This window comes from Spiribacter curvatus (genome assembly GCF_000485905.1).
Lineage (GTDB): Bacteria > Pseudomonadota > Gammaproteobacteria > Nitrococcales > Nitrococcaceae > Spiribacter > Spiribacter curvatus.
In genome coordinates this window covers 1,475,823-1,588,466 of record NC_022664.1, presented here as the reverse complement: position 1 = coordinate 1,588,466, position 112,644 = coordinate 1,475,823, and the positions used below count along the sequence as shown (strand labels likewise).

Sequence of the window (112,644 nt, the reverse complement as noted above, 5' to 3'; positions counted from 1 at the left end):
ACCCGGTACTGGAGGAGACAATGGAGCGACTCGATCAATGATGCGTTGGGGTTGGTTATCCCGTGCGGCGGCGTTGATGCTGCTGTGTGGGCTCGTGACCGCCTGCGCGGTCCGTCCGCCGCAGCCCACCGCGACGGACAATGGCGTGGCGGTGGAGGCATGGACATCCCCGCCGGTCCCGGCCGCCTGGCGGCTCAGCGGGCGGACGTCGCTCCGGCTCGAAGACGAGGGCGTCACCGCCACCGTTGTGTGGGATCAGTCCGGCTCGGGGTATCGCATCGATCTCCGCGGCGCCTTCGGGGCCGGCAGCCTGCGGATTGTCGGTGATGATGACGTGGTCCGGCTGACCACCGCCGATGGCGAGCGCTATACGGCGGACAGTCCGCGTGAGCTTGTCCGGGCGGTCACCGGCTATGACCTGCCGGTCAGTTTCCTGCGCTACTGGGTGACAGGGCGTCCGGTCCCCTGGCTGGATGGTCGGGTGACACCGGATTCGGCTGGGCTGCCGAGCGTGATCCGCCAGAGTGGCTGGCGCGTCACCTATGAGGCGTTCCGTTCGGTCGGCCGCTACCGCCTGCCTGAGCGGGTTGCCGTCGCCCGGGAGGGGATGTCGGTACGTATCGCCATCGGCGACTGGGAGTCGCGTGAGTGAATGATCTGTCGGCCGACTGGCCCGCACCGGCGAAGATCAACCGCTTTCTGCACATCACCGGACGGCGCCCCGACGGTTACCACACCCTGCAGACGTTGTTTCAGTTCGCCGAACCGATCGACTGGCTTGATTTCACCGTGACCGCGGACGGTGTGATCCGCCGCGAAGGGGGAATGCCGGGGCTGGCCCCAACGGCCGATCTGGCCGTTCGGGCGGCGGGCGTTCTGCAATCGCGGGCGCGGGTGGCCGCCGGCGTGCGCATTCACATCCGCAAAGGCATTCCGGCCGGTGGTGGACTCGGGGGCGGCTCATCGGATGCAGCGACCACACTCGTCGCGCTGAATGTGCTCTGGGGGTGTGGGCTGGCGTCGGCGACGCTCGAGGAACTGGGTCTCGAGCTCGGCGCCGACGTGCCGGTGTTCGTGCGTGGCCAGTCGGTCTGGGCGGAGGGCATCGGTGAGCAGCTGACGCCGATGGACGCCGACCGGCCCTGGCTGGTGGTGCTCGATCCGGGTGTCAGCGTGACTACCGGGGCCGTATTCAATGATCCCAAATTGACACGCCATACTGAGCGTATAACAATGTCGCGCTTTAACGCGCTGGCCTTGCGTAATGATTGCGAGGCGACCGTCCGACGCCTTCATCCGCCAGTCGCGGCGGCGATCGACGCGCTCTCAGCGTATGGGCCGACACGGCTGACCGGCACGGGGGGGTGTCTGTTCGCCTGGTTTGGTGACCGCGCGCTGGCAGAGCGGGCAAAAAAGGGCGTCAGCGCGTATGGGACGGCCTGGGTGAGCCGGGCATCGAACCGGTCCCCCTTGCTCGGCCGTCTCAAGACTTCGTGACCGTCAACAAATGGGGCGTAGCCAAGCGGTAAGGCACGGGGTTTTGATCCCCGGATGCGCAGGTTCGAATCCTGCCGCCCCAGCCATACACCAGCAGCAGGGTGCACTCGCCATGGAAAACGGAAGCATGATGGTGTTCGCCGGGAACGCCAATCCGACGCTCGCTCGATCCGTGGCATCGCATCTCAAGACCCGGCTCGGCGACGCCGTGGTGACCAGCTTCAGCGACGGCGAGGTGCAGGTCGAGATCAACGAGCATGTCCGCGGTCATGACGTGTTCATCATCCAGCCGACCTGCGCGCCGACGAACGATAACCTCATGGAATTGATGGTCATCGCTGACGCACTCCGGCGCTCGTCGGCGGCGCGCATCACGGCCGTGGTCCCTTACTACGGCTATGCGCGACAGGATCGCCGGCAGCGCTCGCAGCGGGTGCCGATCACCGCCAAGCTCGCGGCCGACATGATCACCACCGCCGGTATCAATCGGGTGATCACGGTCGACCTGCATGCCGACCAGATCCAGGGCTTTTTCAATATCCCGGTCGACAATGTCTACGCCTCGCCGGTCCTGCTCGGTGATATCTGGCGCCAGACCCACGAAGACAAGATCGTCGTCTCGCCCGACGTCGGCGGCGTGCTGCGTGCCCGGGCAGTGGCGCGGCGGCTCGACAACGCCGATCTGGCGATCATCGACAAGCGCCGACCGCGCGCCAACGAGCTCGAGGTCATGAACATCATCGGTGATGTCGAGGACAAGACCTGCATCATCGTCGACGACATCATCGATACCGCCGGTACGCTCTGCCAGGCGGCCTCGGCGCTCAAGGAGCGGGGGGCCGGCAAAGTGGTCGCCTACATCACCCACCCGGTGCTCTCCGGGCCGGCGATCGAGCGCATCGAGAACAGTCATCTGGATGAATTGGTGGTCACTGACAGTATTCCGCTGTCCGCGGCCGCTGACGCCAGCGATAGGGTTCGCCAGCTGTCGCTGGCGGAAATGCTCGCCGAGACCATGCGGCGGGTGAACAACGATGAATCGGTCAGCGAGCTTTTCGTCGACTGATTGCCCCAATTGCCCCTGGTCGCGGGGGCCACGATGGAGAAAATGAATGAGTGTTGAACTGAAACTGGATGCCGCCGTACGCGACGACCAGGGCAAGGGTGCGAGCCGCCGCCTGCGTCGTGCAAAGCGGGTGCCGGGCATCCTCTACGGTGCGGACAAGAAACCCGTCTCGCTGTCCTTTGACGAGGAGCAGATCCTGCGTCTGCTGCGTGAGGAAGCCTTCTTCTCCCAGATCCTTGATGTGAAGGTCAAGGGCAAGCGGACCGAGAAGGCCATTCTCAAGGACCTCCAGCGTCATCCCTTCAAGCCGCTGGTCACACACCTCGACCTGCTGCGGGTCAAGGCCGGTGAGAAGATGCGCCAGCAGGTGCCGATCCATCTGCTCCATCAGGATGAAGCGGTCGGCGTGAAGCAGGGCAACGGCGTTGTCCACCATGATCTCATCGAGATCGACGTCGAATGCCTGCCGGACGATCTGCCCACCGCGATCGAGCTGGACATCATCAAGCTCAACGTCGGCGATTCGATCCATCTCTCCCAGGTCGAAGCGCCAGCCGGTGTCAGCTTCCCGGGTCTGGATGTTGAGAACGACCACGACCCGATCCTCGTCAGCATTCATACGCCGCGCAAGGCGGTCGAGGAAGGTGACGAGGACGAGGGCGCTGATGAAGGTACCGATGGTGGCGAGTCGGACGATACCGAGTCCTGAGGCCCGGGTGGGTCTTCAGAGCCAGGCGGGATGAGTGCCACGCCGATGCGCCTGATCGTGGGGCTCGGTAACCCTGGCTCGAAATACGCGGGGACCCGGCATAACGCCGGGTTCTGGCTTGTAGAGCGGGCGGCCGACCGGCTCGGGGTCAACCTGCGCAGTGAGCGCAAGTTCCAGGGTGCCCTCGGGCGCTACCGTGAGTCCGGTGCGGATCTGCATCTGCTCTGCCCGGATACGTACATGAATCACAGCGGCCGCGCGGTGGCGGCCCTGACGCGGTTCCACCGCATTGCGCCCGAGGCGGTGCTGGTGGCCCATGACGAGATCGATCTACCGCCCGGCGTCGTGCGGCTCAAGCGCGGCGGCGGTCACGGTGGGCACAATGGGCTGCGCGATATCATCAGCGCCCTCGGCAGCCGTGAGTTCGCCCGGCTCAGGATCGGCGTGGGGCATCCGGGCAACAGCGACCAGGTGATTCCCTACGTCCTCCACGCGCCAGGGCGGGACGAGCGCTCGGCCATCGACGCCGCGATCGACGCCGCGGCGACCCAGGTGCCCGATCTGGCTGTCGGCCATTGGGACTCGGCGCAACAACAGTTACATACGCGAGGCTAGAGGCGTTCATGGGTTTTAAATGCGGCATCGTAGGCCTGCCCAATGTGGGCAAGTCAACGTTATTCAATGCCCTGACACAGAACGGCATCCCGGCAGAGAATTACCCGTTCTGCACGATCGATCCGAACGTCGGTATCGTTCCAGTGCCCGATCCGCGGCTGGACCAGCTGGCTGCGCTCGTGCAGCCGAAGAGCGTCGTCCCCACGACCATGGAGTTCGTCGACATCGCCGGGCTCGTCGCCGGTGCGTCACGGGGCGAAGGACTGGGCAATCAGTTTCTCGCCAACATCCGCGAGACCGACGCGATCGCGCATGTCGTGCGCTGCTTCGAGAGCGAGGACGTCCACCATGTCGAGGGACGCGTGGACCCGGTTGCCGACATCGAAACCATTAACACCGAGCTGTTGCTGGCGGATATGGAGACCGTGGACAAGGCGCTCGATCGGTATGGTCGACGGGCGAAGTCCGGTGACAAGGCGGCGATCGCCATCCGCGACGCCCTTCAGGTCATGGCGGCCGGGCTTGATGCCGGGCAGCCGATCCGGGCGCAGGAACTGGATGACAGTGGCCGGGAGGTGCTGCGGGAACTGCACCTGCTGACCGCGAAGCCGATTCTCTATGTCGCCAACGTCAACGAAGAGGGGCTCAGCGGTAATCAGGCCCTGACGGACCTCGAGCAGCTTGCGGCGCGGGAGAACGCCCGGGTCGTGCCAGTGTGCGCTGCGATTGAGGCGGAGCTCTCACAGCTTGACGCCGAGGAGCGCAGCGAGATGCTGGCCGCGTATGATCTGGAAGAGCCGGGACTCAACCGGGTGATCCGGGCGGGGTACTCGCTCCTTGCCCTGCAGACGTTCTTTACGGCGGGTCCCAAGGAAGTGCGGGCCTGGACGGTGCCGGCGGGCGCAACGGCTCCGGAGGCGGCAAGCCGCATCCATAGCGATATCCAGCGTGGCTTTATCCGCGCCGAAGTCATCGCGGTGGATGAGTATCTACAGGCCGGTAGCGAACAGGCTGCCAAGGAAGCGGGGCGGATGCGGCTCGAGGGCAAGGAATACATCATGCGCGAGGGCGACGTCTGCCATTTCCGGTTCAATGTGTGACGGCGGGGTTTGACACATACCGCCGCGCACTGGATACTTTCGCCTCCTCGATCAGGCTACGTAGCTCAGCTGGTTAGAGCACATCACTCATAATGATGGGGTCGGTGGTTCGAATCCACCCGTAGCCACCAGTCTCTACAACAGAAACAGCGTCGCCAGACCGAGGAACGCGGTGAACCCGACAATGTCGGTGACCGTGGTCAGGATGACGCCACCGGCCAGTGCCGGATCAATCCCGAAGCGCTTGAGTATCAGTGGTACCAGTACGCCGGACGCGGCCGCGGTCCCCAGGTTGATGGTCATCGCAGCGGCGATGATGACACCGATGGTGGGTCGGCCGAACCAGACCAGGGCCACGCCCGCGAGTACCGCGGCCCATAGCAGCCCGTTGAGCAGACCGATCCCCAGTTCCTTGAGGAGTAGCGCTCGGGTGTTACGGGTAGCGATCTGGCCGAGCGCCAGGGCCCGGATCACCAGTGCCAGCGTCTGTGTGCCGGCAATACCGCCCATGCTGGCCACCACCGGCATCAGCACCGCCAACGCCACCACCTCCTGGATGGTCGCCTCGAAAAGGCCGATGACATAGGCGGCGAGCAGCGCGGTCACCAGGTTCAGACCCAGCCACCCGGCGCGCCGCCGTGTGCTCGACCAGACCGGCGCGAACAGGTCTTCCTCCTCGCCCAGACCCGCCATGCTGAGGATGGACTGCTCGGCCTCGTCCCGGATCACGTCCACGACGTCATCGATGGTGATCCGTCCGATCAGCCGGCCCCGGCTGTCGAGCACCGGCGCGGATATCAGATCCCGATCCTCAAACATGCGCGCGACGTCACGATCCGACATCTCGGCAGGAATCACCACGGCCTCGGTGATCAGCAGGTCCTCGACGCGGCCGGCCGGATCACGGGTCAGCAGATCGCTCACCCGGAGGACCCCGAGGAAGTGGTCAAACCGACTCACCACAAACAGATGATCGGTGAGCTCGGGCATCTCGCCACGCATGCGCAGGTAGCGGAACACCACGTCCAGGCTCACGTCGGGCCGGACCGTCACCGTGTCGGTATTCATCAGCCCGCCGGCACTGTCCTCAGGGTAGGCGAGGACGGCCTCAAGGCGCTGACGGTTCTGGTTGTCCAGCGAGTGCAGGATCTCTCCGGTCAGGGTCCGGGGCAGGTCCTGCATGAAATCGGCAAGATCGTCCATATCCATGCCGGAGGTGGCGGCGAGGAGTTCACGCTCATCCATCTCCCGGATCAGGCCGCCACGCACCTCGTCATTGACCTGGAGGAGGACCTCGCCATCGATTTCCTCATCCACCAGCTCCCAGAGGACCTTGCGCTGGGCGGGGGGGAATGACTCCAGTAGATTGGCGATTTCCGAGGGGTGGAGCGCATTGAGCATGCGCTTGGCTTCCGGCAGCGTGCCATCCTGCAGGTGGTCGGTGACCGTCTCGGCAATCCGGCCCTGTTTCTGCTCACGCTCTTCGATCATGGGGTGGTCCTGTCTCCGGTCAGTCGGCTTCACCGAAGCCATCGGCGACCAGCGCCTGAATGCTCTCCAGCGCCTGCTCGGCATCGGCTCCCTCGATAACCAGCTCGAGATCGCTGCCCTGGCCGGCGGCCAGCATCATCAGCCCCATGATGCTCTTGCCGTTGGCTGAGTGCCCCCCGAAATGCACCGTGACTTCGGCCTCGTATTCCCCCGCCGCCGTGGCGAATCGGGCGGCCGCCCGTGCGTGGAGGCCGAGTCGGTTGACGATCCGCAATGGGCACCGGTAGCGCGACTCATCCGACCCCATGGTTCGCCTCGTGATGGCCGATCGCTGGCGGTGTGGCCTGAAGGATACCATCGCGGGCCGCTGACAGGGCTGTTTCCGCGAGGGCGGCGACGGACTGTTCCGGATAGTTGAGTACCCGCAGCAGCATGGGCAGATTGACGCCGGTGATCACCGGATAGCCACGGCCGCGACCGACCGCGACAGCGATATTGGCGGGCGTGGCGCCGAACGCATCGGTGAGGAGCACGATGCCGTCGCCGGCATCGATGTCATCGGCGAGTGACTCGATCCGGCCGCGCGTCGCCTCGGGCGTCTCACCCTCGCCGGGGCTGATGCTGGCGACCGCCAGCGGCAGCGGCTGGAGGATGCCCGCTGCGGTCTCACGCAGCGCGTCGCCAACCCCGGGGTGGGTGATGAGCAGCAGGCCAACGGTCATGGCAGCTCTCGGTGCCGGACCGTTACGCTGATCGCCTGATCGCGCAGATGGGTGGCCAGCGCCTCGATCAGATAGACCGAGCGGTGCTGGCCACCGGTGCAACCGATGCCGACGGTCAGATAGCTGCGGTTTTCCGCCTCGAACACCGGTAGCCAGTCATCCATGAAAGAACGGATCTGCTTGAGGTAACGGGATACCAGTGGGCTGTCGGTGAGGAAATCCGAAACGGCGGCATCGCGTCCCGTCAGGGCACGGAGATCGGGCTGCCAGTGCGGGTTGGGGAGGCAGCGGCTGTCAAAGACGAAGTCGGCGTCGGTGGGCGAGCCGTGCTTGTAGCCGAACGACTCGAGCTGCACCGACAGGTGATTGCCCGACTCCGCCAGTCGGGTACGGATGATGCGGCGTAACTCATGGAGCGTGGTGCGTGAGGTGTCCACCGTCAGATCAGCGCGCTCATTGAGCGGCATCAGCCGCTGCCGCTCGCCACGGATCGCCTCGTTGAGTGGCATGTCGGGTCCGCTGAGCGGATGGCGTCGCCGGGTCTCGGAAAAGCGCTTGAGCAGGGTGTCGTCATCCGCATCGAGGAACACGATTTCGGTGCTGATCCCCTGATCGGCGAGGGCGTCGAGAATGCCCGGGAAGCGACCCAGCGACAGCGGCCGGTTGCGCGCATCGATGCCCACGGCGTAGTCCGTGTCATCGCCGCTCTCGGCGATATGCCGACCGAAGGCGTCCAGCAGATCGACGGGGAGATTGTCGATACAGTAAAAGCCCGAGTCCTCGAGCGTTGCCAGCGCGACACTCTTGCCCGAGCCGGACAGTCCGCTGACGATGATCAGTCGCATGTCCCCACCTCCAGCACCTGTATAAGTTCCGCCACCGGCCGATCCGGCGAAAGGGCGATCTGCGGGATCCGAATGCCGGCGATCACGACCGACTGCCAGTCGGTCTGTGAGGTCGCCGGACGCCGCTCCCGGGTCAGCTCGACCGCCCAGTCAATGGACGCACTGGTGGCGGTCGCCTCCGGACCGAAGCGGCGGGTGACATCAAACAGTCCCGGTCCGCGCAGGCACAGCAGACCCGGCGTGCCGGCAGGCGATCGGCCGGTCAGCTGTCCCGCCGCGATCGTCACATCCACTGCATCATCGGCGATCAGCTGATGCCCATCGCGGAGCAGCATCAGCACGGTATCGCTTTTGCCCATGCCGGCTGCGCCCCGCAGCAGAATCCCGCGACCGTTGACACTCACTAACGTGCCGGGGATCTGCGTCATCCAGCGGTGTTCCCGTCATCCTTGCCCGTGATGATGGCATAGAGCTCGGCATCGCTGTTGCAGTTCCGTAACTGGTCGCAGAGTCGTTCGTCCCTGAACAGTTCGGCCAGGCGCGCGAGGATGCGCAGATGCTCGTCATTGCTGTGCTCCGGCACCAGCAGGGCGAGGAGAAGATCCACGGGCTGGCGGTCGGCGGCGTCAAAACTGATGGGTGTCGACAGCCTGATCAGCGCCGCGCGCGGCGATTCGATATCAGGACTGCGGGTATGGGGCAGGGCGACACCATGGCCAAGGCCGGTGCTGCCGAGGCGCTCACGAACCGTGAGCCCCTCGAAGATATTGCGTGTCGCATCGCTGCCTGCCGGGATATCGGCCATGAGCTGCTCGCTCAGGCGCTCCAGCGCACGTTTTTTACTGGTGACGGTGACGCCGCAGCGCGTGCGCTCCGCCGAGAGCAATCGAGTCAGCTGCATGGCAGTCAGGGTTCCAGGTTGTCGCCGACGCGTCCCTGCTCGCGGTGATGGTCGCTGCGCTTTTCCTTGTGCTTGACGACCTGCCGGTCCAGCTTGTCGACCAGCAGGTCGATGGCGGCATACATTTCATCGGCCGTGGACTCGGCAAACAGCCGGGCACCGCTGACCACCATGGTCGCCTCGGCTTTCCGGGTCTTCTTTTCCACGGTCAGGATCGTGTGGACATCGACGACATGATCGAAGTGGCGCTCGAGGCGCTCGAACTTCTCCTCGACGTAGTCGCGGAGGGCGTCGGTGATGTCGACATGATGGCCGGTGACGTCGATTTTCATGGTTTCCCCTTTTATTGTCTTCTCAGCCCAGACGTTTGCGTTCGGTGGATGAGGCAATGCCCATGACTTCCCGGTATTTGGCGACGGTGCGGCGTGCGACGTGAATCCCCTCGTCGCGGAGCATCTCGGTGAGTCGTGAGTCGCTGAGCGGACGAGCGGGCTTTTCAGCCGCGATCTGGCGCCGGATTCTGGCGCGGATGGCGGTCGCCGAGCACTCACCCCCATCGGCGGTCGGGACATGGCTCGAGAAAAACTGCTTGAATTCGAGCGTGCCCTGGGGGGTGAGAATGTACTTGCGGGAGGTGATCCGTGAGACCGTGGACTCGTGCATATCGATCGCCTCGGCGACATCGCGCAGCACCAGCGGCTGCATGGACTCTTCACCATACTCCAGAAAGCCCTGCTGGCGCTCGACGATGCACTCAGCCACCCGCTGCAGGGTCTCACCCCGGGACTGCAGGCTTTTGATCAGCCAGCGCGCCTCCTGCAGGTGCTCGCGCAGAAGGCTGTTATCGCGACTGCCATCGCCACGCCGGATCAGGCTGGCATAGTAATCATTGACGCGGATCCGGGGGGACGCCTCCGGATTGATCTCCACCTGCCAGCGGCCATTGACGCGCCGGACCCGGCAGTCGGGGACGACGTACTCGGTCCGGGTCTCGCCGAATCGTGAGCCGGGGTGCGGATCGAGCTGGCGGATAAGCCGCAGGGCCTCATCCAGCGTCGCCTGATCGACACCGAGTCGATCCCGCAGGACCGACTGCTGAGCGCTACCGAAGAGCTTCCAGTCGGCGTCGATGGCCCGCCGTGCCACCGCCCGGCCGGGCGTTCCGCTCGGCATGGCATCGATCTGGATGCGCAGCGCCTGACGGGCATCGCTCGCCGCGACGCCGATGGGATCCATGTGCTGGAGGATCGTCAGCACCGCATTGACGTCATCCTCGTCGATATCCCCGTCACCTCCGAGCGTCTCGAGCAGATCAGCCAGGGGCTCGGTCAGATGACCCCGTTCGTCGAGAGCATCGATCAATGCGGCGGCGATGCGCCGGTCCCGCTCACCGAGGCTGGAGAGATCGACCTGCCACTGGAGATGATCCTGTAGCGAGCCGGACGGGGCTGCATGACGGTCGAGGGAGTCATCACCGCTGCCGGGCTCATCCCAGTGGTCGGCGACCGTGATGCCTTCGCCGAACTGGGTCGCATCGGTGGCGCTCGACCCCAGTACCGCTTCCGATGGGTCGACCGCTGGCTCGCCGGGCGCTTCGGACTGCTCGTCGGCGGCCGCTGTGTCGGTGTCATCATCCGGCTCGAGCATGACGTTCGACTCGAGCGCTTCGCGGATCTCCAGGCTCAGCTCGGCGGCCGGCAGCTGCAGCAGCCGGATCGCCTGCTGTAGCTGTGGTGTCATGGTCAGCTGCTGACTGGCCCGAAGTTCAAGCGATTGCTTCATTGTTTCCCGCGCCCTCTTTGATGGCACCAGACTAACGCCGGGCGTGAACCCCTCGCCAGTCTCAGAGCTGGAAGTCCTCGCCGAGGTAGACGGCACGCACCTCGGCATTGTCGAGAATCGTCGCGGGTGTCCCATCGGCGATCACCCGGCCGGCATTGAGGATGCTGGCCCGATCGACGAGCGCCAATGTCTCGCGGACATTATGATCGGTGATCAGAACGCCGATGCCACGATCGGCGAGGTGGCGGACGATGCCCTTGATGTCACCGACGGAAATGGGATCGACACCCGCGAATGGTTCGTCGAGGAGAATGAATCGTGGATCGGCGGCGAGTGCCCGGGCAATCTCCACGCGCCGGCGCTCTCCACCCGAGAGGCTGATGCCGGACTGCTCGCGCAGATGCCCAATGCTGAACTCCTCCATCAGGGCATCGGCCTGCTCGAAGCGGCGGGTCCGTGAGAGATCATCGCGGGTCTCCAGCACGGCGAGCAGGTTATCGACCACCGACAGGCGCCGGAACACGGATGCCTCCTGGGGCAGATAGCCGATTCCCCGTCGCGCCCGGGTGTGCATGGGCAGTCCAGTGATGGTCTCGCCGTCGAGCCATATATCGCCGCCATCGGCGCGGATCAGGCCGACGATCATGTAAAAGCTTGTGGTCTTGCCGGCGCCGTTGGGGCCGAGCAGCCCCACGATCTCGCCGCTCTCCAGCCCGAGAGACACCCCATCGACGACCGCATGGCCGCGATAGGCCTTATACAGACCGTTTGCCTCGAGTCGATTCCGTGTCATCCGATTCAATCCGTTGCCGGCGTCACAGTGACATTGACGCGCTCGGCATCGTCATCACCGCTCTCTGCCACCGTTCGGCCGGCCTGGGGGTAGTGAGTGATGACCCGCCCGGTAACTGTATTGTCGCCCTGCCACAGCCGTCCGCCCTGGCGCAGGATCAGCCGCTCGGGGCCGATGGCAAAATACTCCATGCGGGGTGCCTCGGCATGCCGGGTAGCCGCATCGGCCAGTGTCTCCCGGTAAGTGGCCGGGGCACCGTCGACGGTGACACGCTCCAGCCGGCCGTCATCGTCGGCGTAGACATGCATGACATCGCCCTCGATGCGCAGCCTTCCCCGGGTCAGCACCACCTCGCCGCGGTAGACGCTGATGCCCCGTGCATCATCCACCTCCGCGCTGTCGGCGATGAGTTCAACCGGTGGCGCGCTGGCGTCATTGGTGCCGTCCTGGCCGTGTGCCACTGGCAATCCGATCAGGAGGCACAGAATGGCGCCGGTCAGGCGGTATTCAGGATGAAGCCGCATCATGTCGTCCCCTTACATTGTTCAGTAGCTCGATACGCCGCTCATCGAGCCAGGCGCGGGCGCCGATGGCATCGATCCGGGTGCCCGGTTGCGTCAGCGTCACAGCGCGGTCGGTCTCGGCATACCGCTCGGGTATCTCGAGTTCCAGCAGCGTGGTTGTCAGCCGGGTCATACCGGCGGGGCGCTCGCGCTCGATGACGACATGGCCGGTCAGGCGCGCCTGTGTCTGCTCGGGTCCGATCCAGGCGTGATCGGAGTGCCCGCGCCAGGGTGCGCCCTCATCGGTTGCCACGCGCCACTCCGGTGCGGCCAGTCGCCAGGCCTCGTCGCCGCGGTTCTGGCGGGCATTCGGGGAGCGCACCCGCCAGGCGACATGACCCTCGACATCGGTTGTGGTCAGCGTGACATCGCGGGCGTAGGCCGCCAGTGCCGATTCAGTACCCACGCTGGCAGTGCGATCACCGCTGTCGGTCCCGATCATCCGCCAGCCGATCAGTGCCACCAGGATCATCGCCAGCAGGCCGATGGCTGCCCGGCGCACGTCAGACAACGCCCGCGCGCAGCAGGTCGTGCATATTCAGCGCCCCGGACAGACAGCCCGCTGCATCATTCACGAGCAGCCCATTGATGCTGTGCCGTTCCATGACGGCAAGGGCCTCGGCGGCGAGCTGCGAGACCTCGACACAGCGTGGATTGGCGGTCATGACGGTGTCGATCGCCGTGGCATGGACATCCACACCCTCATCGAGCGCGCGGCGCAGATCACCGTCGGTGAAAATGCCCAACACCTGCCGTTGCGAATCGACCACTGCGGTCATCCCCAGCCCCTTACGGGTCATCTCCAGCAACGCATCGGCCATTGTCGTCTCCGGCAGCACGACAGGGATCGCCTCGCCGGTATGCATCAGGTCCTCGATACGTAGCAGCAGGCGTCGGCCGAGACGGCCACCCGGGTGGGAGTGCGCGAAGTCCTCGGCGGTGAATCCGCGCGCATCGAGCAGCGCGATCGCCAGCGCATCGCCCATCGCCAGCGCGGCCGTCGTGCTGGCGGTGGGCGCGAGACCGAGGGGGCAGGCCTCGGCATCAACACCGGCGTCGAGGTGGATGGTCGCGGCGCCGGCAAGCGTCGATCGGGCATTGCCGGTAATGGCGATCAGATCGAGTCCGCGGCGCTTGATGGCCGGCAGCAGTCGATTGATCTCCTCCGTCTCCCCGGAGTTCGACAGGGCGATGATGCAGTCCCCGGACGTGATCATCCCCAGATCGCCGTGGCTGGCCTCGCCCGGATGGACGAAAAACGCCGGGGTACCGGTGCTTGCCAGCGTCGCCGCCAGCTTGCCGCCGATATGCCCTGATTTGCCCATCCCCAGCACGACCACGCGTCCGCTGCAGGCCAGCAGAGACCGGCAGGCATCGGCAAAGGTCCCGTCAATACGGGACTGGAGCGCGTCGAGCGCCGCCATTTCGGTCTCAACGACGGCACGGCCGAGGCGACAGAAGTCTGTATCCGCAGTCATTGTCTTGGCCCTTAACCCTGGCTGTAGAACAGCAGCCCCTGATACGCGAGGTAGGCAATGACCAGCACCCCGCCTTCCCATCGATTCAACCGACCGCGCTGGCCGACCAGAAAGCCCATGACCGCGATCGCCAGCATGAAGCCGGTCATGATGCCGTAATCCCTCGCCAGCCCGCTCATATCAAAGCTGAAAGGCGCGATGGCGCCGGCAATCCCCAGTACCGCCAGCAGGTTGAAGAGATTCGAGCCCATGATATTGCCCACCGCGAGCTCGCCCTCGCCGCGCCGCACGCTGGCGATACCGGCCGCAAGCTCAGGCAGGCTGGTGCCGACGGCGACGATCGTCAAACCAATCACTAGGTCGCTGATACCCAGTCGGCTTGCCAGTGCCACCGCCGCCCAGACGAGAATCCGTGAGCTGGCGATCAGGATGACAAGCCCTGTAGCGGTCCATAGCATCGCCTGGCGGGGCGGCATGGCCGCCGGCACCGCCGATGCGAGTTCGCGGCTGATCAGGGCATCGTCGCTCCGGGCGTGGCGCGACTGCCAGGCCATCCAGGCGAGGACGCCGACCATGCCGGCGAGGAGCAGCAGGCCGTCCAGGCGCGACAGTGTGCCGTCGACGAGGAGGGCACCGGTCGCCACGACAACGAACATCAGCAGCGGGAACTCGCGGCGCAGGATCCCGCTACCGATGATCAGCGGGCTGACCAGTGCGGTGGTCCCCAGGATCAGCCCGACGTTGGCGATATTCGATCCCAGTGCGTTGCCCAGTGCAATACCCGGCGTGCCCTCGAGCGCGGCGATGGTGGAGACCAGCATTTCCGGCAGGGAGGTCCCGATGCCCACCACGGTCAGGCCGATGAGCAGACTCGATACACCGAGGTGACGGGCAAGGGCAGAACTGCCATCGACAAAGCGGTCGGCGCTCCATGCCAGGGCGACGAACCCGAGCGTGATTGTGATGATGAGGGATGCGAGCAGCATGGGCTCCAGTCTGTGACACGGTACTCGGCGTACGGTATCGCATTTGACCGGTGTCATGCCTTGGCGGATACTCAGGCCCCCATCGAAAATCGTCATCAGCGAAGCCAACCGCATGCCAGCAAGCCAGTCCGAGGCGTTGATCGACCTGAGCGGCGTCGTTTTCAGCCGCGGCCAGCATCGACTGTTCGACGGCATTGATCTACAGGTCCGTCGGGGCGAAGTAGTGGCCATCATGGGGCCGAGCGGGACCGGCAAGACAACGTTGCTGCGCCTGATCGGCGGTCAATTACGGGCGGCGGCAGGACGTGTGGCCGTCGATGGTGAGTCGGTGGCCGGACTCTCGCGTGGCGACCTCTATCGAATGCGCCGGCGGATGGGGGTGCTGTTTCAGAGCGGTGCTCTGTTCACCGACATGAACTGCTTTGACAACGTCGCGTTTCCGCTCCGCGAGCATACCCAGCTGCCGGAGACGCTGATCCGGACCGTTGTGCTCATGAAGCTCGAGGCAGTGGGGCTGCGCGGGGTTCGTGATTTCTACCCGAGCGAGCTGTCCGGTGGGATGTCGCGACGGGTGTCGCTGGCCCGCGCACTCGCGCTGGATCCGGAGATCATCCTCTACGATGAGCCCTTCGCCGGCCAGGACCCCATCTCCATGGGCGCGCTCATGCAATTGATCCGGCAGCTCAACGATGCCCTGGGGCTGACCAGCGTGGTCGTCTCCCACGATGTGGGTGAGACCCTGCAGATCGCCGATCGGGCCTATGTGATCTCGGACGGTCGGGTGATCGAGTCGGGCACGCCGGACGAGCTCCGCAACAGCCAGAGCGCCTGGGTGGATCAGTTCCTCAACGCGCTGCCGGATGGTCCTGTGCCGTTTCACTATCCGGCCGCTCCGATCGCCGAGGATCTGCGGCAGGGGGATGGATGATCGGCGGGTTTCAGCGCCTGGGGGCCACCAGCCTGGAGACCGTTGCGACACTGGGTCGCGCGGTGATGTTTCTGCTGCGGGTGATGGGCGGGGCCGGTACGCTGGTCCGCAGGCCCCGCCTGCTCGCCCACGAGGTCTACTCGGTGGGCGTCCTGACCCTGGTCATCATCATCGTCTCCGGGCTTTTCGTGGGCATGGTGCTGGCATTGCAGGGTTATTACACCCTGGTCGACTTCGGTGCCGAGCAGTCGCTGGGTGTGCTGGTCGCGCTATCGCTGACCCGTGAGCTGGGTCCAGTGGTCACGGCACTGCTGTTCGCCGGCCGCGCGGGGTCCGCGCTGACCGCCGAGATCGGGCTGATGAAGGCCACCGAACAGCTGGCGGGCATGGAGATGATGGCCGTGGACCCCGAGCATCGGGTGATCGCACCACGGCTGGCGGCGGCGATACTGTCACTGCCATTGCTGACGGTCATTTTTAACGTGCTGGGCATCATCGGTGCCTGGCTGGTCAGCGTGAACCTGCTCGGTGTCGATGGCGGTTCGTTCTGGTCACAGATGCAGTCTCAGGTGAGCTTTTCCGACGATATCGTCAACGGCTTGATCAAGAGCGGTCTGTTCGGCGTGGCGGCTGGCTGGATCGCGGTGTTCAACGGGTATGACTGTCTGCCCACTTCCCATGGCGTGAGCCGGGCAACCACGCGGACGGTGGTGGTGACATCACTCGTCGTGCTGGCTCTGGATTTCGTGCTCACGGCCCTGATGTTCGACTGACGGAGGTTTGTCAGGTGGATAATTCCCGCAACATGGAGATTGCCGTTGGTGTCTTCGTGGCCGCCGGCCTCGCGGCCCTGTTCGTGCTGGCGATGCAGGTGAGTAACATCACCGCGTTCCAGCGCACGGAGGGCTACACGGTCGATGCCTATTTCCAGAACGTCGGGGGCCTGCGCGAGCGGCCCCGGCAGCCTCAGCGGCGTGCAGGTAGGGCGGGTCAGTGACATCGCGCTCGACCCGGATCGTTTTGAGGCACGCGTGGAGCTGACCATTCAGTCGTCGTTCGACAATCTGCCCAGTGACACGGCGGCGCGGATACGCACCTCCGGTCTGCTCGGTGAGCAATACGTCTCGCTGCAGCCGGGCGGCATGCCGGATTCACTGAGTGACGGTGATGACATCACGCTGACACAGTCGGCGCTGGTGCTCGAGGATATCGTCGGCCAATTCCTCTACGAGCAGTCCAGCGGGAGCGACGAGTGACAGCGGTGCAGCTGGTTGGGACGGCGCCGGACGGTCTGCGGGTGGAGGGTGACCTGACCGCGGCAGAGGTGGGCGCGCTACTCGAGCGGCTCCCGGTCAGTGGTGATGTCCACCGCGTCAGTCTGGCCGGCGTCCGTGGCATCGACAGCGCGGGGCTGGCGCTCCTTCTCGAATGGCAGCGTCGTCTTGACGATCACCAGGGAACGCTCGAACTCACGGCCGTCCCCGAATCGCTCAGGGCACTCGCGCGCATCAGTTCGGTTGCTACACTATTGGATCTTGAGGCGACAGACGCGGAGAACGCAGGGCAATGATGGAACCGGACGCCATTCGGGCGCTTTTGCAGACGGGATTGAACGAGGCGGATGTTGAGGTCGTGGGCGATGGTCGCCATTTCCAGGCCCGGATTGTGACGCCCGATTTCGAAGGCATCCCGCTGTTGCGCCGCCACCGCATGGTCTACGACCTGCTGCAGACGCATATCGACGGTGATGTGCTGCACGCGATCTCGATGCGGACACTGACACCGGCGCAGGCCGCCGCCGAGCAGGACTGATCCGGTGGAGCGACTGCTGATCCGCGGGGGGCACCCCCTCGACGGAGATATCCGTATATCCGGTGCCAAGAATGCGGCGCTGCCGATCATGGCGGCGACGCTGCTGGCGGATGGCCCGTCGACCATCGGCAATATCCCCGATCTGCACGACATCACCACCACGATGGAGCTGCTCGGACGGATGGGCGTCCGCCTGACCGTGGACGAGCGCATGCATGTCGAGATCGATCCGACCTACATTGATAACTGCCACGCGCCCTATGAGCTGGTGAAGACGATGCGCGCCTCGATCCTGGTGCTCGGGCCCCTGCTCGCACGCTATGGTGAAGCGGAGGTGTCGCTCCCGGGGGGCTGCGCGATTGGTACGCGTCCTGTCAATCTGCATGTCGACGGGCTGCAGGCCATGGGTGCGGATATCAGCGTAGAGAATGGCTATATCCGCGCGCGCTGCCGGCGGTTGAAGGGCGCCCGCCTGGTCATGGACCTGGTCACCGTCACCGGCACCGAAAACCTGATGATGGCGGCGACCCTCGCGGAGGGCCGCACGGTCATCGAAAATGCGGCACGTGAGCCAGAGGTGGTCGATCTCGCCAACTGCCTCAATGCAATGGGTGCGCAGGTCAGCGGTGCGGGTAGTGACACCCTGGTCATCGACGGCGTCGAGCGGTTGCAGGGGGCACACTACGACGTGCTGCCCGACCGCATCGAGACCGGCACCTTCCTGGTGGCGGCGGCCATGACCGGGGGCCGCGTCAAACTGCGCCATACCGCGCCCTATCTGCTGGACGCGGTGATCGCCAAGCTCCGTGAAAGCGGCGCCGGGATTACGGTTGGCGATGACTGGATCGATCTGGATATGGCCGGACGCCGGCCCAAGGCCGTCACGGTGCGGACCGCGCCCTATCCTGCCTACCCGACGGATATGCAGGCGCAGATCTGCGCGCTCAATGCGGTCGCCGACGGCGTGGGTATGGTGACCGAGACGGTGTTCGAGAACCGCTTCATGCACGTCCAGGAGATCCAGCGCATGGGCGCGGATATCCGTCTGGAGGGGCACACCGCGGTCAGTAATGGTGTCGAGCGCCTCACCGGTGCGCCGGTCATGGCGACCGATCTGCGTGCCTCGGCCAGTCTGGTGCTCGCCGGACTGGTGAGTGAGGGCGATACCCTGGTGGACCGGATCTATCACATTGACCGCGGTTATGAGTGCATCGAAGAGAAGCTGGCGCAGCTGGGCGCCGACATCCGCCGCATGCCGGGAGACAGCGTTCCGACCCATGACTGAAAAGCTTACTGTGGCGCTCTCGAAGGGGCGCATTCTCGAGCAGACCCTGCCACTGCTCAGTCCCCTCGGCATCGAACCGCTGGAGGATCCGGAGGAGAGCCGCAACCTGGTGTTGCCAACCACCGACCCCTCGGTGCGCCTGATCATTGTCCGCGCCACGGATGTCCCCACCTATGTCGCCTACGGCGGAGCGGATCTGGGGGTGGCGGGCAAGGATGTGTTGATGGAGCAGGGCGGTCATGGGCTCTACGAGCCGGTGGATCTCGGTATCGCCCGCTGCCGTCTCATGGTTGCCGGGCGCCCGGACGCTGCGCTGGACGGGCAGCGGCTGCGGGTGGCGACCAAGTTCGTCAACATCACCCGGCGGCACTTCGCCGAGAAAGGGCGTCAGGTCGATCTCATCAAGCTCTACGGATCGATGGAGCTGGCACCGCTGGTGGGGCTGTCCGACTTGATCGTCGACCTGGTCGACACCGGTCATACCCTGCGCGCCAATGGCCTTGAGCCGCTTGAGCATATCGCGGATATCAGCTCGCGTCTGGTGGTCAATAAGGCGTCAATGAAACTCAGACACCGCGAACTCAAGCCGCTGATCAGCCGGATTGCCGAGATCGCGAACGACCGCGCCCACAGGTGAATGGCATGTTGGATATACAACGCCTCAGTACGACACAGCCCGATTTCGACCAGCAGCTCCAGTCACTGACCGACTGGGACGATGGCGCCACCCACGGGGTCGAGTCGGCAGTGGCCGACATCCTCGCCGCCGTTCGTGGGCAGGGTGATGAAGCACTGCGCCATTACAGCGAAAAGCTGGACGGGCTGGCGGTGGACGCTGTCAGCGAGCTCGAGGTCGACGCCGCCGGCTGTCAGGCCGCGCTCGAGGGGCTCGATGCGGCGGATCGCGACGCGCTGGAAACGGCCGCGTCGCGGATCCGTCACTATCACCTCCACCAGCGTCAGAGCGATTGGGAGAAAACCGAGCCGGACGGCAGTCGACTGGGCCAGCAGATCCGTCCGCTCGAACGGGTGGGTATTTATGTCCCCGGGGGGAAGGCCGCCTACCCGTCGTCCGTGCTCATGAATGCCATTCCGGCGCATGTAGCCGGCGTCGACGAGATCGTGATGGTGGCGCCTGCGCCGGACGGTCACATCGCGCCGATGGTGCTTGCCGCCGCGGCGGTCGCCGGTGTTGACCGGCTGTTCCTGCTGGGGGGCGCGCAGGCGGTTGCGGCGCTCGCCTACGGCACCGAGACGGTTCCCGCCGTGGATAAGATCGTCGGTCCGGGTAACGCCTATGTCGCTGAGGCCAAACGCCGGGTGTTTGGCCATGTGGGCATCGATATGGTGGCCGGTCCGTCGGAAATCCTCATTGTCTGTGATGGCCAGACCGACCCGGAATGGATCGCGATGGACCTTTTCTCCCAGGCGGAGCACGACGAGGATGCCCGGGCCCTGCTGATCTGCCCGGAGGCGCGCTATCTCGATGACGTGCAGGCGGCCATGGAGCGGTTGCTTCCGGAAATGGAGCGCTCCGAGATCATCCGCGCGTCGCTCGCGCGGCGGGGCGCGCTGATCTGCGTCCGGGATCTGGCCGAGGCGGCTGATGTCGCCAATCGGATCGCACCGGAGCACCTGGAACTATCGGTGGTGGAGCCGGAGCGGCTGGCCGCCGCCATCCATCATGCAGGCGCTATTTTCCTCGGTCGCTATACGCCCGAGGCGTTCGGTGACTACTGCGCAGGCCCCAGTCACGTGCTGCCCACCTCACGGACGGCGCGGTTCGCCTCGCCGCTGGGCGTCTACGACTTCTGCAAGACCACAAGCATCGTCCAGTGCACTGCCGAGGGCGCTGGCGTGCTGGGACCGATCGCGGCCCGGCTCGCCCGTTGTGAGGGGCTCACCGCCCATGCGCGCTCCGCCGAGTTCCGCTTCGACGACTGACGGTTAACGCTGCGGTGGCCGTTCCGGCGCGCCACCGGTCAGATCCGTCGGTCGTTCTGTGATGGCGACCTGCCAACGCCGCGATTCGCCGTCGCGCCGGCCACTGAGTACGACCTCGCTACCGGGCGATTGCTCGGTAATCCAGTTGAGCAGCTCACGGACGGTGCGCACCGACTCGCCGTCGGCCGTCTCAATGATGTCATCGGTCTGGAGGCCGGCCTGGTCGGCGGGTCCGCCGGGCAGGACAGCGGCAATGCGCAGTCCGCTCCGGCCGGGGTTGGGCAGGATCCGGGCGCCGATCCAGCCACGGATGACCCGTCCTTTCTCGACGATATCCGTCAGCACAGCCTGGGCGAGGTCGGCGGGGATCGCGAAACCGATCCCGGTGGCGCTCCCGGTCTCGCTGAATATGGCGGTATTGATGCCGATCACCTCACCGCGCGCGTTGATGAGCGCTCCGCCGGAATTCCCCGGATTGATCGCGGCATCGGTCTGGATAAAGTTCTCGAAGGTGGTGAGTCCAAGCTCGCTGCGGCCGAGGGCACTGATGATGCCCTGCGTCACGGTCTGACCGACACCGAACGGGTTGCCGATCGCAAAGACCACGTCACCGACCCGGTTCTGCCGCGTGTCGGCAAGCGCCACATGCGGCAGGTCATCAGCATCGACCCGGAGTACCGCGAGGTCGGATTCTGGGTCGGTGCCAATGACTTCCGCCGGCGCGCTGCGGCCATCCGCGAGCATCACCTGAATGCGCGCCGCACCCCGGATGACGTGGTGGTTGGTGAGCAGGTGGCCGCGGTCATCGATGAGTAGTCCCGAGCCCAGCGAGGTATCGAGCCGCGCGTCCTCTGTCGGCGTCATGCCCCCCAGGAGCTCGTCCAGTGCCGGGGAATCGAGAAACACGTTACGTGGATCCGGGTTGCGGGTCGCCGTGTAGATATTGACCACCGACGGCGCGGCGGCCTCAACGGCATCCGCATAACTGAATGGTTGCTCAGTGGTCTGCCGGTCCGCGGGCTGCGCGACTGATTCGCTGTTGCCGGGTGCCGTTGCCCCGCGGTTGTCCAACAGCTCGGGCGCCAGCCAGACAACGGTGATGGCGACCAATACACCCACCAGGATGTAACTGACAATGAAGCGGGTAAAGCGTTTGAAGGCCATCCTCGATACTCGATCCAGCGCTCGGCGCACAAACCTCAATCATACACGCAACCGACCGGTCTGATGACGCCGTGATCGTTTTTGTCACGCTGCTCCGGGGTGGGGTGGAACCTTGACGGTGGACGCCGGATGCGGGATTCTACCGCCATTGCGGACAGTATTCGATCGTGTGACAGGTGGGCCTTCAGTGGCCGCTCCCACGATCTTTCCGTCTGTACCCAACGACAGGATTACCCAGAGGATCCAGATGTCAGACGACAACGCGAACAGCAGCCGGCGCCGTTTTCTGACCGGCGCGGTGGGAGTCGTTGGCGGCGTCGGTGCGGCATACGTTGCCGTTCCGTTCCTCGCCTATTGGAATCCCAGTGCACGGACCCGGGCGGCGGGCGCGCCGGTGGAGGTCGACGCCAGTACGCTCCAGCCCGGCCAGAAGGTCAACCTGACCTGGCGGGGCCAGCCGGTCTGGGTCATCCGGCGGTCGGAAGCGTCGATTGATGCGCTCGCTGCGAATAGCGACAAGCTCAGCGATCCGGCCTCCGCGGTGGCCTCACAGCAGCCGGCCTACGCCCAGAACGAATACCGTTCGCTCGACGCGGAGTTCTTCGTGGTCGTGCCGATCTGCACCCATCTCGGCTGCATACCGTCACACATGCCCCAGCCCGGTTCCCTAGATACCGACTGGCCGGGTGGTTTCTTCTGTCCCTGTCATGGCTCGCGGTTCGACAACGCGGGTCGCGTGTACGCCGGTGTGCCGGCGCCGACCAACCTGCAAGTACCTCCCCATCGAATCGCTGATAACGGCACGATCGTGGTGGGTGAGGATCCGGAGGCGGCCTGATGAGTGATACGAGCAAGATCCAGGGCGGCATGCTGGGGTGGGTGGATGCCCGCTTCCCGCTGAGTCGCATGTGGAATGAGCATGTCGGCGAATACTATGCGCCGAAGAACTTCAACATCTGGTACTACTTTGGCGCGCTGGCGATCTTCGTGCTGGTCAACCAGCTGCTGACCGGGATCTGGCTGACGATGAACTACAACCCCTCGGCGGAGGGGGCGTTTTCGTCGGTCGAATACATCATGCGTGATGTGGAGTGGGGCTGGCTGATCCGCTACATGCACTCCACGGGCGCGTCGGCATTTTTCATTGTCGTCTACCTGCACATGTTCCGGGCGCTGCTTTATGGCTCCTACCAGAAGCCGCGGGAGCTGATCTGGGTGTTCGGCATGGTGATCTACGTGGCGTTGATGGCTGAGGCGTTCATGGGCTATCTGCTGCCCTGGGGCCAGATGTCGTACTGGGGCGCGCAGGTCATCATCTCACTGTTCGGGGCCATCCCGGGGATCGGGGAACAGCTGGCACTGTGGATCCGCGGCGACTTCAACATCTCCGGTGTGACGCTGAACCGGTTCTTCGCGCTGCATGTGGTGGCCCTGCCGCTGGCGCTCGTGGGGCTCGTCGTCTTCCATATCCTTGCGCTGCACGAGGTCGGGTCCAACAACCCCGACGGCGTTGATATCAAGAAGAACAAGGATGACAGCGGCAAGCCGAAGGACGGCATTCCCTTCCATCCCTATTACACGGTCAAGGATACATTCGGGCTGGGGGTCTTTCTGATCTTCTTCTCCGCTGTCGTGTTCTTTGCGCCAGAGATGGGTGGACTGTTCCTCGAGCCACCGAACTTCCAGCCCGCTGATCCAATGCAGACACCCGCCCATATCGCGCCTGTCTGGTACTTCACCGCGTTCTACTCGATCCTGCGGGCGATTCCCGACAAGCTGGGCGGTGTCGTGGCGATGGGCTCGGCGATCTTCCTGCTGTTCCTGCTGCCATGGATCGATCGGGGTCGGGTCCGCTCGGTGCGCTATCGCGGTCTGGGGCACAAGGTGGCGTTGGGGCTGTTCGCCGTCGCTTTCCTCTGCCTGAGCTATCTGGGGCTGCAGGCGCCCTCTGATCTCTACTTTGGATTGAACGTGACGACGTGGGCGCAGATCTGGAGTGCCGTCTACTTCGGCTTCTTCATTTTCCTGTTCTGCTACACGGCGTTCGGGTTTGAGCGTACCAAGCCGGTACCGGATCGGGTGACGGACTGATGAGACGACTGCTGGCGATTATGCTGATGGTGTTCGCCTCCTCCTCCGCCTGGGCGGCGGGCGGCGGTGGCGATCTGATGGATGCGCGCGTTGACGTATCCGATCAGTCCTCACTGCAGCGCGGTGCGAAGCTGTTCGCGAATAACTGCATGGGTTGTCACTCAGCGAAGTACGTTCGCTGGAACGCACTGCCGGAGGCGCTCGGTGTCTCCATGGAGATGGTCGAGTCCAACCTCATCTATGGCAGCTACACGCCCGGCGATACCATCAATGCGGCCATGCGCAGTGCCGATGCCGCCGACTGGTTCGGCGCGGCGCCACCCGATCTGTCGTTGACCGCTCGTGCGCGCGGCGCTGACTGGGTCTATACCTATCTCAACAGCTTCTACGAGGATCCGGACGCGAGTGGCGGCTGGAACAACACGGTGCTTGCCAACTCCTCTATGCCGCATGTCCTATGGCGGATGCAGGGTGTGCCCGAGGCGCGTTATGAAGCGCATAATGGAGAGCAGCAGATCTCGGAGCTCGTCATTCCCGCGGCACAGGCGGGGACGCTCAGCGAGGCCGAGTACCACCGCGTCACCCGTGATATCACCAACTTCATGGCTTTCATGGCGGAACCGGTGCGTGCGAAGCGTCAGGAAATGGGCATCTGGGTGATCGGGTTTCTGGTGATCTTCACCACGCTCGCCTATCTGCTCAAGCGTGAATACTGGAGGGATATCCACTGAGGAGCCAGCGCACCCCGTCGACGGCCCCGCTCAGCCAGCGTCCGTCCATCGGCCTCTACAGCGATCCGCTCTCTGTGGACAGCCACCGGGTTCGCATGGTGCTCGCGGAAAAGGGCATTGATGTCGAGGTTGTCGAGGTCGATCCGGAGGGGCAGCAGCCTGAGGACCTGCCGCAGCTCAATCCCTATGCGGAGACTCCGACACTGGTCGACAGGGATCTCGCGCTCTACGATCCGCGGGTGATCTGCGAATATCTCGACGAACGATTCCCGCACCCGCCGCTCATGCCGATTGATCCCATCTCACGGGCGAAGTCCAAGCTTGTGATCTCGCGGATAGAGCGTGACTGGTACATGCCTCTGCACCAGCTCGAGCGCCTCGACCGTCGCGGTCGACCGGCGATCCGCCGGCAGCTGGCGCAGAGCCTCGCGGCCGGTGCTGATGTCTTTGATACCGGGATGCGGTATTTCCTCAGCGACGATATTACAATGATGGACTGTGTGCTGGCGCCCATTCTCTGGCGGCTCGAATACTACGGTGTCGAGCTCCCGCCGGAGGCCGGGGCGGTCACCGCCTACGCTCAGCGGCTGTTCGGACGCGACGCCTTCATTGCCAGCCTCACTCACACGGAACAGGGGATGCGCAGCGCATCATGACGCCAAGCCGGCCATATCTCATCCGAGGACTCTACGAATGGATCGTTGACAACGGTCTCACGCCGCATCTTCTCGTCAATGCCGAGGGCGAAGGAGTGGATGCGCCCGTTGAGTATGCCGACGCCGGCCAGCTGGTCCTGAATGTCGCCCCGGCTGCCGTCCGCGGGCTGGATCTGGGCAACGACTGGCTGGGTTTCAGTGCCCGGTTCGGGGGACGGCCGCGACAGGTCAGCGTGCCGGTCGCCGAGGTGCTGGCGATTTACGCCCGCGAGAACGGGCGGGGCATGCTCTTCACACCCGAGGATCATGATAACGACCCACCGCCGTCCGGCGGTGGTGACGATACACCATCCGATGGTCCGACGGACGGTGGCAAGGGGCAGCCCGGGCTGCGGGTCATCAAATAACGACGGACGCGGTGGTGTCGTATCAGCCGCCGAAGAGCTGGTGGTCGATCAGATCGCAGAGGCAATGGATGACCAGCAGATGGGTCTCCTGTATCCGTGCGGTCACCTCGATGGGCACCCGGATTTCGACATCGTCCGGTCCCAGCTTGAGCGCCATCGGCCCCCCATCACGGCCGCTGAGCGCGACCACGCGGGCGCCGCGGTCGTGGGCCGCCTCGATCGCGCGGATGATGTTGTCACTGCCACCACTCGTGCTGATGGCCAGCACCACGTCACCCGGTAGCGCCAGGGCACGGATCTGGCGAGCGAAGACCTCGTTGAAGTCGTAATCGTTGGCGATCGATGTCAGGGTCGAGCTGTCGGTGGTGAGCGCGATCGCTGGCAACCCCGGACGCTCCATCTCAAAGCGGTTCAGCAGTTCCGAGGAAAAATGCTGCGCATCGCCGGCGGAGCCGCCATTACCGCAGCTCAGGATGCGCCCCTCCTGCTGGAGACAGTCGACCATTGCCCGACCCGCCTGTTCGATGAAGGGCGGAAGCTGATCGAGGGCGGTCTGCTTGGTCTGAATGCTGGCATGGAATTGTTGCGCAATACGCTCGCTGGCGGTCATCGCCTTCCCCTGTTCTGGTTGTCTCGGTTCAGTCGTCGGCGTGGAATGCATCACGAATCCATTCCACCTGGTGGGTGTTCGGTTCGACGGCGATGACGTCGAAACGCGTCATCGGCTCGTCTCTCTGACGCTGGAGCCAGGCCCTGGCAGCGGCGATCAGGCGGCGCCGTTTGGCGACGGTAATGCTGTCGATACCATCACCGAATCGACTTGATTGGCGGGCACGCACCTCCACGAATACGATTTCACCATTGTCTTCCATGATCAGATCGATTTCGCCGCGGCGGATACGGAAGTTACGCGTTTTAAGCCGGAGTCCCTCACGCTGCAGATAATGCAGTGCATGATCCTCGGCGGCGGCTCCTCTCGCCCGGGGTGTCTCATTCATGGCACGAAGGCGTCGCCGGCCCCGTCATTGCCCGGCGTGAGCCGCTCCAGGCCGCCGGTCCCCACCCGCACGGGGTGAAGGGCCCGCTCGATCTGTCCCTCGGTGTTGACCGAGATCCGCCCGGTCACTCCCGGCATTGTCAGCGCAGGATCCCGACTGAGTGGGTCAATGCCAGAGAGCAGCCGGTAGGCGTCCACGCCCAGCCCTTCCAGGCGTGTTGTCGGCGCGCTGGAAGGCAGGGCGTCCAGCTGCGCCCGGGCGTCCGCTGCGACCGTCGCGGTCGACTCATTCAGCAGCCACGGCATGCGTGCGAAGATCAGACCGCTGAGGTCACGGTTGGCGCCGGGTTCGGGCTGCTCGGGGAAGCTGTCACTGATACCGAAGACCGGCAGGTCAATCCCGCGATGGAAGCGCAGTTGCGGCACGACGAGGCGGGCATCACGCTCGAAGGCGGCAATAAAGATCCCGTCGGTGTCCTGACGACGGCGCGCCTCGAAGCCATAACGCGCGCCAGTGATGGATTCGAGGCGCTCGCGCCGGTCTTCACTGGCATCGATCAGCAGCAGCGCCTTGATCGGGTAGCTGAGGTCCTCCTGATCCGTCGGATAGGTCTGGCGTCCCGCAATATCGCCATCGGCCGCCGTCAGTGCGGTTTCGAACGCCTCCGCCACACGCTGTCCCCAGTCATCATCACGACCAATGACGAGCAGGCGTTCGTGACCGAGCTCGCGCACCAGCGCCGCGGTCGCGACTGCATCGTTTTCGGGCGCGAGTCCGAACTGCTGGACATCGGGGCCCATACGATCACTGTCGATGCGGTTCAGCGCGATCATCGGGACAGGGAGATCGCTGGAGGCAATGAGATCGCGCACGGCCGACTTGCGCAATGGGCCGATGACTCTGCCCGCCCCGCGAGCGATCGCCGTGCGGTACGCGTCGGTCACGCCCCGCCCGGCGGATCCGACATCAATAAACATGAGGCTGGGGCGATCGGTATCATCGGCGTGATAGGCGGCGAGCAGGCCATCACGGACCGCCCGGCCGGCGCTCGCCAGATCACCGCTCAGCGGCAGCAGGGCAGCAACGCGGCGGGGCGGTGAGAGATCCGCTCGCTGCATGGCCATGATGCGATTGAGCGTCGCCCCGCTGATGGGCGGCTCTGACGGCCCACCCGCCCAGTCGTTGATGAATGAACGGGTGGCGGCGGCGTCGAGTGCCCGCTCGCGCACGCCGATGACGAGTCGCAGCCAGTCTTCAGTCGTTGCGTCAGGGGCCGCCTCGACAGCGGCATCGAGATCAGCCATCGGCGCACTGCGCAATGCCTGCCACAGGCGGGCTTCGGTGATGCGGCGCTGTTCGGGCATCAGTGCCTGACGCTGGAGCGACTGCCAGTCACTGATGGCGCCGTTCAGATCGCCGCGCGCCGCACGGGCACGGATCAGTGACTGCAGTCGATAGGGCTCCATCCGCCGCGACAGGGACGCCGGTAGGCTCTCCAATCGCTCGATGACCGCCGCATCGCTCAGCGTGGGATCGAGGCGGGTGCGAACCAGCGTTGCCACGGCCTGATGATCAACAGATGTGGCGCCATCGCTGGCGTCGAGAATCGCCCTTGCCATGGAGCGGTCGTCGAGCGCGAGCGCCAGCCGGGCGGCCTCAAGGCGAAGCCCGGTCGATGTCGGTTCAGAGAAATCGTCGGCCGCCATCCGCAGCAGGGTGAGGGCACTGCTTGGATCCCCCAGTGCAAGCGCCGCCTCGGCATCATCGATCCGGGGGGCAGTCACCGTCTCAAGTGGCTGGGCATCGCGGGTCTCAAGCGATGAGCAACCACTGATCACCAGTCCGATGATCAGTAGCAGAATCGGAAGACGAGGGGTGGACAAGGGCAGGCCTCGCGGTGGTCTTTGCGGCCAGTTAAACTGAAAAATCGTCTTAAAGTATCGATTCCGGGGATTAACCGTGTCAAACCGCACTGGACAACTCCATGTTGTAGCGACGCCGATCGGTAATCTGGGGGATGTCAGTGCCCGCGCCTGTGAAATCCTCGCCAGCGTGGATCATATCGCTGCTGAGGACACCCGTCACAGTCGCCAGCTGTTACAGCGGTTGGGGATCCAGGGCGCCCTCGTCAGCCTCCACGAGCACAACGAGATGGATCGCATCGAGCGTATCCTCAGCTGGCTTGAGGCCGGAGCGTCGGTGGCGCTGGTCAGTGATGCCGGTACGCCGTTGATCAGTGATCCCGGCTATCGGCTGGTGCGCGCGGTTCATGCGGCGGGCTATCCGGTCCTCACCGTCCCCGGTCCATCCAGTGTCATCGCGGCCCTCTCGATCGCGGGCCTGCCCACCGACCGATTCTTCTACGAGGGCTTCCTTCCCGCGCGGGCCGGGCCACGCCGCCGGCGTCTGGAAGCACTCGCCGGGTGCGCCCACACATTGGTGTTTCTGGAGGCCGGGCGTCGCGTTGTCGCAACGCTTGAAGCAATGAAGGCCGTATTCGGTGGCGCGCGTGAGGCGGCTATCTGTCGTGAGCTGACCAAGCGCTTCGAGACCACCCGGACTGACTCGCTATCGGCGCTGCTGGAATGGGTGCAGGCGGACAGCGATCAGGTGCGGGGCGAATTCGTACTGGTGGTGGGTCCATCGTCGCAGGCGCCGCTGTCAACCACCGCCGCGCTACCGGCGAGTGACGAATTGGTGCACATGCTGCGTCAGGAAGGACTGGGTGCGAAGTCCACCGCGCGGGTCGTTGCGCGGTTGACGGGCGAATCGATCAACAGCGTCTATCGACGCGCCGCAGGACAGGGCTCGGAAACGCACGGGTAGTCTGTCGCGCGGTGTTACACTGGAGTGTGGAAGTCGGCCGGGCAATCGCGGCGCCAGATGGCGTCGAGGAAAGTCCGGGCTCCATAGGGCAGGGTGCCAGGTAACGCCTGGGCGGCGCGAGCCGACGGAAAGTGCCGCAGAGAGTAGACCGCCGATGGCCGTGCATGCACGGCACAGGTAAGGGTGAAAAGGTGCGGTAAGAGCGCACCGCGCGCTTGGCAACATGTCGCGGCAAGGTAAACCCCACCCGGAGCAAGACCGAATAGGGGAGTGCAAGCACGGCCCGTGCGAACTCCCGGGTAGGTCGCTTGAGTTGCGCGGTGACGCGCATCCGAGATGAATGATTGCCCTCGACAGAACCCGGCTTACAGGCCGGCTTCCACCCTTCTTTTCCGTGCCTCCCGCAACGCCCCGGCGCATCTGTCCCCGATCAAAAAACCGCGCGTTTTCTGATGGGTTTTATAAGTGTCTGTCATGCCGGAAGAAATCATTTCCTCTCGGCTTGACGGGGCATATCGGCCTGTCTACAGTGTGACCATAAGTGGGAAAAAGTGGTGAAAAATGGCAGCCACGGGTCGATTGAGGGGAAAACGTTGTTTCGCGGTGTCACCCAGATCAATCTTGATGCAAAAGGGCGCATAGCCTTTCCCAGCCGCTATCGCGAGCGGCTGGCTGCCCTGTGCGACGGGAATCTGATCGTCACCGTCGACCGTGATCACTGCCTGCTCGTCTACCCGCTGCCGGAGTGGGAAGACATTGAACGCAAGCTGGTGCGCCTGCCGAGTCTGAATCCGACTGCCCGGCGCCTGCAGCGACTATTGATCGGCCATGCGACTGAATGCCAGCTGGATGCTAACGGCCGCATTCTCCTGCCCGGGCCGTTACGCGCTTTCGCCGGGCTCGATAAGCGGACTGTGCTGATTGGCCAGGGCAACAAGTTCGAGCTCTGGGATGAGGAGACATGGAATTGTCGCCGCGACGAGTGGCTTGCCGAAGGAACGGATGCCGAGGAGCTGCCCGATGATCTGCAATCGCTGTCGCTCTAGGGAGCCCGTATCGTGAACGACCCCCAAGCGCATCAGGCGGTTATGAGGGACGAAGCGCTCGCTGCGCTCGCTCCCCGCCCTGATGGCATCTATGTCGATGCCACATACGGCCGCGGTGGACATGCCGATGCGCTCCTGGCCCGGCTCACAGACGACGCCCGTCTATGGCTGGTCGATCGGGATCCGCAGGCGATTGCACTGGCTCGTGAGCGGCATGGCGATGATCCGCGCTGCCGGATCGTCCAGGCGAACTTCGCCAACCTGGGTGAGCACTTACGCGCGGCCGGCCTGGCCGGTCGGATCGCCGGTATCCTCCTCGATCTCGGGGTGTCCTCACCGCAGCTCGATCAGGCCGAGCGTGGGTTCAGTTTCCTCCGCGAGGGGCCGCTGGACATGCGCATGGACAACGGCGGGGGTGAGACCGCCGCGCAATGGCTCGAGCGGGTCGATGCCGCTACGCTCATCCGTGTACTCAAGGAGTACGGCGAAGAGCGTTATGCACGACGCATCGCCGCGGCGATTGGCCGGGCCCGGGACGATTCGGCGCTGCCGCAGACAACGACGGGACTGGCAGGCCTGATCGCCGCCGCCGTGCCGCGTCCCGAGCCCGGACGACATCCGGCGACCCGCAGTTTCCAGGCGATCCGCATCCAGCTCAACGACGAACTGGATTCGCTGAGTACGCTGCTTGACGACGTCATCGACCTCCTCGCGCCGCAGGGGCGCCTCGTAGTGATCAGCTTCCACTCCCTGGAAGACCGACGCGTCAAGCGGTTCATGACCCGCAACAGCCAGGTCGGTGAGCTGCCGCCCGGGGCCGGGGTCGTGCCCCCCGAGAAGCGGCCCAGCCTCAGGCGCGTGGGGCGCGCCCATCGGCCGAGCGATGAGGAGGTCCGCGTCAATACCCGTGCCCGCAGTGCAACGATGCGCGTCGCGGAGCGGCTGCCATGAAGAGACCGGTGCTGACACTGCTGGTGCTCTGCGTGACAGCCCTCGCCTCGGCGATCGCGGTGGTCGAGGTCAGACACCAGTCCCGAAGCCTGTTCACTGATCTTGAATCGCTGCGTGATGATCGCGATCGGCTCAATACCGCCTGGCGTCAGTTACAGCTCGAGCAGGGCGCGCTTGCCATGCAGTCGCGTGTGGAGCGGATTGCCCGCGACGACATTGGACTTCGCTCGATCGATCCGGAGAACACGACACTGATTCGCCTCGATCGCCGGAGGGTGGAGCAATGAGCGGGCGCAGGGTCCGCCTCGAGACGCCACCGGCGTGGCGTCGTGTACTGGTGCTCGGGCTGCTGCTCGGGCTGCCGGTGCTGCTCATGGCGCGGGCGGTGTCGCTGCAGCTGATCGAGGGGCAGTTCCTGCAGGGACAGGGCGATCAGCGCCATCTCCGGGTGGAATCCCTGCCGGCGCATCGCGGCACGATCCATGACCGTCAGGGCAGACCGCTGGCGATCAGCGCGCCGGTCGATTCGGTGTGGGCCGATCCGGGTGTCACCGTGGATAAGGCCTCGGCCGCGGAGCTGCGGTCATTAGCCCGGGCCCTGGAGCTGAAGCCGGGCCAGCTTCGGGACGATCTGGTGGAACGCCAGTCACGCGCGTTCTTCTACCTCGAGCGCCATGTTGCCCCGGATGTGGCTGACGCGGTGATGGCACTCGACGTCCCCGGCATCGCTCTGCGGCGCGAATACCGGCGCTTCTATCCCACCGGCGAGGTGACCGGCCATGTCCTGGGTTTCACTAACATCGATGACCGCGGACAGGAGGGGCTTGAGCGCGCCTATGATGACTGGTTGTCCGGCGAACCAGGGCAAAAGCGCGTCCTTCGGGACCGTCATGGTCGCAACATCGAGGACGTGGAGCGACTCAGGGAGCCGGATCCCGGTCATGATCTGACGCTCACACTGGACAAGCGATTGCAGTATGTCGCTTACCGCGAACTGACATCGGCGGTGGAGCGGCACAATGCGGTCGGTGGTTCTGTCGTGCTGCTCGATGCGGACAATGGTGACATCCTCGCGATGGTGAACCGGCCGTCGTTCAATCCCAATCGGCGCTCGGAAATGACCGGTAATCGCTACCGCAACCGCGCCGTCACCGACAGCTACGAGCCGGGATCGGTGATGAAGCCGTTCACGGTGCTCGCGGCACTGCGCAGCGGTCGTTACGAGCCCGATACCGTCGTCGACACGGCGCCGGGTGTCATGCGTGTCGGGCGTCACAGCGTTCGTGATGTGCGCGATTTCGGTGAGCTGACCGTCGCCGGTGTGCTGCGCAAGTCGAGCAATGTAGGGGCCGCGCAAATCGCCCTGTCACTCGACGAGGGCCGGGTCTGGGAGACACTCAATGAGCTGGGCATCGGCTCACCCACGGGCCTCGGATTCCCTGGAGGGGCTGCCGGCACCCTCTCGCCTATGCCCTCGGAGCGGCCGATCGAGCGCGCCACGCTGGCCTTTGGTTATGGGCTCTCGGTGACCAATCTGCATCTCGCCCGTGCTTATGCCGCGATCGCCTCGGGGGGCAGGATGCCCACGCCGGCGCTGATCGCCGAGGGGCGTCGATCGCCGCCCGAGCGGGTGATGTCCGCGGAGCGCTCACGACAGCTACGTCAGATGCTGACCGCCGTGACCGAGCCGGGCGGAACCGCCACGCAGGCCGCCATTCCCGGCTACCAGGTCGCGGGTAAGACGGGGACCAGCCGCAAGGCGGTGGCGGGTGGCTATGCCGACGATCGCTACATTTCCACTTTCGCCGGCATGGCGCCCGCGACTGATCCGCGCTTCGTCGCCGTGGTCACCATCAACGAACCCCGCGGCAGCGACTACTATGCCGGGCCGGTGGCTGGGCCGGTGTTCCGGTCGGTCATGAGTGATGCCCTGCGCCTCTACAACGTCATGCCCGATGCCCCGGTCGATGAAAGCGGCATCACGGTCGCCGGCGGGGGTGAACCATGAACCCCGTCTGGCATGCCGAATCGCTGCTCGCCCCCTGGCTGGTGGACGCCCGGCTGAACGGGGTGTCGATACGCGGTGTTGCACTCGACTCCCGCGCTGTGTCGGCGCAGGGGCTGTTCCTTGCCGTCCGCGGTCACAGTGCGCATGGGCTCGATTTTCTCGATCAGGCGCTTGCTGCCGGCGCCGCCGTGGTGCTTTATGAGCCGGACGCGGCGCGCGATGACCACGCCATCGCCGCTCAATGTGAACGCGCCGGGGCCATTGCGATTGCCCGGGCTGGCCTCGCTGCACAGGTGAGTGGCATCGCCGGGCGCTTCCACGGCGAGCCGTCGCGGGCCATGCAAGTCATCGCAGTGACAGGCACTGACGGTAAGACGTCCGTCGCTCATTACATTGCACAGCTCATGGAAGCGCTTGATGGGGCCGCGGCCGTCATGGGAACGGTGGGCTGGGGGCGTCCGGGTGATCTGACTGCCTCAAGCCACACGACGGCCGACGCGGTGGCTGTCCAGGCACGTCTCGCCGCCCTGCGCGATGCGGGGGTCAGGACGGTGGCGATGGAGGTTTCCTCCCACGCCCTGGCGCAGCACCGGGTGGATGCCGTGGCCTTTGACACCGCTGTGCTCACGCATGTCGAGCGCGATCACCTCGACTACCACGGCAGTGCCGAGGCGTATCGCGCGGCCAAGCGCCGGCTTTTCGCGTGGCCGACGCTGCGGCGTCAGGTACTCAACAGCGATGATCGGGTTGGCGGGGATCTGGCCGCCCATCCGCTCTCCGATGCCACTATCGTGACTTACTCGCAGACGCAACCGGCGACACTGCGGCTGCACGCGTGTGAACGCCGTCCGGCGGGGCTGGAGGTCGCGATTGACTACGCCGGTCAGCGCTACGCCGGGTCGCTGCCGCTGATCGGTCGCTTCAACGCCATCAACGCCCTGGCGGCCCTCGGCGCGGCCATGGATGGCAGCAATACGCCGGCTGCGATTGAGGCGTTGGCTGGCCTGCAGCCGGTGCCCGGTCGGATGGAGCGATTCGCCGCGGCGGGGGCACCGCTGGTTGTTGTCGATTATGCCCATACCGCCGGTGCCCTCTCGGCGGCTTTGGAGGCCCTTCGGCCCCATGTTGTCGGACGGCTATGGGTGGTCTTTGGCTGCGGCGGCGATCGTGATCCGGGCAAGCGGGCGTTGATGGGGGCGGTTGCGGGTCGGCTGGCCGATACCCTCATCCTGACCAACGACAACCCGCGAACCGAACCGCCCGAAGCCATCATCGCGGCGGTCCGTGCCGGCTGTCCCGAGCCGGATGAATGCCGCGTCATCGAGGATCGTGCGGCCGCCATTGGGATGGCTGTCAATGAGGCGGGACCGGCAGACGGTGTACTGATTGCCGGCAAGGGACATGAGACTGAGCAGTGGATCGGGGCCACGGCGCACGCCTTTAGTGATCGTGAGGCCGCCGCGGACCTCCTGTCACGGAGGGCCTGCTGATGGAACCGATCAGACTGCGATCGCTGGCCACGGAGTTTGGTGGTGCGTGCCGTGGCGCCGAGGTGACCGTCACCGGGGTCGCGATTGATTCCCGCCGGGTGTCACCCGGGGATCTATTCATCGCGCTGGCGGGTGAGCGGGTCGATGGTCACGACCATATCGATGCGGCAGCCCGCGCCGGCGCCGTCGCCGCGCTGGTGACCCGCTACACCGAATCGGCGCTGCCGCAGTGGCGGGTCGACAGCCCCCATCAGATCCTCATCGAGCTCGCCTGTCGGGCACGGTCCGCGAGTGGTGCCCGGGTGCTGGGTGTGACGGGCAGCAATGGGAAGACCACGGTCAAGGAAATGGTCGCGACCATCCTTGCGCGCTGCGGCACCACCCGATCCACTCGCGGCAACCTCAATAATGAGCTCGGCGTCCCGCTGACGCTATGCCGGATCGAGCCGGATGATGACTTCGCCGTGGTCGAGATGGGTTGCGGGAAACCCGGCGACATCGGCCTGCTCGCGAGCTGGGCACGGCCGCAGATCGGTATCGTCACGAATGCCGGTCCCGCCCACCTGAGCGGTTTCGGCAGCGTTGCCGCCGTCGCCGACTGTAAGGGGGAACTGTTCGAAGAGCTCCCCGCCGGCGGGTGTGCGGTCATCAATGCCGATGATCCGCATGCATCGACCTGGGAGCAGAAGGCGGCTCACTGTCATATCCAGCGCTTCAGCCTCGATGGCAAGCCGGCGGAAGTCACCGGCATCGAGCGGGACGATGGCGGGCTCGATATCCGGTTCGACGACACCACCCTCACGGTCGAGCTGCCGCTACCGGGGCGGCACAACCGGGCCAATGCGCTCGCCGCCGCTGCCGCGGCCCGTGCGGCGGGTGCGGACTCTGGGGCGATTGCGGCGGGGCTTGCCGCCGTTTCCACAATGACTGGGCGATTGCAGCCGCGGGCCGGCGTTCATGCCATTGAGCTGGTGGATGACAGTTATAACGCCAATCCGGCATCACTGACGGCGGCGCTCGAGACGCTGACCGCGACTGCGGCGCCGGTCTGGCTGGTGCTTGGTGATATGGCCGAGCTCGGCGATGAGGCGTCACGACGCCATCGCCAGGCCGGCGAGTCCGCCCGCGAACTGGGAGTGGAGCGCCTGTTCGCCATCGGCGAACTGAGCGCCCACGCGGTCGAGGGTTTCGGCGCCGGCGGTGAATGGTTCGCGAGCCGTGCCGCGCTGATCGATGCGGTCACGGCAGCGGCGGCGCCGGGGGTCTGCGTGCTGGTCAAGGGATCACGCTCAGCGGCGATGGAGGCGGTCGCCGCGGCGTTGACCGCCGGCGGACCGGGGGAGGGGCGGCCATGCTCCTGATGCTCGCCGAACAGCTGCAGGGCTTCTACAGCGCCTTTAATGTTTTCCAGTATCTGACCCTTCGGGCCATTCTCGGTGCGTTAACGGCGTTGGGTATCGGACTGCTGGTCGGGCCCTGGCTGATCCGCCGGCTCGAGCGCCACCAGGTGGGGCAGAACGTGCGCAGCGAGGGCCCGGTCAGTCATTACTCCAAGGCGGGGACGCCCACGATGGGCGGCGCGCTCATGCTCGTGGGTATCGCAGTGGCGACCCTGCTCTGGGGAGATCTGACCAATCGCTTCGTGTGGATGGTGCTGCTCACAACGCTGGCGTTCGGTGCGATTGGCGGGACCGACGATTGGCTGAAGCTCACCCGCGGGAGCAGCGAGGGGCTGCGGGCACGAAGCAAGCTGCTGTTGCAGAGTGCCGTCGCGATCATCGCTGGCGTCGTGCTGTTCGCAACCGCGGCCGCACCTGTGCAGACAACGCTGATCCTGCCCTTTTTCAAAGAGGTCGCCATCCCGCTGGGGGCGCTGCTGATCCCGCTGACCTGGCTGGTGGTGGTCGGGGCCTCCAATGCGGTCAATCTGACCGACGGACTGGATGGTCTGGCGATCATGCCGACCGTGCTGGTGGGCGGGGCATTGGGGATCTTCGCCTATGTCAGCGGTAATGTGAATTTCGCCGACTACCTGGCGATTCCCTACGTCGCCGGCGCCGGCGAGCTGACGGTGCTGGTCGGCGCACTGGTCGGGGCCGGGCTGGCGTTTCTCTGGTTCAACACCTATCCCGCGCAGGTCTTCATGGGCGATGTCGGATCGCTGGCGATGGGGGCGGCGCTGGGGATGATCGCGATGGTGGTCCGCCAGGAGATCGTGCTGTTCATCATGGGCGGCGTGTTTGTCGCCGAGACCGTGTCGGTGATGCTTCAGGTGGTCTGGTTCAAGCGCACGGGTCGGCGGATCTTTCGCATGGCGCCGCTCCACCATCACTACGAGCTCAAGGGCTGGCCCGAGCCCCGTGTGATCGTGCGGTTCTGGATCATCTCGGTTGTGCTGGTGCTGATCGGCCTCGCGACGTTGAAGCTGCGATGACGGGGGAAGCGCGCATGGAAACCGGCCTGGAATGGGATCGGATGATCGTCGGGCTCGGCGAATCAGGGCATGCGGCGGCCTGTCACCTGGCGGCGGCCGGTGAACGGGTGGCCGTCCTCGATACCCGGGCGCACCCACCGCGTGCCGATGACCTGCAGGCTCGGTTCCCGGCGGTGCCGGTGATCAGTGGTGATCTGGATGACCGGCTGCTGGCGTCAGCCGGGGAGATCGTGCTGAGCCCGGGGGTCGATCCACGCCACCCCGCGCTGGCTGCCGCGCGGCAGCGCGGTCAGCCGATCATCGGTGAGATCGAGCTGTTCGCGCGTGCCGTGACAGCACCGGTGGTGGCGATCACCGGCTCCAATGGTAAAACCACTGTGACCCGGATGGTAGCGGCGATGGCGGCACAGGCGGGGGTCAATATCGCCGCGGGCGGTAATCTTGGTCCGCCCGCACTGACGCTGCTCGAGCATCATCCCGATACGGAATGCTTCGTTGTTGAGCTCTCCAGTTTCCAGCTCGAGACGACCCGCTCGCTGCGGCCCCGTGTTGCCGCCGTTCTCAATATCAGTCCCGACCACCTTGATCGCTATGACGCGATGGAGGATTACGCGGCCGCCAAGGCAAGGCTTTTCATTGGTGCTCACCACGCGGTGATCAATGCGGATGATCCCTGGGTTCGAGGGATGGCACCAACCGGGGCCACGCTGAGTCGGTTCACCAACGACCCCGACACCGTGGCGGACTGGCGGCTTGAACGCCGTGATGGCGAGGAGTGGCTGACCGGCAACGGCGAGGCGGTTCTGCGACGCGACGCGCTGGCCCTGCTGGGACGCCACAACGCACTGAATGCGCTGGCGGCGCTGGCGATCGGCGACGCCGCCGGTTTTGATCGAGCCGCCATGTGTGAGGCGCTCAGGCGCTTCCGGCCGCTGGCGCACCGCACGGAATCACTGGGCTGGCGCAGTGGGCGGCTGTGGGTCAATGACTCCAAGGCGACCAACGTCGCCTCTGCCATTGCGGCAGTGCGGGGGATGGACGTCCCATTGGTGTTGCTGGCCGGCGGGGCGGCGAAGGGGCAGCGATTCGAGCCACTTGCCGATGCGCTCAACGGTGTCGCCCGTGGCGCCGTCGTGTATGGGCGCGATGCCCGGGTGATTGCCGATGCGCTCGATGGAACCCTGCCTGTGGAAACCGTCAGTGATCTGGACGCGGCGATGACCGCCGCGCGACGCCTGTCCCAGCGCGGTGATGCGGTACTGCTGTCGCCAGCCTGTGCGAGCCTCGATCAGTTCCGCGACTATCGTGCACGGGGTGATTTCTTCCGCCAGCGGGTGGAGGCGATGGTCGATGGCTGAGCGTGTGTTATCCCCGGTTTTCGCCGCCATCCGGGGGCATCGCGAGATGACCGGCATCGACATCGATCGCCCGTTGCTCGCCGCGATCATCGCGCTCGCCGCGCTGGGCCTGGTGATGATGGCCTCAGCCTCGGTGGCGATCGCCGAGGCGGCTCACGGCACCCCAACGCATTTCCTGTATCGCCAGCTGGCCTTCTGGGTGGCCGCGGCGGTGGCATTCGCGATCTGTCTGCGATTGCCCCTCGAGTGGCTTGCGGCGCTGTCTGCGCCGCTGCTGGTAATCTCGTTTTTCCTGCTGATTCTGGTGCTCGTCCCGGGCGTGGGTCATGAGGTCAACGGCGCGACCCGCTGGATCCCGCTGGGCCCGATCAATGTGCAGGTCTCCGAATTTGCACGGTTATTCCTGCTGATCTATTTCGCCGCATTCATCGAGCGACACGGACCGGCGCTGCGTCAGTCCGTCCGACCGATGCTGCCAGTCGGGCTGATCATGGTTGCTGTGGGGGCACTGCTCCTCGCGGAGCCGGATTTCGGGGCGCTTGCCGTGTTCGCGGCAACGCTCGGCGGCATTCTGTTCATCGCCGGTCTGCCGCTGCTGATCTTCCTCGGTCTGATGGGCGTGGGTGGGCTGGCCGGAACCGCGCTGGTGATGGCGGAACCCTATCGGCTGGAGCGCTTCACCGCCTTCACCGATCCCTGGGCCGATCCATTCGCCAGCGGCTTCCAGCTGACGCAGTCGCTGATTGCGGTCGGCCGGGGTGAATGGTTCGGCGTGGGTCTGGGCAACAGCGTCCAGAAGCTTTTCTACCTGCCCGAGGCCCATACCGACTTCCTGTTCGCGGTACTGGCCGAGGAGCTGGGTGTGGTCGGTATGGCGGTGACCATTGGCCTCTATGCCTTCATTGTCTGGCGGGCCTGCCGGATCGGCGCCGTCAGCCTGCGCGCCGGTCGCCACTTTGGCGGGTTGCTCGCCTATGGCGTGGGCATCGCGTTCGGTCTTCAGGCGTTCGTCAACATGGGCGTCAACCTTGGTCTGCTGCCCACCAAGGGACTGACACTGCCGCTGATGAGCTATGGCGGCAGTAGCCTGCTCGCAACGGCGCTCGCCCTGGGGCTGCTGATGCGGGCCGATCTGGAGTGCCGGCGCGCCGGGCGGGCCGCAAGCCATCGCGCGCGGCGGAGGTCATCATGACGTCGCGACCGGTGTTGATTGTGGCCGGTGGCACCGGGGGGCACGTCTTCCCCGCGCTGGCGGTTGCCGGGGTGCTCGCGGCACGGTCGGTCCCGGTGATCTGGCTCGGTACGCCGCTGGGTCTCGAGGCGCGGGTCGTGCCCGCCGCCGGCATCGAACTGGAGACGGTGAGTGTGCGGGGGCTGCGTGGTAATGGGCTGCTTGGCTGGCTCAAGGCGCCATGGATGGTATCGAGGGCGCTGATCCAGACCCTCAGCGTGCTTCGTCGACATCGCCCGCGGGCGGTGCTGGGCATGGGCGGTTATGTCGCCGGTCCTGGCGGTATGGCGGCCTGGCTGAAGCGCCTGCCGCTCATCATCCATGAACAGAATGCGATCGCTGGGCTGACCAATCGATGGTTGTCTCGGCTGGCGGTGCGCGTGCTGACTGGCCTTGATGCATCCTTCCCCGCCCGCGACCAACCGGTTTTCACGGGCAACCCGGTGCGTGCCGCTATCACCGGGCTGTCGGACGAAGCGCCGGGTCGGCCGTCGCCACGCCCCCGCCTGTTGGTGATCGGCGGCAGCCTGGGGGCGCGGACGTTGAACCGCGTCGTGCCCGCGGCGCTCGCCGCCCTGCCAGCAGCCGAACGCCCCGAGGTGTTGCATCAGGCGGGGGAGCGCAGCCTCGACATCGCTCGTGCGGCCTACCGGGACAGGGAGGTTGAGGCCGATGTCCAGCCCTTCATCGACGATATGGCCGCCGCCTATCGCGACGCGGATGTAGTGATCTGCCGCGCCGGTGCACTGACAGTCTCAGAGCTGGCTGCCGTGGGGCGGGCGGCTATCTTCGTGCCCCTGCCGCATGCCGTTGACGATCATCAGACCGCGAATGCCCGATTCCTGGTGGATGCCGATGCCGCCCGGATGATTGCGGAGGCGGACCTGTCCGCCGATCGGCTGGCGTCGATGCTGCAGGCATTGCTGGGCGACCCGGGCCAGCGTGCCGCAATGGCGGCCAATGCCCGGCGGATGGGCCGGCCGCAGGCCGCCGAGCAGGTCGCGGAGATCTGTCTGGAGGTGAGCGCATGAGCGCGACAACAGCGCATCAGCCGGGGGGTCCGGGCGCGATGGGCCCGATCCAGCGCCTGCACTTCGTGGGGATCGGTGGCGCCGGCATGGGGGGCATCGCCGAGGTCCTGCTCAATCTGGGCTATTCGGTCACCGGTTCCGATCTGCGCGGGAACGCGGTTGTCGATCATCTGCGCGGGCTGGGGGCGGATATCCACATTGGCCACAGCGCCGGGCATGTCCACGGCGCCGATGCGGTTGTGATCTCCAGTGCGGTCACCGAGGACAATCCTGAGGTTGTGGCGGCACGGGCCGCGCGGGTGCCGGTGGTGCCGCGGGCCGAGATGCTGGCCGAGCTGATGCGCTTTCGTTTCGGGATCGCGGTGGCCGGCACCCATGGCAAGACCACCACGACCAGTCTGGTGGCCAGTATTCTCGCCGAGGCGGATCTCGATCCAACCTTTGTCATCGGTGGCCGCCTGAATAGCGCCGCCAGCCACGCGCGTCTGGGGGCGGGTCGCTATCTGGTGGCTGAGGCGGATGAGAGTGATGCCTCGTTCCTCTACCTCAATCCGATGCTCGCGGTGGTCACCAATATCGATGCCGACCACCTTGAGACCTACGGCGGCGATTTCGACCGGCTGCGCTCGACGTTCATCGAGTTCCTCCATCACCTGCCGTTCTATGGCCTGGCCGTCCTTTGTGACGAGGATGCCGAGCTGCGTGCGTTGATCGCCGAACTGGGACGGCCGGCGCGGACCTACGGCTTCTCGTCGGACGCTGACCTGCAGGCAACGGCGGTCGTCGCCGATGCCGGTCGAAGCCACTTCACGGTCTGCGCTGCTGGCATGGCCCCGATGCCTGTCACCCTGAACCTGCCCGGCCGCCACAACGTTCTCAACGCGCTCGGCGCCATCGCTGTGGCGCGCGCACTGGACGTGCCGGATGCCGCAATCCAGCGGGCCCTGAGCGGGTTCTCGGGGATCGGGCGCCGCTTCCAGCAGTTGGGCACTCTGCCCGTGGGTGACGGCAGTGCCCTACTGATGGACGACTATGCCCATCACCCCCGCGAGATACAGGCGATCACTGAAGCGCTGCGCAGCAACTGGCCCGATCGACGCCTGGTCGTGGTCTTCCAGCCGCATCGCTTCAGCCGGACCCGGGACCTGTTCGATGACTTCGCACGGGTGCTCGGTGAGGTCGATCTGCTGCTCGTCACAGAGGTCTATGGCGCCGGCGAGTCGCCGGTGACCGGTGCGGATGCACGCAGCCTCTGCCGGGCCATCCGACTGCGGGGCCAGGTGGATCCGGTGTTTGTCGGCGGGCTTGACGAGCTTGTCTCAATCCTGCCGGACATGCTGCAGCCGGAGGATCTGGTCATCACACTCGGTGCCGGCAGTATCGGCACGGCACTGCCGCGTCTACTGGCCGGAGAGGAGGCATCATGACGGCATTACGTGGTCAGCTGACGGCGTCGGTGCCAATGGCACGCTATACGAGCTGGCGGGTCGGTGGGCCGGCGGAGCGGGTCTATGAGCCGGCGGATGGTCGCGATCTGGCCGATTTCCTCGCGAGCGATCAGGCCATCGAGCCGCTTTTCTGGCTGGGGCTCGGCAGCAACCTGCTGATTCGTGATGGTGGCCTGCGCGGCACGGTCATCCGCCTGCACCGGGGGCTGTCATCAATCACTGATCTGGGCGCGGGACGGGTCCGCGCCGATGCCGGCGTGCCCTGCGCCAAGCTGGCCCGCTGGTGTGGCCGCCTCGGGTATGAGGGGGCGGCGTTCTTCGCCGGTATCCCGGGCACGATCGGTGGTGCGCTGGCGATGAATGCCGGTGCCTGGGGGGGCGAGACGTGGTCGCAGGTGGAAACGGTCGAGACCGTGGATCGCAGTGGCCATGTCCGCGAGCGTGATCCCGGTGATTATGAGGTGACCTATCGCGAGGTCCGTGGTGCGGCCGATGAATGGTTTACCGCGGCAACGTTCCAGTTCCGGCCCGATGCCGACCCGGCGCAGCTCAAGGCACGGGTCAAGGCGCTTCTCGGCGAGCGGGCCGAGAAGCAGCCGACCGGTATCGCCAGCGGCGGTTCGGTGTTCCGCAATCCACCGGGTGATCATGCCGCGCGCCTGATTGACGCGGCCGGGCTGAAGGGGGCCCGCGAGGGTGGTGCCCGGATATCGGAAAAGCACGCCAATTTCATCGTTCACGACGGCCATGCCAGCGCCGCCGATATCGAGGCGCTCATCGGCCGGATTCAGTCCCGGGTGCATGCCGTTCACGGCGTCGCCCTGCAGCCTGAGGTCCGCATCATCGGGGAGGCGGTTCGGCATGGCGCTTGACGGCATCCTCGATCATCACGATCCGGGCCGCGTTGCGGTGCTGATGGGCGGACACTCCGCCGAGCGCAGCATCTCGCTCGCCAGCGGTCGCGAGTGCCTGGCGGCACTGCAGGCCCTGAGGGTGTCCGCAGAGGCCTTCGATCCAGCGCAGCGGCCGATCACCGAGCTCGTCGACTATGACCGTGCCTTCATTGCACTGCACGGCCCCGGGGGCGAGGACGGCGTGATTCAGGGAGCGCTTGAGGCCATGGGGCTGCCCTATACCGGCAGCGGCGTGCTGGCCTCGGCGCTGGGGATGGATAAGCTGCGCAGCAAATGCGTCTGGCAGGCGATGGGACTGCCAACGCCGCCCTTCCGGGTACTGCGCAGCGGTGATGACCCGGGCGCGGTGATAGCGGCGCTGGGACTGCCGCTGTTCGTGAAGCCGCTCTGTGAGGGCTCGAGTATGGGCACCGCGCGCGTGGATGAAGCCGCGGGTCTGGCAGACGCCGCCGAACAGGCACGCGCCTTTGGTGATGCGGTGCTGGTCGAGCGCTGTATCGAGGGGCCCGAATATACGGTCGCGCTACTGGATGATCAGGTGCTGCCGGCGATCCGCATTGAGGTCGACGCCGCGTTCTACGACTACCGTGCCAAATATCAGTCCGACGCCACTCGTATGGTTCTGCCCTGCGGTCTGAGCGATCGCGCTGAGGCACGGATGGGTCAGCTGGCGCAGCAGGCCTTCGCCGCCATCGGCGCCAGCGGCTGGGGGCGTGTGGATCTCATGGCGGATGCGGATGGCGCGTTCTGGCTGCTCGAGGCCAATACCATCCCGGGGATGACCGATCACTCGCTCGTCCCCGCCGCCGCCGGGGCCCGCGGGATCGGGATGGACGCGCTCGTGGCGCGGATTCTGCTGACGAGCTGGAGGCATGGTGAGGCGCAGTGAACAGGGTTTCGAGGAAAACCGTTGGCCTGCTGGTCATGGCGGGGTTCGTGATGGCAATCGCTGTGTCCGCCTATCACGCCCTCGATCGGGGGCTGGTGCGCCCGCTGCTGCCGCTCGAGCGGGTTGGTTTCGACGGCGAGCTCTCGCGGCTGCACGAGTCGGATCTGCGCGAGGTCCTGACCGGGCATCTGACCGGTGGACTGCTCAGTGTGGATGTCGAAGCGATTCGTGCGGCGGTCGAGTCGTTGCCCTGGGTGGCAACGACAACGGTGCGACGGGTCTGGCCCGACGCGCTACGGATTACCGTCGATGCCCACGAACCGGTGGCGATCTGGGGGAATGGCGCCCTGATGACTGCCGATGCGGTGGTATTCCGGCCCAGTCCGCTGCCCGATCTGGCATTGCCCGATCTGGCGGGACCACCAGGCAGCGCGGAGCGTGTCCTCGAGCGGTACCGGGCGCTCGCGGAGCAGCTCGAAGCGGTTCCGTTGCAACCGGCATCGCTAGCCCTCAACGAGCGCCGGGCATGGACACTGACACTCGCCGGTGGTGGCCGGCTTCATCTGGGGCGCGATTCAGTCGATGCCCGACTGGCGCGCTTCATCGCCGCCTGGATGGAGATAACGGATACCGGCGCCCGAGAACTGGCGGTAGCGGATCTGCGCTACCCGGACGGATTTGCCCTGCGCTGGCAGGACGAGGACTGAATCAATGACACGCAAACAGGAACGCAACCTGCTGGTCGGCCTGGATATCGGCACATCGAAGGTCGTAGCGATTGTCGGTGAGATGCGGGCCGGGGGCGAGGTCGAGGTGATCGGCATTGGCTCGCACAGCTCGCGCGGCCTCAAAAAGGGCGTCGTGGTGAATATCGAATCCACGGTGCAATCGATCCAGCGGGCAGTGGAGGAGGCCGAGCTCATGGCGGGCTGCCAGATCCACTCCGTCTATGTCGGCATCGCCGGCAGCCATGTCCGCTCGCTCAACTCCCACGGCATCGTCGCCATCAAGGACCGCGAGGTGACCCGCAGCGATGTCGAGCGGGTGCTCGATGCCGCGCGGGCGGTGGCCATCCCGGCGGATCAGGAAATCCTCCACACCCTGCCGCAGGAATACATCATCGATAGCCAGGAGGGCGTGCGCGAGCCGGTGGGCATGTCGGGCGTCCGTCTCGAGGCCAAGGTGCATATGGTCACCGGTGCGGTCAGCGCGGCGCAGAACATTGTGAAATGCATCCGCCGCTGCGGGCTTGAGGTCGACGACGTCATTCTCGAGCAACTCGCCTCCAGTCATGCGGTGCTCACTGAGGACGAAAAAGAGCTCGGGGTCTGCCTCGTGGATATCGGCGGTGGGACCACTGACATCGCGGTATTCACGGATGGGGCGATCCGCCACACCGCGGTCATTCCGATCGCCGGCGATCAGGTCACCAACGACATTGCCGTGGCGCTGCGCACGCCGACGCAGCACGCCGAGGACATCAAAATGCGCTACGCCTGTGCGCTCTCGCAGCTGGCGACCAGCGACGAGACCATCGAGGTGCCGTCGGTCGGCGATCGACCGCCGCGACGGCTGTCACGCCAGACGCTGGCAGAGGTCGTCGAGCCCCGTTATGAGGAGCTCATGACCCTGATCCAGGCCGAATTGCGGCGGAGCGGGTTCGAGGACCTGATCGCCGCCGGCGTGGTGCTGACCGGCGGCAGTTCGAAGATGGAAGGCGCGGTGGATCTGGCCGAAGAGGTGTTCCACACCCCCGTTCGGTTGGGGCTGCCCCAGCATATGACCGGACTGACGGACGTCGTCCGTAACCCGATCTACTCCACGGGCGTGGGCCTGCTGCATGGCGGCTGGCAGCACCGTGATGAATCGCGTCCGGAACTCTCGGCTGGCGGGACCCAGGGGTTCACCGCGGTCTGGGGCCGGATGAAAGACTGGTTTAAGGGAAATTTCTGATTCACTGAATGGAGGGTGAAGGGATGTTTGAATTAATGGATAGCTACAATCAGAACGCGGTCATCAAGGTTGTTGGCGTTGGTGGCGGTGGCGGCAATGCCGTCCAGCACATGGTCTCCGCGGACGTTGAAGGTGTGGATTTCATCTGCGCCAACACCGATGCGCAGGCGCTGCGGAACAGTTCGGCGCGTACCACGCTCCAGCTCGGGCAGGGCATTACCAAGGGGCTGGGCGCGGGGGCCCATCCGCAGGTCGGGCGCGAGGCGGCGGATCACGATCGCGAGCGTATCGCCGAGGTGCTCGAGGGGGCCGATATGGTCTTCATCACCGCCGGGATGGGCGGTGGCACGGGCACGGGGGCTGCACCGGTCGTCGCTCAGATCGCCCGCGAAATGGGTGTGCTGACCGTGGCGGTCGTGACCAAGCCTTTCCCGTTCGAGGGCAAGAAGCGCATGGGCGTCGCCGATGAGGGGATCCGCGAGCTCGAGCGCGAGGTGGACTCACTGATCACCATTCCCAACGAGAAGCTGCTCTCGGTGCTGGGACAGGAGCTGACGCTGCTCAATGCCTTCAAGTCGGCCAACGACGTATTGCTGGGCGCGGTGAAGGGGATCGCCGAGCTGATCACGCGGCCGGGCCTGATTAATGTCGACTTTGCCGACGTACGCACCGTGATGTCCGAAATGGGCATGGCGGTGATGGGCTCGGGCGAAGCGAGTGGTGAGGGTCGGGCCCGCGAGGCGGCCGAACGCGCCATCGCCTGCCCGCTGCTCGAGGATGCCAATATCGCCGGCGCCAACGGTGTGCTCGTCAACGTCACCGCGGGTCTGGACCTGTCGATCGGCGAGTTCGATGAGGTGGGCAATGCGGTCAAGGAGTTTGCCTCGGATGAGGCGACGGTCGTGGTCGGCACGGTGATCGATCCCGAGCTCGAGGGCGAGATCCGCGTGACGGTGGTGGCCACCGGTCTGGCACCGGTCCGGCCGGCGGATGAGCCGGCACCGGCGCCGGCGGCGCGGCTGGTCCCGCGCAAGGCGGCCAGTGGTGATCCGGCCAGCGAGACGCCGGAGCGTCCGGCCGCGCGTCAGTGGACGGCAACCGGCAGCAATGGGGCAGCGGCTGGCAGCGATATGGAGTATCTCGATATTCCGGCGTTCCTCCGGCGGCAGGCGGACTGAGGTCTGTGTGCCCCGGGCATCCGGGTTTTCTGCTATCCTCCGGGACTTGATAGCGCATATAACCTCTGGACAGGGCTGATGATTCGACAACGCACGCTCAAAAACAGCATCCGGGCAACCGGCGTCGGGCTCCATACGGGCGAGAAGGTCTATCTCACGCTGCGCCCGGCGCCGGCGAATACCGGGATCCGATTCTGTCGGGTCGATCTTGACCCGGTTGTCGAGATTGCCGCCGATCCGGAGAACGTCGCTGATACGGTGCTATCCACCTGTCTCAGCCGTGACGGGGTGCGCGTCGCCACGGTAGAGCATCTTCTGTCGGCCATGGCGGGGCTGGGCATCGATAACGCGTATATCGACCTGTCCGCTCCGGAAGTGCCAATCATGGATGGCAGCGCCGGCCCGTTCGTGTTCCTCATCCGTTCGGCCGGTACGCTGGAGCAGGCGGCGCCCAAGCGGTTCATCCGCATTACCCGGCCGCTGAGCATCGAGGATGCGGATGGTAAGCGGGTGAGTTTCACACCGCATGATGGATTCAAGGTGAGCTACACCCTCGAGTTCGACCATCCGGTCTTCAAGGCCGGCGAGCGGACGGCCGAGGTGGATTTCTCCTCGACGTCGTTCGTCAAGGAAGTCAGCCGGGCGCGGACCTTCGGTTTCATGCGTGATATCGAGTATCTGCGGCAGAATAATCTTGCCCTGGGCGGGAGCCTCGACAACGCCATCGTGGTCGATGACTACCGGGTCCTGAACGAGGACGGCCTTCGTTATCAGAACGAGTTCGCCAAGCATAAGATCCTCGATGCGATCGGTGATCTCTATCAGCTCAACCGGAGTCTCATCGGGGCGTTCCACGGGTATAAGTCGGGCCATGAACTCAACAACCGCCTGCTGCGCAAGCTGCTGGTGGAGCGTGATGCCTGGGAAGAGGTGACGTTCGAGGGCGAGGAAGTGGCGCCCATCACCTACGATCAGCCGCTACCGGTGGCCTGAGGAGCGCTCATGTCGGCGTGAGGCCAGCCGGCGAAGCGACGCCGCCAGCCGGGAATCATCCATCCCCCGGGCGGCGGACTCCAGATGCTGCGCCGCGCCGGCGCTGAGCATGACACTCTCCCGGGGTGGCTTCGCCGGGGCCGGGGCAGCCAGCCGGATCTGCAGGCGTTTGGGCTGTACGCTGATCAGCGCCGTGGCGGCCTCGAGCAACCCCGACTGATAGGCCCGCAACGGCGTCGCCCATACCGAACTCTCGGCCGTGATGACCAGTGCGTCCGCGGACAGCGCGGCGACCTGCCAGTGACCGTGCAGGCGCGGCGGCAGTGATGCATTGAGCGTGCGGGTTGCCTGCTCGAGCAGTGCCGTCTGTCGCCGTATCGCGGCGATATCGTTGGTGGATCGCCGCAGGACCCCCTGCAGACGACCGGGGCCGCCGCCCTTGCGCTCGCTCATCGCCGACTCCTGATTTTCCTTCGTCCGATGCGCTATAGTGATGCGTTCATTCTAAAGCGCATTGGATCGGCATGCTCAGCGGAATCGCAAAAAAGGTACTTGGCACCCGCAACGACCGGCTTGTGAAGCGGCTGCGACGCCAGGTGACACGGATCAACGCGTTTGAACCGACCATGCAGGCATTGTCGGATGAAGCGCTGCAGGGCATGACCACCCGCCTTCGGACGCGCCTTGATGAGGGTGAGCGGCTGGATAGCCTGCTGCCCGAGGCCTTCGCCGTCGTCCGCGAAGCGGCGCAGCGCACGCTTGGCCTGCGCCATTTCGACGTCCAGTTGATCGGCGGCATGGTGCTCCATCACGGGCGCATCGCCGAGATGAAAACCGGTGAGGGCAAGACGCTGGTCGCGACGCTCGCGGCCTATCTCAATGCGCTGACGGGTGGGGGCGTTCACATCATTACCGTGAATGACTACCTCGCAAGGCGTGATGCCGAATGGATGGGCCGGCTGTACCGCTTTCTGGGTCTCGAGGTGGGTGTGGTGGTCCCCGGGATGGATAGCGAGACCAAGCGTGCGGCCTATCAGGCCGACATCACCTACGGCACCAACAACGAGTTCGGCTTCGATTACCTGCGTGACAACATGGCGCTGCGTGCCGAGGATCAGATGCAGCGCGGGCGGTACTTCGCCATCGTCGACGAGGTCGATTCGATCCTCATCGATGAGGCGCGTACGCCGCTGATCATCTCCGGCAAGGCCGAGCAGTCCAGCGATCTCTACGTCAGTATGAACCGGGTTGTGCCGGCACTCGAGGCGCAGGAAGAGGAAGACGGTCCAGGGGACTATTACCTCGACGAGAAGGCCCGCCAGGCATTCCTCACCGAGTCGGGTCAGGAGCGTGCCGAGGATCTGCTGCGGGAGGCTGAGCTACTCGGCGAGGGTGAGAGCCTCTACGACGCGCGCAATATCGTCATGGTGCATCACCTCAATGCCGCTCTGCGGGCTCACGCGCTCTTCCAGCGCGACGTCCACTACCTCGTCCGCGATGGCCAGATCGTGATCGTCGACGAGTTCACTGGCCGAGCCATGCCGGGACGGCGATGGTCCGAGGGCCTCCATCAGGCGATCGAGGCCAAGGAAGGCGTGGAGATCCAGGCCGAAAACCAGACACTCGCCTCGATCACGTTCCAGAACTTCTTCCGCCTCTACGACAAACTCGCCGGTATGACCGGTACCGCCGATACCGAGGCCTACGAGTTCCAGCACATCTATGGGCTGGAGGTGGCGGTCATCCCCACGCATCGGCCGATGATCCGTGCCGACCACCACGATCTGGTCTTTCTCAATCAGGACGACAAGTACCAGGCCATCATCGAGGACATCAAGGACTGCAACAGCCGCGGCCAGCCGGTCCTGGTGGGCACCACGTCCATCGAAAGCTCGGAGCTCATCTCCGACGCCCTCCGCAAGGCGGCGATCCACCACGAGGTGCTCAATGCCAAGGAAAACGAGCGTGAGGCCGGCATCATCGCCGAGGCCGGCCAGCCGGGTGCCGTGACCATCGCCACCAACATGGCCGGCCGTGGCACCGACATCGTCCTGGGCGGCAATTTCGATGTTGAGGCGGCGGAACTCGAGGAAGATGCCCCGGCGGATCGGCGTGAGGCACTGCGTGCCGACTGGCAGGCCCGTCACGACCGCGTGATCGAGGCGGGCGGGTTGCATGTGATCGGCACCGAGCGCCATGAATCCCGCCGTATCGACAACCAGCTCCGTGGTCGCTCCGGTCGCCAGGGCGATCCGGGGTCGACCCGCTTTTTCCTCTCGCTCGATGACAACCTGCTGCGGATCTTCGCCTCTGAGCGGGTCTCCGGGATGATGCAGCGGCTGGGGATGCAGGAGGGCGAGGCGATCGAGAGCGGCATGGTCTCGCGCGTCATCGAGAATGCCCAGCGCAAGGTTGAGGCGCACAACTTCGACATGCGCAAGCATCTGCTTGAATTCGACGACGTCGCCAATGACCAGCGCAGCGTGGTCTACGCCCAGCGCAACGAACTGCTCAACTCCGAGGATATCTCCGGGACGATCGTCGACATGCAGAACGATGTCCTCGCGGAGCTGCTCGACACCCATATGCCACCGGGGACGATCGACGATCAGTGGGACATCCCCGCCCTCGAGGAGGCGCTGCAGGCGCAGTTCGGGGTCAGCGTACCGGTGGGGCAGTGGCTGGAGGAAGAAGACGAGCTCGACCGTGAGGGCGTGCTCGAGCGTCTCCAGCAGGCGGTCGTTGACTGCTATACCGAGAAAGAAGAGCAGGTCACGGCGATTGGCGTGAATATGCGCGAGGTCGAGAAGAGCTTCCTGCTGCAGGTCCTGGATAACCAGTGGAAGGAGCATCTCGCGGCGATGGACTTCATGCGCCAGGGGATCGGGCTGCGTGGGATGGCGCAGCGCAACCCCAAGCAGGAGTTCAAGAAGGAAGCTTTCGCGATGTTTCAGGAGATGCTCGATGGCATCAAGCGCGAGACCATTCGCATCCTGTTCAACGTCAATGTCCGGAGTCCGGAGGATGCCCAGGCGGCGGAGGCACAGCGCGACGCCGAACGCGCCCGCGCCATGCAGTTCGAGCATGCGCAGGCCAACGCGCTGCAGAGTCATGAAGGGGCTGGGGCGTCGGCATCGAGTGCAGACGCCGAGGCCGATGACGAACGGCAGCCATTTGTGCGTGGCGAGCGTAAGGTCGGCCGTAACGAGCCCTGTCCCTGCGGCTCTGGGAAGAAATACAAACACTGCCATGGTCGGCTCTAGCACAAGGCATCGGTGATGGCTGTGTCCGAATCGCCCCTGCCGGTCCTCCATCCGGTCCCCGGTGTCCGCATCGGGGTCGTGGAGGCGGCGGTCCGCAAACCCGGCGTTAATGACCTGGTTGTCATGGCCCTCGACGAGGGCAGTCGCGTCGCCGGCGTCTTCACCCGCAATCTGTTCCGCGCCGCGCCGGTGCGCCTGGCGGAGGCGAACCTGCGCGATGACGACCCGCGCTACCTGCTGATCAATACCGGTAATGCCAATGCCGGTACCGGTCAGGCGGGTGATGCGGCCGTCCAGCAGAACTGCGCCGCGCTGGCCGAGAGGACGGGCTGCCGGCCCACTCAGATCATCCCCTTTTCGACCGGCGTGATCGGCGAGCCTCTGCCGGCGGATCGCATCGATGCGGCACTGCCCGCGGCGATCGCCGGCCTGCAGGCCGATCACTGGGCACTGGCGGCGGATGCGATCCGGACCACGGACACCCGTCCCAAGGGGCGGAGTGTGCGCCTCGAGCTCGCCGCGGGCACGATCACCCTTACCGGTATCGCCAAGGGCTCCGGGATGATCCGCCCGGATATGGCCACGATGCTCGCCTATATCGCCACCGACGCGGATATCGATACAGCCAGTCTACGCCGGCTGCTGCGTGATGCCGTGGCGGTCAGCTTCAATCGCATTACCGTGGATGGTGATACCTCCACCAATGACGCCTGCACGCTCATCGCCACCGCGGCGAGCGGTGTGACGCTGGCGGATGCATCCGAGCGGGCGCGTTTCCTCGACGCGCTGACCACAATGTGCGTGGCGCTGGCGCGGGAGATCGTTGCCGATGGCGAGGGCGCAACCCGTGATATGGCGATCCGCGTGGCCGGTGCGACAACCACCGCGGAGGCCGAGCAAGTGGCGTTCACCGTGGCGGAATCGCCGCTGGTCAAGACCGCACTGTTCGCGGCTGATCCCAATTGGGGACGGATCCTCGCCGCGGTCGGGCGTGCCGGGATACGGGACCTCGATGTCGATCGCGTCCGCATCCACCTGGGTGACTGCCCGATTGTCGAAGGCGGTGGGGTGAGTCCGGACTATCGGGAATCGGCCGCGGCGGCGTCGATGGCCGCCGATCACGTGCGCATTGCCATCGATCTCGACCGGGGACAGGCGGCGGCGACGGTCTGGACCTGCGATTTCTCCTACGACTACGTCCGCATCAATGCCGAGTACCGGAGCTGATCCCCAGCGGCTGTTCGTGGCAGTCGGCGTCATCCGGGACGAAAGGGGACGGATACTGATCAGTCGTCGGGCCGCTCATCGTCATCAGGGCAATCGCTGGGAATTCCCGGGTGGCAAGGTCGAGCCCGGTGAATCCGTGGAATCGGCGCTGGCCCGCGAGCTGGACGAGGAGCTTGGCCTCACCGTCCAGCACAGCCGAGCGTTGATCGATATCAGTCATGACTACGGCGACCGTCAGGTGGCGCTGCGGGTCCGCGAGGTGACGCACTGGTCGGGCCGGCCCCTAGGGCGAGAAAGCCAGCCGCTGCGCTGGGTGGCCCCGGAAGCACTGGATCCGGCTGACTTCCCGGCCGCGAACCAGCCAATCATCACCGCTACCCGTCTGCCGCCGCATTACGTTATCAGCGCCGATTGCGGCGAGCCTTCGTCATGGCTCGATACGCTCGATCGGGTGCTGGCCCGCGGTGAGCGCCTGATCCAGTTCCGGGTACGGCTGGCGGATGCGGCGCGCCGCTCGCTGGCGCACGATGCCCAGGCTCGATGCCGTCGTGCGGGCGCGTTACTGCTGATCAACGGAACGCCTGATGAGGTGCGCCGCATCGGCGCGGATGGGATGCATCTGACCGCGGCACAGCTCGCCGTATGCAGCTCGCGGCCACTGCCATCGGCCTACTGGGTGGCGGCGTCCTGTCATAGTCGGCTCGAGCTCCAGCGGGCAATCGCCTGTGGCGTCGATTTCGTGGTGCTCAGCCCGCTCAAGCCGACCGCCAGTCACCCCGATGCCCATCCACTGGGCTGGCCGGCGTTCGCCGAGGCAGCGGCTGCAAGCCGCGTTCCCGTCTATGCACTCGGCGGCATGCAGACAGTCGATGAGGATCCCGCCCGCGCCAACGGCGGCCAGGGCATCGCCGGCATCTCGGGGCTGTGGCGTTAGTCCCCGGCGTCTGGTGGCACCGGATCGCCGGGGATCTGGTGGCGCTCGTCCAGCCAGTCGCCCAGATCAATCATACGGCAGCGCCGTGAGCAGAACGGCCGGTAGGGTGAATCCGCCGTCCACGGGACCTGTTCGCCGCATTGCGGGCAGGCGACGGTGGGGGGCGTGTCAGATGACACAGCGCTCAAGGATGAATGCGACATCGTCGTCCACCTGATTGGGGCGTTCGCCTTTTGTGGGCTGTTCGAGAAAACGGATATTACAGAAATGCCGGCTGCCGCTTACTTCTGGATAGCACTGGAATGAGCGCGGCATCCGCACGCGCAGCATCTGATAGGGCGTGGCGCGATCGAGCGTGGCCTGAAAACTGCCGCCTCCCGCGACTTCGTTGACCGGATCCGCGCTCTCGCGCAGGAGCTTGAGCACCAGCGCGGTGCCCTGATCCATTAGCCGGAAGGCGCCATGCCATTGCTCGAGCAGTGCGCGCCGCTGGGCAACCTCGCTCTCCAGCCAGAGATGATAGCCGGGCAGATCAAAGGCGCAGGTTCCACCCGGTACGCCGGCCCGCTGTTCGATGGCTGTCAGGAACTCGTTATTGCGAACGACGGAAGGGATGCCTGTCGGGGCATCGCGGAGTTGCTGTGCGATGTCGCGACACTCCGCCAGGACTGGCGCCAGACGGCGTTCATCGACCTCGGGCCTTGCCTGCAGCTTTTCGAGGCTGGTCAGAATGCGCTCCAGCTCTTTTTGCAGTTCCGAGCGGACATCGCTTCGGGTGAGCAGCGCGGTAATGTCGAGAAGCGCATCAACGGCCATTCGGGTGTGCCAGGTGCTGTCGCCGTCGGTTCCGAAGCGCAGGTTCCTGAACAGGAATTCAAGCCGCAGGAAGGTGCGCATCCGCTCATTGAGCGGATACTCATAGACCATCACATCGGTTCCGGGATTGGTTGTGTCCACACTGGCCCCTCATTGCCCTGACCGGGATTGTCGCTCAGAGATCAGCCACTCGCCAAATCGGGTGTCAGTGGCCGGTCGCGATCCGCTGGTACTGTTCGTGCAGGGCGGCCACACGGGCGTCCAGTGACGCAGTGTCGGTGTCGTTCGCGATGACATCGTCCGCGATGGCCAGCCGCGCCTGACGCTCTGCCTGGCTGGCCAGTATGCGCTCGGCCTGTGCCGGATCCGTGCCGTCGCGCTCCATGAGCCGGTGGCGCTGTTGATCCGGGGGTGCGTCGACAACGAGTATCCGGTCCATCAGATCGGTCCAGCCCGCCTCGAGCAGCAGCGGCACCACGATCAGGGCATAGGGCTGGTGCACCATTGCGAGCGCTTCATCCACTGCGGCGCGAATCCGCGGGTGGGTGATCGCCTCGAGGTCCTGTCGGGCGGATGCATCGGCGAATACCCGCTGACGCAGGGCTGTACGGTCGAGACCGCCACCGGCGCCGATGACACCGGCCCCAAAGCGCCCGCGGATCGCGTCGAGACCAGAGGTGCCCGGCTCGACCACGGTCCGGGCGAGCACATCGGTATCGATCACGGCAGCCCCCAGCGCCTCGAACCGTTGGCTGACGGCGGTCTTGCCGCTCGCGATGCCACCGGTCAGCCCGACGACCAGCCCAGGGCGATGTTGCCGATCGGCGTTTCCATCATTCATGCCGCCAGTCTAATCCAGGCGGGGAGCGCTTGCGCGGGTTCAGATCACCGAGCCGAGCTGGAAGACCGGCAGATACATGGCGAGCACCAGCCCGCCGATCAACAGACCGAGAAGGCTCATGATGAGCGGTTCAAGGGCGGTTCCAAGGTTGTCGATGCCCTGACTGACCGCGGTCTCCTGACGATCGGCAATCCGCTCGAGCACTTCCGGCAGCTGACCTGCCGCCTCGCCGGTGGCAATCATGCGTCCCGTGCTCGCCTGGAAGCGGTGTGTGCGCTCGATCGCAAGGGCGAGTGAGCGACCATCCCGCAGGTCATCGGTGATGCGCATGACAGCCCGCTGATAGGGCAGTGTGCTGAGTGTCCCCGCGACTGTGGGGAGGGCCTCGGCAAGGGGCGCGCCGGCCTGCATGAGAATGGCCAGGGTCCGGGTGAAGCGTGCGGTCTCGGCACGCTCGATCAGACAACCGGTGACCGGTACGCGAAGCGCGACGCGGTGTCGGATCTGTCTGAGCGCCGGGTAATGCCGGGTAAGGGCGAGCCATGCAGCAACCGCGCCCACAATACCGGTCAGACCGATCCAGCCATCACTGCGAAGCCACGCTGACAGGCCAATGACATGGCGGGTGAAGACCGGCAGTTCAGCGCCGAAACCATTGAACAGGGCCTGGAAGCGGGGGACGACGAACATCAATAGCGCCGTGCCGACGGCAAGCGCGACGGCGAGCACGATCAGTGGGTAGAGCATCGCCCGGCGCAGGCGTTGAGCGATTGCGGCGCTCCGTTCGCGATCGTTGGCGATACGATCGAGCAACACGTCCAGCTCGCCGGATTGTTCCCCGGCCCGGACCAGACCGCATATCAGCGGGTCGAAATATGCCGGCTGACTGGCAAGGGCGACGGAAAGTGGCGTCCCGGCGGCGATTTCGTCCCTGATGTCGCTGGCAAGCCGCCGCAGGCCGGCCTGTTTCTCCTCTTGAGCGATCATGGTCATGGCATCGATGAGCGGCACACCGGCGCTGCTCAGGGTCGCGAGCTGGCGGAAAAGCGCGTTGATATGCCGTGATTGCAGTCGGGGTTTCGTCGGGATCATCGCCCGCTCCAGCCAGCCCGGGATCCGGACCGAGTGCTCCAGGGCGATGCCGTGGCTGCCAAGATGACGGTGGAGGTGGCTCGGGTCAGTGGCCCGTGTCAGGCCATAACGGCGTCGGCCGTCCAGGTCGCTGCCGCGCCAGGCGAAGCCCGTCATGCCGGTCATCGACGCGTGACCCGATCGATCTCACTCAGGCTGGTCAGGCCGCGCGCGGCCTTCGCGATCCCCGTCTCGCGCAGGGTCCGCAGGTCTGATGATGCCGGTCCGGGGGTGATGCCGGTGTCAGTGCCAGCCTCCAGGATCCGGCGGCCAAGCGTGTCGGTCATCGGCAGGACCTCATGAATCCCCAGGCGGCCGCGATAGCCTTGATGGCAGCGCGGGCAGCCATTGGCCTCGAACCAATGACCTTGTCCCGTCGCGGCGTCGACGGGACGGCGGCAGTGGCTACAAAGCCGCCGGATCAGCCGTTGGGCGCTGATCAGGATGACGGATGCGGCAATACTCCAGCGCGGGATGCCCATGTTGATCAGTCGCGTGATCGCACCGGCGGCATCGTTGGTATGCAGGGTGGAGAGCACAAGGTGACCGGTCTGCGCTGCTTTGATGGCGATCTCGGCGGTCTCGCGATCGCGGATCTCGCCGACCATCATCACATCCGGATCCTGGCGCAGGAAGGCCCGCAGCAGGTGGGGGAAGTCGAGTCCAATGCGGTGATTGACGGCGATTTGATTGATGCCGGGGAGTTTGATCTCGACCGGATCCTCGACAGTGAGGATATTGCGGCTGCTCTGGTTGAGCTGCTGCAGGGCACTGTAGAGCGTAACGGTTTTCCCGGAGCCGGTGGGGCCGGTCACGAGGATCATGCCGTGGGGACGCTCGATAGCGGTGCGGTAGGCGGCGAGCTGATCGGTCTCCATGCCCAGCCCATCGAGCTCCAGCGTCGTGGCCGCGGCGTCGAGCAGGCGCAGTACGAGCTTTTCACCAAATAACGTCGGCAGGCTGCTGACCCGGAAGTCGACGCCATTCCCCGCTCCGCTGTCGAGGCGCAGGCGACCATCCTGCGGCAGACGGCGTTCGGCGATATCCATACGCGCCATGACCTTAAGCCGTGCGGCGAGTCGATCGGCCATGTCCCGCGGCGGGCGGGCCGCCTCGTGGAGGATACCGTCGTAGCGGAATCGCACCCGACAGTGGGTCTCGAAAGGCTCGAGGTGGATATCGGAGACCTGCTCGCGTATCGCCCGGCGGAGCAATTCGTTGATGTAGCGGATGACCGGCGTGTCGTCCTCCGCGGCCGTCGTGGGGGCGTCCCGGACCTCTTCGGCACGGGCCGCCGTGACCAGCTCGTCAGCCGCTGCGCCAACGCCACCGGTCAGCAGTGCGATCTGTGCCCGCAGGTCGTCATCATCGGCGAGCACCGGTGTGACCGGCAGACCGGTATGAAACCGCAACTCATCCAGTGCGGTGGTGTTGGCCGGATCGGACACCGCGATCTGCACCACGCCATCCCGCCATCGCAGGGGAAGGGCATGGTGGCGGAGAATGAGCTCGGGATCGATCTGGGCGACCAGCTCCGGCAGCGGATCGAGGGAGTCCGCCGGGATCCGCTCGATGCCGAAGACGCGGGATGCGGCATCGGCGATGAGCGCCGGCGACAGCGCGTCGCTGTCGAGGAGCTGGCGGACGAGCGGACGCCCGGCGCGCCGGGCATCAGCAATGATGGTATCGGCCCTGTCCGGTGGCAGGGCCGCGCGGTCAACGAGCCATCGCGCCAGTGCCGGACGTCGTTCCGCCGCATCCATGGGGCGTCTCCAGGAGCTTGAGTAAGCGCGATGATCCGCTACTGACCCGCATCCATGCCGGGCGCTGATTCACAGAATGGCGGATTCATGACCCACGGGGTGGATGCCTGGCGGGGGAAACTGGTCGGAGTAGCAGGATTCGAACCTACGACCTCTGCCTCCCGAAGGCAGCGCTCTACCAAGCTGAGCTATACTCCGAAAATCGGTCAGTACTCGCGGCCGACCGCGAACGCCGCAAGCCTGCGAAGGGCCGTGCGGAAGGGGCCGTCATCAAACGCCGCAAGTGCCTCAATGGCAAGCTCGGCCTCTTGCTCCGCGAGACGGCGAGTATAGGCAATCGAGCCAGTGCGCGCAATCGCCGCGGCGACTGCGTCAATGTCTCCCCGACCGCCGTTCTCGATGGCGTCGCGAACGATCGCGCGGTCTGCTGGAGTGGCGTTCGCCATGCAATGGATCAGCGGTAGCGTGGGCTTGCCCTCGGCCAGATCGTCGCCGATATTCTTGCCGATCGCCGCGGCATCGCCGTCGTAATCGAGGGCATCGTCGGCGAGCTGGAAGGCGATCCCGAGCCGGCGGCCATAGTCGGCGGCGGCATCGAGTCGGGTCCGACCGGCGGCGCTGTTGAGGCCAACCGCGAGCTGACAGCCCGCCTCGAAGAGCACGGCTGTCTTTCGATAGATGACCTGCTGATAGCGGTCCTCGGTGACGTCCGGGTCGTGGACATGCATCAACTGCATCACCTCCCCCTCGGCAATGCGGTTGGTCGTGCGCGAGAACAATGCCATGACGGCCATGTCATCGAGCTCGACCATCATCTCGAAGGCGCGGGTGTAGAGGAAGTCGCCGACCAGCACGCTCGCCTCGTTGCCCCAGATCTGATTCGCCGTATCGCGACCCCGCCGCACCGCCGACTCATCGACGACATCATCGTGCAGCAACGTTGCCGTGTGGATGAGCTCGACAGTGGCGCCGAGGAGCGCATGGCGGTCGTCGTCGCCGCTGTGTCCGGCGGCGCGGGCCATCAGGAGCGTGACCATGGGCCGCAGGCGTTTACCGCCGCCGCCGATGATGTAGTGCCCGAGCTGATTGATGAGAGCGACATCCGACTGGAGTCGATCCTGGACTATGCGATCGACCACGGACATATCGTCCGCGACCGGCCTGCGTATGGCGGCAATCTCCATGCGGATGGTTTCTCGAGATAAAGTAAGAGCAGGAATGCTAGAAACCGCCAATAGGGGTGTCAAGCGCGCGGCGTCCCATTCGTTGACCCCGGCGGCGAATGCGACTATTCTCTCACGGTTTTGGAACAACCTTCTGGAGTCGTTCAGATGTACGCGGTAATCAAGTCGGGTGGCAAGCAGTATCGGGTCGCCGAGGGCGATCTGCTGCAGGTCGAGAAGCTCAATGCCGAGGCCGGCGAAACCGTGAGTTTCGACGAAGTCCTGCTCGTCGCCGACGGTGATGACGTGAAGGTCGGAACGCCACGCCTCGAAGGCGGCGCCGTCTCGGCCGAGGTGATCGCGCAGAGCCGGGCGCGCAAGATCGAGGTGGTCAAATTCAAGCGCCGTCAGGACTACCAGCGCCACTATGGCCACCGGCAGCACTACACGGAAGTCCGGATCACCGGCATCCAGGCTGGCTAGCCCCGGCCCCTGACAACGGAGACAGTATCGATGGCACATAAGAAGGCAGGCGGCAGTACACGCAACGGCCGCGATTCGCACTCCAAACGGCTGGGCGTCAAGCGCTTTGGCGGGCAGGCCGTGACGGCGGGCAGCATTATCGTTCGCCAGCGTGGCACTCACTTCCACGCCGGGCAGAACGTGGGAACGGGCACCGACTACACGCTCTTCGCGAAGGTCGATGGCGAGGTCGTCTTCGCCCGCAAGGGCCCGCTCAAGCGGCGGGTCGTGAGCATTCAGCCGGCGGGCTGACGCGCCCGGCAGCATGCCCGGATTCGGCCCCGCCACGTGCGGGGCTTTTTGATTGTGGCGGTTGGATAACCAATGAAATTCGTGGACGAAGCCAGCATTCGGGTGACGGCCGGCGACGGCGGCAACGGCTGTGTCAGCTTTCGCCGCGAGAAATACGTTCCACGCGGTGGCCCGGATGGCGGCGACGGTGGCCACGGTGGAAGCGTCTGGCTGGAGGCCGATTCCGGGCTCAATACCCTGGCGGACTTCCGTCATACCCGCCGCTTTGCCGCGGAGCGGGGGCATGATGGCCAGGGACGTCAGATGACCGGGCGCTCCGGCGAGGACATCACCGTCCCGGTACCGGTCGGGACACTGGTCAAGGACCGCGAGACCGGCGAGGTGATCGGTGATCTGACCGCTCACGGCAAGCGGCTCTGTGTCGCTGAGGGCGGCCGCGGGGGCTTGGGTAACGTCCATTTCAAGAGCGCGACCAACCGTACACCACGGCGCTCGATTCCGGGGACCGATGCGGAGCGCCGCGACCTCTCGCTCGAGCTCCAGCTATTGGCCGATGTCGGCCTGCTCGGCCTTCCCAATGCCGGAAAGTCGACCTTTCTGCGAGCCGTCTCGGCGGCCCGGCCACGCGTCGCTGACTACCCGTTCACCACTCTGCACCCCGGGCTCGGCGTGGTCCGGATCGGTTCTGGCAGTAGCTTTACCGTCGCCGACATCCCGGGACTGATCGAGGGGGCTGCCCGGGGCGCAGGTCTTGGTACCCGGTTTCTTCGGCACCTGGCCCGGACGCGGCTCTTGCTGCATCTGGTGGATATAGCCGGTCTCTATGAGGATCGTGACCTCGCAGCGGATATCCGCACCGTCACCGAAGAGCTCGCCGCCTATGGCCATGAACTGACCCGCCGGGACCGCTGGCTGGTCATCAACAAGGCCGATCTCTTCCCCGAGGAGGAACGTCCGGCTGTGGTGGCATCGCTTCGCGAATCGCTGGCCTGGCAGGGACCGCTCTATCTGATCTCCGCCGAAACGGGCTGGGGGACCGACGCCCTCTGCCAGGCGGTCATGCAACACCTCCAGGGCGAAGATGAGTCGCACTGACCCGACCCCACGAACCCGCTGGGTCATCAAGGTGGGCAGCGCGCTGGTGACCGATAACGGACGGGGCCTCGATCATGCGCGTATCGGTGACTGGGTGCGGCAGATCGTCGCAGCGCGCGGGCAGGGGGTCGATGTCGTGCTGGTCTCCTCCGGCTCGGTCGCGGAAGGGGTGCGGAGACTGGGCTGGTCACAGCGGCCAACGGCGCTCCATCAGCTGCAGGCCGCCGCCTCGGTGGGGCAGATGGGACTGGTGCAGGCCTACGAGGCGCGTTTCCAGACATTCGATGTGCGCACCGGGCAGATCCTCCTGACCCACGAGGACCTGGCGGATCGCCAACGCTACCTCAACGCCCGCGTCACCCTGCGGGCACTGCTCGAGCTGGGGGTGGTGCCGGTGGTCAACGAAAACGACACCATCGCTACGGACGAAATCCGCTTTGGCGACAATGACACCCTGGCGGCGCTGGTCAGTAACCTCATCGAGGCCGATCAGCTGGTGATTCTCACCGATCAGACCGGGCTTTTTGATGCTGATCCCCGGGAGGATGCGTCGGCGCAGCTGATCCGCCATGCCGCGGCGGAGGATGAGGCCCTGGAGCGGCTTTGCTCGGATGCGCCGGGCGTGCTGGGTAGCGGCGGCATGCGGACCAAAGTGGCGGCCGCAAGACGGGCCGCCCGATCCGGGGCAATGACCCGGATCGCATCGGGCCGCGAACCGGATGTGCTGCAACGCATCGCCGCCGGGGAGTCCGTGGGGACGCACCTCGAGCCTTCGCGCGAGCCGCTTGTCGCACGCAAGCAGTGGATTGCGGGTCAATTGCAGGTGCGTGGTCGCCTGTGCCTCGATGACGGGGCGGCCGAGGTGCTGCGCGAGCATGGCCGGAGCCTGCTATCAGTGGGTGTCACACGGGTCGAGGGGCATTTCCGCCGGGGCGAGATGGTGGCGTGTCTGGATCCGGCCGGTCGGGAGGTGGCACGCGGACTCGTCAACTACGACGCGGCAGCGGCCAGCCGTATTGCTGGCCAACCAACCGGACACATCGAATCGTTACTCGGTTATCTATCGGAACCAGAGTTGATCCACCGGGACAATCTGGTACTGACTGACCCGGGGCTGGCCAGCGAGGACTAGCTGAGTTGCTTGATCTGCTGGGCGAGCCGGCTCTTGTGACGCGCCGCCTTGTTCTTGTGGATCACACCGCGGGTTGCCATCCGGTCGAGCACCGGAACGGCGTCGGCGTAGGCGGCTTCCGCAGCGGCCTTGTCGCCCTTTGCAACGGCGGCCGTTACCTGTTTGAGCTTGCCGCGCATCATCGAACGGCGAGCCTGATTGTGGCGGCGCTGTTGCTCGGCCTGACGGGCCCGTTTGCGGGCGGAGGCGATATTGGCCAACGTGCTACTCCTGTTGAGTCTTTGTCGGGAGAAAAGAGCGGTAATATGCGAAGGCAGCGCCTGAATGTCAACTGCTGAACGGAAAGTGTCTCACTCACGGCTGTGGCGATCGGTCATGACCTTTGGCAGCTGGACCCTGCTGTCACGGGTGATGGGGCTGGCACGCGACATCGTCCTGGGTGTGATTTTCGGGCCATCGGCGGCGACGGATGCGTTTTTCGTTGCCTTCAAGATCCCCAATTTCCTGCGCCGTCTGTTCGCCGAAGGGGCCTTCCAGCAGGCCTTTGTGCCGGTCCTGTCAGCGGCCCGCCAGCGCGGCGGCGACGAGGCCGTCCGGCGCCTTTTTGGCCGTGTCAGCGGCTGTCTGGCAATGATCCTGATCGCGATCACTGTTCTCGCCATGCTCGGCTCTCCCGGGCTCATACGCGTCTTCGCACCGGGGTTCATTGATCAGCCCGACCAGCTGGCGCTCGCCGCGGAGCTGTTGCGCCTGACCTTCCCCTACCTGTTATTGATTGCACTGACCGCCGCCGCGGCCGCGGTGCTCAACACCTATGACCAATTCGGCCCGCCGGCATTCGCGCCGGTGCTACTCAACCTCTGCCTGATCGCGGCGGCGATCTGGCTCTCTCCACGGCTCGAGACCGGCGTCATGGCGCTGGCACTGGCGGTGCCGGTGGCGGGCGTCCTGCAGCTTGCGCTGCAACTGCCATTCCTCTGGCGGCGCGGTGTGCTGGCCTGGCCCTGGCCGCGCTGGTCGGATCCGGACGTCCGCCGCATCCTGCGTTTGATGGGGCCGACGCTGTTCAGCACCTCTGTCCAACAGATCAACCTCCTCGTGGATACCATCCTGGCGTCCTTTCTGGTGGTTGGCTCGATCAGCTGGCTGTACTGGTCGGATCGGCTCATGGAGTTCCCGCTGGGGGTGTTCGGCATTGCGCTGGGTACCGTGATTCTGCCCAAGCTCTCCGCCGAGCACGCCGATGCCAGCCCCGAGCGATTCAACGCCACGCTGGACTGGGCGCTGCGGCTCGCGCTGGTGGTCATTGCTCCGGCGACCGTCGGGCTGGTGGTGCTGGCCAGTCCCCTGCTGGCCACGCTGTTCGGCTATGGTGAGTTTGATGCTTCGGACGTCCAGGCAGCGAGCTGGAGCCTGATGGCCTATGGTCTGGGACTGTTCGGTTTCGTGCTGGTCAAGGTCCTGGTGCCGGGCTACTTCTCGCGCCAGGACACCCGCGGGCCGGTGCGCTGCGCGGTGACGGCGATGGTGGTCAATATGGTGATGAGCGTCTCGCTGGTCCTGCTGCTGATCGATACCGGCTTCGCCCATGCTGGGCTCGCCCTCGCCACCGGGCTGGCGGCATGGGTGAATGCGGCATTGCTGCTGCGCGGGCTTCGGCGTCAGAGGGTCTATCGGCCGCTGGCTGGCTGGCGGCGACTGGGCGGTCGCGTGTTGATCGCAGTCATTGTGATGACGGTGGTGCTGGCGTGGCCGGCCAGTCAGGAGTCGCTGTGGCTGGCGTCCGGGGTCCCCGTGCGGGTGGGTCTGCTCGCTGTGGTGATTGCCGTTGGCGCCGGTGTCTATGCCGCCACGCTCTGGCTGTTGGGGGTCCGGCCGGCCCAGTTCCGGGAGCCCGTCGCATGAACGTGGCTGGATACGGGTGCCTCCCGTATACTACCGGTTTGCAATGCTCTGAATCCGACGGGTGTGGATGGCGAACATGGAACTCATCCGAGGCGCGCATAACCTCAAGCAGCGGCATCGGCCGAGTGTGGCGACAATCGGCAACTTCGATGGTCTCCATCGCGGTCATCAGGCGGTGATCGAGGCGCTCCATGCGGCTGGACGGCGGCTGCGGCTGCCGACCACGGTCATCCTTTTTGAGCCGCAGCCGCGCGAGTTCTTCATGCCCGACCGCGCCCCCGGTCGTATCACCCGTCTGCGTGAAAAGCTTCGGATCCTGGAATCGCTGGGGGTCGAGCGAACGCTCTGCCTGAACTTCGATCGGCGACTCGCAGCGGAGCCGGCTGAGGACTTCATCCGCCGTCTGCTCGTCGACGCGCTGGATGTGCGATTCCTCATGGTGGGCGATGATTTCCGCTTCGGGCATCAGCGGCGGGGTGATTTCACCATGCTGCAGTCCGCCGCGCAGCGCTTCGGTTTCGAGCTCGAGCGCATGCCCACGGTCCATGACGGCGGAGAACGCGTCAGCAGCACACGCGTCCGTCGTGTGCTGGAGGCCGGCGACATGGGGTCAGCGGAGCGGCTGCTGGGACGTCGGCTCTGCATTGCCGGGCGGGTCGTGCATGGCGAGAAGCTGGGTCGCGAGCTCGGCTGGCCCACCGCCAATATCGGCTTTGGTCAGCACCCACCGCCGATGCGCGGGATTTTCAACGTCGCCGTGCATGGTCTGGGCGGAGTGCAGCCCGGCGTCGCCAGTCTCGGGACCCGTCCCACCGTCAATGGAGTCCAGACGCTGCTGGAGACCTATTTACTGGACTTCTCCGGTGATATCTACGGGCGTCCGATCGAGGTGGAGTTCCTGACCCGACAGCGCGGTGAGGAGCGGTTTGATGGGCTCGAGGCGCTGAAAAAGCAGATCGCCGCGGATGTCGCCGCGGCCCGAACGTGGTTCGTGGACCACGGTTACCTCAAAGCAAGTAGTGCAGGATGAACCCGTGAGCGATTACAAGGACACCCTCAACCTACCCAGAACCGCATTTCCGATGCGCGCCGGCCTCGCCAAAAGCGAGCCTGTCAGGCTGGCGCGCTGGCGCGAGGAGGGGGTGTACGAGCGCCTTCGCAAGGCCCGCAGTGGCCGTACGCGCTACGTTCTCCATGACGGCCCGCCCTATGCGAATGGCAGCATTCACATCGGTCACGCAGTCAATAAAATCCTCAAGGACGTCATCGTAAAAAGCCGCAGCCTTGATGGACTGGATGCCGTCTATGTTCCGGGCTGGGACTGCCATGGCCTGCCCATTGAGCATAAGGTCGAACAGCAGATCGGCAAGGCCGGCGAGGCGGTCTCCAACCGCGCTTTCCGCGATGCCTGCCGGCGCTTCGCCACCGAGCAGGTGGCCGGTCAGAGCGAGGACTTCCAGCGTCTTGGCGTGCTGGGTGACTGGAATGACCCCTACCTCACCATGGCGCCGCAGACCGAGGCGAACATCCTCCGGGCGCTCGGGGACATCGTCCGCAATGGCCATCTCAAGCGCGGTTTCAAGCCGGTACACTGGTGCACCGACTGCGGCTCAGCGCTGGCCGAGGCAGAGGTCGAATACGAGGCCCATACCTCACCGGCCATCGACGTGGCGTTTCGGGCCGTTGATGGCGAAGGCCTCGCGCGACGCTGCGGCGCCGCCGTGGACGTCGGCGATGCCCCGGTCTCGGTGATGATCTGGACCACCACGCCCTGGACCATTCCGGCGAACCAGGCCGTCGCCCTTCATCCGCATCTCGACTATGTGCTGGCATCGATCGACCATGGCCGCGAGTTCATGCTGTTGGCCGATGATCTCCACGAGACTGCGATGGCGCGCTATGGCGTGGAGCACTTTGGGATCGTGGGGCGCTGTCAGGGCTACCATCTCGAGGATCTGACCCTGCGGCATCCGTTCCTGGACCGCCACGTGCCGATCATTCTCGGCGAGCATGTCACCACCGAGGCCGGGACGGGTGCGGTGCATACGGCGCCCGATCACGGTGCCGATGACTTTGAGGTCGGTCAGTCCTACAACCTGCCGCTCGAGAACCCGCTGGCGGATGACGGTCGCTTCCGGCGCGGTGAGTTCCAGGGGCAGTTCGTGTTCGATGCCAACCGCGCGATCGTCGAGCGGCTCGAGTCGACGGGCACGCTCGCCAACCACGAGCCCTATCACCATAGCTACCCCCATTGCTGGCGGCACAAGACGCCGATTCTGTTCCGTGCGACCCCACAGTGGTTTCTCAACCTCGAGGCCTCGCGGGTGCGTGAGCGCACCGTCGAGGCGCTGTCCAGGGTCAACTGGTTCCCGGCCTGGGGCGAGGGCCGGATGGCCGCGATGGTCGGCAATCGGCCGGAATGGTGCATCTCCCGGCAGCGCAACTGGGGTGTACCGATCGCGCTGTTCATTGATGGCGAGACCGGTGAGCTGCATCCGCATACGGATCAACTGATCGAGGCGGTCGCAGAGCGGATGGAGACCGACGGGATCGATGCCTGGTTTGAGCTGGATCCGGCTGATCTGTTGGGCGAGGACGCGGATCGCTACGAGAAGGTGACGGATATCCTCGATGTCTGGTTCGATTCGGGGACAACGCATGCCACTGTGCTGCGTGGCCGGGATGACCTGCAGTGGCCGGCGGATCTCTACCTCGAGGGCAGTGACCAGTATCGTGGATGGTTCCAGTCGTCGCTGTTGACGGCGATGATGATTGATGGTGAGCCGCCCTATCGGAACGTGCTCACGCACGGCTTCGCGGTCGACGAGCAGGGCCACAAGATGTCGAAGTCCCGTGGCAATGTCATCGCGCCGCAATCGGTCATGAACGCCCTGGGTGCTGATATCCTCCGCCTGTGGGTGGCTTCATCGGATTACAGCGGCGAAATCGCCGTGTCCGATGACATTCTCAAGCGCACGGCGGATGCCTATCGCCGGCTTCGCAACACCGCGCGCTTCCTGCTGGCCAATCTCGTCGGCTTTGATCCGGCCGGGAATGCCCTGCCGGCCGGGCAGATGCTGCCACTCGATCGCTGGGCGGTGGATCGCGCCCTGCAGTTGCAGGCATCGATCATCGAGGATGCCGGACGATTCGATTTCCATCAGCTCTATCAGCGTGTGCACCACTTCTGTGTGCTCGATATGGGCGGGTTCTATCTCGACGTCATCAAGGATCGGCAGTACACCACCCGCGCCGACAGTATCGCCCGTCGCTCGGCACAGACGGCGATGTGGCACATCGCCGAGGCGCTGGTCCGCTGGTTGATGCCGGTACTGTCATTCACCGCCGACGAGATCTGGGAGCATCTGCCCGGCGATCATGACGGCACCGCGCTGGAAGCGGAATGGTATGACGGCCTGTTCCCGCTCGATGAGGGCCTGATGGACCGGGCTTTCTGGGAGGGCATGCTTGCCCTGCGGGAAGCAGTGGCGAAGCGCATTGAGGCAATGCGCAATGAGCAGAGGCTTGGTGCCACACTCGAGGCCGAGGTCGATCTGTTCTGTCCGGAGCCCCTGGCCGCGCGCTGGGCTGCGCTGGGGGATGAGCTCCGCTTTCTGCTCATCACATCGGCGGCGCGCGTTCACCCGCTGGCAGAGGCTGACGATCAGGCCCAGGCAGCGCACCTCGCCGATGGAACGCGATTCCTGTTCAGCGTCCGGCCCAGCGGGCATGACAAATGCGAGCGCTGCTGGCATCGTCGCCCCGACGTGGGCGCCGACCCACAGCATCCATCAATCTGCGGTCGTTGCGTCAGCAATATCGCCGGCGATGGCGAGGTCCGGCGTTTTGCCTGAGGGCCGGATCGGTACCGGATGCCGTTGAAGGGCACCAGCCTGCGCTTCGGCCTGCTTCTCGGCGCGCTTGTGCTGGTGATCGATCAGGCGACCAAGTGGCTGGCAGTGAACGAACTGGCGCTGTACCGCCCGGAGTCGGTGATGCCGTTGCTTAATCTCACCCTCGCGTTCAACACCGGTGCGGCGTTCAGCCTGCTGGCGGATGCCCCGGGCTGGCAGCGCTGGCTGCTCAGTGGGCTGGCTGTCGCCGTGAGCCTGTATCTGCTGCACTGGCTCCGCGGCCTCGCCGCCAGCCGGCGCTTCGAGGCCGCCGGCGTCGGGCTGGTCCTCGGTGGCGCAGTGGGTAACCTCGTTGACCGGCTTCGGCTGGGCGGCGTCATTGATTTTATCGATATCCACTACCGCGGCTGGCACTGGCCCGCTTTCAATATTGCCGACGCTGCGATTACGCTCGGCGTCGTGCTGATCCTACTCACGGTCTGGTCGGACGGGCGGCGTAGCCGCTGATTCGATCCGGCCGGTTTCGATGTGTCATGGGAGACCCGAATCATGCAGGAAATAAGACTCGCCAACCCGCGCGGATTCTGTGCCGGCGTCGATCGCGCCATCAGTATCGTCGAGCAGGCACTCGAGGCATTCGGTCGCCCCATCTATGTCCGTCATGAGGTGGTTCACAACCGACTGGTGGTCGATGACCTCCGCGACAAGGGCGCGGTATTCGTCGAGGAGCTTGACGGCGTACCGGCTGGTGCGACGCTCATCTTCTCGGCGCACGGTGTCTCGCAGACGGTCCGGGACGAGGCGGTCGAGCGCGGCTTACATGTCTTCGATGCGACCTGCCCGCTGGTCACCAAGGTCCACATGGAGGTGCGCAAGCACGCACGGCAGGGCCGCGAGGTCATCCTCATCGGCCATGATGGTCACCCCGAGGTAGAGGGCACCATTGGGCAGTACGTCGGTGAGCGTGCCGATGAGGGCGGTATCTACCTGGTCGAGACGCCAGCGGACGCTCAGGCGCTGAGCGTCAAGAACCCCGACGATCTTGCCTTTGTCACCCAGACCACACTGTCGATGGATGACACGGCATCGGTGATCAGCGCCCTGCAGACGCGTTTCCCGAGCATCGAGGCGCCCCGCAAGGACGACATCTGCTATGCCACGCAGAACCGTCAGGATTCGGTGCGTGAGCTGGCGGCTGAGGTGGATGTCATGATCATCGTGGGGTCGGCCAACAGCTCCAACACGCGTCGGCTTACAGAGCTCTCCGAGCGCCTTGGGGTGACAGCCCATCAGATCGATCGGGCCGAGGAACTCGAGGCCCATTGGGTCGCCGGTGCCGAGCGGATCGGCGTGACCGCCGGCGCCTCGGCACCGGAGTCACTGGTACAGGCGGTCATCGATCAGCTGGTCGAGTGGGGGGCGCAGCGGCCGGATACCAGCGGCAGTTATACCGAGGACGTGGTCTTTTCCATGCCCCGCGACCTGCTGCGGGCCATCCCCAAGCGCGGCGAGATCAAGACCGTCACGGACTGATCAGCAATCGTCGCCGTCAGTGGACGGCTCGGCCCGCTCGATCCGTGCCCGTCCGCTGACGCTGATGATGATCGAGCGGCCCGCCTGGAGGGCGCTGGTTGCTGTGGTGTGGCAGATAAGCAGCGTACCCATCTGCAGGCTGCCGCTGGGGCGACGGGTACCGCCATCGGCCTGGTAGTGCAGCGCTGCCCCGATCCCGGCGTTAGCCGCGATGACAATCGATTCAGGTAGCGGGTTGGCCGCCCGAAGGCGATGCTCGCTCGACTGATACCGGCCATCCGCGTTGCGGTCCAGGAAAATGGTCCATCCGCTGCGCCAGCCCTCGCCCGACGCCTGCATGACGACCGGTGCGCCGCGCGCCACGGCTGCATTGCGGGTGTAGCGGATGGCACGATGGAGACGATCGGTCGCCGTATCCATCCGCGTCTGCATGGCCAGATCCGAAAACATGGGTGCGCTCAGTGTCGCCAGGAGCACTGTCAGCGACAGGGTGATGAGGAGTCCAGGGAGGGTAAAGCCGCGCTGCCTGTGCATCGATATCACTGATCCCATTCACCGGTGGTCGACCAATCTAGCGCAGCGGTCGGGTGAGTCGGGCACCGCCGGTCGGTTGCCGGCAGGATTGGGGTATGCCCGAGGGAAACGGATTCACGCTCCTGGAGATGCTGATTGTGCTCGTCATCGTTGCCACTCTGGCGATGGTCGCCGTGCCGGGTTACCTCCAGCCCATGCATCGCGTCGAGGCGACGCAGGCGGGTGCCTGTCTGCTGGAACTGGCCAGCCGTCTGGAGCGATACCGCCTGAGCGAGGGCGACTATGAGGGCTTCGCGATCGACGCTGCGGATGTGGCCTGCGAGGCGCGGCTGGCCGATCGTTACCGGTTTGAGGCCGGCGTGCCCGGGGAGATGGGCTGGGCGGTGACCACGACGGATCCGGTCGCCTGGCAGCTCCGGGTCAGGGCCGATGGCTTCGAGGCGGGAATGGGCAGTGACCGCGACTGCCGGGCGCTGGTCGTCCGCGACGATGGTCAACGCGGGGTGATGATCGACACGAGCGGTGGCGTGGTGACAGACGCCGGTTGGCTGCGGCGTTGCTGGCGCTAGCGCTTGTCTGAAGCGGCCAGCTCGTCTAAGATCCGCATCTGTTGCCGGTGTAGCTCAGTTGGTAGAGCAACGCATTCGTAATGCGTAGGTCCGCGGTTCGAATCCGTGCGCCGGCACCAATTTTTCCCTTCATATCAACGTGTTATGAACGTAGGTGTTGCGCCTTTGTAGTATATATTGACCTATACTACTTTCAGTCACTACTCTGATGCTTGGGCGTGGAGCATCAAGACTGTGACTTCAGGTAGCAAAAAAGACCAAAAGCATCGTTCGGTTCCCATTAAGGAATCGATTTCGAAAATCGGTCGAGGATACCCTGACAAACTCGTCATCTTTAGGATTCCTGCCTCCTCATTCTGGTGGGTGCGGTACTACACGCAGGGGCGGGTGCTCAAGAAGTCAACGAAGACACAGGACAAGAGAGACGCTATCGAATTTGCGAAGCGGTTCTACGAAGACGTGTTGTTGCGAGAGCGGAACCTGCTCCCCCTCCGTCACAATCGTAGTTTTGAGAAATGTGCGTTGACTCTGCTGGAGGAGCAGGAGGAACTCATCGCGCGTGGGGAGAGGAACCCCAAACTCAACAAAAACGATCGTTTAAAACTTGATAAGGATATTTTGCCTTTCTTTGCTGAGTTCAACGTCAGGGATATCACTTACAAACATATCAAAGACTACGTGCGTACGTTGTCGAGTCGAGACCTCAGACCAACAACCATCAAAGTCCATCTGACCCTCATCAACAAAATTCTGACCGTAGGACTGCGGGAAGGTCTCGTTGATCGTTTGCCGCCAATGCCTAAGATAAAGGTGGTCGACTCTCCCCGGGGTTGGTTCAGTAAGGAGGAATACGACCTCCTCAAGAAAACGGCGCTGTCGCTCGCCAAGGATGGAGTCGTTGTCCGGTACCATCCGATAACGCGTGAGATGTATCTCCTCACACTCTTCATGGTTAATACCTTCCTGCGTCCGAGTGACATCAAGTCGCTGAAATATCGAAACGTCCAGATCGTCAATGATGAATACACCTATCTGCGAATACAGACAGATAACTCCAAGACGGTGAATACCGCTGTTGTATCAATGGAGGCAGGAGTTGGAGTCATGAGTGAGATCCATGACCTACAACGGTCTTTGGATCGACCAACCGGACCCGAAGATTATCTTTTCTTTCCCCAACTCCTGAATAGGGATTACGCCCTGCAAACAATGCGTAGGCAGTTCGAGAAAATTTTGAGTGAGGCAAACCTGAAGAGATCGGCAACAGGGGAATCTCGGACGCTTTACTCCCTGCGGCATACCGCAATTATGTTCCGTCTGACCATGGGCGATCACATTGACTTACTCTCGTTGGCGCGTAATGCCCGAACCTCGGTGGACATGATTGAACGGTTCTATGCGCGACCGCTTCAGGGTGAGATGAACATAGACAAGATTCAGTCGATGCGTAAATCCGTGTCGCGTAAGTCCTCGGCAACTGCGAGGCGGGGTTGAAACCGCGTTCATTCGATTCGATGTGCTACTTTCAACCATGAGGAAGAGAAAGTCCCTACAGTTTCCTCGCGACAGGATGTGTCGGGTCAGTCACCCAGGGTTGGTCGATATTCCTCTCTATAAGGAGTGAGAAGCGGGATGAGTGCAGATTTCAAACAAACACTGTGGAAGTCCGCGAATAAACTCAGAGGGCAGATGGATGCGGCAGAGTACAAACATATTGTCCTTGGTCTGATTTTCCTTAAATACATCTCGGATACCTTCGTCAAACAACAGGACAAGGTGCGGGATGTGGTTTCTGACCCTTCCTCTGAGTACTTCATCAGCGAAGACCCTGCAGTCTATAGAGACGAACTCGAGGAACGGGACTACTACACTCAGGACAACGTTTTCTGGGTTCCCCAAGAGGCACGTTGGGAGACTCTTAGGTCGAAGGCAAAACAACCGGATATCGGGTCTCTCATCGACAGTGCAATGACCGCGATTGAGAACGAGAACCCATCCCTGCGCGGAAAGTTGGACAAACGGTTTGGACGTACACATCTGGGTCCGGGGGTCTTGGGGGAGTTGATCGACCTGGTCTCCACCATCGGGTTTGCAGACAAATACGACTCCTCCGACCTCCTCGGCGAGGTCTATGAGTATTTTCTCGGGCATTTTGCGTCTCTGGAAGGAAAAAAAGGCGGAGAATTCTACACGCCTTCATCTGTTGTGAAGGTTTTGGTTTCTGTTCTCGCGCCGACCTCAGGTCGTGTCTATGACCCCTGCTGTGGGTCTGGTGGGATGTTCGTGCAGAGTGAAAAATTTGTGAAAGCGCACGGTGGACGAATCGACGATATTTCGATCTATGGGCAAGAGAGTAATCCCACTACTTGGCGACTCGCGGCGATGAATTTTGCTATCCGAGGTTTTTCTGCGGACTTAGGGAAAGAACCAGCGGACACCTTTGGGCAAGATCAGTTTCCCGATCAGAAGTTTGACTATATCTTGGCAAATCCCTTTTTCAACGATAAAGATTGGGGTGGTGAAAAGTACGAGAGTGACACTCGCTGGAGATTTGGACGACCACCTGTAGAAAATGCGAATTATGCGTGGTTACAACATATCTTGTGGAAGTTACGCCCGGGTGGTCAGGCAGGTGTTGTTCTCGCAAATATTTCGATGATTTCGTGCACTAACGGTGAGGATCAGATAAGAGAAGCGATGGTGCGAGGTGATGTCGTTGAGGTGATGGTCACTTTGCCACGTAAGTTATTTTCCAACACCCAGTCGCCTGTGTGCCTCTGGTTCTTAACCAATGATAAGACTAGGAATGGCAGGGATCGCCAAGGCGAGACTCTGTTCATAGACGCACGTCTGATGGGTGACTTGGAGACACGCGCACTAAGAGTCTTCACCGATGAGGACATCGCAAAGATTACCGACACCGTTCAGTCATGGAGGACAGGGGAACATTATGAGGACATTCCGGGGTTCTGTAAGTCAGCGTCTTCCGAGGAAATTGAGAACCGTGGGTTTGTACTTACACCGGGAAGTTATGTGGGGGCGGTAGATGTAGAAGATGATGGAATTTTGTTTGAGGAGAAGGTACGAGATCTGTCTGAGCAATTATCATCGCTCCAAAATCAAGGCAGTCATCTAGATACCGTCATCCAAAAAAACTTGAATCTCATTAAAGGTGAGTAGGATGAGATTCGGAGACTTTGTCGATTTAAACCCCAAGGTTAAAATGACCAAGGGCGAACGGTATGCCTTTGTTGAAATGAAAGACTTGGAACCATGGGTCCGTACTGTTTCCTCTAAATACAACAAGGAATTTTCAGGGTCTGGTTCTAAATTTGAGTCTGGAGATACGCTTCTGGCGAGAGTTACTCCGTGTTTAGAGAACGGTAAAACATCCCAGTTTAATGGGCATTCGTTGCCTGCTTGGGGTTCTACTGAATTTATCGTTTTACGTGCTATTCCAGAAAAGTCTGACAAGTCTTTTATCTATTATTTTTCAAGATCACCAGGATTTCGCTCTTACGCAATACAAAACATGGTTGGGAGTTCCGGGCGCCAGCGAGTGCCCAACGATGCCATTAAAACCTATGAATGCGAATTCCCCCCGATCTTTGACCAAAAAGCAATCGCCCACATCCTTGGGACCCTCGACGATAAAATCGAACTTAATCAAAAGATGAATCAAACCCTTGAAGAGATCGCCAAGGCAATCTTCAAGTCATGGTTTGTGGACTTTGATCCTGTCCGAGCAAAGGCAGACGGTCGACCCACTGGTCTTCCCTCTGAAATCAGTGATCTGTTCCCAGATGAGTTGGTGGATTCAGAGATTGGAGAGATTCCGGAGGCGTGGCAACCTACAACTCTGAGTAACGTCACATCGGTTATTGGACGGGGAGTCACACCAAAGTATTCTGATGAGGGTGTAACAATCCTGAATCAGAAGTGCATCAGGAATGGGTCCATCAGTCCAAATCTCGCCAGATCAACCTCAACAGATAAGAAATACAAAAAAGAGAAATTTCTAAAAAAATACGATTGTGTAATTAACAGTACTGGGGTCGGCACGCTTGGTCGTGTTGCGATCTGCGACTCAAGTCATTTAGGAATGCTTTGCGATAGTCACGTCTCTATTGTTCGTGGTGTTACCCCAGAGATGTCTATTTTTTTGTCCATGCATCTGAGTCTGATGGAACGTGAGATAGAGAATCTTGGACACGGGTCAACTGGTCAAATCGAACTATCACGAACTGCCATTGGAGATATCGGGGTCACAATACCTTCGACCGAACTGTTGAAGAAGACAGAGTCGTTGCTGTCATCGTTCATAGAGCGACGAAGGTTGAATGATCTCGAAAGCGAGACTCTTTCCGAATTACGAGACGCCCTCCTCCCTAAACTAATCTCTGGTGAACTTCGTATCCCTGATGCGGAGAAGTTCCTCGAGGAAGCGGGTGTCTGATGGGTTTGGTAACCGAGGATCACGTTGAACTGCAATGTATCGAGTGGTTCGACCACCTGGGTTATGAGTATCAGTGTGGGTATGACATCGCAGTTGATGGTGGGACTCCAGAGAGACCAGACTACCGATCTGTGGTTCTGAAGGATCGACTCCTGTCTGCACTGATTCGACTCAATCCCGAGATACCCCGTGCAGCGATAGACACCGCACTGTCCCAACTCCTCAACCTTAACATCCCTGCGTTGATGTCCTCTAATCGACAGGTGCATTCATGGTTGATCAAGGGAGTAACAGTCACCTATCAGGAGGGTGACGAGACGGTTGGTAAACAACTCAGAGTTATCGATTTCGACCACCCCGAGAACAACGACTGGTTGGTGGTGAATCAGTTCACCATTCATGGTCAGAAACACAACCGCAGACCGGATCTTCTGGTGTTTCTCAATGGTCTCCCGGTCTCTGTGATCGAACTGAAGAACGCGGCAGATGAACACGCGAACATCTGGGCGGCATACAACCAGTTGCAGACCTATAAGAACGATATTCCAGACCTCTTTCAATACAACACCTGCATGGTGATCTCAGACGGGATCTATGCGCGTGTTGGGTCACTCTCTGCGAATGAAGAGAGGTTCATGCGGTGGAGAACGATTGATGGGGTTGAGGTCGATCCCCTGGGTCAACACCGTGAACTAGAGACCCTGATCCGGGGGTTGTTCGCGAAAGATATCTTTCTGAATTACCTCCGATACTTCTGCGTCTTTGAGGATGGTCAAACTCTTATAAAGAAGATTGCGGGTTATCACCAGTTCCATGCAGTGAAGGCAGCAGTAGAGAGTGTTGTGACCGCGTCAGGCGTCTCTGGCACGAAAAAAGGTGGAGTTGTATGGCATACGCAGGGTGCGGGGAAAAGTATCGAAATGGCGTGTCTGGCGGGTCGCTTGATTGCGGAACCTCGCCTAGATAATCCAACTTTGGTCGTGGTGACCGATAGACAAGACTTAGATGGACAACTCTTTGGTGTTTTCGCAAATGCAGGTGATCTGTTGGGCGAGACTCCGAAACAGGCAAACTCTCGCGCAGAGTTGCGTGATTACCTGATGGATCGACCCTCTGGTGGAATCATCTTCACCACGATTCAGAAGTTTGGACTCGAGTCGGATGAGGACAAATTTCCTGTCCTGATCGATCGTCATAACATCGTGGTGATCGCAGATGAGGCACATCGTACTCAGTACGGGTTCAAAGCAAAGATTGACGGTGAGACCGGAACGATCAAATACGGTCTTGCAAAGTCATTGAGAGACGGACTACCCAATGCAACATTCCTTGCGTTTACCGGTACTCCGATCTCACAAAATGATCGGGACACTCAGGCGGTGTTTGGAGAATACGTCTCGGTCTATGACATCCAACAGGCGGTCGAAGACGGTGCAACCGTCCCGATTTACTACGAGTCTCGTCTGGCAAAGATCAACCTCGATCCGTCTGTCCTTCCCAAGGTTGATGCAGGAGTTGAGGAGATCCTAGGCAACGAATCTATCGATGAACGCGAGAAGGAAAGGGCGAAAGGTCAGTGGTCAGCACTCGAGGCATTGGTGGGCACCGATGCACGTCTGCAGGAGGTGGCAGAGGATCTGATCAACCACTACGAGACTCGCAGTCAGACTCAACCGGGTAAGGCGATGATCGTGACAATGTCTCGGGACATTTGTGCACGTCTCTACGACAAGATCATCGAGATCCGACCTGATTGGCACTCAGATGACCACATGTCGGGAGTCATCAAGGTCGTGATGACCGCATCGGCATCAGATAAGGCATATCTGCAACCCCATCACACCAATAAGTCACAGAAGAAAGATCTTGAGAAACGATTCAAGGATCCTGATGACCCTTTGAGGATCGTGATTGTCCGGGACATGTGGTTGACCGGTTTCGATGCACCGTGTCTTGCGACCATGTACATCGACAAACCGATGCAAGGTGCGAACCTGGCACAGGCGATTGCACGGGTGAACCGCGTGTTTGGCGACAAACCGGGTGGTCTGGTGGTCGACTACATCGGTATCGCACCGCAACTCAAAGAGGCACTTGCAGACTACAGCGCGGCACGAGGTCGGGGGCGACCAACGATTGACTCGAATGAGGCACTGCGACTTCTAAAGGAGAAGGTGCAGGTCGCGAGGGATCTATTATATCCGGTCGACTGGAGTGAGTTTCGGACTCAGACTCTGCGACTAATTCCGGAATGTCTTGATCATGTCCTGGCACAGGAGGACGGGAAACGGCGGTATGCGGATACCGTTTTGCAGATGACCAAGGCATTTGCATTGTGCGGAACACTGGATGAGGCACTCGAACTCTCTCCAGAGGTGGCGTTCTATCAGGCAGTCCGTGCACCCCTCATAAAGGGGGGGGGTTCTGATGAGAAGAACACGGATGTGAACTATGAACTGCGTCAGTTGGTGTCTGAGGCGGTTGTGGGTGACGGCGTGGCGGATGTCTTTAAACTCGCGGGGTTGGAGACTCCGGACATCTCGATTCTCTCTGAGGAATTCCTTCAAGACGTGATGAACATGCCGCAAAAAAACCTTGCAGTCGAACTCCTTCAGAAACTGATCAAGGATGAGGTGAAGACCAAGTTCAAGACCAACGTCGTCAAGCAACGCAAGTTCAGTGATCTGTTGGAGCAGTCTCTCGGTAAGTACTCAAACCGTACTCTGGAGGCAGCACAGGTCATCGAGGAACTCATCGCAATGGCAAAGGAGTTTCAAGAGGATCTGGCGCGACGTGAGAGTCACAACCTGACCGTCGAGGAAGAGGCGTTCTACGACGCACTGGCAAAGAACGAATCTGCATCTGAGTTGATGGGCGAGGAGGTTCTGGTTGAGATCTCTCGTGAGGTCGCGAAGAAGTTACGTGACAATCTGACAGTGGACTGGTCGGTGCGAGAGAGTGTTCGGGCAAAACTGCGAATTCTGATTCGTACTCTGTTGAGGAAATACAAATATCCACCCGATCAACAAAAGGACGCGGTGGACATGGTCCTGAGACAGGCAGAGGTGATCTCTGAGGAGAGTCTGGAGGTGTGATCAAATCACCAAGCATCAAGAATCGAACAACATAGGGTTCAACCTTGAACGAGATAATCTATATCCTAACCAACCCCGTCATACCAGACCTCATCAAGATCGGTAAAACGAAGAACCTTGAGGAACGAGTCCGGTCACTCTCATCTCATTCCGGCGTGCCGGTTCCATTCGAGGTTTACTATGCGTGTGTTGTTTCCGATTCCTCAAAAGTCGAGAAGCATCTTCATGATGGATTTGGCGATCATCGAGTCAATCCAAAGCGAGAGTTTTATAGAATCAATCCAGAGAGAGTCTTTTCAGGGGGTATCCACGGTGGCCAAGGCGAAATTTGAGCGCAGCAAGCCGCACGTAAACGTTGGCACGATTGGTCATGTTGACCATGGCAAGACGACGCTGACGGCGGCGATGACGAAGGTTCTGGCGGCCGAGTACGGCGGTGTTGCACAGGACTTCAGCATGATCGACAACGCCCCTGAGGAGCGTGAGCGGGGTATCACCATTGCCACCGCGCATGTGGAGTACGAGACCCACGACCGGCACTATGCGCATGTCGACTGCCCCGGGCATGCCGACTATGTGAAGAACATGATCACCGGCGCCGCGCAGATGGACGGGGCGATCCTGGTGGTCTCGGCGGCCGACGGGCCGATGCCCCAGACCCGTGAGCACATCCTGCTCGCGCGCCAGGTGGGCGTGCCTTCCATGGTGGTGTTCCTGAACAAGGCGGACATGGTGGACGATGCCGAGCTGCTTGAGCTCGTCGAGATGGAGGTCCGTGAGCTGCTCTCGAGCTATGACTTCCCGGGCGACGATATCCCGATCATCACCGGCTCGGCGCTGAAGGCGCTCGAGGGGGACACCGGCGAGATGGGCTCGCAGGCGATCGTCAAGCTCGTCCAGGCGATGGATGCCTACATGCCGGAGCCGGAGCGGGCCGTGGACGGTGCGTTCCTGATGCCGATCGAGGATGTGTTCTCGATCTCGGGCCGCGGCACCGTGGTCACGGGCCGTGTGGAGCGTGGCATCATCAAGACCGGCTCGGATGTCGAGATCGTTGGCATCAACAAGACCACCAAGACGGGTTGGAAATATCCAACTCATCCTCTGTCTCAATGTCATCGAAGATCCAACCTCCCTTCTCCACCGACATGCAATAGAGAAGTCCATCACCTTTTAGGTCTGGGAGAGTGTCTTCCACTGGATCTAAAACCCAAGCGTTATCTTGGAAAATATCTGCGTAAATCGACGCGTCAACCTTCACTTCTCCTGTGTCAACATCAGTTATCGTGAGATCGTTATTTTCCGAGAACGCTGGTCCAGAAATGTGCAGGAGGTCGTCCTGGTCGTACCAAGGATGCAGGTTGTACTCCGAGGGGACCGACTCGACATCATCCATCAAGAGGTGATCCTCGAGAAGATGGTCTCCTCTTTTTTGCCAGTACTCGTAGGATTTCTTCCGCAATTTTCCAATGGTGACCTCTCCACCCCAGCGATCAATTTGTACGTTATATCTCTTCATGCGGTCATTCCCTGTCTGATGGACACTGGGGTTGAACTCTTTCGTGTCGTTCCCTGGTAAAGAAAAGCGGATCCGACCTGAGTCTCGGAATTGAACTGTTTAGATGAATATCCAATCCATCGGTATTTAATGGAAGCACTCCTCAAACTTGTCTTCCCATTGATAATGAACAGCAAGCGTTGCATGAATGTGCGGGGACACCACCCTCTGCATATCGAGTGAATAGTGTTCGACGAATCCTAGGGATATGATTTGGCGATGCTCATGAATGTTTCGTCTATAGTTAGAGCAACAATGCGAACTGACATGATGGATCAGCAGGGAAAACAAACCCTCGATGAACCTAGTACCGGCATCTTGATTCCACCACCCGATGTGGGTTCGGACATAGGACTCGGCGGGATACAGCGTGAGCGTATAGAACCTATGAGGATCTTTTCGTGATTTCACTAGTCTCCTGAAGTCAGATGAAACCTCGTTGGTCTTTCTCCTTTGAATCGCCTCTTCCCTTGTGTCTGTCCAGAAGTGGTCTGGCAGTTGTTGTATTTTCATTAGGTATACCTGTCCTATTACCATCTATTTCATGGTTTATCTATGCGCTTCGCATAGAGACCCATTGAACTCCTCGGTCAGTTCTATCGAACGACAGCAATGGGTGAGTCGGTACGTTTATTTATATTTGCGGAAATTTAAATTTTTTAGTGTGGAGTGGTAGTCACTTGGTGTCATCCGGATGATGCACCAGGTGACTACTATTAAAACCAGATGAATATTCTTTTGTTTCTCGATTCTTCCAGTAACTATATATCCATCAAATGTTTTACAAGGCGGCAGTCCTCACCTAGCACATCGACATCTTCAATTTGCTGATCTAACAAATCTTTGATCAGATCGTAATAGTCAATTTTTTGCGTAGTGATTTCCTCAATCTTGTTTTTAATCTCTACAGTATTTGACTCAGAGATATCCAAAAGAATATACCTCGCTCCTAAATTTTCATCCGCATTAAGTTCAGTGACAATTTCACTCTGGTCACCAATAAGGAGACCATCCTCACTAACAGGCATGAATACTCCTTTCTCGTGATGCGGACAGATACGCCCTGATTTGTGACTTTCAAGCATGTTTTTGTCGATCCTATATGCGCTGCCAAAGATCCACTCGACTCGTTGACAAAGCGGTTCAAAGGGTATGCTTGCAGATTGGCAATCATTCTCGGATAGACCATCTGCGTTTACTGGGACGATTAGGTCTTTCATTGACCGGATGTCGATTTTCCTTATCTCGGAGGTGTCAACAGTCGCAAAGCGGATCGCAATATCACGTGTATCCATAAATGTGGATCGAACCCACCTTGGACCAGGATTTTCCAAGATGTAATCTACAAAAAACAGACCATCCACATCTGCTCCTGTTACCTCGTCGAGGTAGTCTAGGTTATGTTCATCAAACATATCTGTCTCCTTTATGAGTTTATTAAAGTGAGTTAGGTTCTTCCCAACTCACGAGACCATTATAGGTGTGGGTGGTTATCGAACAGGTCACAAAGTGGTGGAGTTTTGATGTCGAATACGAGACCAAGACGAATGACGTTGTATGAGCGGCGGCGTATGTCCAAGTCTCAGTACATCAAATACGAAAAAAGTACTCAGACCTGGATACAACATAGGAAGGTCATTTATCTCTACTGGTACAGATTCCTACAACATGCAGAGCGAGACGGGCGGTTCTCGGTTGATTGGAGTGTTTATGGCACTTGGGGAGGTCGCGATGTGGTTATGAATACTCGGTTTGACGAATGGTGGAAAAGATATTGGCGAGATAACTTTGGTTTTTATAAGAATCAGGGCACCCGACCGCGGTTTTTCACCGACAAAAACCCAGAGACCGTCGCACTGAGAACCTGTCTTCGAATCTATGAGAATCGGCACAGAGGTAGTAAATGGGACATTGCCTGTTGGTTTGCGAGGCAAGAGAAAGAAGTGAAGGGGCGTACTCTTCCCAAAGCATTAGAGGGCGGAGTGGTTGGTTTCTACAGAGCGAGAGACGAACTCGGTGAAGAGAGAGTGTCGTTTGATATTTGGGCGATTGATGAAGAGATTAGAAGAAGGATCACAGGGGGTCAGGCAACGACGGGGTTCGGTCGCAGCGGACGTGAAATGAAGAATCCGCGGATTCGCAAAGCGTCTAAAGAAAAAGACATCATGGACATCGATGGTAGAAATTCGTGGGGCACACTCCATCCTGAAGATGATCTGACAAGTCGTGAATATCACGATTGGGAAATTGCGGCATCGGAAGAAAAAGATCTTCGGAAGATCAAGAAACGTGTTCAAGGATATATCAGTCGTTATCTCCGACAGGCAGATGAACTGATGTGGAACATCTCTCAGGGAAGTCTCGATCCTCCCAGCGATAATTCCTGAGTGTTATTGAGTATAGGGATGTGAGACACCAAGCATGATGCAGTAACTGCGTCTCATTAGGGTGTTTTCTTGCCATTCAAGACACGGGCAACTAGCGTCTATACTCTAATGAGACACAGGGGCGTCCGATGGCAACTTATGGTTATGCACGTGTTAGCAGCGAAGGGCAGGATCTAACTCTCCAGGTCGAATCCCTCAAAGAATGGGGATGCGAGATAGTTCGGCAGGAGAAAGTCTCAGGAACCTCAACCGAAGGTCGTAAAGAACTGGGTGTGTTACTCGAATTCCTCCGTGAGGGCGATGAACTAGTGGTCACAAGGATTGATCGACTAGCGCGTTCTATTCGCGATCTGCAAAACATCGTCTACGAGTTGAGGGTCAAGGGCGTGTCCCTGAAGGCGATTGAACAACCTATTGATACCTCAACCAGTGCAGGTAAAGCGTTCCTGGATATGTTGGGCGTCTTCGCAGAGTTTGAAAGCAATCTTCGTCGGGAACGGCAGATGGAGGGGATCGCGAAGGCGAAGGCACGTGGTGTCTACAAGGGTCGGAAGAAAACCATTCAACCTACTCAGGTTCAAGAACTCCGGTCAGAGGGACTGGGCGCGACCGAGATTGCGAAGACCCTCGGCATTGGTCGAGCGAGTGTCTACCGGGTACTCAAAGAGTCCATAACCTAATCCCACTTCACAGTTCCCCTTCTGATCCCTTGTAGACCGTTGTCTTCCCGTGAAGTCAGCGGTCTTTTTCGTTGTGTCAGGGTTGGTGAAGAGAGCAACTCGTATAAATAAGAAAAAATACATGGTCGTACGAGGTAACACATGCGATTAAATCGACAAGACCGCATGGTCACGGTGCGTATTCCTGCAGTGGTGCATGGGCAGTTGGAGTTCCTAGCGGATCAACAGTGGTGTGATGTCAGTTCAATGATTCGTCGTGGGATCCGTCGCGAACTGGATGCGAACCGAGACTTGTTGGAGGACGAGGTGCTGAGGAAGAAGCAAGGTGAGTGGTCGGTATGAGAGAGACTGATACCTCTGGGATGGCACAGGATCTAACCGACGAACAGTTGGAACAACTCATTACTGAGTGTTCTGCGGTCGAGACATTGGTTCTCGCGAGGGACTACGGGTTCAGGATGTCCAGTTTCACGATGCGTGGGGATGCGGCAGAGAAGATTGAGCAGTGGCGTTCACTCGCAACCGTGGGTGAGTCTCAGTGCAGTGATCGTAACCGTTTTAAGGTCATTTGGGTGGAATTTTGAGACTTGATTGACGCGGTTTTTGTATACTACAAAGTGTACTACTTTAAACGCAATACTATTAAAAACAATAGTTTAAGTAATAGAAAATATCCTTCGTAATGCGTAGGTCCGCGGTTCAAATCCGTGCGCCGGCACCAGTCTCCCCACCGTCGTCGCTGTCGTCTGTCCCTATTCCCCCATCCCGAAGGCCAGGAGCATGGCGAGGACGATCGCCGTCCAGAACGCCATTGAGCCGGTCGGCCAACTGCGTAGCGGCCAACCACTCAGGCGCAGATGGGTCGCCCTGTCCTCGGCGCGTCGAAAGCGTATCATGGATGCGTCGCGGGCCCCGCGATCGATGCGGCCGATGGCGTCGCCGACAGACGCCAGCGCCTGTCTGCCCGGCACGCGGTAGAACCAGTCAAGATCCAGGCTGATCTTATCCTTGCCGCCCAGCCAATGGAGGAACAGGAAGAAGCCCAGGCCCGTGAACAGCAGGAGCTGCATTTCCTTGATCAGATGCCCGGCTGTATACGCCTCATAGTCCACCGGGTAGGGCAGGATGGCGTAGAGCCATTCCGGAACGATGCCGATGACAAAGCAGAACAGCGCCGCGATGCCCATGGCGATGCGCATGTTGAGCGGTGCCTCGGCGGGCCGTAGTCCCGCATCGCGGCCCATGAAGGTATACCACGGCAGCTTGAGGGTGGTGCTCATGAACGTCCCCACCCCCGCGAGCGTCATCAGCAGGAAGATCATGCCCCGGCCATCCGCCGCTGCGGCCTCGATGATCATGGTCTTGCTCACGAAACCGCTGAACAGCGGGAATGCCGAGATCGACAGCCCCCCGACCATATAGAGCAGGAAGGTCACGGGCATGCTCCGATAGAGGCCGCCCAGTTCCGTCAGCCGGCTGCGCCCTGTCATCTGTAGGACCGCCCCTGCGCCCATCAGCAGCAGCGCCTTGTAGAGGATATGCGTGAATGCATGAGCGGCGGTGCCGCTGATGGCCAGCGTGGTGCCGATCCCGACACCGGCCACCATGTAACCGACCTGACTGATGATGTGATAGGACAGGAGCTGGCGGATGTCGTTGACGAGGAACGCGTAGATAACGCCGTAGAGCGTCATGAATACGCCCAGCCAGACCAGCAGCTCCGTGCCCGGAAAGCCCCTGGCCAGCACATAGACGGCGGTTTTGGTGGTGAACGCGCTGAGGAATACCGTGCCGGTGACGGTCGCCTGCGGGTAGGCGTCCGGAAGCCAGGCATGGAGTGGGGGAGCCGCGGCATTGATCAGGAACGCCACAAGGATCAGATAGAAAGCCGCTCCACCGCCTTCCAGTGCCTCGAAAGCAAGGCTGCCGGTATGCAGCCAGTAGGCGATGATGCCAGCGAGCAGCAGCATACCGCCCAGCGCATGGATCACCAGATAGCGGAATCCAGCGTCGTAGGCCGCCTGCCGCCGGCGGCGCCAGATCAGCCACACCGACGCCACCATCATGATCTCCCAGAATACATACAGGGTGATCAGATCGCCGGCGAATACGGCGCCGAGCCCGGCGGCCGCATAGAAGGCGGCGGCGACATGCTGAGCGCCGTCATCGACCTTTAGCGCGAAGCAGTTGCCGATCAGGATGATCAGCGCGAATACATAGCCGAATACCAGACTGAGCTTGTCCACCCGGAGCGGCGCCAGCTCCAGTCCCACCAGTTGCATGCGGATCGTGGTATCCGAAGGCAGCGCGATCACTGCGCCCAGCACCAGCAATGGCAGAGTCAGCTGCCATAGCTGACGCGAGCGGCCCTGGAGAACGGCCAGTGGCAGTGCGCCCAGCATCAGCAGGAACGCCGGATGCAGGTGGAGTCCTTCAGCCATCCGTCGGTTCCTCGTGCTCGTCGCGGTAATAGTCCGGGCGTCGGTAGACGAGTCCGAAGCCGATCGCCTTATAGACGCCGATCAACAGCAGAGCCCCGAGGAAGGCGAAGGCCGCGGTAAAGCCGGGGATGCCATCCCATGGGAAGCGGCTGTAGTGGGAGGGCTTGAGGATATCAAGCACCACGACGAGCACCATCAGACCGATCATCCCAAGCCGCAGCGAGCGGCCGTGCCGGACCAGCGCCTCGAGCACTGATGCGGTTGCGTTCACCAGTTTCATGCGATGTCCCTTGCCATTATCACGGAATGCCCATTGTCAGGAGTCGATAGGCTGGATCCGCCAGGATGAACAATACGAGGGTGCCCGCCGCGGTGACCAGCAGCGGGATCAGACAGAGTGCGGGCGCCTCGGAGACGCGCTGCTGAGAGGGATCATTACCCGGTAGCGGGCGCAGGAACGCGCGCATCACCGGCGGCATCAGATAACCGACATTGAGCAGCGTGCTGAGTACGAAGGCCGCCACCACCAGGTATTCTCCGGTGCTCCAGGCACCGCTGATCAGATACCACTTGCTCCAGAAGCCACCGGTGGGCGGCAGCCCGATGACGCATAGCGCGCCGATGAAAAACGCCAGCATGGTCAACGGCATGCGCCGGGCAAGACCGTCCATGCCGCTGACTGTATTGATGCCATTGGCGACATAAATGGCGCCGGCACAGAAAAACAGTGTGATCTTGCCAAAGCCATGCATGAGCATGTGCAGACCACCGCCGATGGCCGACAACTCGGTGGCGAGGAGCGCGCCGGTGACGATGTAGGCGAGCTGACTGACCGTGGAATAGGCGAGTCGCGCCTTGAGGTTATCCTGACGCAGGGCGACCAGGGAGGCGGCGAGCATTGTGAACACCGCGACGCCCAGCATCATCGGCTGCGTGACCAGTGACTGGGTGTACTCGAGCCCGAAGATATAGAGCACGACGGTGAGCACGCTGAACACCCCCGCCTTGACCACCGCCACGGCATGCAACAGCGCGGAAACCGGCGTCGGCGCAACCATTGCCGCTGGTAACCAGCGATGGAACGGCATGATCGCGGCCTTGCCGATGCCGTATATCAGCACCACCAGCACGATCGCACCGATGCTGGTCGGCACCTGATCGGTCAGGATCCCGCCGTTGGTGAAGCTGAGGGTGCCGGTGGCGTGCCAGATCCAGATGATCGCCGGCAGCATCAGCCCGATGCTCGTGACCAGTAACAGCGAGAGATAAGTGCGCCCGCCGCTTCGGGCCTTCTCGGTACCGGTATGGGCGACCAGCGGATAGGTCGAGATCGAGAGGATCTCGTAGAACAGATACAGAGTGAGTAGATTCTCGGCAAAGGCGATGCCCATGGTCGCGCCCAGGGCGATCGCATAGCAGGCCATGAAGCGGGCCAGATGATGGTAACCACCGGCCCGCATATAGCCGATCGCGTAGGGGGTTGCGGCGATATAGAGCGTCGCGGCCAGCAGCGCGAACACCAGCCCCAGTGGCTGTGCGGAAAGCGTGATCGTCAGCCCCGGCATCAGTTCGACGATCGTCTGTTGCCCGTCATGACCGCCGCCGACCCGATTAACCAGAACGCCGACCACAGTCAGGAACAGCGGTATCGGCAACCCGAAACACAACCCGTCGCGGAGCCGGGGGCGCCGGGCCGCGGCCGCGATCAGCGCGGCGCCGATGAAAGGGATCAGGACGGCGAGCAATGGCGTCATGGCAGCGCCCCACTGGAGAGCGCCTCGGCTGCGCGTGTCGCGCCGCCAACGGTGAGCCGCGTATCGATGCCGAACCAGAAGTTGGCGGCGACCAGCACCCAGACCGGCAGCAGCAGCGTCCAGTGCGCCTCTTCCACCGCGGGCGCGTCGTCCGGCCGGGGCTGCATCCAGGCGATCTCGATGACCCGCGCGATATAGAGCAGTGCCATCAGCGATGTGATCAGGATGAGCCCGACCAGCCAGATCTGTCCGGCATCTACCGCGGCCGTCAGGAGGTACCACTTACTGATGAAGCCCGCCGTGGGCGGCAGCCCGATCAGGCTGACGCCGGCGAGGGCAAAGCCGGTGAGTGTCCAGGGCATCTGCCGGCCGATCCCGCGCAGGTCATTCATGCCCAGACCACCGCAGCGATAGGCCATGAGCCCGGCGCTGGCGAACAGGGCCGCCTTCATCAGGCCGTGGTTGAACAGATGCAGGAACGATGCGGTCAGGCCGGACACGGTGGTCAGGCTGACGCCCAGCACCATATAGCCGACCTGCGCGACCGACGAGTAGGCCAGCATGCGCTTGAGGTTGCTCTGCAGGATCGCCAGCCACGAGCCGGCGAACATGCTGCCGATGGCAAGCGCCATCAGCCCGGCGGCCAGGGGCAGTGCCGTAAAGCTGTAGGCCGGACCGAAGACGTCGAAAATGAACCGCAGCATCACATAAAGCGCCACCTTGGTCGCGGTGGCGGCGATCAGGGCACTGATCAGTGATGGCGCGTAGGTGTAGGCATTGGGCAGCCAGTGATGCAGCGGGAACAGCGCCAGCTTGATCGAGAGCCCCACTACGATGAACCCGAGACCGACATCCAGCGCCCGCGAGCCCTCGTTCACCGGCAGCCGCTCGGCGATATCCAGCATGTTGAGCGAGCCGGTGAGGATGTAGAGCACCGCGATGCCGATCAGCAGGAAGGTCGCGCCCACCGTGCCCATGATCAGGTAGCGGAATGCCGCGATGAGTGCCCGCCGATCGCGGCCATGGGCGATCAGGCCGTAGGTCGCCAGCGACGAGATCTCGAGGAAGACGAACACGTTGAAGACATCACCGGTCAGGGTGATGCCAAGCAGCCCTGCCAGCGCGATCAGCACCAGGGCGTAGAAGCTGCCCTGGCGCTCAGGGACCTCATCATCCACCAGGGGCTTGCCCCATGGCAGGAGGATGGCCGACACCCCGGTAATGAGCAGTGCGACGAAGGCATTGGCGGCATCCACCCGGTATTCAATACCCACCGGTGGCGGCCAGTCGCCGAACGCGTAGCGCAGCGTGTCGCCATCAAAGACCGCCGCCAATACGAAAGCGCTGATGATGAACGCCGATATCATCGCCAGTGTCGCCAGCAGCCATGGCAATCCACGTCCCGGCAGCAGGACACAGACGGGTCCGGCGATCAGCGGGATCAGGACGATGAAGGGCATCAGCTCGGTGATCGAGCTCATACGCGATCGTCCTCCTCAGCGGCGGCGTCGATGTCATCATCGTCGATGCTGCCGTACGCCTCGCGGATGCGCACGGTCAGTGCCAGGGCGACGGCGGTGGTGGCAATACCGACGACAATCGCGGTAAGGATGAGGACATGCGGGAGGGGATTGGAGTAGAGGTCGACGCCGTCACGCAGCACGGGGGTGGACCCGCCGTTCACCTTGCCGGCAGAGATGAACAGGATGAACACCGATGTCTGGAAAATCCCCAGACCGATGACCTTCTTGATCATGTTGCCGCGCACGATCATGCAGTAGTAACCGGTCATCATCAGCACGATCACGGCCCAGTAATTAACCATGCTGATCAGCGTCATTGCTGTTCCTCTCTGACATCGTCGGCCGCATCAGGGTCGAGGCCGGCCGCGACGGTATCCGCCCGGCGTCGGGCGAACAGCAGGAAGATCAGCATCACCACCGCGGCCACGGTGACGCCAACGCCGAACTCGACGAGGATGATCCCGGTCTGCTGCGCCGCCTTAGGCGCATCGAGAAGCGGATCGAAATCAAGGAAACGCCCACCGAGCGCAACCCCCAACAGGCCGACCAGTGCATAGAGCAGGACCCCCAGGGAGGCGAGGGCGTAGATGACCCGCTGGGGAATGACCCGCAGGCCGGTGTCGAGCCCGTAGATGAACACGAACAGAATCCAGGCGGATGCGAACAGCACCCCGGCCTGGAAGCCGCCACCGGGCGAATACTCGCCGTGGAACTGCACATAGAGCCCGAACAGCATGACCAGCGGGATCAGGAAGCGGGCCACCACCACGAGGATCGCGTTGTCTCTCATGAGTCGCCTCCATCGCGGCGCTGGCGGTGACGGGGTGGCGGCGCCAGGAGGGCGTAGACCACGATCCCGGCGGTGAGGATGACAACGGCCTCACCCATGGTATCGATCGAGCGGTAGCTTGCCAGTACGGCTGCGACCAGATTGGGAATGCCGATATCCGAGTAGGTCTGCTCGATGAAATAGGCACCCAGATGCTGATGGATGGGATTGCCTGCGTTTCCGAATGCCGGCAGGTCGAAGGAGGCATAGACCAGCGCCGCGCCGGTGAGCGTGACAATGGCCAGAGCCGGCAGGCTATGACCCGCCCGGCGGTGCTCGTAGCGCGGCACCAGGGCGAGTACGGCAAGGATGAGCACCGTGCTGATGCCCGCCCCCACGGCGGCCTCGGTCAATGCCACATCCCCGGCATCGAGCGTGGCGAACAGCCCGGCAATGGTCAGCGAGTAGATCGCGAACAGCATCGTTGCCTTGAGGAGATCACGGGTGACGACCACGGTGACCGCCACCACGATGAGGAATAGCAACAGCGCGATATCGATCAGGTGTTCGATGGCGGTTCCCCGGGCGGCGCGTCGGTGTCATGGGTGATCGGCTCGATGCCGGCCGCCATCGCGGCGCGGGCGGTCGCATGCGAGGCCGTGGGTGTCGTGAACAGTAAGAACAGCAGAATAAGCAGGAGCTTGAAGCTCAACAGCGTCCAGCCTGACTGGAGCACCAGACCGCCAACGATCAGTAGCGGGGCGATCGTATCGGTGACACCGGCGGCATGCAGCCGTGTGAAGATATCCGGGAAGCGGACCACACCAATGCCGCCAATGACCGCGAAGCCGCCACCAATGACCAGCATCGCCGCGGAGAGGCCGTGCAGCAGCGCATCGATCATCCGTCATCCCCACGGCCGGCGGCCAGATCGCGCTGGCGAACCAGCTTGAGGACCGCCACCACAGCAAGGAAGTTGATCAATGCGTAGACCAGCGCGACATCGACCAGATCCCCATTGCCCGAGAAATAGGCGATCAGTGCGATCAGCAGCACGGTCTTGGTCCCGAAGACATTGACGCCGACGATGGTATCGAACACCGATGGCCCTTTAATGGCCCGCCAGAGTGCCAGCCCCATCGTGGTGAAGATGGCGGGGATCGTTGCGAGGAGGACCGTCTCCATCATCGCTCCCCCTCGAGCCACTCGACGCGACGTCCCATCGCCTCGCTTCGCAGTCCCTCCACCGCTTCGGGCAGTAGTGCATGGATCTGGGCCCGGTGGCCACCACTCTCCAGCCAGGTGGTGACCGTGCCGGGTGTCAGCGTGATCGAGTTTGCGTACGTCACCCGCCCCACGCGCGAGTGCTGGCGGACAGGGACCTCGATGAGTGTCGGGTGGATACGCCGTGGATCAATGACGGCGCGCGCCACGGCGATATTCGAAATGATGACCTGACCGGCCAGCCAGAACCAGTAGACGATCAATCGCCAGGACAGGGTCGCCGGATCATGCTCTGCCCCCAGAACCTCCATGCGTTCGGTCAGCCAGACGACCAGCCCGATCGAGGCCGCTCCCAGGATGAACAGCAGCGGCTTGTAGACACCGGACAGACCGAGCCACAGCACCGCCAGGACCACTGAGAGGGAGAGGTAATAACGCATGCCGGCAATGTACCAATGTCGCTGCGGCGCTGCCAGCCGCCGCGTTGTGTGACCGGATTGTCACAGAGTCGCAATCTGAGTGACTCTATAATGCCGCTGATCTGATGTTAGGGGGGAAGCCACTGTGGCCAGCATTCTGCTTGTAGAGGATGAAGAAGCGATCCGCGAAATGGTGGCAATGGCCCTGGAGCGGGCCGGCTACCGGGTGCGCCACGCGGAGTCAGCGGAGGATGGTGAGGCGGCGATGCGGCTGAGCCAACCCGATCTGGTTCTGCTTGACTGGATGCTGCCGGGGCAGAGCGGTATCGATTTCGCGCGACGGCTCAAGCGTGATCGGGTAACGCGCGACATCCCCATCATTCTGCTGACGGCGCGGGGCGAGGAGGCCGATCGTATCCGCGGGCTGGATGCCGGCGCCGACGACTATGTACCCAAACCGTTCTCGCCCCGCGAGCTGGTGGCGCGGGTCAAAGCGGTTCTGCGCCGCGTCCAGCCAACCGCGAACGAGGCGCCGGTCGAGGCGCGCGAACTCAGACTCGATCCAGTCAGTCATCGCGTGACAGGCACGGGGCAAGCCCTCGACATGGGGCCCACCGAATTCCGGCTGCTGCATTTTTTCATGACCCATCCGGATCGTGTCTTCAATCGCGCGCAGCTCCTCGATAATGTCTGGGGGGCCAATGTCTATGTTGAGGAGCGCACCGTTGATGTCCATGTCCGCCGGCTTAGAAAGGCGCTCGAGCCCTCGGGGCACCACGATCTGCTGCAGACCGTGCGGGGAGCAGGCTATCGCTTTTCCGTCGACTGACGGGATCGTCACATGCTGATGAGTAACCCCTGGCCGGCGGCGGCCTTCCGGACGGCGGCCGGCGGTGCGTTCATCACACTGTTCGGTGTTGCCACGGGCGTCCCCTGGCTGGTGCTTGCTGCCGGCTCCGGCCTTCTGGTCTACAACCTCAGCCAGGCCTATCGGCTCGAGCGCTGGCTGCGGGCATCACGTCGGCGGCGGCCACCGCGCGGCAATGGGGTATGGGGGCATATCTTTGACGGGCTCGACCGCCAGCAGCTGCAGCAGCGCACGCGTCGAACCCGTCTTGTTCGGCTTCTGAGACGATTTCGTGAGGGTGCGAATGCGATGCCGGACGGGACGATCGTCCTGTCCGCGGGCGGTGATATGCAGTGGTGGAATCGGCTTGCATCCCGCTATCTCGGGCTCCGTTGGCCGCAGGACCGCGGCCAGCGCATCGCCAATCTCATCCGGCACCCGGAATTCGCGGCCTATCTGGCCGAGCGCGACTGGACGGCCGCGGTCAAGATTCCATCCCCCCAGGATCCGCGCCGCACGCTCGAGATCCGCATCGTCCCCTACGGTGACCATCAACAGATGCTGCTCGCACGAGACATTACCGAGCTGCATCGGCTCGAGACCATGCGCCGGGATTTTGTGGGCAATGTCAGTCATGAGCTGCGCACGCCGCTGACGGTTCTTCAGGGGATGTCCGAGCAGCTCGGCGAGATGGAGTCGCTGGACGCGGAGGAGCTGGCGCGGCCGCTGGCACTGATGGATCAGCAGATCGGTCGTATGACCCGCCTGGTTGATGATCTGTTGCTGCTCTCACGGCTCGAGACCGAGCGGCCCGCGGGAGAACGTGGCACGATCGACATGCCGGCGTTGCTCACCGAAGCCGTCGACGAGGCGCGCGCCCTCAGCAACGAGCGGCACAGCATCGCGCTGACCATGGATGAGTCGCTGGGCATCGACGGGGACCGGGACGAGATCCGCAGTGCCATCTCCAATCTGCTCTCCAACGCCGTGAAATATACCGAGGCGGGCGGACGCATTGATGTGCGCTGGTTTGCGGCTGAGGGGGCGGCCTGCCTGGCGGTGGCTGATACCGGACGCGGGGTCCCGCCCCACCACATCCCCCGGCTGACCGAGCGTTTCTACCGCGTCGATCATGGCCGTGCGAGCCGCGATGGTGGCACCGGGCTCGGGCTGGCGATCGTCAAACACGTACTCTCACGCCACGGGGGGCGGCTTGAGGTCACCAGCCAGGTCGGCGTCGGCAGTACCTTTACCGCGCTTTTTCCTGATTACCAGCGCGTCGGCGACGCCTCCGCCTCAACGGTTTCATGATCCTGTCACAAAGGGCGACTAATCTGCACTCAGTTCCCAACCCAAGCATCAACGAGGAGTAACCTCATGCAGATCTGGAAAACGAGTGCCCTTGCACTGGCCGCAGCTGTCGGCGCCACTTCGCTGGCGAACGCGCAGGAGCGTGAGCAGATGCGCATTGTTGGCTCGAGCACGGTCTATCCGTTCGCGAGCTACGTGGTCGAAGAGTTTGGCGCGACCACGAATTTCCCCACCCCGGTGATCGAGTCCACTGGTTCGGGCGGCGGCCTGGCCCTGTTCTGCGATGGAGTCGGCGTTTCCACACCTGACATCACCAACGCCTCGCGGCGGATGAAGGTCAGCGAGTTCGACCGTTGTCAGGAAAACGGCGTCACCGACATCACTGAGGCCAAGATCGGCTCGGACGGCATCGTCATCGCCCAGAGCGCGGACAACGAGCCCCTTGATCTCACCCGCGAGCAGATCCTGATGGCGGTCGCCGCCGAGGTGCCGCAGGACGGTGAGCTGGTCGACAACCCGTACACCAACTGGAACGAGATCGATTCGAGCCTGCCTGACCGCGAGATCGAGGTCCTCGGCCCGCCGAGCACCTCTGGTACGCGCGACGCCTTTGAGGAGCTTGCCCTCGAAGAGGTGTCCGTCGAGGCGGGCTATCCGGAGCCGTACTCCACGATCCGTGCAGATGGTCCGTACGTCGATTCCGGTGAGAACGACAACCTGATCGTTCAGCGGATCCGCGAGAACCAGACAGCGGTCGGTATTTTTGGCTATAGCTTCCTTGCGGAGAATAGCGACACGCTCCAGGCCGCTGCCGTGGACGGTGTCGAGCCGACCGTGGAGAATATCTCGCAGGATGCGTACCCGGTGGCCCGTAGCCTCTGGTTCTATGTCAAGGAAGCGCACGTCGGCGTGGTGCCTGGCATCGACGAGTACACCAGCCTGTTCATGGACGACATCATGATCGGCGAGAATGGTCTGCTGGTCTCAGAGGGCCTGATTCCGCTGCCGTCTGCGGAGAGCGCCGAGTGGCGTGATCGGGTGGCCAACAGCGTGCCGATGGAGCGCAGCGATCTTGAGTGATCGGCTTCCGGGCAGGGCTCCCTCGGGGCGCTGACCCGCGGAGTGATGGCCGCTGCTCCCCCGGGGGAGCAGCGGCCTGCTTGTTTCGATTGAGTGATTGGAGGGCAGGCGTTGGGTATCGGTAGTGCAACCCTCGTGTTATTGGCCGCGCTCGGCGTGATGGGCGCACTGGCCTTTCGGCTGGGTCGTGGCAAGGCACTGGCGAGCGTCGCGGAAGGCATCAAGATGCATTCGCGACCGCAACAGTATGGCTGGTACTCCGTTGTCTGGATGGGACTGCCGGCCCTCGGGGTGGCGGTCGCGGCGGCGCTGCTGAGTGTCCTGGGCATCATCGCGCCCTCGCGGGAGCTGGTGGTCATTACATCGCTGGCAGTGGCGGCGTTCGGTCTGGGCTGGGGGCTTCGCGCCATCGGGCCGGCGGTGCGGGCAAGGAATGCGCTCGACACGGTCATCCGCATGCTGCTGCTGGGCGCCGCGCTCATTTCCATCATCACCACCCTGGCGATTGTCCTCTCGATCATCTTCGAGGCCATGCGGTTCTTCCGCGAGGTCAGCGTCTGGGAATTCGTCACCGGTACCGTCTGGTCGCCCGGTGATACGTTTCTCGAATCCGTCGGGCGGGGCGAAGACGCCGGCGGGGCAGGATCGTTCTTCGGCTCTGTGCCGCTATTTGCCGGTACCTTCATGGTGACCGGCATCGCGATGGCGACGGCGCTCCCCATCGGCCTGCTGTCGGCGATTTTCATGTCGGAGTACGCGACGCCGACCCAGCGCGGGATTGCAAAGCCGCTGCTGGAGATCCTCGCCGGTATCCCGACCGTGGTCTACGGCTTCTTCGCGGCGATCACCGTCAGCCCGCTGGTGGTGGACATCGCCGCTTTCTTCGGGCTGGATGCGTCGTACAGCAACATCCTCTCGCCCGGAATCGTGATGGGGATCATGATCATTCCGTTCATTTCCTCGCTCTCCGATGACGTGATCAACAGCATTCCCCAGAGCCTTCGTGAGGGGGCCTACGCGCTGGGGACGACCCATTCCGAGACCATCAAGCAGGTCATCCTGCCGGCGGCGCTTCCGGGCGTTATCTCCGCGTTCCTGCTCGGTGTCTCACGGGCGCTGGGCGAGACGATGATCGTCGTGATGGCGGCCGGCATGCGGCCCAACCTGACCTGGAATCCGCTGGAGGACATGACCACGGTGACCGTCAATATCGTGGCCTCCCTGACGGGCGATCAGGCGTTCGACAGCCTCATGACGCTGTCGGCGTTCGCGCTCGGTCTCGTGCTGTTCACGGTGACGCTGCTGCTGAATCTGCTGTCGACCTACCTGATCCGTCGGTTCAAGCAGAACTACGATTAAAGAGGCGCCTGCCATGCAACAAAGACTGACGGGCTCGGCCGATGATCCGCTCATCCGCGGCCGTTACCGCAAGGAGGCCCGCTTCAAGGGCTACACGATCGGTGCGCTATTGATTGCGTTCGCCATTATCGTCGCCTTTTTCGCGGATATCATCGGTCAGGGATACAGCGCCTTCTGGCGTACCGAAGTCCGTGTGACCCTCGATTACAACGAGCGGGCCGAGCGAATCGGTCGCTTCGCGCTCGCCGAGGACATGCGGGAAATCGTCTCCCGCGGCGCGGTCCGGTCCATTCCCCGCGAGATCCGCAACAACCCGGAGCTCGCCGGCATCACGCGCGAGGTCTGGGCGCCGGCCTATAGCGAGGTCGATCAGTACCTCAAGGGCGACGCGGATCTGCCCGAGGCGATGGCGGCGCAGGTGGACGCCATGGTCGAGTCGGGACAGATCCGGAATTCGTTCAACTGGGCGTTCTTTACGCAGGGTGATTCCAAGCTCCCGGAGCTTGCGGGGATCCTGTCGGCGGCCGTCGGATCGATCCTGGTTCTGTTCGTGACCCTCCTGTTCGCTTTTCCGGTGGGGGTGATGTCGGCGATCTACCTTGAGGAGTTCGCGCCGGATAACAAGCTCACGCGGGCGATAGAGGTCAATATCAACAACCTTGCGGCGGTGCCATCGATCATCTTTGGCCTCCTTGGCCTCGCCGTTTTCATCAATACCTTCGGTGTGCCGCGTTCATCGGCTCTGGTGGGTGGGCTGACCCTTGGATTGATGACCCTGCCGATCATCATTATCAGCACCCGTGCCGCACTCAGATCGGTGCCCGATCCGATCCGCCTGGGGGCATTCGCGATGGGGTGCTCACGCTGGCAGGTGGTCCGCGACCATGTCCTGCCGCTCTCACTGCCGGGTATCCTCACCGGTACGATCATCGGCCTGGCACAGGCGATGGGCGAGACCGCTCCGCTGATCATTGTCGGCATGGTGGCCTACATACCGGATATACCCGGCAATATCTTTGAATCGGCGACCGTGCTGCCCGCGCAGATCTTCACCTGGGCGAGCGAGCCGAGGCAGGCATTTGTCGAGAAAACCGGCGCCGGGATCATCGTGCTCCTGGCAATACTGCTGACTCTCAACGCGGCAGCGGTCTTGCTGCGGCGCAAGTTCGAACGTCGCTGGTAGCGACTGGCGGGGGAATGATGGAAACTGAAGTGGATAAGCGAGCGACATCGGAGACGGCCTCTATGGCCCAGACAACCGGGACGGCGCCCGGGGAGCAGTCGGCGACGCCTCACGTCAAAGTGAGTGCGCGTGATCTGAACCTCTGGTACGGCGATACTCAGGCGCTGCACGACATTAACCTCGATATGTACTCACGCCAGGTGACAGCGCTGATCGGGCCGTCGGGGTGTGGCAAGTCGACGTTTCTGCGTTGCCTCAACCGGATGAACGACCTGATCCCGAGGGTTCATATCTCTGGCCGGGTGGCACTGGAGGACGAGGATATCTACGACCCGAGTGTCGACGTCGTCCAGCTGCGGACGTATGTCGGGATGGTGTTCCAGAAGCCGAATCCGTTTCCGAAAAGTATCTACGAGAACATTGCCTACGCACCCCGGCTCCACGGAACGGGTACATCGCGCTCGGAATTGGATGACCTGGTGGAATCGGCGCTGAAACGTGCCGGGCTCTGGAACGAGGTGGCGGATCGTCTGGATACGCCCGGGACCGAGCTCTCCGGTGGTCAGCAGCAGCGCCTGTGTATCGCGCGGGCCATCGCCGTCAACCCGGAAGTCATCCTGATGGACGAGCCCGCGTCGGCCCTCGATCCCCTCGCCACGGCCACGGTCGAGGAGCTGATCCATGAGCTCAAGGACAACTACACCATCGTCATCGTGACCCATAACCTGCAGCAGGCCGCTCGGGTGGCAGGCTACACGGCGTTCTTCCACATGGGGCAGATTATCGAAGTCAACGACACCGACACGCTGTTCACCAATCCGGCGGAACAGCGCACCGAGGACTACATCACCGGCCGGTTCGGCTGAGCCGGCAGGGAGCGGCTATCGTCATGGATAAGAAGAGCTTCTCGCAGCATATCTCGCAGCAGTACAACGAAGACCTCGAGCACATCATCACCCGAGTGATGACCATGGGTGGACTGGTCGAGCAGCAGCTCGAATCGGCGCTGGATGCCCTTGTGAACGGCGACCAGGCCAAGGGCGAGCAGGTGGTGACGTCCGATTATAAGATCAATGCGATGGAGGTCGAGCTGGACGAGGCCTGCACCCACATTCTCGCGCGTCGCCAGCCCACCGCCAGTGACCTGCGCCTGATCATGGCGGTCATCAAGGCCATCACTGATCTGGAGCGCATCGGCGATGAGGCCGAGCGTGTCGGGCGGATGGCCCTTCATCTGCTCGAGGAGGATCGGCGCCGCAGTCCGATGGCGGAGATCGCCGCGCTCGGTGAGCAGATCAAGGGCATTCTGCGTGGCGCGCTGGACGCCTTCGCGCGCATGGACTCAGAACAGGCCGTGCAGGTCGCGCAGGAGGATATCAAGGCGGACGCCCAGTACGATTCCATCATCCGCAACCTGGTCAAACACCTCGAGGACAGCCCGAAGTCGGTGCCGCCGGTGCTCGACATCGTCTGGGCGACCCGGTCACTGGAGCGGATCGGTGACCGGTCCCGGAACATCTGCGAATACGTGATCTACTTCGTGCGCGGCAAGGATGTCCGCCACATCAGCTTTGAACAGATGGCTGAAGAGGCCACCGGGGACCGCCGCTAGGCGGTCCCGCTGATCAGCCACTCGAGCAGTGCCTTCTGGGCATGGAGGCGGTTTTCCGCCTCTTCCCAGACCACACTCTGATGACCGTCGAGCACCCCGGCGGTCACTTCCTCGCCCCGGTGGGCCGGCAGGCAGTGCATGAATAGAGCGTCCTTGGCCGCCGCGGCCATCAGCGCTTCGTTGACCTGATAGGCGGCGAAGTCAGCGAGGCGGGTGTCCTGCTCGTCCTCCATCCCCATGCTCGCCCAGACGTCGGTGACCACCAGATCGGCGCCTTCCACCGCCGCCTGCGGATCGGTCTCGTGGCGGCTGTTGGGGTGATCGGCGAGGTCTTCCGGGGCGTAGGCCGACGGCGCCCCGATGGCGAGCCGGAAATCCATCATTTCCGCGGCCTGCATCCACGAGCGGCACATATTGTTGCCATCACCCATCCACGCCACGGTCCGTCCCTGAAGCTCGCCCCGGTGCGCCTGCCAGGTCTGCAGATCGGCGAGCAGCTGGCAGGGGTGGTGATCATCGGTCAGGCCGTTGATAACCGGGACGCTGGACGCGTCCGCGAAGCGCTCCACGGTTTCGTGGTCGAACGTGCGGATCATGACCGCGTCAACCATGCCCGAGAGCACCCGTGCGGTGTCTTCCACCGGTTCGCCGCGACCGAGTTGGGTATCCCTTGGAGAAAGGAATAGCGCGCTGCCCCCGAGCTGCGCCATACCGGCCTCGAACGACACGCGCGTCCGGGTCGAGGATTTCTCGAAGATCATTCCCAGCACCCGACCGCGCAGGGGCTCATGGAGATGGCCGGCATGATGCAGTTCCCGCAGTTCGGCGGCCCGCCGCAGCAGGGTCTCGAGCGCCTCGGCACTGATATCGGCGAGCGTCAGAAAATGGCGCGATGACATCCGGTTTCCCCTGTCAACCTCAGGCAAGCTCGGCCGGTTCATCGGCGATTGCTTCTGCGGTCTTCTCGATCAATGGCGTCAGTGTGTCGACCAATTGGTCGGCCTGTTCGTCAGTGAAGGTGAGTGGTGGCAGAAGGCGTATCACCCGTCCCGCCGTTACGTTGATCAGAATGCCCGCCTCGAGGGCCTGCCCGACCAACTGGCCGCAGGCTCCGTCGAGCTCAATGCCGATCATCAACCCCCGTCCGCGGATTTCGTGGACCCCCCGGACGCCGCTGAGGGCCTGACGCAGGCGGCCGAGCATGCGCTCACCGACCGTCGCTGCACGCGCCAGAAGCCCGTCGCGCTCGATGGCATCGATGACCGCCAGTGCGGCGCGGCTGGACAGTGGATTACCGCCAAAGGTCGTACCGTGACTGCCGGGGCCCAGGACACCGCCTGCCGGCCCGCCCGCCATGCAGGCGCCGATGGGTACGCCGTTGGCAAGGGCCTTGGCCAGTGTCACCACATCCGGCCGGATGTCGGCGTGCTGATGGGCAAACCAGTGGCCGGTTCGACCGACCCCCGACTGCACCTCATCGAGCATGAGCAGCCATCCGTGCTGGTCACAGAGGTGGCGCAGGGCCGGTAGATAGTCATCATCGGGTACGACGATACCGCCTTCGCCCTGGATGGGCTCGACAAATACCGCAACGGTCCGCTCCGTTGCCGCCGCGCGGATCGCATCGACGTCGCTGTAGGGGACCCGCACGAAGCCCTCGGGCAATGGCCCGAAGCCCGTCTGCGCGCGCTGGTTGCCGGTGGCGGTGAGCGCGCCCAGCGTGCGACCGTGGAAGGCGTTCTCCGCGACGATGATCTCTGGTGCCTCAATGCCACGATGATAGCCGTAGAGCCGTGCCAGCTTGATCGCCGCCTCGTTCGCCTCGGCACCACTGTTGGCGAAGAAGACCTGCTCGAGACCCGACAGCGCGCAGAGCCGCTCGCCGAGACGGGACTGGTGCGGCACCTCATAGAGATTGGAGGTATGCACCAGCGTCTGCGCCTGATCGGCGATGGCCGCGGCAACGTCCGGGTGGGCATGGCCCAGGCCGCAGACGGCAATGCCCGAAAGCGCATCCAGGTACCAGCGCCCCTCGGTGTCCTCGAGCCACGCGCCGTCGCCGCGCCGGAACGCGACCGGCAGGCGTTTGTAAGTGGGCATCAGGGCCGTTGACATGGTGATGACCTCCAAAAACAAACGGCAGCCTGCGGCTGCCGAGGGTTTCATTATAGGATGGGCCGATGAAGGCCACAAGCGAGGCGCCAGTGTCCGCCAGCCAGGTTGATTTACACATGCACAGTACCGCCTCGGATGGCCACCTGTCGCCAGCGGCGGTGGTGGCGCGGGCGGCTGCGCGGGGCGTGCGGCTGATGGCACTCACCGACCACGACAGCCTCGACGGCGTGGTCGAGGCACAGGCGAGCGCCCGCGGGCAGGGCATTGAGTGTCTGAGCGGTATCGAGCTCTCGGCACGATGGGCGAGAGGTGTGGTGCATATCGTTGGCCTCGGCATGGACATTACCTGCCCGACACTGATTGAGGGTGTGGCGCGACAGCAGGCCGAGCGCCATGACCGCGCCGCCCGCATCGCTGAGCGACTGGCGGCTGCGGGCGTTGCCGGCATGGCCGATCGGGTGGATGAGATGGCGGCTGGCGTTCCCGGTCGCGCGCATTTCGCCCGCGCACTGGTTGAGCAGGGGGCCTCGCCGACGTTTCAGGCGGCATTTGAACGCTATCTCAAACGCGGTCGGCCCGGCTATGCCGCTGTGCAATGGGCGAGTATCGACGAGGTTGTCGCCTGGATCCATGCCGCTGGCGGTACCGCTGTGTTTGCCCATCCGCTTCGCTATGGTCTGACCCGCGGTGCGCTGCGGGCGGCGATTCAGGCCTTTGTCGGCGCTGGCGGTGAGGCGATTGAGGTCGCCAACGGTGGTGGCGGGCGTGACGACCTCTCGGCGGCCGCGGCACTGGCGCGCCGATTTGGCCTCACTGCCTCCAAGGGCTCGGATTTCCACGATCCAGACTTCCCCTGGGTCGAGATCGGTCGGCTCGAGCCCATTCCCCGTGATCTCACGCCGGTCTGGGAGACCCTCGGAGCGGTCTCGGATGAGCCAGCCAATGACTGAATCACTGCCCGGCGATCATCCGTTTGCCAGTCTCCAGCCGGCGCTCCTGCTGGACATGGTCGAGGCCGCCGGCGTCGATGCCGATGGCCGTCTGCTCGCCCTCAACAGTTATGAAAACCGGGTCTATCAGCTCGGTGTCGAGGATCGGGCCCCGATGATCCTCAAGGCTTATCGGCCCGGGCGCTGGAGCGATGCGGCCATCCTCGAGGAGCATGCCTTCGCGGTCGAACTGGCCGGGCATGAGATCCCGGTGGTGGCGCCGATCGATCTCAATCACCAGACCCTGCATCAGGCGGCCGGTTTCCGCTTCGCGCTCTATCCCCGTCGCGGCGGTCATGCCCCTGAGCTCGACAATGCGGACACGCGGGAGTGGCTGGGGCGTCTGCTGGGTCGCATGCATACGGTCGGCGAGGCCGGGGTGTTCGAGCACCGGCCCGTCCTCGACGCCGATGTCATGGGACGTCAGAGCCGTGACTGGCTGCTGGCGGCCGGCTGGATCCCGGAGGGCGTCGAGGCGTCCTACCGGGCGGTGACCGATGAACTGCTCGCGGCGATCGATGAGGCGCGGGAAAACGCCGCGGGCTGCGCCTTTATTCGCCTGCACGGGGACTTTCACCCCGGCAATATCCTCTGGACCGATCAGGGACCGCATCTGGTGGATCTCGACGACTGCCGGACCGGTCCGGCGATTCAGGATCTATGGATGCTGCTCAGTGGCGATCGCCACGAGCGTACCCTCCAGCTCAGCGACCTGATCGCCGGTTATGAGCAGTTTCGCGCGTTTGATCCGCGTGAGCTCCATCTGCTCGAGGCGCTGCGCACCCTGCGGATCATGCACTATGCCGCGTGGCTGGCGAGGCGCTGGGACGATCCGGCGTTTCCCGCGACCTTCACCTGGTTCGGGACCGAGCGATACTGGGACGATCATGTGCTGACCCTGCGCGAGCAGGTCGCGGCCATGCAGGCGCCGGTGCTGAGCGTTTGACGCAGCGCTGGCCGGATAGCGAGGGGAGGATCGAATGATGATTGTGGTCATCGGGGCCGCACCGGTCGGCAACAGCCTGATCGAACAGGCCCTGTCGAGTACCAACAACGACCTGGTGGTGGTGGAAAGCGATCCTGCACTCGCCGACGCCTGTGCCGAGCAGCATGACGTGCGGGTGCTTGCCATGGACGTCGGCAATGATGCGTTCGTCGGGGAAAGCCAGTTGGCGCGGGCCGAGGCCCTGATCGCGACCACAGATGACGACTCCACCAACCTCATGGCGGTGCTGCTCGCCCAGGAAGTGGGTGTGGAGACCCTCACCAGCACGGTCAACCGGGACTCCCATATCCCGATTTTCCGCCGTCTCGGAGTCCGGGTGCTCTCTGATCCGGAACGGCTGGTCGCCCAGCATCTGCTCGACATTACCCTGCTGCCGGAGACCAATGATGTGACAACCCTGCGGGGCGGTCAGCAGATCATCGAACTCAAGCTCGGGGAGCAGTCACCACTGGTCGGGCTGGACGCTGCCGAAATACGCCGCCGCGAGTTGCTGGGCGAGGATCTGCAGCTGCTCGCCCGGGTGCGGGACGGGACGACGAAGCGCTTTGCGGATGGCGATCAGCTGACGGCCGGGGACGGAGTGATCATCTTTGCCGCGGAGCGCCTGCGCGGCCGGCGCCGGCTCGCCTTCCGCGAGCGTCACCTGGAAGGCTGACAGCGTGCGCGAGGTGCTGCGCGGGACCGGGTTTCTGCTGCATGTCCCCGGTCTGATGGCGCTGCTGTCGCTGCCGATCGCCGGGTGGGCCGGTGAGTGGTGGGGCGCATGGGGGTTGGCACTGACCGCCGCGGTGGCGTTGATCAGTGGCCAGCTGCTGGTCTGGACGACGCGTGGCACGGATCGGTTGTATCGCTATCAGTCGATGCTGATCGCGGGCATCAGCTGGCTGCTCATCGCGATCATTGGTGCGATCCCGGTGTTCGTCAGTGCCCACCTCGCCCCGCTGCCGACAGAGTCCGTGCTGCAGCCATTCCGTCAGCCATCCCATGCCTTTTTCGAATCGGTATCGGGGTTTACCTCCACGGGACTCACCGTCGTAGCGGCCGCCTCGGAGCTGCCGCATCACATTCAGTGGTGGCGGAGTTTCAGTCAGTGGATTGGGGGGATCGGTGTCATTCTCCTGCTGCTGGCGGTCGTCCCCGCCGAGCGCGGCGCCATCAATCTCTATTTCTCGGAGGCCCGCGACGAGAAAATCCTGCCCACCGTCAAATCAACGGTGCAGACCATATGGGCGATCTATCTGGGGTACACGCTGGGCGCCATCGCGCTGCTGTGGATCGTCGGCGAGCCCCCCTGGCGCGCGGTCAATCATGGCATGACAGCGATTGCGACCGGCGGATTCACGATCACCGATGACAGCCTGATGAGCGCCCCTCAGGCCGTCCAGCTCGCGTATGTGCCGATCATGCTGGCCGGTGCGGTGAGCTTTCTTATCCACTATCGGTTGATCGTCGAACGGGTTTCACCGCGCTCGCTCTGGCAGCTCGTGGAGGTCCGGGTGCTGGTCTGGGTGCTGTTGGGAGGTGGTCTGCTGCTCTGGGGGCAGCGCTGGCTGACGGTCGGTGGCAGCGACACGCTGATCAGTTCAGTCATGGTCTGGGTATCGGCGATGACATCGGCGGGGTTCGCCGCTGCCGACCTGTCATCCTGGGGCGACGCGGCGTTGCTGCTGGTGCTCACGGCGGTGCTGATGGGCGGGATGGCTGGATCCACCAGTGGCGGTGTCAAGCTGCTTCGGGTGGGGCTCCTGCTCAAGGATCTGGTGGGCCAGCTCCGCTCGCTCCGCGCCACGCCGCACGAGGTGGTGGTGCTTCGCTATGACGGGGCGCATATCACCCCGGCGCAGATGGCCTCACTCGGCCATACCGCCCTGCGGCTGGTGGGTATCTTCATGCTGCTCTGGCTGCTGGGGGTGTTCATCATGCTCCACTGGTTGCCCGCCGATACCCGGCTTGCCCATGTGTTTTTCGATACCGCCTCGGCGCTGTTCAACTCGGGCCTCGACACAGGGGTTGTTGGGCCTGATCTGAACGCGGGAGCAGCGGTCGTGCTCAGTATCCTGATGCTGCTGGGGCGGCTTGAGGTGTTTCCGCTTCTGCTGCTGGCGGCATTTTTCATGGGTCGGCGCTAGGGCTGCGCCACTGAAACGACAATCCATGCGTTCAACCTGTACACTGGGCGGTTTATTCATTCTGCCAGCGACCGATCAACGAGCGAGATTCCATGATTACCGATCCCCTCCATTCCGATGTGCGTGATCTGCGCAACGTCGCCATCATCGCCCACGTCGACCACGGCAAGACCACCCTGGTGGACCAGCTGCTGCAGCAGTCGGGCACTCTGGCCGCACGCGGCGAGGTCCAGGAGCGGATCATGGATTCCAATGATCTCGAGCGTGAGCGTGGCATTACCATCCTGTCCAAGAATACGGCGATCAAGTGGCAGGACCTGCGCGTGAACATCGTCGATACCCCCGGCCATGCCGACTTCGGCGGCGAGGTCGAGCGGGTGCTTTCGATGGTGGATTCGGTGCTGCTGCTGGTCGACGCCGTCGACGGGCCCATGCCACAGACACGGTTCGTGACCCAGAAGGCGCTCGCACTCGGGCTCAAGCCCATCGTGGTGGTCAACAAGGTGGACCGCGATGGGGCCCGTCCGGACTGGGTCGTCGACAAGACCTTTGATCTGTTCGATAACCTTGGCGCCAGCGAGGAACAGCTTGACTTCCCGGTGATCTACGCCTCGGCCCTGAACGGTTATGCCGGGACCGAGCCCGATGTGCGCGGCGGTGACATGACGCCGCTCTTCGAGCTTATCCGCGATACCGTTCCGGCCCCGCAGGTGGATGCTGAGGGACCGTTCCGCATGCAGGTGACCTCGCTCGACTACAACAGCTACGTCGGTGTGATCGGCATCGGGCGGGTCCAGCGGGGCAGTATCAAGACCAACCAGACATTGACGTGTGTCGACCGCGACGGCAAACGCCGCCAGGTCCGGCTCCTGCAGGTTCTGGGGTTTCTGGGGCTCGACCGCGTCGAGGTGCCATCCGCCAATGCCGGCGATATCATCGCCTTCACCGGTGTCGAGGGCATCAATATCTCCGATACGCTCTGTGACCCGGCGGCGGTCGAGGCGCTGCCGGCACTGACAGTGGACGAGCCGACCGTGTCGATGACCTTCCAGGTCAATACGTCGCCGTTCGTCGGGCGTGAGGGCAAGTATGTGACCTCCCGCCAGCTTCGCGATCGCTTGCTGCGCGAACTCGAGCATAATGTCGCGCTGCGCGTGGAAGACACCGACGATCCCGAGCGATTCCGGGTCTCGGGCCGGGGCGAGCTGCATCTGGGTATCCTCATCGAGAACATGCGTCGCGAGGGCTACGAGCTGGGTGTGTCACGGCCGGAGGTCATCACCCGCGAGGTCGACGGCAGGATCGAGGAGCCCTACGAGCAGCTCACCGTGGATGTCGAGGAGGATTACCAGGGGGCAGTGATGCAGGCACTGGGCGAGCGTGGTGGCGAGCTCACCGATATGCTCCCCGATGGCCGTGGCCGTGTGAGGCTCGATTACATCATCCCGGCCCGTGGGCTGATTGGTTTTCGGACCGAGTTCCTGACCGCGACCTCAGGGACCGGGCTGATGTATCACGTCTTCGATCACTATGGTCCGGCAAAGACCGGGGAGTACGGCCAGCGGAATAACGGCGTGCTGGTGTCAATGGCGCCCGGCAAGGCCGTGGCCTACGCACTGTTCAACCTGCAGGGCCGGGGTAAGCTGTTCATCGGCCATGGCGACGAGGTCTACGAGGGCATGGTGATCGGGCTGCACAGTCGCGACAACGACCTGGTCGTCAACCCGCTCAAGGCCAAGCAGCTCACCAACGTCCGCGCCGCCGGCTCGGACGAGAGCATCATCCTGACACCCCCTCAACGGCTCACGCTGGAGCAGGCGCTCGAGTTCATTGATGATGATGAGCTCGTGGAGGTGACCCCGGGCGCCATCCGGATCCGTAAGAAGTACCTGCTCGAGCATGAGCGCAAGAAAGCGGCGAAGGCCGGTAAATAGGGGCCTGGCTCAGCGCTCGCGGCTGATGATGTAGTCCGCGAGCGAGCGCAGCATGTCGGCGCGTGGGCCGAAGCCTTCCACGGCGCAGACGGCCTCGTCCCTGAGCTCGCGGGCGAATCGTCGCGATGCCGCGAGTCCCATCAGTCCCGGATAGGTGGGTTTCTCGCGCCGTGCGTCGGCGCCGCTGGTTTTGCCCATATCGAGGCTGTCACCGGTCACATCAAGGATGTCGTCCTGGACCTGGAAGGCGAGCCCGATGCACTGGCCGTAGTGGTCGAGGGCGTTGCACTGCTCCGCATCGGCTTCGTTAGCGGCGCAGAGTGATCCCAGCCGCAGGCTGGCGAGAATGAGCGCGCCGGTCTTGTAGCGGTGCATGGCCTCGAGTTCGTTGGCATCGAGCCGATGGTTGACCGCATTCAGATCCAGTGCCTGACCGCCGGCCATCCCCCGCGAGCCCACCGCGAGACCGAGCGCCTGAATCATTCGGAGGCGGCATTCAGCGTTGGCGGGGCCCGCCTCGGCAATATGCTGGAAAGCCAGTGCCTGGAGGGCGTCGCCGGCCAGTATGGCGGTCGATTCATCGAATGCCCGGTGGCAGGTCGGCTGACCCCGTCGCAGGTCATCATCATCCATTGAGGGCAGGTCGTCGTGGATCAACGAGTAGGCGTGGATCATCTCCACCGCACAGGCCGGCGAGTCGAGATCCGAAGCGCGCGCATTGAACAGTGCACCCGCCTGATAGACCAGAAACGGGCGCAGGCGTTTGCCCGGCGCGAGGACCGCGTAACGCATCGCCTCATGCAGGCGCTCCGGTGCCAGCGTGGCATCGGGCAGGGCCTGGTCGAGCGCCGCCTCGACCCGGGTCCGGGCCTGTGTCAGCGCTTCAGTCAGGTTGGCCATCGTCGGTTTCCTCGAAGGCCGTGGGTTCCGCCTCCGCATCCCTGCCAGTGAGTATTTCCACCCGTTGCTCGGCTTCTGACAGGGCCTTCTGACACTCGCGGGTCAGGCGGATCCCCTGTTCAAAGCATTGCAGCGACTGCTCCAGCGTCAACTCGCCGCGCTCCATTCGTTCGACCAGTGCCTCAAGCGTCTGCAGGGCGGTTTCGAAGTCCGGTGTTTCATCATTTTCGCTCATGCGGTGGAGTCTATCGTGCAGCGGCGACCGACGCACTCGCCCGATGGGGTGCCACCCGTTACACTCCCGGGCATGAATGAACGCTACGATTCCGCTGCGATCGAGGTCCTGACCGGCCTTGACCCGGTGCGCCGCCGCCCGGGGATGTATACCGACACCACCCGACCCAACCATCTGGCCCAGGAGGTTGTCGACAACAGTGTCGACGAGGCGATTGCCGGGCACTGCCAGCGTATTGACGTCACGCTGTACCGCGATGGTTCTCTGTCGGTGATCGACGACGGCCGCGGCATGCCCGTGGATATGCATCCCGATGAGGGGGCGCCCGGGGTGGAGATCATCCTCGGCCGGCTCCACGCCGGCGGCAAATTCTCACGCGAGAGCTATCAGTTTTCCGGCGGTCTGCATGGCGTTGGCGTTTCCGTTGTCAATGCCCTGTCGACGCGTCTCGAGGTGTCCATTCGTCGCGATGGCCGCGAGTGGCGGATGGCTTTCGCCAATGGCGAGAAGATCCAGCCACTCGAGGCAGTGGGTGAGGTCGGCCGCCGGAATACCGGTACCGAGCTTCACTTCTGGCCCAACGCCGAGTATTTCGACTCGGCGCGGTTCTCGCTGCCGCGTCTGCGCCATGTGCTGCGGGCCAAGGCAGTGCTCTGCCCGGGGCTTGCGGTACGGCTTGTCGAGGAGGCGAGTGGCGAGGAAACGCTGTGGCACTACGAGAAAGGGCTTGCGGATTACCTGGGCACAACGCTGGAGGGTGTCCCACGCATCCCCGAGGCCCCCTTTACCGGTGATTTCTCGGCCGACCACGAGGCGGTCGAATGGGCGGTCGCCTGGTTGCCCGAGCAGGGCGAGCCGGTGCAGGAGAGTTACGTCAACCTCATTCCCACGCTGCAGGGCGGGACACACGTCAACGGTCTGCGCTCCGGCCTGACCGAGGCGCTACGTGAGTTCTGCGAGTTCCGCAACCTGCTGCCACGAGGCGTTCGCATCGCCCCGGAGGACGTCTGGGAGCGCGTCACCTACGTGCTGTCGGTCAAGCTCGAGGAGCCGCAGTTCTCGGGGCAGACCAAGGAGCGGCTTTCATCCCGGGCCTGCGCCGGTTTCGTGTCCGGCGTGGTCAAGGATGCCTTCAGTCTCTGGCTCAACGAGCACACCACTGAGGCCGAGCGACTCGTCGAGCTGGTCCTTGCCAATGCCCAGCGCCGTCTACGGGCCTCGCGCAAGGTCACCCGCAAGCGGGTCACGCAGGGGCCGGCACTGCCGGGTAAGCTCGCGGACTGCAGCAACCAGGATCCCGGTATCAGTGAGCTCTTTCTGGTGGAGGGCGATTCCGCCGGCGGTTCGGCGAAACAGGCCCGTGACCGTGATTTCCAGGCAGTGATGCCGCTGCGTGGCAAGATCCTCAACACCTGGGAGGTCGATCCAGCCGAGGTCATGGCCTCGCAGGAGGTCCACGACATTGCCGTGGCGCTGGGGATCGAGCCCGGCTCGGACGATCTCACCCGGCTGCGATACGCCAAGGTCTGTGTCCTGGCCGATGCCGATCCCGATGGGGCGCATATCGCGACGCTGCTCTGTGCCCTGTTCCTGCGTCACTTCCCGGCGCTGGTGCGCTCGGGGCATGTGTTCATGGCGATGCCGCCGCTCTATCGTGTCGATGTCGGCAAACAGACCTGGTACGCGCTGGACGAGGACGAGCGCCAGGGCATCCTTGACCGGATCCAGGCGGAGAAGCTCAAGGGCAAAGTCGCGATCACCCGTTTCAAGGGGCTGGGCGAGATGAATCCCCTGCAGCTCCGCGAGACCACCATGGCGCCGGACACCCGGCGACTCGTCCAGCTCACGGTCGATGCCCCGGAGGAGACCGAGGCACTGATGGCGATGCTGCTTGGCAAGCGTGCCGCCGGCAAGCGGCGTGCCTGGCTGGAGCGCAACGGCGACCTTGCCGACGTGCTGGTATGAACCCGCGAAAGGATACTGACAGACGATGACCGAACCCACCCAGGCAGACGGATTCGAGCGGCGCCCGCTCCACGAGTTCACGGAGAAGGCATACCTCGACTACTCGATGTACGTCATTCTCGATCGGGCCCTGCCGCATGTGGGTGACGGCCTCAAGCCGGTCCAGCGGCGGATTGTCTACGCCATGTCCGAGCTTGGCCTGTCGGCTGTGTCGAAACACAAGAAGTCCGCGCGCACGGTTGGTGATGTGCTCGGCAAGTACCACCCGCACGGTGACTCGGCCTGTTATGAGGCCATGGTGTTGATGGCGCAGCCCTTCTCGTACCGGTACCCGCTGGTCGACGGTCAGGGCAACTGGGGATCAGCGGACGATCCGAAATCATTCGCAGCGATGCGCTATACCGAGGCGCGTCTGGCGCCCTATGCCCGGTTGCTGCTCCAGGAGCTGGGGCAGGGGACGGTGGAATGGCAGCCCAATTTCGACGGCACCCTCGACGAGCCGGTCACGCTGCCGGCACGCGTTCCCAACGTGCTGCTGAATGGCGGCACGGGCATCGCGGTGGGCATGGCAACCGATATCCCGCCGCACAACCTGCGCGAGGTCGCCTCGGCGTGCATTCGTCTGCTGGATGAGCCGGACGCTGATGTCGAGGCGCTCTGCGAGCACATCCAGGGCCCGGATTTCCCCACCGACGCCGAGATTATTACGCCTGCCGCTGAAATCCGGCGGCTCTACGAGACCGGCAATGGTGGCCTGCGGCTGCGGGCCCGCTGGGAGCGCGATGGTCGGGACGTCATCGTCACCGCGCTGCCCTTCCAGGTCTCCGGCAGTCGGGTGCTTGAGCAGATCGCCGCCCAGATGCAGGCCCGCAAGCTGCCCATGGTCGAGGACCTGCGGGATGAATCCGACCACGAGAACCCCACCCGTCTCGTTATCACCCTTCGCTCCAACCGGGTGGATGCCGGCGAGGTCATGCAGCATGTCTTCGCCACCACTGATCTGGAGAAGACCTATCGGGTCAATCTGAATGTCATCGGGCTGGATGGACGCCCCCGTGTGCGCAATCTCCGAGAGATGCTCAGTGAATGGCTTGAGTACCGCCGCGACACCGTCCGCCGTCGTCTGCAGTGGCGCCTGGAGAAGGTTGAGGCTCGCTTGCACGTGCTCGAGGGCCTGCTGATCGCCTATCTGAACATCGATGAAGTCATCGCGATCATTCGCGACGCGGATGAGCCCCGGCCAGCGCTGATGGAGCGTTTCGGGCTGACCGAGACCCAGGCCGAGGCGATACTGGAGCTGCGACTGCGCCATCTCGCCCGGCTCGAGGAGATGAAGATCCGGGGCGAGCAGGATGAGCTGGCGACTGAGCGCGACCAGCTCCAGGATACGCTGGCCTCAGAGGTCCGGATGACCCAGCTGATCCAGACCGAGCTCCAGGCCGATGCTGATCACTATGGTGATGAACGCCGCTCGGCTCTGGTGACCCGCAGCAGCGCCCGGGCGCTGAGTGAGAGCGAGCTGGTGCCGACTGAGCCGGTGACCGTTGTGCTCTCGCGCAAGGGCTGGGCGCGGACCGCCAAGGGACACGACGTCGATCCTGAAAAGCTTTCCTATCGCGCCAGCGACGGATTCGCCGCAGCGGCGACCGGTCGCAGCAATCAGCTTGCGGTGTTCCTCGATACGCACGGTCGCAGCTACAGCCTGCCCGCCCACTCTCTGCCATCGGCACGGGGTCAGGGCGAGCCCCTCACCGGCCGACTGCAGCCACCCGATGGGGCGTATTTCGTGCACGTCCTGTGTGCCGAGCCGGAAGAGGGGGTGCTGCTCGCATCCGACAGCGGCTATGGGTTCGTGACCCGGGTCAAGTCGCTGCAGGCGCGACAGAAAGCCGGTAAGGCCATTATCAATCGGCCCGCGGACAGCGAGATCCTCGCGCCGATCGTGTTGCCGGCCGCCGCCGATCGGGTGGCAGTGGCCACCAGTGCCGGCCGGCTACTCGTGTTCCCGCTCGCCCAGCTGCCTGAGCTCTCGCGCGGCAAGGGCAACAAACTGATCGACATCCCGGCCGCACGCCGGGATGAGAGCGGGGAGAAAGTGGTTGGGCTGTGCCCACTGCTGGCCGATCAGTCGCTGGTGGTCGGCGCGGGTAAGCGCACGCTCACCCTCAAGTCCGCCGATCTGGCTGCCTACGAGGGCGAGCGCGGTCGACGTGGCCGGGCGCTGCCGCGGGGTTTCCAGCGTGTTGACGGCCTTTCGCCACGCGCGCTGGTCTCGTGACCTGAACCGCAGCCATTCGCCGGTTACACCGCTGTCCACTCGATCGGGACCTTCCACGGTTCGCCGGCGACCTCGCGGACCAGGCGCGGCAGCATGTAACCGGGCGTGACTGCTGCCAGCGCCCGCATCAGTGCTCGGGCCTCGCCCTCGTTCACCTCGAAATGCGCCGCTCCGCGGACTCGATCCAGCAGGTGCAGGTAGTAGGGCTGCACGCCGATGTCGAACAGGCGTTCACTGAGGTTGATCAGAGTCTGCGCGTCGTTATTGACCCCCCGAAGCAGAACGGCCTGGTTATAGAGCCGTACGCCATCGCGAGTCAGCCGCTGCAGGGACTCGGCGACGCGCATGTCGAGTTCCTGCGCATGGTTGGCGTGGATGACCATCACCGGTGTCAGACGGGTGCCGGTCAGCCAGCCGATGAGTGACTCGTCGATCCGGCTGGGCAACACGACCGGCATGCGGCTGTGCACGCGGATCCGGCGCAGATGCGGGATCGAGACGAGCCCCTCGCTCAGCTCGCGAAGGCGTCGGTCATTGAGGCTGAGTG

The 112,644-nt window shown here is 63.3% G+C and carries 113 protein-coding genes, 4 tRNA genes, 1 other RNA gene and 2 pseudogenes (2 of these 120 running past the window's edge); 77 read left to right on the top strand and 43 right to left on the bottom strand.

Features of this window, described 5'->3' with window-relative positions:
* From SPICUR_RS07795 to SPICUR_RS07755, 9 genes are all read left to right on the top strand, one after another.
* Window positions 1-41: the 3' end of a tetratricopeptide repeat protein gene (locus SPICUR_RS07795; RefSeq protein ID WP_023367786.1), read on the top strand. Its footprint begins 1,486 nt before the window's first position; the window shows 41 of its 1,527 coding nt (coding positions 1,487-1,527); the start codon falls outside the window, past its left edge; its stop codon occupies window positions 39-41.
* Window positions 38-652 carry a lipoprotein insertase outer membrane protein LolB gene (lolB, locus tag SPICUR_RS09600; protein ID WP_077176359.1) on the top strand — a complete coding sequence of 205 codons (615 nt, stop codon included), beginning with the start codon at window positions 38-40 and terminating at the stop codon, window positions 650-652. Before SPICUR_RS07795 ends, lolB begins: the two co-directional genes overlap by 4 nt.
* Window positions 649-1,497 (top strand): 4-(cytidine 5'-diphospho)-2-C-methyl-D-erythritol kinase, encoded by an 849-nt coding sequence (gene ispE / locus SPICUR_RS07785; RefSeq protein ID WP_023367782.1) that lies wholly within the window; start codon window positions 649-651, stop codon window positions 1,495-1,497. The genes lolB and ispE overlap by 4 nt, the downstream gene beginning before the upstream one ends.
* Window positions 1,498-1,508: 11 nt before the next feature.
* Window positions 1,509-1,583: transfer RNA gene (locus SPICUR_RS07780), tRNA-Gln, on the top strand.
* Window positions 1,584-1,609: 26 nt separating this feature from the next.
* Window positions 1,610-2,563 carry a ribose-phosphate diphosphokinase gene (locus SPICUR_RS07775; RefSeq protein WP_041381817.1) on the top strand — a complete coding sequence of 318 codons (954 nt, stop codon included), beginning with the start codon at window positions 1,610-1,612 and terminating at the stop codon, window positions 2,561-2,563.
* A 46-nt stretch (window positions 2,564-2,609) separates the two neighbouring features.
* Window positions 2,610-3,272 (top strand): 50S ribosomal protein L25/general stress protein Ctc, encoded by a 663-nt coding sequence (locus SPICUR_RS07770; protein WP_023367781.1) that lies wholly within the window; start codon window positions 2,610-2,612, stop codon window positions 3,270-3,272.
* A gap of 30 nt (window positions 3,273-3,302) precedes the next feature.
* Window positions 3,303-3,887: an aminoacyl-tRNA hydrolase gene (gene pth, locus SPICUR_RS07765; RefSeq protein WP_041381815.1), complete on the top strand. Its 585-nt coding sequence runs from the start codon at window positions 3,303-3,305 to the stop codon at window positions 3,885-3,887.
* 8 nt (window positions 3,888-3,895) lie between these two features.
* On the top strand, window positions 3,896-4,987 hold the full coding sequence (gene ychF, locus SPICUR_RS07760) for a redox-regulated ATPase YchF (RefSeq protein WP_041381813.1): 1,092 nt from the start codon (window positions 3,896-3,898) through the stop codon (window positions 4,985-4,987).
* Between the two features lie 54 nt (window positions 4,988-5,041).
* Window positions 5,042-5,118: transfer RNA gene (locus SPICUR_RS07755), tRNA-Met, on the top strand.
* Window positions 5,119-5,122: 4 nt separating this feature from the next.
* Here SPICUR_RS07755 and mgtE read toward each other — a convergent pair.
* The 13 genes from mgtE to SPICUR_RS07690 all read right to left on the bottom strand — a co-directional run bounded on the left by mgtE (window position 5,123) and on the right by SPICUR_RS07690 (window position 14,548).
* A complete protein-coding gene (gene mgtE / locus SPICUR_RS07750; protein ID WP_023367775.1) occupies window positions 5,123-6,478 on the bottom strand; it encodes a magnesium transporter in 1,356 nt (451 codons plus the stop codon).
* Window positions 6,479-6,497: 19 nt separating this feature from the next.
* Window positions 6,498-6,785, bottom strand: a complete 288-nt coding sequence (locus SPICUR_RS07745) for an HPr family phosphocarrier protein (protein ID WP_023367773.1) — start codon at window positions 6,783-6,785, stop codon at window positions 6,498-6,500.
* The gene (locus SPICUR_RS07740; RefSeq protein WP_023367772.1) at window positions 6,772-7,200 is read right to left on the bottom strand and encodes a PTS sugar transporter subunit IIA; all 429 of its coding nucleotides are present in this window, start codon (window positions 7,198-7,200) and stop codon (window positions 6,772-6,774) included. Before SPICUR_RS07740 ends, SPICUR_RS07745 begins: the two co-directional genes overlap by 14 nt.
* Entirely contained in the window at window positions 7,197-8,045 is an 849-nt protein-coding gene (gene rapZ, locus SPICUR_RS07735; RefSeq protein ID WP_023367771.1) for an RNase adapter RapZ, read from the bottom strand. The genes SPICUR_RS07740 and rapZ overlap by 4 nt, the downstream gene beginning before the upstream one ends.
* Complete coding sequence (locus tag SPICUR_RS07730; protein WP_023367769.1) at window positions 8,036-8,473, bottom strand: HPr kinase/phosphorylase; 438 nt, start codon at window positions 8,471-8,473, stop codon at window positions 8,036-8,038. The genes rapZ and SPICUR_RS07730 overlap by 10 nt, the downstream gene beginning before the upstream one ends.
* Complete coding sequence (locus SPICUR_RS07725; protein WP_023367768.1) at window positions 8,470-8,946, bottom strand: PTS sugar transporter subunit IIA; 477 nt, start codon at window positions 8,944-8,946, stop codon at window positions 8,470-8,472. Before SPICUR_RS07725 ends, SPICUR_RS07730 begins: the two co-directional genes overlap by 4 nt.
* Window positions 8,947-8,951: 5 nt before the next feature.
* Entirely contained in the window at window positions 8,952-9,278 is a 327-nt protein-coding gene (gene hpf / locus SPICUR_RS07720; RefSeq protein ID WP_023367766.1) for a ribosome hibernation-promoting factor, HPF/YfiA family, read from the bottom strand.
* Between the two features lie 22 nt (window positions 9,279-9,300).
* Window positions 9,301-10,728, bottom strand: coding sequence for an RNA polymerase factor sigma-54 (locus SPICUR_RS07715; protein WP_023367764.1), 1,428 nt, complete (start codon window positions 10,726-10,728; stop codon window positions 9,301-9,303).
* Window positions 10,729-10,789: 61 nt separating this feature from the next.
* Window positions 10,790-11,521 (bottom strand): LPS export ABC transporter ATP-binding protein, encoded by a 732-nt coding sequence (gene lptB / locus SPICUR_RS07710; RefSeq protein ID WP_023367762.1) that lies wholly within the window; start codon window positions 11,519-11,521, stop codon window positions 10,790-10,792.
* A 5-nt stretch (window positions 11,522-11,526) separates the two neighbouring features.
* Window positions 11,527-12,048, bottom strand: a complete 522-nt coding sequence (gene lptA / locus SPICUR_RS09595) for a lipopolysaccharide transport periplasmic protein LptA (RefSeq protein WP_077176358.1) — start codon at window positions 12,046-12,048, stop codon at window positions 11,527-11,529.
* Window positions 12,029-12,586 (bottom strand): LPS export ABC transporter periplasmic protein LptC, encoded by a 558-nt coding sequence (gene lptC, locus SPICUR_RS07700; protein WP_041381811.1) that lies wholly within the window; start codon window positions 12,584-12,586, stop codon window positions 12,029-12,031. The genes lptA and lptC overlap by 20 nt, the downstream gene beginning before the upstream one ends.
* A gap of 1 nt (window position 12,587) precedes the next feature.
* Window positions 12,588-13,562: a KpsF/GutQ family sugar-phosphate isomerase gene (locus tag SPICUR_RS07695; RefSeq protein WP_023367757.1), complete on the bottom strand. Its 975-nt coding sequence runs from the start codon at window positions 13,560-13,562 to the stop codon at window positions 12,588-12,590.
* Between the two features lie 11 nt (window positions 13,563-13,573).
* A complete protein-coding gene (locus SPICUR_RS07690) occupies window positions 13,574-14,548 on the bottom strand; it encodes a calcium/sodium antiporter (RefSeq protein WP_041382478.1) in 975 nt (324 codons plus the stop codon).
* 112 nt (window positions 14,549-14,660) lie between these two features.
* Between SPICUR_RS07690 and SPICUR_RS07685 the strand changes: the two genes are divergently transcribed.
* The 8 genes and pseudogenes from SPICUR_RS07685 (at window position 14,661) to hisD (ending at window position 20,517) form a co-directional block, all read left to right on the top strand.
* A complete protein-coding gene (locus SPICUR_RS07685) occupies window positions 14,661-15,476 on the top strand; it encodes an ABC transporter ATP-binding protein (protein ID WP_023367753.1) in 816 nt (271 codons plus the stop codon).
* The gene (gene mlaE, locus SPICUR_RS07680) at window positions 15,473-16,249 is read left to right on the top strand and encodes a lipid asymmetry maintenance ABC transporter permease subunit MlaE (protein ID WP_023367751.1); all 777 of its coding nucleotides are present in this window, start codon (window positions 15,473-15,475) and stop codon (window positions 16,247-16,249) included. The genes SPICUR_RS07685 and mlaE overlap by 4 nt, the downstream gene beginning before the upstream one ends.
* 32 nt (window positions 16,250-16,281) lie before the next feature.
* A pseudogene (gene mlaD / locus SPICUR_RS07675) lies at window positions 16,282-16,732 on the top strand (outer membrane lipid asymmetry maintenance protein MlaD).
* Window positions 16,729-17,046 carry an STAS domain-containing protein gene (locus tag SPICUR_RS09590; RefSeq protein ID WP_023367747.1) on the top strand — a complete coding sequence of 106 codons (318 nt, stop codon included), beginning with the start codon at window positions 16,729-16,731 and terminating at the stop codon, window positions 17,044-17,046. Before mlaD ends, SPICUR_RS09590 begins: the two are co-directional and overlap by 4 nt.
* Complete coding sequence (locus SPICUR_RS07665) at window positions 17,043-17,288, top strand: BolA family protein (RefSeq protein WP_023367745.1); 246 nt, start codon at window positions 17,043-17,045, stop codon at window positions 17,286-17,288. Before SPICUR_RS09590 ends, SPICUR_RS07665 begins: the two co-directional genes overlap by 4 nt.
* A 4-nt stretch (window positions 17,289-17,292) precedes the next feature.
* Window positions 17,293-18,573: a UDP-N-acetylglucosamine 1-carboxyvinyltransferase gene (murA, locus tag SPICUR_RS07660; protein ID WP_023367744.1), complete on the top strand. Its 1,281-nt coding sequence runs from the start codon at window positions 17,293-17,295 to the stop codon at window positions 18,571-18,573.
* Complete coding sequence (gene hisG, locus SPICUR_RS07655; protein WP_023367742.1) at window positions 18,566-19,210, top strand: ATP phosphoribosyltransferase; 645 nt, start codon at window positions 18,566-18,568, stop codon at window positions 19,208-19,210. The genes murA and hisG overlap by 8 nt, the downstream gene beginning before the upstream one ends.
* Window positions 19,211-19,215: 5 nt before the next feature.
* A complete protein-coding gene (gene hisD / locus SPICUR_RS07650; protein ID WP_023367740.1) occupies window positions 19,216-20,517 on the top strand; it encodes a histidinol dehydrogenase in 1,302 nt (433 codons plus the stop codon).
* Between the two features lie 3 nt (window positions 20,518-20,520).
* Here hisD and SPICUR_RS07645 read toward each other — a convergent pair whose 3' ends face one another.
* Window positions 20,521-21,681 carry a S1C family serine protease gene (locus SPICUR_RS07645; protein WP_023367738.1) on the bottom strand — a complete coding sequence of 387 codons (1,161 nt, stop codon included), beginning with the start codon at window positions 21,679-21,681 and terminating at the stop codon, window positions 20,521-20,523.
* A gap of 247 nt (window positions 21,682-21,928) precedes the next feature.
* On the opposite strand from SPICUR_RS07645, the gene petA reads away from it, so the two are divergent.
* From petA to SPICUR_RS07620, 5 genes are read left to right on the top strand one after another with little or no spacing between them, the layout of a single operon-like run.
* Window positions 21,929-22,519 (top strand): ubiquinol-cytochrome c reductase iron-sulfur subunit, encoded by a 591-nt coding sequence (petA, locus tag SPICUR_RS07640; protein ID WP_023367736.1) that lies wholly within the window; start codon window positions 21,929-21,931, stop codon window positions 22,517-22,519.
* A complete protein-coding gene (locus SPICUR_RS07635) occupies window positions 22,519-23,772 on the top strand; it encodes a cytochrome b (RefSeq protein WP_023367734.1) in 1,254 nt (417 codons plus the stop codon). The genes petA and SPICUR_RS07635 overlap by 1 nt, the downstream gene beginning before the upstream one ends.
* The gene (locus tag SPICUR_RS07630; RefSeq protein ID WP_023367732.1) at window positions 23,772-24,503 is read left to right on the top strand and encodes a cytochrome c1; all 732 of its coding nucleotides are present in this window, start codon (window positions 23,772-23,774) and stop codon (window positions 24,501-24,503) included. Before SPICUR_RS07635 ends, SPICUR_RS07630 begins: the two co-directional genes overlap by 1 nt.
* Entirely contained in the window at window positions 24,482-25,159 is a 678-nt protein-coding gene (locus SPICUR_RS07625; RefSeq protein WP_335324159.1) for a glutathione S-transferase N-terminal domain-containing protein, read from the top strand. Before SPICUR_RS07630 ends, SPICUR_RS07625 begins: the two co-directional genes overlap by 22 nt.
* Window positions 25,156-25,566: a ClpXP protease specificity-enhancing factor gene (locus SPICUR_RS07620; protein WP_023367728.1), complete on the top strand. Its 411-nt coding sequence runs from the start codon at window positions 25,156-25,158 to the stop codon at window positions 25,564-25,566. The genes SPICUR_RS07625 and SPICUR_RS07620 overlap by 4 nt, the downstream gene beginning before the upstream one ends.
* Before the next feature lie 22 nt (window positions 25,567-25,588).
* Here the strand turns inward: SPICUR_RS07620 and SPICUR_RS07615 are convergent, their stop codons facing one another.
* Genes SPICUR_RS07615 through SPICUR_RS07605 form a run of 3 tightly spaced genes read right to left on the bottom strand, consistent with a single transcriptional unit; the run spans window position 25,589 to window position 28,447 of the window.
* Window positions 25,589-26,176, bottom strand: a complete 588-nt coding sequence (locus tag SPICUR_RS07615; protein ID WP_023367726.1) for a phosphoheptose isomerase — start codon at window positions 26,174-26,176, stop codon at window positions 25,589-25,591.
* 28 nt (window positions 26,177-26,204) lie between these two features.
* Entirely contained in the window at window positions 26,205-26,564 is a 360-nt protein-coding gene (locus tag SPICUR_RS07610; protein WP_023367724.1) for a YraN family protein, read from the bottom strand.
* Complete coding sequence (locus tag SPICUR_RS07605) at window positions 26,561-28,447, bottom strand: penicillin-binding protein activator (protein ID WP_023367722.1); 1,887 nt, start codon at window positions 28,445-28,447, stop codon at window positions 26,561-26,563. Before SPICUR_RS07605 ends, SPICUR_RS07610 begins: the two co-directional genes overlap by 4 nt.
* A gap of 76 nt (window positions 28,448-28,523) precedes the next feature.
* Here SPICUR_RS07605 and rsmI point away from each other — a divergent pair, with 76 nt between their 5' ends.
* The 19 genes from rsmI (at window position 28,524) to lpxC (ending at window position 48,314) form a co-directional block, all read left to right on the top strand.
* Window positions 28,524-29,390, top strand: coding sequence for a 16S rRNA (cytidine(1402)-2'-O)-methyltransferase (gene rsmI, locus SPICUR_RS07600; RefSeq protein WP_023367721.1), 867 nt, complete (start codon window positions 28,524-28,526; stop codon window positions 29,388-29,390).
* A gap of 29 nt (window positions 29,391-29,419) precedes the next feature.
* Window positions 29,420-29,774, top strand: an RNA gene (gene rnpB, locus SPICUR_RS09655) — RNase P RNA component class A.
* A 209-nt stretch (window positions 29,775-29,983) separates the two neighbouring features.
* The gene (mraZ, locus tag SPICUR_RS07595; protein ID WP_023367719.1) at window positions 29,984-30,436 is read left to right on the top strand and encodes a division/cell wall cluster transcriptional repressor MraZ; all 453 of its coding nucleotides are present in this window, start codon (window positions 29,984-29,986) and stop codon (window positions 30,434-30,436) included.
* 12 nt (window positions 30,437-30,448) lie between these two features.
* Window positions 30,449-31,387 carry a 16S rRNA (cytosine(1402)-N(4))-methyltransferase RsmH gene (gene rsmH / locus SPICUR_RS07590; protein ID WP_257719850.1) on the top strand — a complete coding sequence of 313 codons (939 nt, stop codon included), beginning with the start codon at window positions 30,449-30,451 and terminating at the stop codon, window positions 31,385-31,387.
* Entirely contained in the window at window positions 31,384-31,674 is a 291-nt protein-coding gene (gene ftsL, locus SPICUR_RS07585) for a cell division protein FtsL (RefSeq protein WP_023367715.1), read from the top strand. The genes rsmH and ftsL overlap by 4 nt, the downstream gene beginning before the upstream one ends.
* On the top strand, window positions 31,671-33,395 hold the full coding sequence (locus SPICUR_RS07580) for a peptidoglycan D,D-transpeptidase FtsI family protein (RefSeq protein WP_023367713.1): 1,725 nt from the start codon (window positions 31,671-31,673) through the stop codon (window positions 33,393-33,395). Before ftsL ends, SPICUR_RS07580 begins: the two co-directional genes overlap by 4 nt.
* Window positions 33,392-34,885 carry a UDP-N-acetylmuramoyl-L-alanyl-D-glutamate--2,6-diaminopimelate ligase gene (locus tag SPICUR_RS07575; RefSeq protein WP_023367711.1) on the top strand — a complete coding sequence of 498 codons (1,494 nt, stop codon included), beginning with the start codon at window positions 33,392-33,394 and terminating at the stop codon, window positions 34,883-34,885. The genes SPICUR_RS07580 and SPICUR_RS07575 overlap by 4 nt, the downstream gene beginning before the upstream one ends.
* Window positions 34,885-36,246 carry a UDP-N-acetylmuramoyl-tripeptide--D-alanyl-D-alanine ligase gene (locus tag SPICUR_RS07570; RefSeq protein ID WP_023367709.1) on the top strand — a complete coding sequence of 454 codons (1,362 nt, stop codon included), beginning with the start codon at window positions 34,885-34,887 and terminating at the stop codon, window positions 36,244-36,246. Before SPICUR_RS07575 ends, SPICUR_RS07570 begins: the two co-directional genes overlap by 1 nt.
* Entirely contained in the window at window positions 36,237-37,319 is a 1,083-nt protein-coding gene (gene mraY / locus SPICUR_RS07565; RefSeq protein ID WP_023367707.1) for a phospho-N-acetylmuramoyl-pentapeptide-transferase, read from the top strand. The genes SPICUR_RS07570 and mraY overlap by 10 nt, the downstream gene beginning before the upstream one ends.
* Window positions 37,316-38,677, top strand: a complete 1,362-nt coding sequence (murD, locus tag SPICUR_RS07560) for a UDP-N-acetylmuramoyl-L-alanine--D-glutamate ligase (RefSeq protein ID WP_051373250.1) — start codon at window positions 37,316-37,318, stop codon at window positions 38,675-38,677. The genes mraY and murD overlap by 4 nt, the downstream gene beginning before the upstream one ends.
* Window positions 38,670-39,869 carry a putative lipid II flippase FtsW gene (gene ftsW, locus SPICUR_RS07555; RefSeq protein WP_023367703.1) on the top strand — a complete coding sequence of 400 codons (1,200 nt, stop codon included), beginning with the start codon at window positions 38,670-38,672 and terminating at the stop codon, window positions 39,867-39,869. The genes murD and ftsW overlap by 8 nt, the downstream gene beginning before the upstream one ends.
* Window positions 39,866-40,939 carry an undecaprenyldiphospho-muramoylpentapeptide beta-N-acetylglucosaminyltransferase gene (gene murG, locus SPICUR_RS07550; protein ID WP_173391217.1) on the top strand — a complete coding sequence of 358 codons (1,074 nt, stop codon included), beginning with the start codon at window positions 39,866-39,868 and terminating at the stop codon, window positions 40,937-40,939. Before ftsW ends, murG begins: the two co-directional genes overlap by 4 nt.
* The gene (gene murC, locus SPICUR_RS07545) at window positions 40,936-42,366 is read left to right on the top strand and encodes a UDP-N-acetylmuramate--L-alanine ligase (protein WP_041381805.1); all 1,431 of its coding nucleotides are present in this window, start codon (window positions 40,936-40,938) and stop codon (window positions 42,364-42,366) included. The genes murG and murC overlap by 4 nt, the downstream gene beginning before the upstream one ends.
* Window positions 42,363-43,259, top strand: coding sequence for a UDP-N-acetylmuramate dehydrogenase (gene murB / locus SPICUR_RS07540; RefSeq protein ID WP_023367698.1), 897 nt, complete (start codon window positions 42,363-42,365; stop codon window positions 43,257-43,259). The genes murC and murB overlap by 4 nt, the downstream gene beginning before the upstream one ends.
* Window positions 43,249-44,190 carry a D-alanine--D-alanine ligase gene (locus tag SPICUR_RS07535; protein ID WP_023367696.1) on the top strand — a complete coding sequence of 314 codons (942 nt, stop codon included), beginning with the start codon at window positions 43,249-43,251 and terminating at the stop codon, window positions 44,188-44,190. The genes murB and SPICUR_RS07535 overlap by 11 nt, the downstream gene beginning before the upstream one ends.
* Window positions 44,187-44,897, top strand: coding sequence for a cell division protein FtsQ/DivIB (locus SPICUR_RS07530; RefSeq protein ID WP_148291340.1), 711 nt, complete (start codon window positions 44,187-44,189; stop codon window positions 44,895-44,897). Before SPICUR_RS07535 ends, SPICUR_RS07530 begins: the two co-directional genes overlap by 4 nt.
* A gap of 4 nt (window positions 44,898-44,901) precedes the next feature.
* Window positions 44,902-46,143, top strand: coding sequence for a cell division protein FtsA (gene ftsA / locus SPICUR_RS07525; RefSeq protein WP_023367692.1), 1,242 nt, complete (start codon window positions 44,902-44,904; stop codon window positions 46,141-46,143).
* A gap of 23 nt (window positions 46,144-46,166) precedes the next feature.
* On the top strand, window positions 46,167-47,321 hold the full coding sequence (gene ftsZ / locus SPICUR_RS07520) for a cell division protein FtsZ (protein ID WP_041382467.1): 1,155 nt from the start codon (window positions 46,167-46,169) through the stop codon (window positions 47,319-47,321).
* A gap of 78 nt (window positions 47,322-47,399) precedes the next feature.
* Complete coding sequence (gene lpxC, locus SPICUR_RS07515) at window positions 47,400-48,314, top strand: UDP-3-O-acyl-N-acetylglucosamine deacetylase (protein WP_023367688.1); 915 nt, start codon at window positions 47,400-47,402, stop codon at window positions 48,312-48,314.
* On the opposite strand, the gene SPICUR_RS07510 is transcribed toward lpxC, so the two are convergent.
* On the bottom strand, window positions 48,300-48,767 hold the full coding sequence (locus SPICUR_RS07510; RefSeq protein WP_023367686.1) for a DciA family protein: 468 nt from the start codon (window positions 48,765-48,767) through the stop codon (window positions 48,300-48,302). The two genes, lpxC and SPICUR_RS07510, sit on opposite strands and share 15 nt — an antisense overlap.
* 71 nt (window positions 48,768-48,838) lie before the next feature.
* Here SPICUR_RS07510 and secA point away from each other — a divergent pair, with 71 nt between their 5' ends.
* The 3 genes from secA to SPICUR_RS07495 are packed head-to-tail and all read left to right on the top strand — an operon-like array spanning window position 48,839 to window position 53,738.
* Complete coding sequence (gene secA / locus SPICUR_RS07505; protein ID WP_023367684.1) at window positions 48,839-51,577, top strand: preprotein translocase subunit SecA; 2,739 nt, start codon at window positions 48,839-48,841, stop codon at window positions 51,575-51,577.
* A 15-nt stretch (window positions 51,578-51,592) separates the two neighbouring features.
* Window positions 51,593-52,804: a bifunctional glutamate N-acetyltransferase/amino-acid acetyltransferase ArgJ gene (gene argJ, locus SPICUR_RS07500; RefSeq protein WP_023367682.1), complete on the top strand. Its 1,212-nt coding sequence runs from the start codon at window positions 51,593-51,595 to the stop codon at window positions 52,802-52,804.
* Complete coding sequence (locus SPICUR_RS07495) at window positions 52,785-53,738, top strand: Nudix family hydrolase (protein WP_023367680.1); 954 nt, start codon at window positions 52,785-52,787, stop codon at window positions 53,736-53,738. The genes argJ and SPICUR_RS07495 overlap by 20 nt, the downstream gene beginning before the upstream one ends.
* Here the strand turns inward: SPICUR_RS07495 and yacG are convergent.
* The 7 genes from yacG to SPICUR_RS07465 form a co-directional block, all read right to left on the bottom strand.
* Window positions 53,735-53,941, bottom strand: a complete 207-nt coding sequence (yacG, locus tag SPICUR_RS09780; protein WP_076742142.1) for a DNA gyrase inhibitor YacG — start codon at window positions 53,939-53,941, stop codon at window positions 53,735-53,737. The genes SPICUR_RS07495 and yacG overlap by 4 nt on opposite strands.
* Window positions 53,907-54,695, bottom strand: a complete 789-nt coding sequence (gene zapD / locus SPICUR_RS07490) for a cell division protein ZapD (protein ID WP_023367678.1) — start codon at window positions 54,693-54,695, stop codon at window positions 53,907-53,909. The genes yacG and zapD overlap by 35 nt, the downstream gene beginning before the upstream one ends.
* Window positions 54,696-54,759: 64 nt before the next feature.
* On the bottom strand, window positions 54,760-55,395 hold the full coding sequence (gene coaE, locus SPICUR_RS07485; protein ID WP_023367676.1) for a dephospho-CoA kinase: 636 nt from the start codon (window positions 55,393-55,395) through the stop codon (window positions 54,760-54,762).
* Between the two features lie 39 nt (window positions 55,396-55,434).
* The gene (locus tag SPICUR_RS07480; protein ID WP_023367674.1) at window positions 55,435-56,652 is read right to left on the bottom strand and encodes a type II secretion system F family protein; all 1,218 of its coding nucleotides are present in this window, start codon (window positions 56,650-56,652) and stop codon (window positions 55,435-55,437) included.
* Entirely contained in the window at window positions 56,649-58,289 is a 1,641-nt protein-coding gene (locus tag SPICUR_RS07475; RefSeq protein WP_023367672.1) for a GspE/PulE family protein, read from the bottom strand. The genes SPICUR_RS07480 and SPICUR_RS07475 overlap by 4 nt, the downstream gene beginning before the upstream one ends.
* A gap of 121 nt (window positions 58,290-58,410) precedes the next feature.
* Window positions 58,411-58,487: transfer RNA gene (locus tag SPICUR_RS07470), tRNA-Pro, on the bottom strand.
* 8 nt (window positions 58,488-58,495) lie between these two features.
* On the bottom strand, window positions 58,496-59,473 hold the full coding sequence (locus SPICUR_RS07465; protein ID WP_023367670.1) for a polyprenyl synthetase family protein: 978 nt from the start codon (window positions 59,471-59,473) through the stop codon (window positions 58,496-58,498).
* Window positions 59,474-59,620: 147 nt separating this feature from the next.
* On the opposite strand from SPICUR_RS07465, the gene rplU reads away from it, so the two are divergent.
* The 4 genes from rplU (at window position 59,621) to proB (ending at window position 62,453) form a co-directional block, all read left to right on the top strand.
* Window positions 59,621-59,935: a 50S ribosomal protein L21 gene (gene rplU / locus SPICUR_RS07460; protein ID WP_023367668.1), complete on the top strand. Its 315-nt coding sequence runs from the start codon at window positions 59,621-59,623 to the stop codon at window positions 59,933-59,935.
* A gap of 30 nt (window positions 59,936-59,965) precedes the next feature.
* A complete protein-coding gene (gene rpmA, locus SPICUR_RS07455; RefSeq protein ID WP_023367666.1) occupies window positions 59,966-60,226 on the top strand; it encodes a 50S ribosomal protein L27 in 261 nt (86 codons plus the stop codon).
* A 72-nt stretch (window positions 60,227-60,298) separates the two neighbouring features.
* Window positions 60,299-61,321 (top strand): Obg family GTPase CgtA, encoded by a 1,023-nt coding sequence (cgtA, locus tag SPICUR_RS07450; RefSeq protein WP_023367664.1) that lies wholly within the window; start codon window positions 60,299-60,301, stop codon window positions 61,319-61,321.
* Window positions 61,308-62,453 (top strand): glutamate 5-kinase, encoded by a 1,146-nt coding sequence (proB, locus tag SPICUR_RS07445; RefSeq protein ID WP_023367662.1) that lies wholly within the window; start codon window positions 61,308-61,310, stop codon window positions 62,451-62,453. Before cgtA ends, proB begins: the two co-directional genes overlap by 14 nt.
* Here proB and rpsT read toward each other — a convergent pair.
* Window positions 62,450-62,713, bottom strand: a complete 264-nt coding sequence (gene rpsT, locus SPICUR_RS07440) for a 30S ribosomal protein S20 (RefSeq protein ID WP_023367660.1) — start codon at window positions 62,711-62,713, stop codon at window positions 62,450-62,452. The genes proB and rpsT overlap by 4 nt on opposite strands.
* Window positions 62,714-62,777: 64 nt before the next feature.
* On the opposite strand from rpsT, the gene murJ reads away from it, so the two are divergent.
* The 5 genes from murJ to ispH all read left to right on the top strand — a co-directional run bounded on the left by murJ (window position 62,778) and on the right by ispH (window position 69,745).
* The gene (gene murJ / locus SPICUR_RS07435) at window positions 62,778-64,358 is read left to right on the top strand and encodes a murein biosynthesis integral membrane protein MurJ (RefSeq protein ID WP_041381800.1); all 1,581 of its coding nucleotides are present in this window, start codon (window positions 62,778-62,780) and stop codon (window positions 64,356-64,358) included.
* A 76-nt stretch (window positions 64,359-64,434) separates the two neighbouring features.
* Window positions 64,435-65,388, top strand: a complete 954-nt coding sequence (ribF, locus tag SPICUR_RS07430) for a bifunctional riboflavin kinase/FAD synthetase (RefSeq protein WP_041382465.1) — start codon at window positions 64,435-64,437, stop codon at window positions 65,386-65,388.
* A 4-nt stretch (window positions 65,389-65,392) separates the two neighbouring features.
* Window positions 65,393-68,212, top strand: coding sequence for an isoleucine--tRNA ligase (gene ileS, locus SPICUR_RS07425; RefSeq protein ID WP_041382463.1), 2,820 nt, complete (start codon window positions 65,393-65,395; stop codon window positions 68,210-68,212).
* An 18-nt stretch (window positions 68,213-68,230) separates the two neighbouring features.
* On the top strand, window positions 68,231-68,719 hold the full coding sequence (gene lspA / locus SPICUR_RS07420; protein ID WP_023367652.1) for a signal peptidase II: 489 nt from the start codon (window positions 68,231-68,233) through the stop codon (window positions 68,717-68,719).
* A gap of 42 nt (window positions 68,720-68,761) precedes the next feature.
* Window positions 68,762-69,745, top strand: coding sequence for a 4-hydroxy-3-methylbut-2-enyl diphosphate reductase (gene ispH, locus SPICUR_RS07415; RefSeq protein ID WP_023367650.1), 984 nt, complete (start codon window positions 68,762-68,764; stop codon window positions 69,743-69,745).
* Here ispH and SPICUR_RS07410 read toward each other — a convergent pair whose 3' ends face one another.
* Window positions 69,746-70,279, bottom strand: a complete 534-nt coding sequence (locus tag SPICUR_RS07410) for a GspH/FimT family pseudopilin (RefSeq protein ID WP_023367648.1) — start codon at window positions 70,277-70,279, stop codon at window positions 69,746-69,748.
* Window positions 70,280-70,374: 95 nt separating this feature from the next.
* On the opposite strand from SPICUR_RS07410, the gene SPICUR_RS09585 reads away from it, so the two are divergent.
* The 8 genes and pseudogenes from SPICUR_RS09585 to SPICUR_RS07375 form a co-directional block, all read left to right on the top strand.
* Complete coding sequence (locus SPICUR_RS09585) at window positions 70,375-70,848, top strand: type IV pilin protein (RefSeq protein WP_023367646.1); 474 nt, start codon at window positions 70,375-70,377, stop codon at window positions 70,846-70,848.
* 43 nt (window positions 70,849-70,891) lie between these two features.
* Window positions 70,892-70,967: transfer RNA gene (locus SPICUR_RS07400), tRNA-Thr, on the top strand.
* A gap of 115 nt (window positions 70,968-71,082) precedes the next feature.
* Window positions 71,083-72,342 carry a site-specific integrase gene (locus SPICUR_RS07395; RefSeq protein ID WP_148291339.1) on the top strand — a complete coding sequence of 420 codons (1,260 nt, stop codon included), beginning with the start codon at window positions 71,083-71,085 and terminating at the stop codon, window positions 72,340-72,342.
* A gap of 138 nt (window positions 72,343-72,480) precedes the next feature.
* Window positions 72,481-74,028, top strand: coding sequence for a type I restriction-modification system subunit M (locus SPICUR_RS07390; protein ID WP_023367642.1), 1,548 nt, complete (start codon window positions 72,481-72,483; stop codon window positions 74,026-74,028).
* A gap of 1 nt (window position 74,029) precedes the next feature.
* On the top strand, window positions 74,030-75,304 hold the full coding sequence (locus tag SPICUR_RS09775; protein ID WP_076742141.1) for a restriction endonuclease subunit S: 1,275 nt from the start codon (window positions 74,030-74,032) through the stop codon (window positions 75,302-75,304).
* Window positions 75,304-78,399, top strand: coding sequence for a type I restriction endonuclease subunit R (locus tag SPICUR_RS07380; RefSeq protein WP_023367638.1), 3,096 nt, complete (start codon window positions 75,304-75,306; stop codon window positions 78,397-78,399). Before SPICUR_RS09775 ends, SPICUR_RS07380 begins: the two co-directional genes overlap by 1 nt.
* Window positions 78,400-78,443: 44 nt before the next feature.
* A complete protein-coding gene (locus SPICUR_RS10255) occupies window positions 78,444-78,731 on the top strand; it encodes a GIY-YIG nuclease family protein (RefSeq protein WP_076742140.1) in 288 nt (95 codons plus the stop codon).
* A pseudogene (locus tag SPICUR_RS07375) lies at window positions 78,712-79,479 on the top strand (elongation factor Tu); the annotation flags it as partial. The gene SPICUR_RS10255 and the pseudogene SPICUR_RS07375, both read left to right, overlap by 20 nt.
* Before the next feature lie 1,239 nt (window positions 79,480-80,718).
* On the opposite strand, the gene SPICUR_RS09945 reads toward SPICUR_RS07375, so the two are convergent.
* A complete protein-coding gene (locus SPICUR_RS09945; protein WP_148291338.1) occupies window positions 80,719-81,372 on the bottom strand; it encodes a hypothetical protein in 654 nt (217 codons plus the stop codon).
* Between the two features lie 156 nt (window positions 81,373-81,528).
* Here SPICUR_RS09945 and SPICUR_RS09940 point away from each other — a divergent pair, with 156 nt between their 5' ends.
* Together SPICUR_RS09940 and SPICUR_RS07360 are read left to right on the top strand one after the other, a co-directional pair.
* Window positions 81,529-82,344 (top strand): hypothetical protein, encoded by an 816-nt coding sequence (locus SPICUR_RS09940; RefSeq protein ID WP_148291337.1) that lies wholly within the window; start codon window positions 81,529-81,531, stop codon window positions 82,342-82,344.
* Between the two features lie 128 nt (window positions 82,345-82,472).
* The gene (locus SPICUR_RS07360) at window positions 82,473-83,024 is read left to right on the top strand and encodes a recombinase family protein (RefSeq protein ID WP_023367630.1); all 552 of its coding nucleotides are present in this window, start codon (window positions 82,473-82,475) and stop codon (window positions 83,022-83,024) included.
* Between the two features lie 752 nt (window positions 83,025-83,776).
* Here SPICUR_RS07360 and SPICUR_RS07350 read toward each other — a convergent pair.
* From SPICUR_RS07350 to SPICUR_RS07305, 10 genes are read right to left on the bottom strand one after another with little or no spacing between them, the layout of a single operon-like run.
* Window positions 83,777-85,465, bottom strand: coding sequence for a Na(+)/H(+) antiporter subunit D (locus SPICUR_RS07350; RefSeq protein ID WP_023367624.1), 1,689 nt, complete (start codon window positions 85,463-85,465; stop codon window positions 83,777-83,779).
* A complete protein-coding gene (locus tag SPICUR_RS07345) occupies window positions 85,458-85,745 on the bottom strand; it encodes a hypothetical protein (RefSeq protein WP_023367622.1) in 288 nt (95 codons plus the stop codon). Before SPICUR_RS07345 ends, SPICUR_RS07350 begins: the two co-directional genes overlap by 8 nt.
* A gap of 19 nt (window positions 85,746-85,764) precedes the next feature.
* Window positions 85,765-87,219 (bottom strand): proton-conducting transporter transmembrane domain-containing protein, encoded by a 1,455-nt coding sequence (locus SPICUR_RS07340; protein ID WP_041381796.1) that lies wholly within the window; start codon window positions 87,217-87,219, stop codon window positions 85,765-85,767.
* Window positions 87,216-88,700, bottom strand: a complete 1,485-nt coding sequence (locus SPICUR_RS07335; RefSeq protein ID WP_023367618.1) for a monovalent cation/H+ antiporter subunit D family protein — start codon at window positions 88,698-88,700, stop codon at window positions 87,216-87,218. The genes SPICUR_RS07340 and SPICUR_RS07335 overlap by 4 nt, the downstream gene beginning before the upstream one ends.
* Window positions 88,697-89,059 carry a cation:proton antiporter subunit C gene (locus tag SPICUR_RS07330; protein WP_023367616.1) on the bottom strand — a complete coding sequence of 121 codons (363 nt, stop codon included), beginning with the start codon at window positions 89,057-89,059 and terminating at the stop codon, window positions 88,697-88,699. The genes SPICUR_RS07335 and SPICUR_RS07330 overlap by 4 nt, the downstream gene beginning before the upstream one ends.
* The gene (locus SPICUR_RS07325; protein ID WP_023367614.1) at window positions 89,056-89,532 is read right to left on the bottom strand and encodes a Na(+)/H(+) antiporter subunit B; all 477 of its coding nucleotides are present in this window, start codon (window positions 89,530-89,532) and stop codon (window positions 89,056-89,058) included. Before SPICUR_RS07325 ends, SPICUR_RS07330 begins: the two co-directional genes overlap by 4 nt.
* Window positions 89,529-90,056 (bottom strand): DUF4040 domain-containing protein, encoded by a 528-nt coding sequence (locus SPICUR_RS07320; RefSeq protein ID WP_023367612.1) that lies wholly within the window; start codon window positions 90,054-90,056, stop codon window positions 89,529-89,531. The genes SPICUR_RS07325 and SPICUR_RS07320 overlap by 4 nt, the downstream gene beginning before the upstream one ends.
* Window positions 90,057-90,070: 14 nt before the next feature.
* Window positions 90,071-90,415, bottom strand: a complete 345-nt coding sequence (gene mnhG / locus SPICUR_RS07315) for a monovalent cation/H(+) antiporter subunit G (protein WP_023367610.1) — start codon at window positions 90,413-90,415, stop codon at window positions 90,071-90,073.
* Window positions 90,412-90,699 carry an MrpF/PhaF family protein gene (locus SPICUR_RS07310; RefSeq protein ID WP_023367608.1) on the bottom strand — a complete coding sequence of 96 codons (288 nt, stop codon included), beginning with the start codon at window positions 90,697-90,699 and terminating at the stop codon, window positions 90,412-90,414. Before SPICUR_RS07310 ends, mnhG begins: the two co-directional genes overlap by 4 nt.
* The gene (locus tag SPICUR_RS07305) at window positions 90,696-91,175 is read right to left on the bottom strand and encodes a Na+/H+ antiporter subunit E (protein ID WP_023367606.1); all 480 of its coding nucleotides are present in this window, start codon (window positions 91,173-91,175) and stop codon (window positions 90,696-90,698) included. Before SPICUR_RS07305 ends, SPICUR_RS07310 begins: the two co-directional genes overlap by 4 nt.
* A gap of 124 nt (window positions 91,176-91,299) precedes the next feature.
* On the opposite strand from SPICUR_RS07305, the gene phoB reads away from it, so the two are divergent.
* From phoB to phoU, 7 genes are all read left to right on the top strand, one after another.
* The gene (phoB, locus tag SPICUR_RS07300; RefSeq protein ID WP_023367605.1) at window positions 91,300-91,983 is read left to right on the top strand and encodes a phosphate regulon transcriptional regulator PhoB; all 684 of its coding nucleotides are present in this window, start codon (window positions 91,300-91,302) and stop codon (window positions 91,981-91,983) included.
* 12 nt (window positions 91,984-91,995) lie between these two features.
* Window positions 91,996-93,312 carry a phosphate regulon sensor histidine kinase PhoR gene (gene phoR, locus SPICUR_RS07295; protein ID WP_023367603.1) on the top strand — a complete coding sequence of 439 codons (1,317 nt, stop codon included), beginning with the start codon at window positions 91,996-91,998 and terminating at the stop codon, window positions 93,310-93,312.
* A 66-nt stretch (window positions 93,313-93,378) separates the two neighbouring features.
* Entirely contained in the window at window positions 93,379-94,392 is a 1,014-nt protein-coding gene (locus SPICUR_RS07290; RefSeq protein ID WP_023367601.1) for a substrate-binding domain-containing protein, read from the top strand.
* A gap of 135 nt (window positions 94,393-94,527) precedes the next feature.
* On the top strand, window positions 94,528-95,751 hold the full coding sequence (gene pstC / locus SPICUR_RS07285) for a phosphate ABC transporter permease subunit PstC (protein ID WP_257719849.1): 1,224 nt from the start codon (window positions 94,528-94,530) through the stop codon (window positions 95,749-95,751).
* A 13-nt stretch (window positions 95,752-95,764) separates the two neighbouring features.
* Window positions 95,765-96,934 carry a phosphate ABC transporter permease PstA gene (gene pstA / locus SPICUR_RS07280; protein WP_023367597.1) on the top strand — a complete coding sequence of 390 codons (1,170 nt, stop codon included), beginning with the start codon at window positions 95,765-95,767 and terminating at the stop codon, window positions 96,932-96,934.
* 62 nt (window positions 96,935-96,996) lie between these two features.
* Complete coding sequence (gene pstB / locus SPICUR_RS07275) at window positions 96,997-97,800, top strand: phosphate ABC transporter ATP-binding protein PstB (protein WP_023367595.1); 804 nt, start codon at window positions 96,997-96,999, stop codon at window positions 97,798-97,800.
* Window positions 97,801-97,823: 23 nt separating this feature from the next.
* Window positions 97,824-98,546 (top strand): phosphate signaling complex protein PhoU, encoded by a 723-nt coding sequence (gene phoU / locus SPICUR_RS07270; RefSeq protein ID WP_023367593.1) that lies wholly within the window; start codon window positions 97,824-97,826, stop codon window positions 98,544-98,546.
* Here the strand turns inward: phoU and argF are convergent.
* Complete coding sequence (argF, locus tag SPICUR_RS07265) at window positions 98,543-99,445, bottom strand: ornithine carbamoyltransferase (RefSeq protein ID WP_023367591.1); 903 nt, start codon at window positions 99,443-99,445, stop codon at window positions 98,543-98,545. The genes phoU and argF overlap by 4 nt on opposite strands.
* Before the next feature lie 19 nt (window positions 99,446-99,464).
* Entirely contained in the window at window positions 99,465-100,661 is a 1,197-nt protein-coding gene (locus SPICUR_RS07260; RefSeq protein WP_041382447.1) for an acetylornithine transaminase, read from the bottom strand.
* A 116-nt stretch (window positions 100,662-100,777) separates the two neighbouring features.
* On the opposite strand from SPICUR_RS07260, the gene SPICUR_RS07255 reads away from it, so the two are divergent.
* From SPICUR_RS07255 to typA, 5 genes are all read left to right on the top strand, one after another.
* On the top strand, window positions 100,778-101,611 hold the full coding sequence (locus SPICUR_RS07255; protein ID WP_158499837.1) for a PHP domain-containing protein: 834 nt from the start codon (window positions 100,778-100,780) through the stop codon (window positions 101,609-101,611).
* On the top strand, window positions 101,592-102,596 hold the full coding sequence (locus SPICUR_RS07250; RefSeq protein ID WP_237220326.1) for a serine/threonine protein kinase: 1,005 nt from the start codon (window positions 101,592-101,594) through the stop codon (window positions 102,594-102,596). Before SPICUR_RS07255 ends, SPICUR_RS07250 begins: the two co-directional genes overlap by 20 nt.
* Window positions 102,597-102,630: 34 nt before the next feature.
* Window positions 102,631-103,311, top strand: coding sequence for a potassium channel family protein (locus SPICUR_RS07245; protein WP_023367583.1), 681 nt, complete (start codon window positions 102,631-102,633; stop codon window positions 103,309-103,311).
* Window positions 103,247-104,785, top strand: a complete 1,539-nt coding sequence (locus SPICUR_RS07240) for a TrkH family potassium uptake protein (protein WP_023367581.1) — start codon at window positions 103,247-103,249, stop codon at window positions 104,783-104,785. The genes SPICUR_RS07245 and SPICUR_RS07240 overlap by 65 nt, the downstream gene beginning before the upstream one ends.
* 92 nt (window positions 104,786-104,877) lie before the next feature.
* Window positions 104,878-106,719 carry a translational GTPase TypA gene (typA, locus tag SPICUR_RS07235; protein ID WP_023367579.1) on the top strand — a complete coding sequence of 614 codons (1,842 nt, stop codon included), beginning with the start codon at window positions 104,878-104,880 and terminating at the stop codon, window positions 106,717-106,719.
* 9 nt (window positions 106,720-106,728) lie between these two features.
* Here typA and SPICUR_RS07230 read toward each other — a convergent pair whose 3' ends face one another.
* Together SPICUR_RS07230 and SPICUR_RS09765 are read right to left on the bottom strand one after the other, a co-directional pair.
* A complete protein-coding gene (locus tag SPICUR_RS07230) occupies window positions 106,729-107,619 on the bottom strand; it encodes a polyprenyl synthetase family protein (protein ID WP_023367577.1) in 891 nt (296 codons plus the stop codon).
* On the bottom strand, window positions 107,603-107,854 hold the full coding sequence (locus SPICUR_RS09765) for an exodeoxyribonuclease VII small subunit (RefSeq protein ID WP_076742169.1): 252 nt from the start codon (window positions 107,852-107,854) through the stop codon (window positions 107,603-107,605). The genes SPICUR_RS07230 and SPICUR_RS09765 overlap by 17 nt, the downstream gene beginning before the upstream one ends.
* Before the next feature lie 72 nt (window positions 107,855-107,926).
* Between SPICUR_RS09765 and parE the strand changes: the two genes are divergently transcribed.
* Both parE and parC read left to right on the top strand, forming a co-directional pair.
* Window positions 107,927-109,819: a DNA topoisomerase IV subunit B gene (gene parE / locus SPICUR_RS07225; RefSeq protein ID WP_041382442.1), complete on the top strand. Its 1,893-nt coding sequence runs from the start codon at window positions 107,927-107,929 to the stop codon at window positions 109,817-109,819.
* 25 nt (window positions 109,820-109,844) lie between these two features.
* Window positions 109,845-112,097, top strand: coding sequence for a DNA topoisomerase IV subunit A (parC, locus tag SPICUR_RS07220; protein ID WP_023367573.1), 2,253 nt, complete (start codon window positions 109,845-109,847; stop codon window positions 112,095-112,097).
* A 23-nt stretch (window positions 112,098-112,120) separates the two neighbouring features.
* Here the strand turns inward: parC and epmB are convergent, their stop codons facing one another.
* On the bottom strand, window positions 112,121-112,644 hold the 3' portion of the coding sequence (gene epmB / locus SPICUR_RS07215; protein ID WP_023367571.1) for an EF-P beta-lysylation protein EpmB. 472 nt of this gene lie beyond the right edge of the window; 524 of the gene's 996 nt are visible here — the last part of the coding sequence; the start codon falls outside the window, past its right edge; the stop codon is at window positions 112,121-112,123.

Bases quoted from the DNA above. Each gene is read 5' to 3' on its own strand.
- lspA (WP_023367652.1), top strand. From the start codon at position 68,231: ATGCCGTTGAAGGGCACCAGCCTGCGCTTCGGCCTGCTTCTCGGCGCG.
- SPICUR_RS07580 (WP_023367713.1), top strand. From the start codon at position 31,671: ATGAGCGGGCGCAGGGTCCGCCTCGAGACGCCACCGGCGTGGCGTCGT.
- pth (WP_041381815.1), top strand. From the start codon at position 3,303: ATGAGTGCCACGCCGATGCGCCTGATCGTGGGGCTCGGTAACCCTGGC.
- typA (WP_023367579.1), top strand. From the start codon at position 104,878: ATGATTACCGATCCCCTCCATTCCGATGTGCGTGATCTGCGCAACGTC.
- murB (WP_023367698.1), top strand. From the start codon at position 42,363: ATGACGGCATTACGTGGTCAGCTGACGGCGTCGGTGCCAATGGCACGC.
- ftsA (WP_023367692.1), top strand. From the start codon at position 44,902: ATGACACGCAAACAGGAACGCAACCTGCTGGTCGGCCTGGATATCGGC.
- SPICUR_RS07510 (WP_023367686.1), bottom strand. From the start codon at position 48,767: ATGAGCGAGCGCAAGGGCGGCGGCCCCGGTCGTCTGCAGGGGGTCCTG.
- murC (WP_041381805.1), top strand. From the start codon at position 40,936: ATGAGCGCGACAACAGCGCATCAGCCGGGGGGTCCGGGCGCGATGGGC.
- mgtE (WP_023367775.1), bottom strand. From the start codon at position 6,478: ATGATCGAAGAGCGTGAGCAGAAACAGGGCCGGATTGCCGAGACGGTC.
- ispH (WP_023367650.1), top strand. From the start codon at position 68,762: ATGCAGGAAATAAGACTCGCCAACCCGCGCGGATTCTGTGCCGGCGTC.
- SPICUR_RS07620 (WP_023367728.1), top strand. From the start codon at position 25,156: ATGACGCCAAGCCGGCCATATCTCATCCGAGGACTCTACGAATGGATC.
- SPICUR_RS07690 (WP_041382478.1), bottom strand. From the start codon at position 14,548: ATGCTGCTCGCATCCCTCATCATCACAATCACGCTCGGGTTCGTCGCC.
- SPICUR_RS07325 (WP_023367614.1), bottom strand. From the start codon at position 89,532: ATGAGAGACAACGCGATCCTCGTGGTGGTGGCCCGCTTCCTGATCCCG.
- SPICUR_RS07740 (WP_023367772.1), bottom strand. From the start codon at position 7,200: ATGACCGTTGGCCTGCTGCTCATCACCCACCCCGGGGTTGGCGACGCG.
- SPICUR_RS07245 (WP_023367583.1), top strand. From the start codon at position 102,631: ATGATGATTGTGGTCATCGGGGCCGCACCGGTCGGCAACAGCCTGATC.
- rpmA (WP_023367666.1), top strand. From the start codon at position 59,966: ATGGCACATAAGAAGGCAGGCGGCAGTACACGCAACGGCCGCGATTCG.
- argF (WP_023367591.1), bottom strand. From the start codon at position 99,445: ATGTCATCGCGCCATTTTCTGACGCTCGCCGATATCAGTGCCGAGGCG.
- lptB (WP_023367762.1), bottom strand. From the start codon at position 11,521: ATGACACGGAATCGACTCGAGGCAAACGGTCTGTATAAGGCCTATCGC.
- yacG (WP_076742142.1), bottom strand. From the start codon at position 53,941: ATGTCGCATTCATCCTTGAGCGCTGTGTCATCTGACACGCCCCCCACC.
- parE (WP_041382442.1), top strand. From the start codon at position 107,927: ATGAATGAACGCTACGATTCCGCTGCGATCGAGGTCCTGACCGGCCTT.
- SPICUR_RS07745 (WP_023367773.1), bottom strand. From the start codon at position 6,785: ATGGGGTCGGATGAGTCGCGCTACCGGTGCCCATTGCGGATCGTCAAC.
- ftsW (WP_023367703.1), top strand. From the start codon at position 38,670: ATGGCTGAGCGTGTGTTATCCCCGGTTTTCGCCGCCATCCGGGGGCAT.
- SPICUR_RS07615 (WP_023367726.1), bottom strand. From the start codon at position 26,176: ATGACCGCCAGCGAGCGTATTGCGCAACAATTCCATGCCAGCATTCAG.
- SPICUR_RS07255 (WP_158499837.1), top strand. From the start codon at position 100,778: ATGCACAGTACCGCCTCGGATGGCCACCTGTCGCCAGCGGCGGTGGTG.
- hisD (WP_023367740.1), top strand. From the start codon at position 19,216: ATGTTGGATATACAACGCCTCAGTACGACACAGCCCGATTTCGACCAG.
- proB (WP_023367662.1), top strand. From the start codon at position 61,308: ATGAGTCGCACTGACCCGACCCCACGAACCCGCTGGGTCATCAAGGTG.
- SPICUR_RS07495 (WP_023367680.1), top strand. From the start codon at position 52,785: ATGCCGAGTACCGGAGCTGATCCCCAGCGGCTGTTCGTGGCAGTCGGC.
- SPICUR_RS07775 (WP_041381817.1), top strand. From the start codon at position 1,610: ATGGAAAACGGAAGCATGATGGTGTTCGCCGGGAACGCCAATCCGACG.
- SPICUR_RS07630 (WP_023367732.1), top strand. From the start codon at position 23,772: ATGAGACGACTGCTGGCGATTATGCTGATGGTGTTCGCCTCCTCCTCC.
- lolB (WP_077176359.1), top strand. From the start codon at position 38: ATGATGCGTTGGGGTTGGTTATCCCGTGCGGCGGCGTTGATGCTGCTG.
- SPICUR_RS07335 (WP_023367618.1), bottom strand. From the start codon at position 88,700: ATGAGCTCGATCACCGAGCTGATGCCCTTCATCGTCCTGATCCCGCTG.
- SPICUR_RS07345 (WP_023367622.1), bottom strand. From the start codon at position 85,745: ATGAAACTGGTGAACGCAACCGCATCAGTGCTCGAGGCGCTGGTCCGG.
- phoR (WP_023367603.1), top strand. From the start codon at position 91,996: ATGCTGATGAGTAACCCCTGGCCGGCGGCGGCCTTCCGGACGGCGGCC.
- SPICUR_RS07230 (WP_023367577.1), bottom strand. From the start codon at position 107,619: ATGGCCAACCTGACTGAAGCGCTGACACAGGCCCGGACCCGGGTCGAG.
- rapZ (WP_023367771.1), bottom strand. From the start codon at position 8,045: ATGCGACTGATCATCGTCAGCGGACTGTCCGGCTCGGGCAAGAGTGTC.
- SPICUR_RS07390 (WP_023367642.1), top strand. From the start codon at position 72,481: ATGAGTGCAGATTTCAAACAAACACTGTGGAAGTCCGCGAATAAACTC.
- SPICUR_RS07770 (WP_023367781.1), top strand. From the start codon at position 2,610: ATGAGTGTTGAACTGAAACTGGATGCCGCCGTACGCGACGACCAGGGC.
- SPICUR_RS07290 (WP_023367601.1), top strand. From the start codon at position 93,379: ATGCAGATCTGGAAAACGAGTGCCCTTGCACTGGCCGCAGCTGTCGGC.
- SPICUR_RS07695 (WP_023367757.1), bottom strand. From the start codon at position 13,562: ATGACTGCGGATACAGACTTCTGTCGCCTCGGCCGTGCCGTCGTTGAG.
- SPICUR_RS07645 (WP_023367738.1), bottom strand. From the start codon at position 21,681: ATGGCCTTCAAACGCTTTACCCGCTTCATTGTCAGTTACATCCTGGTG.
- ribF (WP_041382465.1), top strand. From the start codon at position 64,435: ATGGAACTCATCCGAGGCGCGCATAACCTCAAGCAGCGGCATCGGCCG.
- petA (WP_023367736.1), top strand. From the start codon at position 21,929: ATGTCAGACGACAACGCGAACAGCAGCCGGCGCCGTTTTCTGACCGGC.
- SPICUR_RS07535 (WP_023367696.1), top strand. From the start codon at position 43,249: ATGGCGCTTGACGGCATCCTCGATCATCACGATCCGGGCCGCGTTGCG.
- SPICUR_RS07260 (WP_041382447.1), bottom strand. From the start codon at position 100,661: ATGTCAACGGCCCTGATGCCCACTTACAAACGCCTGCCGGTCGCGTTC.
- pstA (WP_023367597.1), top strand. From the start codon at position 95,765: ATGCAACAAAGACTGACGGGCTCGGCCGATGATCCGCTCATCCGCGGC.
- SPICUR_RS07360 (WP_023367630.1), top strand. From the start codon at position 82,473: ATGGCAACTTATGGTTATGCACGTGTTAGCAGCGAAGGGCAGGATCTA.
- rplU (WP_023367668.1), top strand. From the start codon at position 59,621: ATGTACGCGGTAATCAAGTCGGGTGGCAAGCAGTATCGGGTCGCCGAG.
- SPICUR_RS07330 (WP_023367616.1), bottom strand. From the start codon at position 89,059: ATGACGCTGATCAGCATGGTTAATTACTGGGCCGTGATCGTGCTGATG.
- parC (WP_023367573.1), top strand. From the start codon at position 109,845: ATGACCGAACCCACCCAGGCAGACGGATTCGAGCGGCGCCCGCTCCAC.
- SPICUR_RS07730 (WP_023367769.1), bottom strand. From the start codon at position 8,473: ATGACGCAGATCCCCGGCACGTTAGTGAGTGTCAACGGTCGCGGGATT.
- coaE (WP_023367676.1), bottom strand. From the start codon at position 55,395: ATGAATGATGGAAACGCCGATCGGCAACATCGCCCTGGGCTGGTCGTC.
- SPICUR_RS07725 (WP_023367768.1), bottom strand. From the start codon at position 8,946: ATGCAGCTGACTCGATTGCTCTCGGCGGAGCGCACGCGCTGCGGCGTC.
- SPICUR_RS07410 (WP_023367648.1), bottom strand. From the start codon at position 70,279: ATGCACAGGCAGCGCGGCTTTACCCTCCCTGGACTCCTCATCACCCTG.
- SPICUR_RS07480 (WP_023367674.1), bottom strand. From the start codon at position 56,652: ATGACCGGCATGACGGGCTTCGCCTGGCGCGGCAGCGACCTGGACGGC.
- phoU (WP_023367593.1), top strand. From the start codon at position 97,824: ATGGATAAGAAGAGCTTCTCGCAGCATATCTCGCAGCAGTACAACGAA.
- murJ (WP_041381800.1), top strand. From the start codon at position 62,778: ATGTCAACTGCTGAACGGAAAGTGTCTCACTCACGGCTGTGGCGATCG.
- hisG (WP_023367742.1), top strand. From the start codon at position 18,566: ATGACTGAAAAGCTTACTGTGGCGCTCTCGAAGGGGCGCATTCTCGAG.
- SPICUR_RS07250 (WP_237220326.1), top strand. From the start codon at position 101,592: ATGAGCCAGCCAATGACTGAATCACTGCCCGGCGATCATCCGTTTGCC.
- murG (WP_173391217.1), top strand. From the start codon at position 39,866: ATGACGTCGCGACCGGTGTTGATTGTGGCCGGTGGCACCGGGGGGCAC.
- SPICUR_RS07465 (WP_023367670.1), bottom strand. From the start codon at position 59,473: ATGGAGATTGCCGCCATACGCAGGCCGGTCGCGGACGATATGTCCGTG.
- ftsL (WP_023367715.1), top strand. From the start codon at position 31,384: ATGAAGAGACCGGTGCTGACACTGCTGGTGCTCTGCGTGACAGCCCTC.
- lpxC (WP_023367688.1), top strand. From the start codon at position 47,400: ATGATTCGACAACGCACGCTCAAAAACAGCATCCGGGCAACCGGCGTC.
- SPICUR_RS07380 (WP_023367638.1), top strand. From the start codon at position 75,304: ATGGGTTTGGTAACCGAGGATCACGTTGAACTGCAATGTATCGAGTGG.
- SPICUR_RS09765 (WP_076742169.1), bottom strand. From the start codon at position 107,854: ATGAGCGAAAATGATGAAACACCGGACTTCGAAACCGCCCTGCAGACG.
- SPICUR_RS09585 (WP_023367646.1), top strand. From the start codon at position 70,375: ATGCCCGAGGGAAACGGATTCACGCTCCTGGAGATGCTGATTGTGCTC.
- SPICUR_RS09775 (WP_076742141.1), top strand. From the start codon at position 74,030: ATGAGATTCGGAGACTTTGTCGATTTAAACCCCAAGGTTAAAATGACC.
- pstB (WP_023367595.1), top strand. From the start codon at position 96,997: ATGGCCCAGACAACCGGGACGGCGCCCGGGGAGCAGTCGGCGACGCCT.
- SPICUR_RS09940 (WP_148291337.1), top strand. From the start codon at position 81,529: ATGTCCAAGTCTCAGTACATCAAATACGAAAAAAGTACTCAGACCTGG.
- SPICUR_RS09945 (WP_148291338.1), bottom strand. From the start codon at position 81,372: ATGTTTGATGAACATAACCTAGACTACCTCGACGAGGTAACAGGAGCA.
- ftsZ (WP_041382467.1), top strand. From the start codon at position 46,167: ATGTTTGAATTAATGGATAGCTACAATCAGAACGCGGTCATCAAGGTT.
- SPICUR_RS07340 (WP_041381796.1), bottom strand. From the start codon at position 87,219: ATGACGCCATTGCTCGCCGTCCTGATCCCTTTCATCGGCGCCGCGCTG.
- SPICUR_RS07310 (WP_023367608.1), bottom strand. From the start codon at position 90,699: ATGATGGAGACGGTCCTCCTCGCAACGATCCCCGCCATCTTCACCACG.
- SPICUR_RS07570 (WP_023367709.1), top strand. From the start codon at position 34,885: ATGGAACCGATCAGACTGCGATCGCTGGCCACGGAGTTTGGTGGTGCG.
- lptA (WP_077176358.1), bottom strand. From the start codon at position 12,048: ATGATGCGGCTTCATCCTGAATACCGCCTGACCGGCGCCATTCTGTGC.
- SPICUR_RS07350 (WP_023367624.1), bottom strand. From the start codon at position 85,465: ATGGCTGAAGGACTCCACCTGCATCCGGCGTTCCTGCTGATGCTGGGC.
- SPICUR_RS07715 (WP_023367764.1), bottom strand. From the start codon at position 10,728: ATGAAGCAATCGCTTGAACTTCGGGCCAGTCAGCAGCTGACCATGACA.
- hpf (WP_023367766.1), bottom strand. From the start codon at position 9,278: ATGAAAATCGACGTCACCGGCCATCATGTCGACATCACCGACGCCCTC.
- SPICUR_RS07635 (WP_023367734.1), top strand. From the start codon at position 22,519: ATGAGTGATACGAGCAAGATCCAGGGCGGCATGCTGGGGTGGGTGGAT.
- SPICUR_RS07685 (WP_023367753.1), top strand. From the start codon at position 14,661: ATGCCAGCAAGCCAGTCCGAGGCGTTGATCGACCTGAGCGGCGTCGTT.
- argJ (WP_023367682.1), top strand. From the start codon at position 51,593: ATGGCTGTGTCCGAATCGCCCCTGCCGGTCCTCCATCCGGTCCCCGGT.
- SPICUR_RS07305 (WP_023367606.1), bottom strand. From the start codon at position 91,175: ATGCGTTATTACCTCTCCCTCTCAGTGGTCCTGGCGGTGCTGTGGCTC.
- secA (WP_023367684.1), top strand. From the start codon at position 48,839: ATGCTCAGCGGAATCGCAAAAAAGGTACTTGGCACCCGCAACGACCGG.
- SPICUR_RS07475 (WP_023367672.1), bottom strand. From the start codon at position 58,289: ATGGATGCGGCGGAACGACGTCCGGCACTGGCGCGATGGCTCGTTGAC.
- mlaE (WP_023367751.1), top strand. From the start codon at position 15,473: ATGATCGGCGGGTTTCAGCGCCTGGGGGCCACCAGCCTGGAGACCGTT.
- SPICUR_RS07665 (WP_023367745.1), top strand. From the start codon at position 17,043: ATGATGGAACCGGACGCCATTCGGGCGCTTTTGCAGACGGGATTGAAC.
- ychF (WP_041381813.1), top strand. From the start codon at position 3,896: ATGGGTTTTAAATGCGGCATCGTAGGCCTGCCCAATGTGGGCAAGTCA.
- SPICUR_RS07610 (WP_023367724.1), bottom strand. From the start codon at position 26,564: ATGAATGAGACACCCCGGGCGAGAGGAGCCGCCGCCGAGGATCATGCA.
- murD (WP_051373250.1), top strand. From the start codon at position 37,316: ATGACGGGGGAAGCGCGCATGGAAACCGGCCTGGAATGGGATCGGATG.
- SPICUR_RS07575 (WP_023367711.1), top strand. From the start codon at position 33,392: ATGAACCCCGTCTGGCATGCCGAATCGCTGCTCGCCCCCTGGCTGGTG.
- cgtA (WP_023367664.1), top strand. From the start codon at position 60,299: ATGAAATTCGTGGACGAAGCCAGCATTCGGGTGACGGCCGGCGACGGC.
- mnhG (WP_023367610.1), bottom strand. From the start codon at position 90,415: ATGATCGATGCGCTGCTGCACGGCCTCTCCGCGGCGATGCTGGTCATT.
- mraY (WP_023367707.1), top strand. From the start codon at position 36,237: ATGCTCCTGATGCTCGCCGAACAGCTGCAGGGCTTCTACAGCGCCTTT.